A 113,321-nucleotide genomic window follows, 5' to 3' on the forward strand; every position below is an offset into this window, starting at 1 on the left:
GCCGGTGCCCGGATCGGCGCCGCCGAGCTGCGGCTGCCGACCATGAAGACCGACCTGGCGATCGACACGATCGAGACCGAGGACGGCCTGCTCGCCCTCACCGACTACCGCGTCGACCTCTTCGAGCCCGCCGCCGTCGAGCTGCTCCTGGCCCGGCTGCGGACCGTCCTGGAGCGGATCGGCGCCGACCCGGCCGCCCGCGTCTCCGCGCTGCTGCGTACCGAGGTCCCGGCGACCCCGGCCGCGTACGACGACGAGAGCTGCCTGCACGAGCTGGTGGCCGAGCAGATCGCCCGTACCCCCGACGCGGTCGCCGTGACCGCCGGGGCGCGCGGCTGGACGTACCGCGAACTCGACGCCGCCGCCGAGCGGGTGGCGAGCGCCCTGCGGGCGCGCGGGGCGGGTCCGGAGACCCCGGTCGGGGTCTGCGTGCCGCCGTCCTTCGCGCTGGCCGCCGCGCAGCTGGGCGTGGTGCGCGCGGGCGGCGTGTGCGTGCCGCTCGACCCGGCGCTGCCGGCCTTCCTGCTGCGGCTCGCCGTCGAGGACGCGGCTCTGACGACGGTCCTCGCGGACGCGTTCTCGGGCGCGCTCTTCGACCACACCAGGGTCGCCGTCCTGGACGCCGACGAGCCCGACGCGGTGGAGGCTGGCGGCACGGGCGGGGCGGCCGATACGGGCGATACGGCCGACGCGGCGCTTCCTCCCGTACGGGTGCGGGCCCGCAACGCCGCCTGGGTCCTGCGTACCTCGGGGGTCACCGGGGAGCCGCGCGCGGTCGTCGCCGAGCACCGAAACCTGGTCTCCCGGCTGCGCTGGGCCCACCGGGAACTGCCCCCGGCCGCGCTGGACGCGGTGGCCCTGCTGGCGCCGCCCGACTCCCCGGCCGCCTTCCTGGAGCTGTTCGCGCCCCTGACGCGCGGCGGCCGGGCCGTCGTCCCGACCGGCCGCGACGAGGCCACCGCCCTCGCGACCCCCGCCGAACTGGACGTGCTGCTCACGGCCGGCGCCACCACCGCCCTGGCCCACGGCGAGCCCCTGTTCCCGAGGACGCTCGACGCCGCACGGGCGGCCACGGGAGCGCGGGTCCACCAGCTGTACACCTGCGCCGAGACGGCGGGCCCGGTGCTCGCCGGACCGGCCGAGGCGTCCGGCCGCGCGGGCTTCGGCCCCGTGCCCCTCGGTCTCCCCGCCGGGGCCACGGTCCACGTCCTCGACCGGTTCGGCATGCCCGCCGTGCCCGGCGCCCTCGGCGAGCTGCACATCGGCGGCCCGGCCGTCACCCGGGGCTACCTGGACCGGGCAGGCCGCACCGCCGAGCGCTACCTGCCCGACCCGTTCGCCGCCGAGCCCGGCGCCCGCATGTACGCCACCGGCGACCTGGCGCGGCAGACCCCCGACGGGCGTTTCGTGTTCGCCGGGCGGGCCGCCGACCGCACCCGCTCGCGTGGCGTCCCGGTGGCCGCCGTCGACGTCGAGGCGGCGCTGCACGCCCACCCCGGCGTGGCCCGCGCCCAGGTCCTGGTGGACCGGGCCGACGGCTCCCTGGGCGCGGCCGTCGTGGTCCGCCCCGGCAGCGGCCTGACCGCCGACGCGCTCCGCACGCATCTGCGCGACCTGGCGCCCGGGTATCTGATGCCCGCCCGGCTGCACGTCGTCGACGCCCTGCCGCTGCTGCCCGGCGGGCGCCCCGACCGGGCGCGGACCGCCACGCTGCTCGCCGAGGCCGCCGAGCGGGCCCGGCGGGCCGCAGAGGAGGGCGAGGCTCGGCCGGTGGGCGACACCGAGCGGATCGTCGCCGCCGCCTGGGAGCACGTGCTCGGGCGGGCCGTCGGCCCGGCCGAGAACTTCTTCGACGTCGGCGGCAACTCCCTTCTCCTGATCCGGCTCCGCGACCGGCTCCACGCCGACCTGGGCCGTGACGTCGACGTGGTGGACCTGTTCCGGCACTCCACCGTCCGCGCCATGGCCGCCTTCCTCGGCGCCCGGATCCCGCAGCAGCCGTCCGCCTCCACCGTCTCCGCCGGGGAGCGCGTCCACGACAGGGCGCAGGCCCGCGCCGAGGCCCTGCGCGCCCGCGGCCGCACCCGCCCGACCAGCACACCGACAGCGAGGAACCGATGAACCAGCGGCAACCACGCACGCTCTACCAGCTGTTCGAGGAATCGGCGCTGCTCCACCCGGACCTGCCCGCGCTGGAGATCGGCGACGAGGTCCTCACCTACGGCGAACTGCGGGCCCTGGCCCTCACCTTCGCCGACCGCATCGCCCGCAAGCACGGCTCGACGCCCACCCGCGTGGCCCTGGCGGCCGGCCGCTCGGTCGCCGCGTACGCCGGCTATCTGGCCGTCCAGCGGCTCGGCGCGTGCGTCGTGCCGCTGAACCCCGACTACCCCGAGCAGCGCAACCTCGACATCGCCCAGCGGGCCGGCGTCGAGGTGGCCCTGGTCGCGGGCAGGACCACCGAGCTCTTCGCCCGGCTGCCCGAGCGGCACCGGCCGACCGTCCTCGAACTCGACGAGTCGGAGCGGGCCGAGGCCGGGTCGGCGGACGTGCCGGAGCGGTCGCTGCCGCCCGTGCCCACGGACGTCGACCGCGAGGCGTACCTGCTCTTCACCTCCGGCTCGACCGGTCAGCCCAAGGGGGTGCCGATCCGGCACCGGAACGCCTCGGCGTACCTCGCACACACCATCGCGCGGTACGAGGTCGCGCCGGGCGCCCGGCTCACCCAGACCTTCGGCCTGACCTTCGACGCCCACCTCTTCGACCTGTTCGGGACCTGGGGCGGCGGCGCGACGCTGGTCGTGCCGCTGGCCGCCGACCTGTTCCGGCCCGTGGACTTCATCGTGGAGCGCCGGCTCACGCACTGGTTCTCGGTGCCGTCGGTGGTCCGGGAGGCGCAGCGGCTGGGCAATCTGCCGCTGGGCCGGGCGGTCACCCTCCGGCACAGCATGTTCGGTGCCGAGCCGGTCACCGCGCGGCACGCGGAGCTGTGGCGCGAGGTCGCCCCGCACAGCCGCATCCACAACGTGTACGGGCCGACCGAGCTGACGGTGTGCTGCACCAACCACGGCCTGGAAGGCGACAGCGCGGACTGGCCCGCCTTCACCGGCGGCACCGTGCCGATCGGCGTCGCCTTCCCGGACATGGACCTCGTCCTGCTCGACGAGGCCGGCCTCCCCGCCGACGAGGGCGAGCTGTGCGTGCGCGGACCGCAGCGCTTCGACGGCTACCTCGACCCGCGCGAGAACGCCGGCCGGTTCCTCTCCTACGAGGAGGGCGCGGGCCCCGCCGTCGGCTACGACGGCTCCACGGAGCTGACCGACCGGCACTGGTACCGCACCGGCGACCGGGTCCGCCGCGAGGACGGCCTCCTCGTGCACTGCGGCCGGCTCGACCAGCAGGTCAAGGTGCGGGGCTTCCGCGTCGAGCTGGGCGAGGTCGAGGCGGCGATGCACCGGCACCCGTACGTCATCGACGCCGCCGTGCTCGCCCTGCCGGGCGCGGACGGCGAGACCGCGCTGCTCGCGGCCTACGCGGGCCGGGAGGTCGAGCCCGCCCGGTTCGACGCGTGGCTGCGCGAGGTGCTGCCGCTGCACATGGTCCCCGGCACGATCACGCACCTGGCGGGCGGGCTGCCGCTCAACGACAACGGCAAGACGGACCGCACGGCACTGGCGCGGATCCTCGGCACCACGGAGGGGTCATGACCGACGCGCTGGAGTACTGGCGTACCGAACTGGCGGGCCTGGAACCGCTGGAGCTGCCCACGGACCGGCCGCGGACCTCCGTACGGGCCGCGGACACGGCCCACGTCGACCGCCAGGTCCCGGACGCCACCGCCGGCGCCCTGCGCAAGGCCGCCGCCGGATACGGCACCGGCCTGCCGGCCGTCCTGCTGGCCGCGTACGCGGTACTGCTCGGGCAGTGGTCCCGGACGCGCGACGTGGCGGTGGGGGTCCCGGGCGACCCGGGCGCCACCGCTGGGGCCGGAGGGACGGCTGACGCGGGCGGCGCGGCCGACGGGACCGCCCCGGGCGGCGCGGAGGTTCCGGGTGGCGCGGCCGACGCGGCCATGACGGGCGTCACGGGCGTCGCAGCCGTCACCGGGGTCACCGGGGTCACCGGGGTCACCGGTGTCCCGGGCGTCGCAGCCGTCGCAGCCGACGCAGGCGTCACCGGCGTCACCGGCGTCTCGGGCGACCCGGCCACCGGCTTCGCCGTCGTACGGGTGGACCTGAGCGGCGACCCCGCCTTCGCCGCGCTCGCGGCGGACGCGGACGCGGCCCTCGCGCGCGGTCGGGCCGCGGCGCTGCCGCTCGCCCGGCTGGCCGAGGGCCTGGCCCCCGGGGCCGACACGAGCCGACACCCGCTGACGCAGGCGCTGTTCACGGCGTCCGGGCTGCCTGCGGGGCAGGACGCCGGGGCGGCCCACGGCTGCCCGCCGGATCTCGTGCTCGGGCACGAGGACGAGGACGAGGACGCGCGGCTCGTTCTCCGTCTCGGCTACGCCACCGATCTCTTCGACGCCGCGAGCGCCGCGCGGTTCGTCGAGAACTACCTCACGCTGCTCGCCACGATCGCCGAGACCCCGGACACCGCGCTCAGCGCCCTCGACCCGCTGACCCCCGCCGAGCGGGAGCTGCTGCTCGACGACTGGGGGGTCGGCCGGTCCGATCTCCCGCCGGGTCCCGGCGTGGCCGAGCTCGTCGCCGAGCAGGCGCGCCGGACACCCGGCGCGGTCGCGGTCGTCTTCGGCGCCGAGGAGGTCACGTACGCGGAGCTCGACGCCCGCGCCGACCGCCTCGCGCGCCACCTGCGCGGCCTCGGCGCCGGCCCCGACGTGCCCGTGGCCGTCTGCCTGGAGCGCGGGACCGAGCTCGTCGTGGCGCTGCTCGCGGTGCTCAGGTCGGGTTCCGCGTACGTGCCGCTCGACCCGCGACACCCCGTCGACCGGCTGGAGTTCGTACTCCGGGACACGGCCGCCCCGGTCGTCGTCACCCAGGAGTCGCTGCGGGCGCGGCTGTCCGGACCGCGCACCGTCGTCGCCGTCGACACCGACCGCGCCACGATCGCCGCCGCAGGGGCCGCCGCCGCGGGGGCGTCCGGCGCGGGGGCCGCCGACGCGGGGGCGTCCGAGGTGGGCACGTCCTCCGCGGGCACGTCCTCCGCGGGCACGTCCTCCGCGGGCACGTCCTCCGCGGGCGCGGCCCCGGCGGGCACGTCCCCCGCGGGCACGTCCTACGCGGGCACGGCCCCAGCGGGCACGTCCCCCGCGGGCACGGCCCCCGCGGACACGGCCTCCGCGGGCACGTCCCCCGCGGGCGCGGCGGCCCCGGCCACCGTCCACGCGCGGGCCGCCGACCCGGGCGCCGCCGCCCCGGGGCCCGAGCATCTCGCCTACGTCCTCTACACCTCCGGCTCCACCGGCACCCCCAAGGGCGTCGCCGTCACGCGCGGCGGGTTCCTCGCGCTGCTCGCCGGGATGCGGGAGACCTTCCCCGCGCCCGCCTGCGAGCGGGTGCTCTTCACCACCTCGGCGACGTTCGACATCGCCGGTGTCGAGGTCTTCCTGCCGCTGACCACCGGCGGCACGATCATCGGGGCGACCCAGGAGCAGATCCACACCCCGCACGCCCTGGTCGAGCTGATCGACCGGCACGACGTCACCCTCGTCCAGGCCACCCCGTCCGCCCTGCGGCCGCTGATGGACGCCCTCGGCGACCGGCCGCGCGGCCTGGACGTCTTCGCCGCGGGCGAGGCGCTGCCGGCCGAACTGGCCCGGCGGATGACGCGGGTCGCCACCCGCGTCCTCAACGGCTACGGCCCGACGGAGACCACCGTCTACGCCTCCGTCGCCGAGCTCTCGTACACGGACACCGTCATCCCCATCGGACGCCCGACCGCCGGGACGCGGCTCTACGTCGTCGACGACGCGGACCGCCCGGTCCCCGTCGGCGTACCGGGTGAACTCCTCGTCGGCGGCGCGGGCGTGGCCCGGGGCTACCTGGGGCGGGACGACCTGACCGCCGAACGGTTCGGCGCTAACCCCTTCGCCGAGGGCCGCGTGTACCGCACCGGCGACCTGGTGCGCTGGCTGCCCGGAGGCGAACTGGAGTTCCTCGGACGCCTCGACCACCAGGTCAAGGTGCGCGGCTTCCGTATCGAACTCGGCGAGGTCGAGGCCGCGTTGCTCGCCCACGCCGAGGTCGAGGCCTGTGTCGTCACCGTTCGCGAGGACGTGCCAGGCGCCGCGCAGGGCGAGAAGGCGCTGGTGGCGTACGTCGTCCCGGCGCCCGGCACGGCCCCCGGCATCGGGGCGCTGCGGGACTGGTGCGGGCGGACCCTGCCGGGCTACATGGTGCCCGGCGTGTACGTCTTCCTCGACCGGCTGCCGCTCACCACCAGCGGCAAGACCGACCGTACCGCGCTGCCCGCGCCCGACGGTGAACGCACCGGCCTGGAGGCCGCGTTCGTGGCGCCGCGCACCCCCGCCGAGCGGGCGGTGGCCCGGACGTTCGGGGAGGCGCTGTGGGCCGACGAGGTCGGGGCGCACGACGACTTCTTCGACCTGGGCGGCGACTCGCTGACCGCGACCCGGGTGGCGCTCGCCCTCCAGGTGGAGTTCGGTCTGGAGATCCCGGTGCGGGCCCTGTTCACCCATTCCACCGTCGAGTCGCTGGCGCGGGCGCTGACCGCAGCGCGGCGAGCCGGCGCCTTCCCGGCCGGAGGCTGACCGACATGACCGGAACCGCTACCGATACCACCGGCACCGGCGGGCTCCTCGACGGGCGGCCCGTCCTCCTCGTCGTCTACGACGCCGGGAGCCTCGCCCCCACCCGCCTCGCCGAGGCGGCCCAAGGGCTCGGGTGCGCGCTCGTGTTCGTCACCGCCGACACCGCCCACGCCCAGGAGATGGTCCCCACCCTGGAGATGGTCGGCACCGTCGTGAACACGGCGGGCCGCACCGAGGCGGAGACCGTGCGGACGCTGCGCGCCCTCGCCCCGGCGGGCATCATCACCTTCAGCGAGTTCCAGATCGCGCCCACGGTCCGGCTCGCCGAGGCCCTCGGGCTGCGCTACCACCGACCCGCCGACGTGGACGCGATCACCCACAAGGACCTCCAGCGGCGGCGGTTCGCCGACCTCGGCGTCGACAGCGTCCGCTTCCGTACGCTCACCGGGCCCGAGCAGGCCGACGAGGCGATCGCCCACGTCGGACTCCCCGCGATCGTCAAGCCGGTGATCGGCGCGTCCAGCCGCAACACCGTGTCCGTCACCACCCCCGAGGAGTGCCGGGCCGTCCTCGACGGGATCTTCGCCGGCTCCGACGGCGGGCCCGCCGAGACGGCGGTCATGCTGGAGGAGCTGCTGGTGGGCCGGGCGACCCCGGCGCCCTGGGGCGACTACATCGCGGTGGACTGCGTCGCCGACGGCGACGACGTCCGGCCGGTCTTCGTCACCAGCAAGTTCGCGCTGGCGGAGCCGTTCCGCGAGCGCGGCGGCTACGGCGGCTTCTCCGTCGTCCCGGAGGACGAGGAGCGCGCGGTCCGCGACCTGGCGTGCGCGGCGGTGCGGGCCCTGAACATCCACGGTGTCGCCGACGTCGAGATCAAGCTGACCGACGCCGGGCCCCGGGTCATCGAGGTCAACGGCAGGCTCGGCGCCTGGGTCGACGACCTCGCCGTCCGCTCCGGCACCTCCGACCCGGCGCGCGTCGCGGTCGCCGCCGCCCTCGGCCTCCCGTACGAGACCCCCGAGGTCAAGCGGGGCGGGCCGATCGCCTTCCACTACCTGACCGTGCCGCCCGTCGGGGCCCGGCGGGTGCGCGCCATCCGCAACGTCTCCGCGCTGCGCCGCCTCGCGCACGTCGACCGGGTCGTCGTCCTCGCCGAGCCGGGCGCCGACGCGGACTGGCGGATCGGCGCGCGCGGCAACACGGCGGCCGTCATCGGCTCCGCCGTCACCCATGAGGAACTGGCCGCGACCGTCGCCGCCATCGAGAACGTGGACTGGATCGACTATGAGTGAGTTCACCGGGAAGCCGTTCGCCGTCTTCGACCTGGACGGCGTCCTGGTCGACACCCAGGACGCCGAGAACGGCGGGCTCGCCCACGTCGGCGAGCTGATGGGCCTGCGGCTGGACAAGGAGCAGCGCGACGAGCTGTTCTCCGGCAAGAAGATGCAGGAGTGCCTGGACCTGATGGCGGACCTCACGGGGACCGCACCGCCCAGGGACGCCATGGCGATCGCCCGCGCCAGGTGCGAGGAGCTGATCGGCGACCGGATCGAGCCCATCGACGGCGTCGCCCACGCCCTGGAGCAGCTCGCCGCCACCCTCGGCGCGCGGATGTGCGTGGCCTCCAACAGCCCGCTGCCGATCATGGAGAGCCGGCTCGGCAAGGCCGGGATCCTGCGCCACTTCGAGGGCCGGCTCTTCTCCGCGTACGACATCGACGCCTGGAAGCCCGACCCGAAGCTCTTCCTGTGGGCCGCCGAGCGGTGCGGGGTCACGCCCGACGCGTGCGTGGTGATCGAGGACAGCCCGGTCGGGGTGGACGCCGCCCTGGGCGCCGGGATGCGGGTGCTCCAGTACACCCCCGACCCCGCCGACGGGCCGCACCGCGAAGGCGCCGTCACCTTTTCCTCGATGCGCCTGCTGTCCCGACTGGTCCTCGACGCCCACCGCACCACGCCCACCGCGCCGTCCCTCGCCGCTGCCGCACACCTCGGAGGTACCTCATGAGAAACGCCCGGAAGATCATGGTCCTCGGCGCCGGCGACATCGGCCGCCGCGTCTTCCACGAGCTGGCCCACAGCCCGAACGACCGCCACCTCCAGCTCGTCGGCCGCGACGAGGAGACCACGCTGCGCGCCGCCAACCTGACCCGCTTCTGCAGCGTCCAGCGCGGCTACACCACCACCGTCAGCCACGCGGGCACCGACATCACGGACGTGGCCCGCACCGCCGAGCGGATAGCCGCCTTCGGCCCCGACATCATCTTCCTGGCCGTCAGCTACCAGGCCTGGTGGGTCATCTCCACCCTGGAGCAGGCCGCCTTCCAGCGGGTGTACCGCGCCAACTTCGGCCCCTGGCTGCCCATGCACCTGGTGCCGGTGATGAAGGCCATGGAGGCCGTCCGGCTCTCCGGAAGCCGCGCCCTGGTCGTCAACGCCGCCTTCCCCGACGCCGTGCACCCCGCGCTCGCCGCGGTCGGCCTCTCGCCGAACATCGGCATCGGCAACGTGGCCAACAACGTCCCCGGCATCACCTCCGTGGCCGCCGACGAGCTGGGCCGCTCCACCGCCGACGTCGAGGTGCGCCTGGTCGCCCACCACTACGTCTCGCACCGCCTCTCCCGTACGGGCAACAGCGGCCCGGCCGCCATGGGCCTCGGCATCCGCGTCGACGGCCGGGACGTCACCGGCGAGCTGGACGTGGCGGCGCTCCTCGACCGGCTGCCCGCCGAGTACCGCCGCACCGGCGGGCTGCCCGGCCAGACCATGACCGCCTCCTCCGCGCTCAGCGTCCTGGAGCCGCTGGCCGACGAGCGGGACGCGCTGGTCCACGCGCCCGGCGCGGACGGGGCGCTCGGCGGCTACCCGGTGGCCATCGAGAACGGCAAGTTCCGGCTCCTCCTGCCGGACGGCATGACCCCGGAGGAGGCGCACGCGATCAACGTCTCCGGGCAGGTTCAGGACGGCATCAGCGAGATCCGCGCGGACGGCACCGTCGTCTTCGAACCGTCGGCGATGGCGATCCTCGCGGAGGAGATCGGCTACGACTGCCCCGAGATGAAGCTGTCGGAGGCCGAGGACCGCGCCCGGGAGATCGCCGAGCGCTTCGCGGCGTACCGCGACCGCACGGCCCGGTGACACCTCCTTCCCGCGGGCGGGCCGCCGGGTCCGCCGTCGGCTCGGCGCGCCTGTGGCAGTGGCGGGTCTCCGGGCACCTCGCGGAGGCCGCCCGCCACGCGACGGTCCTGGACCCCGCCGAACACGCCAGGCTCGCCGCCTTCCACACGGCGGCGGACCGGGACCGCTACCTCGTCGCCCATGTGTCGCTGCGCCGCATCCTCGGCGAGCGGCTGGACCTGGCGCCCGCGGCGGTACGGATCGTCCGGCGGCCCTGCACGGAGTGCGGCGGCCCGCACGGCCGCCCCGCCGTCGCGGACGGGGCCGGGCCGCACTTCTCGCTCTCGCACGCCGGCGACCTGGTGGCCGTCGCCGTGGCGGACGTGGCCGTGGGTGTCGACGTCGAGGAGGTGCAGCCGCCCGACGTCGTGGCGGAGACGGCGCCGAACGCGCTGCACCCCGAGGAGCTCCGCGAACTGGCGGCGCTCCCCGAGACCGCCCGCCCGGCCGCGTTCGCGCGCTGCTGGACCCGTAAGGAGGCGTATCTGAAGGGCACGGGTACGGGCCTCAACACGCCACCGGTCACGGTCCGCGTCGGCACCGGGCTGCGGGCCGCCGCCCTCCCCGGCTGGCACCAGGCCGACGTACCGACGCTGCCCGGGTACGCGGCGGCGGTGGCCACGCGGGAAGAGACCACCGGAACGACCACCGCCGTACGGGAGAACGAAGGGGAACGACGATGAGGCTGTTGCTGCTCGGAGGGACGGACTTCGTGGGCCGCGCGGTCGCCGAGGCCGCGCGCGACCGGGGCTGGGAGGTGACCGTCTTCCACCGGGGCGAGCACCCGGCGCCGCCCGGTGTGCGGGCCCTGCGGGGCGACCGCACCGCGCCGGACGGCCTGGGCGTGCTCGCCGCGGGGGAGTGGGACGCCGTCGTCGACACCTGGTCGGGCGCACCGCGCACGGTGCGCGACACGGCCCGCCTGCTGGCCGACCGGGTCGGGCGGTACGCCTTCGTCTCCAGCCGCTCGGTCTACGCGTGGCCCGCGCCCGCCGGCCTCGACGAGTTCGGGCCGCTGGCCGAGGGCGACCCGGACGCCGACGCGACGGACTTCGCCGCCGACAAGCGGGGCGCGGAGCTGGCGGTCGAGCGCGAACTCGGCGCGGAGCGCGCGCTGCTGGTGCGCCCGGGCCTGATCCTCGGGCCGCGCGAGAACGCCGGCCGGCTGCCGTGGTGGCTGGCCCGGATCAGCCGGGGCGGCCCGGTTGCCGCGCCGGGCCCGCGCGACACCCCGCTCCAGTACGTCGACGCCCGCGACCTGGCGACCTGGCTCCTGGACGCCCTCGGCAAGGGGCTCCACGGCCCGTACAACCTGGTCTCCGAGCCGGGCCACACCACCATCGGCGAACTCCTCGACCTCTGCGTCCGGGCCACCGGCTCCACGGCCCGTCTGCACTGGGCCACCCCGGAGCAGGTCGAGGCGGCCGGGCTCTCCCCGTGGACCGACCTCCCCGTGTGGGCGCCCCCCGGCACGGACTTCCACGCCGCGATCCACGCGGGCGACGTCGGCCGCGCCCTCGCGACGGGCCTGCGCTGCCGCCCGGCGTCGGAGACCGTCGCCGACACCTGGGCCTGGCAGCGGACGGTGCCGGAGGGCGAGTTGAGGACGGCGGACGGGCTGAGCGAGGAGGCGGAGGAGCGGCTGCTCGCGGCGGGGCGGGACGCCCCATAGGGACGGTGCGCCCCGCGCGCCGTTCCGACAGGTGGGCGGGGGTGGCGGCGCGCGCCCGGAGGACGTAGAAAGCCGGGACGCGTGCCCGCACGACCGGACGAAGAGGACCCCATGAGCACCACCCCCGCACAGAACCCCGTGGCAGGGGCGGAGGCGACCGAGCAGACCGAGCCGGCCGCACCGGCCGATTCGGCCGCCCCGCACGAGGACTCGGTGGCCGCCCCCACGGCCCCCACGGCCCCCACCGAGCGCACCCGTCTGCGCCGGATGCGCGACAAGGGCAGCCACCGCCGTGCCGATCTGGACGCGGTGCTCGCCGCCGGGTTCCTCTGCCACCTCGGCGTCACCGTCGACGGCACCCCGATGGTCGTGCCGACCGTCTACGGCACCGAGGGCGACCGCCTCTTCGTCCACGGCTCCGTCGCCAGCCGCAGCCTGGTCCAGGCGCCCGACGCCACCGTCTGCGTCACCGTGACGCACGTCGACGGCCTCGTCCTGGCCCGGTCCGTCTTCGAGCACGGGGTCAACTACCGGTGCGCGATGATCTACGGCGTTCCGCGCCCGGTGACCGACCCGGAGGAGAAGCTGCGCGGTCTGCGGGCGCTCACCGAGCAGAGCGCGCCGGGCCAGTGGGAGTACGCCCGGCAGCCCACCCGCAAGGAACTGGCGGCGACCTCGCTGCTCGCCCTCGACCTCACCGAGGCGTCGGTGAAGATCGCCTCGGGGCCGCCGGACGACGGCGACAGCCCGGACGCGGAACTGGGGCTCTGGGCCGGGGTCCTGCCGGTCGTCACGACCTTCGGCACCCCGGTCGCCGACCCGGTGCTGCCGACGGACATCGCACCGCCGGCGCACATCGCGACCCGCGCGGGCGGCCCGCTCGGCTAGCACCCGCGTCGGCGACACGCCCCAACGCCCGCCGGGGCGCTCACCTCCGCCAGAAGAGATGGTGCGCGACGCCGCTCGGGCTGGGCACGACCTCCAGGTGGAACCGGTCGAGCAGCTCCTCCGGCGACTCCCAGAGCCGTGAGCCCGCCCCGATCTCCACGTCCGAGACGGCCACGTGCAGGGTGTCCACGAGGTCGGCGTCGAGGAACTCCCGGATGGTCGTGGCCCCGCCGCCGAGCCGGACGTCCTTGCCGCGCGCCGCCTCGCGCGCCTGCGCGAGGACCGAGGCCGGGTCGGCGTCCACGAAGTGGAACGTGGTGTCGGAGAGCGTGAAGGACGGCCGGGGGTGGTGGGTCATCACGAACACCGGGGTGTGGAAGGGCGGTTCGTCACCCCACCACCCCTGCCACTCCGGATCGGGCCACGGCCCGCGCTGCGGCGCGAACTTGTTGCGGCCCATGATCTCGGCCCCGATGTTGTTGGTGAAGTCCCGGGTGAAGTAGTCGTCCAGCCCCCGGCTCCCCCCGGGGTCGGTCCGGTTCGGCCAGCTCGCGGTGGCCCCGGCCCACGCGAACATGGTCCCGGGATCGGCGTGCCCGAAGGGCCGTTCGAGGGTCTGATGCTCGCCGGCGCCGAATCCGTCGCGCGAGACGTTGAAGTTCATGACTCTGAGCAGCTGGTCCACGGGTCTGGTCTCTCCTGAGGCGGTCGAGGGACGTGCGAGGGGTGGTCGAGGGGAGACTGCCCGAACCGACCGAACTCATCGCCCCGGGCGGGAAGAGCCTTCGTCAGCCGTCCAGGAGCTCCACGGCCAGCCGGTCCAGGTGGGCCGGGTCCATCAGGACGTCCACGGCCGTGACGCGGCCGTCGATCACCGTGAAGGAGACCACCGACCGCACCGTCCCCTCCTCCGCCTCCGCCAGGCCCGCCAGGCCCGCCGCGCCGTCCACCAGCGCGGGACGACTCGTGCGGGCCCGTTCGGCGAGGTGATCCGCGACCGGCCCCGCTCCGTGCGCGGGTGTCGCGCCGGCCCGTACGGCCTCCGCGTCCGCCCGGAGGAGCACGTCGGGGTCGAAGAGGGCGCGCAGCGCGTGCCGGTCACCGGCGCGCGCGGCGGTCAGCACGGCGGCGACGACCTCGCGCTGCCGCGTCAGGTCCTGTTCCGGCAGCTCCTCGGTGTCCCGGACCCGGGTGGCCGCCCGGCTCACCAGCTGCCGCGTGGCCGCCGGGGCGCGTTCCACGACGGGCGCGATCCGGTCGACCGGCACGGCGAACATGTCGTGCAGCACGAACGCCACCCGCTCGGCGGGCGTCAGCGCGTCCAGGGCCGCGAACTCGCCGGGCTCGTCCCCGGCCCATGGGTCCCAGGGGTCGCGGCGCCGCGCCTCACGCGCCCGCAGCCTGCGCAGACAGGCCCGCGCGACACCGATGTCGACGTCGGTGTCCCCGTCGACACCGGCGTCGGCCTCGGTGCGCGCCTCCCGTACGGCCTCCGCCGCTTCGGCGGAGGAACCCAGCAGGCTGTGCGCGATCGCCCGCGACCGCGACTCCTGCTCCTCGGTCATCAGTCGCCGTGCCCCGTCCCGCCGCTGCCGAAGCCGCCGCTGGAGATGCCGTCCCACTTGCGCTTCTCCTCGCTCGGCGGCTCGGGCGAGGTCTCCGTACCGGAGCCGTTCTTCAGTTCGTACGGCATGAGGCGGTGCTCGCCGTCGGTGTGGGGCATCTCGGCCGGCCGGCGGTACTCGGACGACTCGCCCGGCAGGCCGCCCTCCGGACGGTGCGGGTGCTCCTCGGGCTTGGGCGTGGGGGACTCCTTGTCCCGGACCCTCATCCCCAGCACGAACGCGCCGATCAGAATGGCGACCACCACGAGGCCGCCGAGAACCTGGGCCAGGCCGGACTGCCAGACACCGGCCGCCGTCGTGACCTCTGCGGAATCCACGAGAAAAACGTTCATATCCCAGAGATACCCAATCTGGGCAATCTAGGACATCTGGGAGGTACTGAACTCGTTCGAATCTCATGTGAAACATTTCCCCGGGCCCGTCGCGTCATGAAGGTGTAGGGCGGTCATCGCGACGGAGGGGAGGGACATGAGACAGTCCCGCGCGGACGAGTTCCTGGAGTTCGCGGCTGCCAGGACGGGGCATCTGTACCGGTCGGCATGCCTGCTGACCAGCGGAGACACCCATCTCGCCGAGGACCTGACTCAGGAGACCTTGGGCCGGATGTACGCGCTGTGGGGGCGCGTCCACCGGATCGGCAACCCGGCCGGGTACGCGCAGACCGTCCTGGTCCGCACCTTCCTCAGCCACCGGCGGCGACGCTCCGCGACCGAGCGTCCCCTCGGCGAGCTGCCCGACCGGGCCCCGGAGGACGGCGACGACCCGGCGCTGCGGATCGCCCTGCTCGACGCGCTCGCGTCGCTCGCGCCCAAGGACCGGGCGGTGGTGGTGCTGCGGTACTGGGAGGACCGCAGCGTCGAGGAGACGGCCGACGTGCTCCACGTGAGCTCGGCGGCGGTCCGCACCCGCTCCTCCCGGGCGCTCGGCAAGCTCCGCGAGCGGCTCGGCGGCAGCATCGTCGAGTTCGCACGCCGCTGACCAGGACCTTTCTTCCCAGTTCGCCCACTTCTTCCCGCACTCTTACTTTCATCCATGGACCGGAGACGGTGATTCGGCATGCCTCTGAACGAGGGACACGACGGTTTCGAGGACGAGCTCGGTGCGGCCCTGCGCCGTACGGGTGACGGTTTCGCCGCCGATGACGGCCGCGCGCTCGCGGCCGGCGGCCTGACCCGGGGACGGCGCCGGGTGCGCCGCCGGGCGGTCGCCGTGACCGGCGGCGTGCTCGCGCTCGCGGTGGTGGGCGTCGGTGGCGTGTACGCCGGTGACCTGCTGGGCGGAGACGGGGGCGGCGCGGCTCGGGGCTCCTCCGTGGCGGGCCCCGCCCCCGTCGCGACCGGCAAGGTAGGCCTCGTCGAGGGGCCCCTCCGGCTCAAGGACATCGCCGCCGTCATCGAGGCGAACACGCCCGGCGACGGCTCGTTCTGGCGGTTCGACGCGCCCGAGGCGAAGGGCCAGGCGGTCACCGGGATCTACGACGACGGCAAGGGCAAGGCGGGCGTCTCCGTCGGGCTCTACCGCGCGGGGGAGGGCGGGGAGGCCGGCGCGGACCAGGTGGAGTGCCCGGACGAGACGTACGTCCCGCACGACGCCTGCACCAGCGAGAAGCTGCCGAACGGCGACCGGCTGATGGTCTTCCAGGGGTACGAGTATCCGGACCGGCGCACGGACACCAAGAACTGGCGGGCGGTCCTGCTGACGAAGGACGGCTTCCTGGTCGACGCGAGCGAGTACAACGCGCCCACCGCGAAGGACTCGGCCGTCACCCGCACCGACCCGCCCTTCAGCCCCGCGCAGCTGACGACCCTGGTCAGCTCCGCCGACTGGCGGCCCCTCCTGGCGAAGCTGCCGAAGTCCCCGAAGCCGGAGTCCGCCCCGAGCAAGCCCGCCGAACCGCCGGCCGCCGACGGCGCCGACGTCCGGAAGACGCTGCGCACCCTCATGCCCGAGGGGCTGACGGTGGTCGCCGACGGCGGGCAGGACGAGGAGTTCGCGTACGTGGTCGTGGACGACGGCAAGGGCAAGAGCCTTGTCCAGATCAACGTGCAGAACCACATGGGGGACCTCGCTCCGCGGCTCACCGCCGGGGGAACGCGGCTGCCCGACGGGCGCCTGGTCATGGTGACCGAGGAGCCGGGCGAGAAGGGCGGCGCCGGTGTGCTGGCGTGGACGGCCGAGTCGCTGACGCCGTCCGGCTTCCGGGTCGTGATCTCGGCGTACAACACGGGCGCGCAGCACGAGGCCGCCACACGCACCACGCCGGCGCTGACGAAGGAACAGCTCAAGGCGATCGCCCTCAGCGACAAGTGGTCGACGTTCGAGACGGAGTAGACCCGACCGGGGGGCGGGGCCGGGAGCGGACCGGGGGCGAACCGGGCGGACCGCGCACGGTCCGCGCACGGACCGGGGCGGGCGGGCTCGGTTCCCCGCCCGCTCACCGGGGCCGGGCCACCGGGAAGGGGGCGGGGGCTCGCGCCCCCGCTCACTTCGCGTCCGCGTACCGCTCCACCGTCGCCGTGGTGAACGGGAAGCGGACCGGGGTGTCGCCGAAGGCGATCCGGCCGGCCTCGTCCCCGGCCGCGCGGATCGCCTCCGTCACGGCCTGCGCCTCCTCCGCCGGGCAGTGCACGATCACCTCGTCGTGCTGGAAGAAGACCAGCTCGGCCCGCATCCCGGCGGTGGCGCGGCGCAGCGCGGCGAGCATCAGCAGCGCCCAGTCGGCGGCGCTGCCCTGGACGACGAAGTTACGGGTGAACCGGCCGCGCGCCCGTGCGTTCCCGGAGGCGTACCCCGGGGTGAACTCGCCCTCCCCGGACTCGGAAGCGCCGTCCCCGCCCCCGCCCTCCTGGGGGATGCCCGCCTCCTCGGCCTCGCTCGCGCCGACGGCTCTCGGGCTGGTCCGGCCGAGCCAGGTGCGGACGAGCCGGCCGTCCTCGCCGGCCTTGGCCGCGTCGTCGACGTAGGCCACGGCGCGCGGGAAGCGGCGGCGCAGGGCGGCCAGGTTCTTCAGCCCGTCGCCGCTGGTCTGCCCGTAGATCGCGCCGAGCAGGGCGAGCTTGGCGTGGTCGCGGTCGCCGGAGAAGCCGCGCTCCGACAGCCGGGTGTACAGGTCGTCGGGGTGGCCGGCGACCTCCATCAGGCCCGGGTCGCGGGAGATGGCGGCGAGGACGCGGGGCTCCATCTGGTCGGCGTCGGCGACGACGAGCCGCCAGCCCTCGTCGGCGACCACGGCCCGCCGGATGACCTTGGGGATCTGCAGGGCGCCGCCGCCGTTGGTGGTCCAGCGGCCGCTGACGGTGCCGCCGGGCAGGTACTCCGGCCGGAAGCGGCCGTCGCGCACCCAGTCCTGGAGCCAGGACCAGCCGTGCGCGGTCCAGATCCGGTACAGCTTCTTGTACGCGACGAGGGGCGCCACCGCGGGGTGGTCGATCTCCTCCAGCTCCCAGCGGCGGGTGGACCGCACCCGGATCCCGGCCCGCGCGAAGGCCCGGACGACGTCGGCGGGCAGGTCGGGGCGGACCCGGCGGCCGAAGGCGGCGGAGACCTCGTCGGCGAGCTCGGCGAGGCGCCGGGGCTCGCCGCCGCCCGCGTACCGCTCGCCGAGCAGCTCGTGCAGCAGCTCCCGGTGCACGTCGGCCCGCCAGGGCAGCCCGGCGCGCCGCATCTCGGCGGCGACGAGCATGCCCGCGGACTCGGCGGCCGTGAGCAGCCGCATCCGCCCCGGGTGCTCCGTCCGGTCGTGACGGGCCCGCTGCTCGGCGTAGACCGCGAGGAGGCCCTCGAAGGAGACGGCCGTGGCCGTGGGTCTCGCTTCGAAGAGGGAGTCCTGCGAGCCGGGTTCGGCGGCTCGCTGGGGCGGATCGGGCGGCACGGGAGCGTTCCGCAGGCGCGCGAGGGCGGCGGCCGCGGACCGGGGCTCCCCGAGCCGCCCCTCGTGGCCGAGCAGGAGCCCTTCGGCGACCTCGATGTCGTAACACCGCTCGACGCGCACCCCGGCGGCGAGGAGCCGCGGATGGACCTCGGCGGTGGACCGCCACACCCAGCGGGCGACGCCGGGGCGGGACCGGACGGCCTCGACGAGATCCGGTTCCTGGAGGACGGGACCGGCGGGCAGCCCGTCGGGGCCGAGCGGGACGAGCCGCGCTCCGTCCCCCTCCGCCTCGGCGGCCAGCGCCCACCTCTCGCTCATGGGTGCGAGTCTGGCACCCGGCACTGACAACGCCCGGCTACGCCGCTCTGTGGAAGAGCGCGGCGGCCTCGCCCCTGGAGCCGACCCCGAGCTTGGTCAGGATGTTGGCGACGTGGAACTTCACGGTGGACTCGCTGATGTGCAGCTCGGCGGCGATCTGCCGGTTGCGGTGGCCGAGCGCGAGGTGCGTCAGGACCTCGACCTCCCGCTCCCCGAGACCGGTGAGCGGGTCGACGGCGGCGACGGCGGCGACGGACGTGTCGGGGGTGGCCAGCGGGAGGCTCGCGGTGAGGGTCGTGCCCCAGCCGGGGACGGCGTCGACCTCCAGTCGCCCCCCGAGCACGTCGAGCCGGTCGGAGACGCTGCCCGCGCCCAGCTCGTGCCCGGCGAGCGCGCCCGGCCCGTCGTCGCGCAGGGTGGCCCGCAGCTCGTGCTCGGTGATCTGCCAGCCGACGTGGACCCGGCTCACCGACTCCTGCTCCAGGGCGAGGAGCAGCAGCGCCCGCACGATCGCCCGCGCGCCGTGGGCGACGTCCGCCGCGAGGGTGCGGGCGGTGTCGGGCGGCCCGAGTTCGAGCCGCACGGTGCTGTGCCGGAGCATCGTCCGCAGCCCGTCCGCGAGCCGTTCGAAGGCCTCGTGGGCGGGCTCCTCGGCGATCGAGCGATCCCGCTTGGACTCGGCCCTCAGCTGGACGAGCGCGTTGACGGCGAGGTCGGTGGCGGTGGTCCGGGCGGACGCGTCGTCGAGGGCGCGGCTGCGGAGGACGGCGAGGATCCCGGAGAGCGCCGAGGAGTGCGTGGTCGTCAGCTCGGCGATGACGCGCGCCCGGGTGTCGGCGGCGGTCCGCGAACGGGCCAGGGCGCCGGGCATCGCCTCGACCGCGAACCGGTCGAAGTGGCTGGTCACCAGGTCCCAGAGTGCCTGGGTGACGTCGAGGACCTCGTCCGGCACGGGCGCGGCGTCGTCCTCCCGTACGAGCACGAGGACGGAACGCCGCGCGGTCGCGTCGCTGGTGACGGCGACGACGGGCCGCTCGGCCCCGGCGACGACGGCCCGGCCCTGCCAGGGCCGGCCGGGCGTGCCGGCGGCGAGCAGCGGGTCGAGTTCGGCGGCGCTCGGGACCAGCGCACCGGGTTCGCCGACGCTCTTGTAGGGCGAGTGGGCGCAGTGCGTGGCGAGTTCGGCGGCGGCCCGGTGGGGGACGAGCGGGGCGAGGACGGCCGAGAGCCTGGGCAGGATCCGGCCGAGGGGCTGCTGGATGATCTCGTACGCGGAGTTCAGCGTGTGCGCGTCCATGCGGATCAGCGTAATGAGCGGGAGGGCCGGTCGACCTGTCCTTTCGGCCGGGTGGGACTGGTCGAAGGGCGGGCGGGTGGCGGGGGATCGGGGCCGCAGTCTTGACCTCATCGACGAACGAGGGGCTGTGGAGGCCGAGATGGAAGCGATCGTGTACGAGGAGTTCGGCGGCCCGGAGGTCCTGCGCCACGAGACGGGCGTCGCGGTACCGGAACCGGGTGCGGGCGAGGTCCGGGTGAAGGTGGCGGCGGTGGGCGTCAACCCCGTGGACCACAAGCGCCGTTACGGATGGGTGGAGCAGTTCTACCCGACGACCTTCCCGGCGGTGCCGGGGCTGGAGTTCGCGGGGACGGTGGACGCGCTCGGCCCCGGCGTCACGGGGGTGGCGGTCGGCGACGAGGTGTTCGGCTGGACGACGACCGGCGCGTACGCCGAGTACGCCCTGGCCGAGGTCTTCGCCCCCAAGCCGACGGGCCTGTCGTGGGAGCAGGCGGCGAGCATCCCGGTCGCGGGGGAGACCGCGCAGCGGGTCCTGGACCTCCTGGGAGTGACCTCGGGCGAGACCCTCCTCCTGCACGGCGCGGCGGGCGTGGTCGGCTCGGTGGCCGTCCAGCTGGCGGTGGCCGCCGGTGTGACGGTGGTCGGCACCGCCTCGGAGCGCAACCACGCGTACCTGGAGTCCCTGGGCGCGATCCCGGTGGCGTACGGCGAGGGGCTCGCCGACCGGGTCCGCGCGGCGGCCCCCGACGGCATCGACGCGGTCTTCGACGCGGCGGGCCACGACACGCTTCCGGTCTCGATCGAGCTGACGGGCGGCGCGAAGGAACGCATCGTGACGATCGCGGCGGTCGACGCGGCGGAGCACGGCATCGTCTTCAGCGGTGTCACGGTCGAGCCGCCCCTCGCCCGCACCTGGCTGACCACCCATGCCCGCTCGGCGGCGGAGGGTCGGCTGCGCCTCGTCGTCGCCGAGACCCTCCCGCTGAAGGAGGCGGCGAGGGCCCAGGAGCTGAGCGAGTCCGGGCACGTGCGGGGCAAGTTGGTGCTGCTGCCGTAGGTACTTCCTCGCTGGTCAGGCCCTCGCCGGGACGCTACTCCCGTCGGGGGCCGTCGGATGCCTGGGGTGGTCGGCGAGAGCATGGGCCGAACAACCGGCCCCAGATCCAGCGCGGTTGCGTGGTGGTGCGGGGGTCACCGAAGTCTGATCTCCGCCCAGACGGTCTTGCGCGGGACGGGTCCGGGCATCACGCCCCACCGGTCCGCGAGGGCGTCGACGAGGAGGAGCCCGCGCCCCGACTCGCCACCGCCCGGGGGCCCCAGGACCGGCAGGCGGTCGGCCCGGGTGTCGGTCACCTCGATACGGAGCGTGGTCGCCGTCGTCGTGAGCGCCAGGCGGAAGTCCCGCCCGGGGACGCGACCGTGGGTCACCGCGTTGGCGGCGAGCTCGGCCACGACGTGGGCCGCGACCTCGGAGATCGTCCCCAGCTCCCAGGTGCGCAGTTGCTCGACCGCGAGGAGACGGCCGAGGCGCGCCCCTCGGGGCGTGGCGGAGAGCTGGATTCCGAACTGGCGTACAGACGCCAATACGTGGGCGGTTTCTTGGTTCATGTCACCCAGCGTGGTGGGCCGTGCGTACGCTGCCCAGCGAAGAGAACCTTACGTACGGTGACTGTCCCGAGACTGTCCGGCGTTGTCCCGGCTGTCCCGCGCGGCCGTCGGGTAGGGCGGCGCTGAGTACAGGTACGGCTTCACGGAGGTGGGCGGGGCGTGAGCGTGGTCGAGACGGACGAGCCGGGCTGGGAGGTCGACCCGGACGACGAGTCGGGGGCGGCGGTGGTCGCGGCGGTGGGACGGCAGATCAGGAAGTGGCGGGAGGCGAAGGGGCTGCGGGCCGTCGAACTCGGCGAACGGGTCGGCTATGGCGAGGACCTGATCAGGAAGGTGGAACGCGGCGCCCGCATCCCCCGGCCGGAGTTCCTGGACAAGGTGGACGAGGCACTGGGGGCCGGCGGCCTCATCGCGACGATGAAGGAGGACGTGGCGGAGGTCCGGTACCCGAAGAAGGTGCGCGATCTGAAGCGGTTGGAGGCGCGGGCGGTCGAGATCAACGTCTACGAGAGCAACAGCATCCACGGGTTGCTCCAGACGCCGGAGTACGCGCGCGCCCTGTTCGAGATGCGTCAGCCCGCCTATCCGCAGGAAGAGGTGGACAAGGGCGTCGCGGGGCGGATGGCCCGCCGCAAGATCTACGACCGCTCACCCGCCCCCGCGCTCAGCTTCGTCCTGGAAGAGGCCGTCCTCCGCCGCCCTATCGGAGGCACAATGGTCTGGCACCAGCAGCTCCACTACCTCATGGAGGTGTGCCAGTTGCACCGCAACATCGCGCTTCAGGTCATGCCGACCGGCGTGGAGACGCACGCCAGCATGGACGGCCCCATCGAACTGCTGAGGTTCGGGGACGGGCAAGGGGTGGGGCGGTCGCCCGGGGCGTTCAACGGACGCCCGGTCGCCGATCTGAAGCAGCTCCGGATCCTGGATCTGCGGTATGGAATGATCCGGGCGCAGGCTCTCACGCCAAGGGAGTCGCTGGTCTTCATCAAGCGTGTGCTGGGAGAGACATGATCCACAAGTCCGAGCTGGCGTGGTTCAAGAGCAGCTACAGCAGTGGCAGCGAGAACGATTCCTGCGTGGAGGTCGCCACGACCCCGGGCACGGTCCACGTCCGTGACTCCAAGGACATCGACCTCCCCCACCTGGACCTGGCCCCCTCCGCCTGGGCCGTCTTCGTCTCGTACGCGGCGGTCGCCCGGGGCTGACGGAGGGCGGGGCGGTGACCCGGCTCCGACCCCGGTCACCGCCCCGTCCACCCACTTTCGCCGGTCAGCGCGTCAGGCGCCACGCGGGGAGGGCGGAGGCGGCTGCCGCCACCAGGGCGCAGGTGGCCGCCGTCGCGGCCATCGTGGGCCAGGGGACGGCGAGCGCGACGGGGGCCGAGAGGGCCGCGAGCGCCGCGCCCTGGACGGCCAGGCAGACCGCCGTCACCGCCAGGCCCAGGACCGCCCCGATCGTCACCGCGAGCGCCGACTCGCCCGTCACCACCCGCAGGACCTGGGCCCGGGTGGCCCCCGCGAGCCGTAGCGACGCCAGCTCGCCGCCCCGTACCGACGTCGCCATCAGCAGCGTGTTGGCGAGCGCGAGCACCGTGTAGACGAGCGCGATCCCGAGGACCAGGAGCAGCCCCAGGCGGGTCTCCGGGCTGCTCGTGGGGTGCGTCGCGGCCGCCCACGCGTCCACCCCGCGCACCGTGCCGCCGGCCGCCGCCAGCGCCTCCGCGCCCACGGCGCCCCCAGCCTCGATCCGGTCCACGGCCACCCCGGGCGCGTTCGCCCGGGTCACGTACGGCCCGTTGTCGCCGGTCCCGAGCGCCAGGACCGCCACGACCCGCAGCCGCACCGGCCCGCTCCCGTCCGCGCGCCACACCTCCACCTCGTCGCCGACCGCCCGCCGCTCGAACTCCTCGTTCACGACGATCGAGCCGTCGTCCAGGTCGGCCACGTCCCCGGCCACCACCGGCAGCCGCGCCAGGTCCGCGAAGGCCACCGGGTCGTACACCGCCCGCGCCCCGTACTTGACCAGCGCCTCCGCACCGTCCCGTACGAAGACGGAGGTGGCGCCCGTCGCCGACGCGCCCGCCACCGGCCGCAGGTCGTCCCCCGTCACCACCCGCTCCGCCCGTGTCTGCTCCCGCGCCTCCGCCGCCTTCGCGCTCGTGACCGTCGATGACGACCCCAGCAGCGTGCCGGCCAGCGCCACCGTCACGAGGACCGGCGCGGCGACGGCGGCGGTACGGCGCACGGCCGCCGCGCTGTTCTCCCGTACGAGCATCCCCGTCGCCCCCGGCAGCCGCAGCGCCCGCGCCACCGGGCGTACGAGCAGCGGAGCGAGCAGCGCGACGCCGGTGATCAGCAGCATCGGCAGCGTCGTGTACGTCTTCCGCTTCAGCAGCTCCGACGGCTCGCCCACGCACGTCCACACCAGCAGCGCCGCGCCCGTGACCAGCAGCCCCGTCCCGAGCAGCGCCCGGCCGAGCGGCAGCACGTCGGTGTCGACGTCCGCCTCGCGCAGCGCGTCCCCCGGGCCGACCCTCCCCGCCCGCCGCGCGGCGGCGAAGGCCCCGGCGAGTGCGACGGTCACGCCGGTCCAGAAGGCCACGTGGAAGGGCCAGGCGGCGCCCCCGATCGCGAACCAGTCGGGCGCGAGGCCCCCCTCCACGAGCACCCGCGCCAGCCACGGCGCCCCCCACGCGCCGAGCGCGCACCCGGCCGCCGAGGCGAGCACCCCGACCCCGGCGGCCTCCGCGAGCAGCATCCGCCGCACCTGGCCGGGCGTCGCGCCCGCCATCCGCAACAGACCGAACTCGCGCCGCCGCAGGGCGACCGCGAACGCGAAGGTGGAGGCGACGACGAAGACGGAGACGAAGGTGGTGACGCCCCCGGCGGTGCCGAGGAGGGCGTTGACGGCGACGAGCGCCTCGGCGTCCCGCTCCGGTTCCGGGTCGGCGCGCCGGCGCTCGCCCCCGGTGAGCACCTGGGCCCGGTCGCCGACGACCGTACGGACCTCTGTGGCGGGGCCGTGGACGCCGACGGCGTCCGGGCCCCCGGCGGTGGTGACCGTCCACCGGGCCTTCAGCTCGCGCAGCAGTTCGATATCCACAGGCTGTGGACGGTCGAGTCGCTGCGAGACGGTGGCGGTGCGCGGACCTCGCCGTACGTCGACGGTGACCGCGTCCCGCCCCTTCACCACCACGGGCGCGGCGGCGAACCGCTGCGGGGCGCGCTCGGGCGCGTCGAAGGTGGCGGAGAGGCCGAGGCCCATGGTGGCCAGGAGCCCGACGCCGAGGGCGAGCGCGACGAAACTGCCGACGAAGGCGGTCCAGCGGGCCCGCAGCCCGGAGAGAACGACGGTCAGCACGGGACGACCTCCGCACCGGCTCCACGCGCCGCCGACGACGTCCCCGCTGTCGCCGCCGCCGTCTCCAGGCCGGCCATGCGGGCCGCGACCCGCTCGACGGTCGGCTCGTCGAGCTCGCCCACCACCCGCCCGTCGACCAGGAACACCACCCGGTCCGCGCGGGCCGCCGCCACCGGGTCGTGGGTGACCATGACGATCGTCTGGCCGTCCCGGTCCACCAGCTCCCGCAGCATCGTCAGGACCTCCCGGCTCGTGGTGGAGTCCAGGGCCCCGGTGGGCTCGTCGCCGAAGAGCACCGCCGGCCGCGTGATCAACGCCCGCGCGATCGCGACCCGTTGCTGCTGTCCGCCGGACAGCTCCCCGGGCCGGTGCCTCTCACGCCCGTCGAGCCCGACCCGCTCCAGCGCCGCCCGCACCTCGCCCCGCGCCACCCGCCGCCCGGCGAGCCGCAGCGGCAGGGCCACGTTCTGGGCGGCCGTCAGCGACGGCAGCAGGTTGAACGACTGGAAGACGAAGCCGATCCGGTCCCGCCGCAACAGCGTCAGCCGCCGCTCGCTCAGCCCCTCCAGGGCGACCCCGCCCACCTCCACCGTGCCGCCCGTGGGCCGGTCGAGGCCCGCCGCGCACTGCAACAGCGTGGACTTGCCGGAGCCGGAGGGCCCCATGACGGCGGTGAAGGTACCGGTACGGAACTCCAGGTCGACGCCGTCCAGGGCGCGCACGTCGCGGTGGTGGCGGTGGAGGCCCGCGAGCCGGACGGCGATGCCGGAGCGGGCCGCAGGCGTGGTGGTCGTGGTTGAGGTCATGCCTCAAGCGAACCGTTTCCGCGCCGTCCGATCACGACCACTGAGGGGCGTACGAAGGGTAGGCCTGGCCCTACCTCCGACCGGCGCCCCCGCCTGCCCGCGCCCCCTGGTTTCGTGGTTCCGGCCGGTGAGGCCCATCCTGGAGGCAGCGCGGCCGGGCGCGCGAGGAAGGGGACGCGAGGCAGCGGTGAGTACGACGGTAGACAGGGCGCTGGAGACGGCCCTGTACACGGAGGAGGACGCGGCCCTGGACACGGCGGCGTCGCTGCTGGCGGCGGACCGCTCGGCGGACGCGGAACTGGCGCGCCGGGGCGAGGAGTTCGTACGGCGGGCGTGGGAGCGGGGCTGGCAGCCGGCGGATCTCCTGCGGCTGGTGCGGCGGGAGCTGGCGGAGGAGCACGTACGGCTGGCGGGGTCGTTGATCGCGTCGGAGACGGCGCGCTACGCGCACCTGCCGCACCGCTGGCCGTCCCAGCTGACGGAGCTGGAGTCAGGGCCCCTTCGCGCGGACCGCTTCTCGTCGGCGACGACGGCGCTGGAGCTGTACCGCCTGCTGGTCAGGCTGCCGTCGCTGGAACCGGTGGGTCCGGTGCCCGGCGACGCGTTGCCGGCGCCGACGGCGGGGGAGCCGCGGATGCTCACGCGGGTACGGGCGCTGCTGGCGAAGGCCGAGGCGACGGGGTACCCGGAGGAGGCCGAGGCGCTGACCGCGAAGGCGCAGGAGCTGATGGCCCGCCACAGCCTGGACGAGGCGGCGCTGGCGGCGCGGGCGCCGTCGGGGGACGTGCCGGGGGCGATGCGGATCGGCGTGGAGCCGCCGTACGAGCAGGCGAAGGCGATCCTGCTGGACGCGGTGGCGAGCGCGAACCACTGCCGGGCGGTGTGGAACGAGCCGTACGGCTTCTCGACGGTGGTCGGCTTCGAGGCGGACCTGGATCCGGTGGAGCTGCTGTACACCTCGCTCCTGGTGCAGGGGACGGCGGCGATGACACGGGCGGAGGCGGAGCAGCGGGCGGGCGGCCGGAAGCGTACGAAGTCCTTCCGGCAGTCGTTCCTGCTGGCGTACGCGAACCGCCTGGGCACGCGCCTCGCGGCGACCTCCCGCCGGGTGGCCGCCGAGACCCCGACCCTCCTCCCGGTGTTGGCGTCCCGCGAGGTGGCGGTGACGTCACGCGCGGACGAGATGTTCCCGCAGACCCGCACGACGCGCGTGCGCGCGATGTGGGACGAGGCGGGTTGGACCCACGGCACGACAGCCGCCGACACGGCCCGCGTCCACCCCCACGACGAACTACCCCCCGCCTGACCGTCCGACGCGCCATCGCCGGGCCGGGAGCGGCGGGGGCCGGGGGCCGGGAGCGGCGGGGGCGGGGGGCCGGGGGCCAGGGGTCCGACGCCGGGGGTCCGGGGCAGGAGCACGCCCCCGACAACGCGGAAGGCCCCAGGGTGGGCGAAATGTGCCCTTCGTGGGGGTTCGCCGCTAGGCTCGGGCCATGAGCTGGCCGCGGGCCCTGAAAGCGACCGCCCGTTCCGGGCTCACCGTCGAGCGGCGGCGTCTCGAGCCGCTCGTCGCCGGCCGCGCGGCCCTCGGCCTCGCCCTGGTCGTCGGCGTGACGCTCGCGCTGCTCGGCACCGAGGCCGCCATCAGCTCCGCGTTCGGTGCCTTCCAGGCCGCCATCGCCACCTTCCAGCGTTCCTGGCGCCCCCGCCCCACCCTCGCCCTCGCCTCCGGTGCCAGCCTCGCCCTCTCCACCTTCCTCGGCTACGTCACCGGCGCCGGCGCCCACCTCGCCCTCTTCCTCGCCCTGCTGGCCCTCTGGACCTTCCTCTCCGGCCTCGCCTGGGCCGCCGGCCCCACCATCGGCATCATCGCCTCCTCCAACGTGGCGATCATGCTGGTCACCGTCACTCTCCCCACCTCCGTCGCCGGCGCCGCCGGCCACGCCGCCATGATCGCCGTCGGCGGCCTCGTCCAGGCCGTCCTCGTGGTCCTCCTCCCGGTCCGCCGCTGGGGCGCCCAGCGCGACGCCCTCGCCGACGCGCTCGCCGCCGAGGCGGACTACGCCCGGCGCCTCCGCCAGGACCCCGTCGCCCCCTTCGACCCGGTCCCCCTCATGACCGCCCGCAACGCCGCCGCCGTCACCCGCCGCCAGGCCCGCCGTCGCCCCGCCGAACTCCACGGCGCCCGGGGCCTCGCCGAGCGGATCCGCCCCGTGCTCGCCTCCCTCGCCGACCCCGCCCTCGGCGTCTCCGCCGAAGGCCCCCCACGCGCCCGCGTCCGCGAGATCCTCGCCGCCGCGGCGACTGTCCTGGACGCCGCCGCCCACGCGATCCGGCGCGGCGAGGCCGTCGACCTCCCGCCCGGCGCCGTCGCCGCCCTCCGCACCCCCGACACCGGCGCCCTCCTCACCGGACCGCCGCGCCGCGCCGCCGACCGCCTCGCCGCCCTCCTTGACGACGTCGTCGAGACCGCCGAACCCCGCACCGAGACCGCCTCCGACGCCCGCGCCCGCCCCACCCTGCTCCGCCTCGCCCCCGTCGTCGCGGCACAGATGCGCGCCGAACTCCGCCCCGACTCCGCGATCCTGCGGCACGCCGTCCGCGTCACCGCCGTCACCACCGCCGGCTACGTCCTCGGCACCGCCCTCCCCTTCGGCCACGGCTACTGGGCCCCGATGGCGTCCGTCATGGTCATGCGCCCCGACTTCTCGCAGACGTACTCCCGTTCCGTCGCCCGCTTCGGCGGCACCCTCCTCGGGGTCGGCCTCGCCACCGGCGTCGTCCAGGCGGCCGACCCCGGCGTGTACGCCTCCGCCGCGCTCGCCGTCGGCAGCGCCTTCGGGATGTACCTGCTGATGCGCACCGGGTACGCCGCGAGCCAGGTCTGTGTCGCCGCGTACGTCGTCTTCCTGCTCGGCATGGGCGGTTCGGCCTGGACGCAGACCGTGTACGAGCGGGTGGTGCTGACCCTCATCGGCGGGGTCCTCGCGATGCTCGCGTACGCGGTCTACCCCGCCTGGGAGACGCCCCGGCTGCGCGGCCGCCTGGCCGACTGGCTGGTCTCCGACGGCCGTTACGCCGCCACCGTCGTCGCCCACTACGCCGATCCGGCCGGCCCGGTCTGCGCCGACGTCCGCCAGGCGCTGCTCGACACCCGGGCCACCCGGATCGCCTGGCAGGAGGCGCTCGACCGGGCCACCCACGAACCGGTGCGCCACCGCGGCCTGTCCCGGGCGGCGGCAGACGACGCGGAGCACGCGCTCGCCCAGTTCGGCCGGGTCGCGATGCTGATGGAGGCGCACCTGCCGGAGCGCGGCGCCCCGCCCGTCCCGGCCGCGGCGACCCTCGCGGAGGAGCTGCGCCGCTCGACGGAACGGGCCGGGAAGGCCGTACGCGAGCGCAGGGCGCCGGAGTGGGACGAGCTCCGGGAGACGATCGCGACCTGCGGGCCCCTGATGGAGGACCCGCTGCTGCGCAAGGGCGCCGGTCTGCTTCTGGACGCCTTGGACGACCTGGCGGAGGCCCTCGCCACGCCGTCGTCCCCCACCTGAGACGCCGCGGCCTCCGCAAGCCGGTCGCGCCGGGAGGGAACCCACCGGATCGCGAGGACGTCTCCTCCAGGGGCGACGACACCAGCCGGCCTCGCGGCCGAGTCCGCTGTCCGTGCCGCTGCCGCTGTTGCTGCCGCTGTCGCGACCACGTCGCACGCAGTCGCGTAGTCGCTACGCCACCCCGCGTGCACGTGCATCTGCTCATGCAGTGGCATATGAACACAGCTATGATCCGAGGAAGTTGACACCTGCATCAAACATCTCGGGGAGCTACCAGTGCATCATGCGCATCACGCGTACAACGGCATGGCGGCCACGGAGCTCCAGGGTGTCGTGTGGCAGAAGAGCCGGCACAGCAACTCCCAGGGCTCCTGCGTGGAGTTCGCCAAGCTGCCGGGCGGGAACGTGGCCGTGCGCAACTCGCGCCACCCGGACGGTCCCGCGCTGGTCTACACGCCCGCCGAGATAGAGGCGATGCTCCTCGGCATCAAGGACGGGGAGTTCGACCACCTCGTATGACGCAGGCACGGGGAACGGATACACGGAACAGACGTAAGGAACAGGCATACGGAAGGGCCCCGGCTTCCCGCCGGGGCCCTTCCTCGTCCGTCGACGGCGGCGAGGACGTGGATGTGTACGTGTACGTGTACGTGGATGTGGACGCGGGACGTCACTCCGGTCCGGTCCGGAACAGCGCCCACACCACCTTGCCCTGGAGCGTCCCGGCCAGCGGGTGCCACCCCCAGCTGTCGCTGAAGGAGTCGACCAGGAACAGCCCGCGCCCCGACTCCGCCGCGAAGTCCTCGTCCCCCTCGCGCCTCTCCGGGCTCCGGTGGCTCGGGTCGCGCACCGCGCAGACCAGCCGGCTCGTCCAGCGCATCAGGTGCAGCCGGACCGGGGGGGTGTGCCTCCCGGGCCCGTCCAGATGGTCCTGGGCCGCGTCCGAGGGCAGCGCGTGCCGCAGGGCGTTGGTGACGAGTTCGGAGACGACGAGGGCGACGTCGTCGAAGCGTTCGCTGAGATCCCACTGCGCGAGCGTGGCGCGGGTGAACTTCCGTGCGCCGCCCACCGCTTCGTACGCGGGCGGCAGGGCGCAGGAGGCGGAGGTGGAGACGGCGGCGGGATCGATCGGCGGAAGCCCCTGCCGTAACGGCTCGAGCATGGTCGATCCATTCGTCCCCATGCGAGGCACTCCCGGGAATCGCGGCGAATCGCGGATGTGGTGCGGTTGCGCGGGGTCCATCGTTCCGAATGCGACCACTGGATGCAAGGGCAGATGCACGTGCACGCGCCGGACCTGTCCGTCCCCGTGCCGATTCTGTGCATATCTTCTGCGGAGGACTTTCGCCTTGATCAGGAAGTCGCCCTGAACTTGCCCTCTTTGCGTAATCGAATGTGTACGCGCTGAAGCGTTTAGTGGCAGAATCCGGGGGCCCGAGACCGCGAAGGAGAGGCTGGAGCCGTGACCGCAGTCGAATCGAGCGGAGCGAGCGGAAGCGTCGTGCGGCGCATCCTGCTGGGTTCGCAGCTGAGGCGGTTGCGCGAGTCGCGCGGCATCACCCGCGAGGCGGCCGGCTACTCGATCCGTGCGTCCGAATCCAAGATCAGCCGTATGGAGTTGGGCAGGGTGAGCTTCAAGGCCAGGGACGTCGAGGACCTCCTCACGCTCTACGGGGTCAGCGACGAGGCCGAGCGCGGCTCGCTCCTCGGGCTCGCCCGCGAGGCGAACGTGGCGGGCTGGTGGCACAGCTTCGGCGACGTGCTGCCGGGTTGGTTCCAGACGTACATCGGTCTGGAGGGCGCCGCCTCCCTCATCCGTATCTACGAAGTCCAGTTCGTGCACGGCCTGTTGCAGACCGAGGCGTACGCGCACGCCGTCGTCGCCCGCGGCATGCCCGGCGCCTCGGCCGCCGAGATCGACCGTCGCGTCGCGCTCCGTCTGGAGCGCCAGAAGGTCCTCGTCTCCGAGCGTGCCCCGCACTTCCACGCCGTCCTCGACGAGGCGGCGCTGCGCCGCCCGTACGGCGACCGGGCGGTCATGCGCGGGCAGTTGAGGCATCTGATCGAGGTCTCCGAGCATCCGCACATCACGCTCCAGGTGATGCCCTTCAGCTATGGCGGGCACGCGGGCGAGAGCGGCGCGTTCACGATGCTGAGCTTCCCCGAGTCCGACCTCTCCGACGTCGTCTACCTGGAGCAGCTGACCAGCGCGCTGTACCTCGACAAGCGCGAGGAGGTCGCCCAGTACGCGCGCGTGATGGAGCGGCTGGCCGAGGAGAGTCCCGATCCGGCCGAAAGTCGCGATCTTCTCCGAGGTCTCCTCCAACTCACGTAGGACGTAAGTACGATGACGTGACATCAGTGCCGCCATGTCACAGTCGCCACAGCGTCCGCCACCGCGGGTTAAGGGGTCTCGCCTCATGTCCTCATTCACCGACCTGGCTCACCAGTACATAGACGGGGAGTGGAAGCCGGGCAGCGGCTCGTGGGACATCATCGACTTCAACCCGTACACCGGGGAGAAGCTCGCGTCGATCACCGTCGCCACCGCCGGTGAGGTCGACCGTGCCTACCGCGCCGCCGAGCGCGCCCAGCAGGCGTGGGCCGAGACCAACCCGTACACCCGCCGGCTCGTCTTCGAGCGCGCCCTGCGGATCGTCGAGGACCGCGAGCAGGAGCTCGGCGACATGATCGTCGCGGAGCTCGGCGGCACGCGCCTGAAGGCGGCCTTCGAGCTGCACCTCGCCAAGGAGTTCCTGCGCGAGGCGATCCATCTCGCGCTGCGCCCCGAGGGGAGCATCCTGCCCTCGCCGGTCGACGGCAAGGAGAACCGCGTCTACCGCCTCCCGGTCGGTGTCGTCGGCGTCATCTCCCCGTTCAACTTCCCCTTCCTGCTCTCCCTCAAGTCCGTCGCCCCGGCGCTCGCGCTCGGCAACGCGGTCGTGCTCAAGCCGCACCAGAACACGCCGATCTGCGGTGGCACCCTCGTCGCGAAGGTCCTGGAGGACGCCGGCCTGCCGGCCGGCCTGCTGAACGTCGTCGTCACCGACATCGCGGAGATCGGCGACGCGCTCCTGACACACCCGGTCCCGAAGGTCATCTCCTTCACCGGCTCCGACAAGGTCGGCCGTCACGTCGCCACCGTCTGCGCGCAGAACTTCAAGCACGCGGTCCTCGAACTCGGCGGCAACAGCGCGCTCATCGTCCTCGACGACGCCGACGTCGACTACGCCGTGGACGCGGCGGTCTTCAGCCGCTTCGTGCACCAGGGCCAGGTCTGCATGGCCGCCAACCGGATCCTGGTGGACCGCACGGTCGAGGAGGAGTTCACCGAGAAGTTCGTCGCGAAGGTGCGGACCCTGCGCGTCGGCGACCCGGCGGACCCGGCCACCCACATCGGCCCGCTCATCAACTTCCAGCAGGCGGAGTCGGTCTCGGCCGTCGTCGAGCAGGCCGTGGCGGCCGGCGCCACCGCGCTGCTGCACGGCACGGCGGACGGCAACGTCGTCTCCCCGTCGGTCCTGGGCGGCCTGCCGGCCGACGCGGCCGTCCTCGGCCAGGAGATCTTCGGCCCGGTCGCCCTCCTGATCCCCTTCGACGGCGAGGAGGAGGCGGTACGGATCGCCAACGACACCCCGTACGGGCTGAGCGGCGCCGTCCACACCGCTGACACCGAGCGGGGCGTACGGGTCGCCAAGCGCATCCACACCGGCATGATCCACATCAACGACGGCACCGTGCACGACGAGCCGATCGTGCCGTTCGGCGGCGAGAAGCACTCGGGCATCGGCCGGCTGAACGGCGACGCGATGATCGAGGCGTTCACCACCCAGAAGTGGATCTCCATCCAGCACGGCCGGAGCCGCTTCCCGTTCTGAGGGTGACCCGGCCAAGGCTCTGGCCTGAATCAGGACCGTAGCTGTCCTCAAGGGTGCATAGCGTGAGGGGTGTCGAGGGGAAGGAACCCCTCGGCGCCCCTCCCCCCTTGTGTCGCACGGAAGGCGGACATCATGGTTGCTCTCGTTCCCGCGGAGGCCCACGGCGACGAACGCGCGGCGTTCCTCAACTTCGTCGAGGCCCAGCGGGCCGCGATCCGGCGCGCCGCCCTCGGCCTCACCGAGGAGCAGGCGGCGAGCCGCCCGAGCGCCAGCGCGCTCAGCCTCTCCGGGCTGATCAAGCACGTCGCCGAGGTGGAACTGGCCTGGCTGCGGCTGGCCCAGGAGCGGACGAACGAGCGGCACCGCACCGAGGAGACCTGGGGCGACGGCTTCCGGCTCGTCGAGGGCGAGACGGTCCCCGAGGTGCTGGCCTTCTGGGCGGGCGTGACGAAGGAGACGGAGGACTTCGTGCGCACGGTGCCGAGCCTGGACGAGACCTTCCCGCTGCCCCCGGCGCCCTGGTTCCCGAAGGACGGCCGGGTCTCGATCCGCTGGATGCTGCTCCACCTGGTCCAGGAGATGGCGCGGCACGCCGGACACGCGGACATCGTCCGGGAGTCCCTCGACGGCAAGGACTCCTTCACGCTGATCGCGGCGGAACAGGAGTGACGCGTACCCTAGTCAAAATTGACTAGGAGGTACCAGGGTGTCAGCGATCCGGCTTCTCGTCCTCGGCGCGGTGCGCCAGCACGGGCGGGCCCACGGCTACCAGGTCCGCAACGACCTGGAGTTCTGGGGCGCGCACGAGTGGTCCAACGCCAAGCCCGGCTCGATCTACCACGCGCTGAAGCAGATGGCCAAACAGGGACTGCTGCGCGCGTACGAGATCGCGCCGAGCACGGCCGGCGGCCCGCCGCGCACGGAGTACGAGGTGACGGACGAGGGCACGGCGGAGTACTTCGCGCTGCTGCGTGAGGCGCTGACCACGTACGACCAGAAGATGGACGTCCTGTCCGCCGGGATCGGTTTCATCGTGGACCTGCCGAGGGCGGAGGCGGTGGAGCTGCTGCGGCAGCGGGTGCGGGCGCTCGACGAGTGGCGCGAGGCCGTCACCGAGTACTACACCCCGGAGGGCGGGCCGCAGCAGCTCGGGCACATCGGCGAGATCATGCACCTCTGGGTGCACTCGTCCGACGCCGGCAAGGAGTGGACGCTCGGGCTGATCGAGCGGATCGAGGCGGGCGCGTACACCTTCGCGGGGGAGGGCGAGCCCTTTGTGGGGGTGCTCGCCGAGGGCGAGGAGAACCCGTTCGCGACGGGCGAGCCCGATCCGGGCGACGACGCGTGAACAGAGACTAATCAAGTTTGACCAATGCGTCGAGGGGGCGTACCTTCGGGCAAGTGGTCAAGTTTGACTACTGGGCTGGGAGGCTGGAATGACGGACGCGATCGTCGTCGAGGGCGCGCGGAAACGGTACGGCGACAAGCAGGCGCTTGACGGCCTCGACCTGGCCGTGCGGCGCGGCACGGTGCACGGACTGCTCGGGCCCAACGGCGCGGGCAAGACCACGGTGGTACGGATCCTGGCCACCCTGTTGCGGGCCGACGAGGGCCTGGTGCGGGTGGCGGGCTTCGACGTCCGCGACCAGGCGGCCGAGGTGCGGCGCCGGATGGGGCTCCTCGGGCAGCACGCGGCCGTCGACGAGGAGCTGAGCGGCCGGCAGAACCTGGAGATGTTCGGGCGGCTGTACCACCTGGGCGCCCGCCGGGCGGGCGCGCGGGCCGACGAGCTGCTCGACCGGTTCGGGCTCGCCGACACCGGGCGCAAGCCCGTCAAGCAGTACAGCGGCGGCATGCGCCGGCGCCTGGACCTGGCGGCCTCGCTGATCACCGACCCGGAGGTGCTCTTCCTGGACGAGCCCACGACCGGGCTCGACCCCCGGGGCCGGGGCGAGGTGTGGGAGTCGGTGCGCTCCCTGGTGGGCGGCGGGACGACGGTCCTGCTCACCACGCAGTACCTGGAGGAGGCGGACCAGCTCGCCGACCGGATCTCGGTCGTCGACCGGGGCCGGGTCGTCGCCGACGGCACGGCCGACGAGCTGAAGACGGCGGTGGGCGCCGACCGCATCGACGTGGTCGTCCGCGACGCCCGACGGCTCGCCGAGGCGGCCCGGCTGCTGCCCGCGCCCGCACCGGAGGTGAGCGTCGACACCGACCGGCGGCGGATCAGCGCCCCGGTCACGGACCGGATGGCCGCGCTGGCCGAGACCGTACGGGCCCTGGAGGCGGCCGGGATCGAGGCGGAGGACATCGCCCTGCGGCGGCCGACCCTCGACGAGGTCTTCCTCCACCTGACGGGCGACGAGGCGGGCGCGCCGGACGACACGGCGGTCGCTCAGGACGACAGGGCGAAGGAAGCGGAGGCGACGGTATGAGCGCGGCGTACGTGGTGAGCGACTGCTGGACGATGACCCGGCGGGAACTGGCCCACTGGGCACGCCGGCCGATCGTGATGGTGGTCGGCCTCGCCTTCCCGATCATGATGCTGCTGATGTTCGGCTATCTCGTCGGCGGTGGGCGCGGGATCGAGGGCGAGTACGTCGACTTCCTCGTGCCCGGCATGCTCACGCTGACGATGGTCTTCGGCCTCGAAGGGACGATGACGGCCGTCACCCAGGACCTCAACAAGGGCGTGATCGACCGCTTCCGCTCGATGCCGATGGCCGACGGGGCGGTCCTGGTGGGGCGTTCGGTCGCCGACATGCTCCAGTCCGCGGCCGGGCTGCTGCTGATGGTCGGTGTCGGGTACGCGATCGGCTGGCGGGCGCACGGCGGCTTCGGGGCCTTCCTGGGCGCGATGGGTCTGCTGCTCCTGCTGCGCTTCGCGATGCTCTGGATCGGGATCCACCTGGCGATGGTCGCGGGGCGGCCCGAGCTGGTGATGGCCGTGCAGATCCTGGTCTGGCCGGTCGGCTTCCTCTCCAACGCCTTCGCGGCGCCCGAGACGATGCCGGGCTGGCTGGGCACGGTCGTGGAGTGGAACCCGATGTCGGCGACGGCCACGGCGGTACGGGACCTGTTCGGCAACCCGGGCGGCGAGCCGGGGCACGTGCTCGCGGCGGTGGTGTGGCCGCTGGTCATCCTCGCGGTCTTCTTCCCGCTGGCGGTACGGCGGTTCAGGCGACTGAGCGCCTGACGCCGGCGCCGGTCGCCGCCGCGCGGGTACGGCGGCGACCGGAATCCCCCGGACCGGAATCCCCCGGACCGGAATCCCCCGGACCGGAATCCGCCGTACCGGAAGCCCCCGGACCGGAATCCCCGGACCGGAATACCCGGACCGGAATCCGCCGTACCGGAGGTCGTCGCGCCGAAAGCCGCCGGAAGTCGACGCGCGGCTCAGTGGTGGAAGGACGTGGCGGCGCCCCGGTCCCGGGTCGCCGGGCCCGACTGGCGGCGCAGTTCGGGCAGCAGCCGGTCGAGTGCCTCGATGAACAGGTCGGCGAGGTCCTCGGAGAAGCCGTTGCGGCAGACCACGCGCAGCACGGACAGGTCCTCCCGGTTGGCGGGGAAGGTGTACGCCGGGACGAGCCAGCCGCTCTCCCGCAGCCGGCGCGAGACGTCGAAGACGTCGAAGCGGGTGGTGTCGTCGGTCGTGGTGAACGCGAAGACCGGTAGCTGGTCGCCCCGGGTGAGCAGACGGAAGTCGCCCATCGCCTCGACCCGTTCGGCGATCCCCCGGGCGACGTCCCGGGTGGTCTGCTGGACCGCCCGGTAGCCCTCCCGGCCGAGCCGCAGGAACGTGTAGTACTGCGCGACCACCTGCGCGCCCGGCCGGGAGAAGTTGAGGGCGAAGGTGGGCATGTCGCCGCCCAGGTAGTTGACCCGGAAGACCAGCTCCTCGGGAAGTTCGGCGGGCGAGCGCCACAGCGCCCAGCCCACACCCGGGTAGACCAGGCCGTACTTGTGCCCGGAGGTGTTGATCGAGGAGACCCGGGGCAGCCGGAAGTCCCAGACCAGGTCCTCCTCCAGGAACGGCGCGATCATCGCGCCGGACGCGCCGTCGACGTGCACGGGGACGTCGAGGCCGGTCCGTTCCTGGAGGGCGTCGAGCGCGGCGCAGATCTCGGCCACCGGCTCGTAGGAGCCGTCGAAGGTGGAGCCGAGCACGGCGACCACGCCGATGGTGTTCTCGTCGCAGAGCGCGGCGGCCGACTCCGCGTCCATGTGGAAGCGGTCGCCCTCCATGGGTACGAGCCGGGCCTCGACCTCCCAGAAGTTGCAGAACTTCTCCCAGCAGACCTGGACGTTGACGCCCATCACCAGATTGGGCCGGGCGCTGCCCGGGTAGCGGTCGGCGTTCCTCTTGGCCCAGCGGCGCTTGAGGGCCATCCCGGCGAGCATGCAGGCCTCGCTGGAGCCGGTGGTCGAGCAGCCGACGGCGGTCGAGGGGTCCGGCGCGTTCCACAGCTGGGCGAGCATGGCCACGCAGCGCCGCTCCAGCTCGGCCGTACGCGGGTACTCGTCCTTGTCGATCATGTTCTTGTCGCGGCACTCGGCCATCAGCACACCGGCCTGGGGCTCCATCCAGGTGGTGACGAAGGTGGCGAGGTTCAGCCGCGAGTTCCCGTCGAGCATCAGCTCGTCGTGGACGAGCTGGTAGGCGCTGGTGGGCGGCAGCGGCCCGTCGGGCAGCCGGTGGCGGGGCGGCGCCTCGGTCATGCCGCTGACCGGGTTGGCCTGACCGTAGAAGGGGTTGAGGGCGAGATGCCGGTCGGGCTCGGGCTCGCCGTGACCCTTGTGCAGTGGCATGGGACTCCTTCGGGGGTGCTGGGCGTCCTCAGTGCAGGGGGGCGCCGTGCGTGTCCAGTTCGAGTTGCGGACGGCCGGTGACGACCAGCCAGGCGGGCAGGGAGGCCACGCAGAGCAGCGAGAGCATCGCGGGCGAGGAGGCGAGGACGGCCGCGACGAAGAGGCTCACCCAGCCCTGCCGGGTCGTCGCGAGCAGCACACCGAGCACGCCGGAGGAGATGGCGACGGCGGGATGGATCTCGGGGACCAGCGCCTGGGCGAACAGACCGAAGGCGACACCGATGAACACGGCGGGGAAGATCCGGCCGCCGACGAATCCGCACGCGGCTGCGACCAGCAGGGCGGCGAGCTTGACCACGGCCATCTTGGCCAGCTCGCCCGACGAGTAGCCGCCGATGTTCTGGGTGAGCTCCTTGACCTGCTCCAGGCCCTTGAAGAGCGTCAGCGACCCGCCGAGCGCGCCCAGCAGGCCGAGCACGAGACCGCCGACCGGGATCATCAGCATCGGGTGCCGCAGCCGTTGGAAGGCACGGTGGACAGGGGGGAGCCCGTAGCAGCAGAGGAGGCCGAAGAAGGCCGCGGCGGTGGCGACGACCATCGAGGCGAGCAGGTCCGACCACCCCGGGTCGGTCAGCGGGGGCAGCGACATGTCGAAGGTGGGGTGCGCGAGGAGTGAGGTGGTCAGCGCCCCCGCCCCGGCGGCGACCAGCGGGGCGAAGAGCCGGTCCCAGAGCGAGCCCTTGGCGTTCGGCTGGTGGGTGAGGGCCTCGGAGATGACGAGAGCGGCGGCCACCGGCGTGCCGAAGAGGGCGCCGATGGTGGCGGCCGAGGCCAGGACGACCCACATCGCACCGGGCGCGGCGGGCGCCGCCTTCCTGCCGAGCCAGTAGGCGAGCGCGACGTTGGCCGCGATGATCGGGTTCTCCGGGCCGAGGCTGACCCCTCCGGCCAGGGTGAGCGTGCCGGCGAGCAGCAGCCCGGGGACGACCGCCGGCGCGAGGGGCGCGCCGCCGAGCCCGGTCTCGGCCGGGTCGGGGCCCGCGTGCCCGGGCACCTTCCAGACGACGAGGCCCACGGCGATCCCGGTCGCGGTGAGCATGACGATCGTCCAGAAGACGGAGAAACCGCCGATGCCCAGCGCGCCCGGAAGGGTGTGCCACAGGACGTGCTCGAACTCCTCGGAGACCCACTCGATCCCGAGGAAGAGCAGACTCGCCGCGACGCCCACCACGAGGGCGGGCAGGACCTGCGGGAACAGGGCGCGGGCGGGGGACTTCGGGACGGGGGGCGGAGGCTCGGACGACGGTTTATCGATGGCCACCGCCCCACCATAGGGGTACAAAAGCCGCACAACGCCCCGACAGTTGAAGGTGTCGCGCCCCGAACCCCAGCCCGAGATCCCCCCGCCCGGGAGGCTCAGGCGCGAGGCGCGATCACCGCCGCCGTTCCGTAGGCGCAGACCTCCGTCCCGACGTCCGCCGCCTCCGTCACGTCGAAGCGGAACATCAGCACGGCGTTGGCGCCGCGCGCCTTCGCCTGCTCCACCAGCCGCTCCATCGCCTGGTTGCGGGTCTCCACCAGGGTCTTCGTCAGACCCTTCAGCTCCCCGCCGATCATCGACTTCAGCCCCGCGCCGATCTGGCTGCCCAGATGGCGCGAGCGCACAGTCAGTCCGAAGACCTCGCCGATGATCTGCCGCACCTCGTAGCCGGGTACGTCGTTCGTGGTGACGACCAGTACGTCCGGGTGCGGCCCCTGGCCGCCGCCGTAGTCCTCGATGCCCATCCGCATCCACCTCCTGTCCACCAGCGTCGGACCGCCCGCCCGCCGTCGCATCCCGGAGGGGCCGGGTGGGCGCGGGGGGCGAGGCGGGACCGGGGGCCCGTGGAGGCCGGCTGGAACCCGGGGCGGTAAGAATGCGTTGATACCTTGGGGCGGCCGCCCCCGCCCCCACCGCGACCGCAGGAGCCCGGAACCCCGTGAATACGCTTGCCCTCGGACCGAGCTGGCTGGACCCGGACTATCTGATTCAGACCTTCGGTCTGATCGGCGTCCTCGTCATCGTCTTCGCCGAATCCGGCCTGCTCATCGGGTTCTTCCTGCCCGGCGACTCGCTGCTCTTCACCACCGGCCTGCTGGTCACCACGGGCAAGCTGGACCAGCCGCTGTGGCTCGTCTGCACGCTCGTCGTGGCCGCAGCGATCATCGGCGACCAGGTCGGCTATCTCTTCGGCCGCAAGGTCGGCCCGGCCCTCTTCAAGCGCCCCGACTCCAAGCTCTTCAAGCAGGAGAACGTGGAGAAGGCGCACGAGTTCTTCGAGAAGCACGGCCCGAAGTCGCTGATCCTGGCCCGCTTCGTGCCGATCGTGCGGACGTTCACGCCGATCATCGCCGGTGTCAGCCGGATGAACTACCGCTCGTTCATCACGTTCAACATCATCGGCGGTGTCCTCTGGGGCGCCGGCGTGACCATCCTCGGCGCCTCCCTCGGCAAGATCGACTTCGTGCACGAGCACATCGAGGCGATCCTCATCCTGATCGTCGCGATCTCCGTGATCCCGATCGTGATCGAGTACCTCCGCGCCCGCTCGCAGTCGAAGAAGGCCAAGGCCCAGCAGGACGAGGACGGCGGCCCCGACGGCCCCGGCTCCTCGAACCCGGGCCGCGGCCGCCACGCCAAGCGCTGACCCGCGCGCCCCGCACCTTCGGCACCCCGGCCCGGACCCCCGAGCCGGGGTGCCGCCGTTCCCGGCCCCCGGGGCCGCGCCTGCCGGCACGGGGAGGCGGTCCCGTCAGAAGCCCCTCGTGCGCTTCGCCGCGCGTCGGGCCGCCGCCGCGCCCGGCGCCTGCATGAAGAGGCGGGCCAGCTCGCCACCCAGGTTGACGCCGATCGCGATCGCCAGCGCCAGGGCCGCCGCCTTCGCCAGCGAGGCGAAGCCCTGGTCCAGGTTGTTCTGGGCGATGCCCAGCACCCCGAAGTAGGTCGCCGAACCCGGCAGCAGCGGCCCGATCGCCGCCGTCACGTACGGCAGCGACGACGTGTGGTTGTAGCGGGCGGCCAGCTGGCCGAAGAGACCGACGAGGCCCGCCGCCACCGCCGTCGCCATGACCGCCGACCCGTCCGCCGTCACCGCGATCGACGCGTAGATCACCCACGCCACCCCGCCGTTCAGCGTCGCGAAGAGCACCGTCGCCCGCGACTGCTGCAACAGGATCGCGAACGTCGCGCACAGCACCATCGACGCCAGGATCTGCACCACCGGCCGCTCGACCGGATTGAGCACCCCGTCCGGATTCAGCTGCGCGTCGAACTGCACGGCCAGATACAGCACCGACAGCACGCCCACCACGATCGCCACGAAGAAGTACCCGACCTCCAGGAGCCGGGCCGAGGCCGTGATGTAGAACCCCGTCAGGCCGTCCTGCACGGCCGCCACCAGCGCCCGCCCCGGGATCAGCGCGAACAGGCCACCGGTGATGACCGCGGACGGCCGCAGATCCGCGTGGAGCAGCGTCAGCAGCACCCCCATCGCGGCCGGCGGCATCGCCGCCACCAGGAACTGGTAGAACTCCGGCAGCCCGCGCCCCGCGCAGAGCCACGCCAGCCGGTCGCCGAGCACCGCGCCCAGCGCCGCCACCATGAAGACCGTGAACCCGCCGCCGAGCAGCACCGAGGCCGCACCCGCCAGCACACCCGCCGCCGCCGACAGCACCCACCCGGGGTACGGATGCCGGTTACGCCGCATCTCCGCCAGCCGCCGGTACGCCTCCTCCGGGGAGACCTCGTCCGCGTTGATGTCGGCGAGCAGCTGATAGACCGCCTCCAGACGGGTGTAGTCCGTGCCCCGGCGCCGTACGGTCCGGTTCGCCGTGATCGGGTCGTCCACCAGCGACGGCTGGTGCGTGATCGACAGCAGCGTGAACGTGACCGTCGGCTCGCACCGGTCCAGCCCGTACGCACGGCAGATCGCGAACATCGCCGCCTCGACGTCCTCCGCGCCCTCGCCGCCCGCGAGCAGCAGCTCGCCGATACGCAGGGTCAGGTCGAGCACACGGCCCACCGCGGGCCCCGTCTCGTCCTCCTTGCGCGCGATCTCCGGGACCGGCCGGTCACCCACCGGCAGCCGCAGCATCGTCCGCATGCGGTCCTGCCAGGGCGCGTCCGCGGGCAGCCGCACCAGCGGCAGCCCGTGCGCGGGCGTGAAGGCGGGCGGGGCGTGCTTCGCCGAGTACGTCGACGGCGGCGCGAACGCGGAACCCTCCGGCTCCGGGGGCGGCTCGGGCGCGAGGCCCCGGGGAACGGCGAACTCGGAGGTGGGATGCTCCTCCTCCTGCACCACCGGAGGCTCGACCCCGGCAGGCGCGACGAACGCGCTGCGCGCCTCGTCCGACTGCGGCTTACGGTCCTCCGGGCCGTCCGCCTCCACCACCACTCCGCTCGCCCTCACTCCCATTCGCACCTTCTGCCCAGTATGACCATGGGCATACGACCTCACGCGAGACGGGCGGCACACCTCCGCAGAGGTGCACCGCCCGTCACGACGTCGAACGTGGGCCCACTCAGTGGGCGCCGCCCTGCGCCTCCAGGCGCTTGTAGGAGGCCTCGATCTCGGCCTCGGCCTCGGCGCGGCCGACCCAGTCGGCGCCCTCGACCGACTTGCCCGGCTCCAGGTCCTTGTAGACCTCGAAGAAGTGCTGGATCTCCAGGCGGTCGAACTCCGACACGTGGTGGATGTCGCGCAGGTGCTCGACGCGCGGGTCCGAGGCGGGGACGCACAGCAGCTTGTCGTCGCCACCGGCCTCGTCCGTCATGCGGAACATGCCGATCGCGCGGCACTTGATCAGGCAGCCGGGGAACGTCGGCTCGTCCAGGATGACCAGCGCGTCCAGCGGGTCGCCGTCCTCGCCGAGGGTGTTCTCGACGAAGCCGTAGTCGGCCGGGTAGCTGGTCGAGGTGAAGAGGCGGCGGTCCAGGCGGATGCGACCCGTCTCGTGGTCGACCTCGTACTTGTTCCGCGACCCCTTCGGGATCTCGATGGTGACGTCGAACTCCACGGGTGGCTCCTCCTGAATCAACACATGTGAATGCCTGCGGCAACGCGCAGTGATTAAGTGTCCCTCACGCCTGTGTGTGATCGCGAAAGGGGCTGGTCAGCAATGCCGGAGCCGAAGACCTGGCAGCTCACGGCGTGCTCTGCCGTACTCGGTCTGGCCCTGGCCGCCGGAGCGGTGACAGCCGCCGGACCGTGGGACAACGGTCAGCGTAAGGCCGAGCGCGCCCTGGCCGCCGCCGCTGCCCCCACAGGTGGCGCACATCACGCACCGCCCGCCGCCCCGCACCGCCCCGCCCCCGCGCCCGCCCCGAGCGCCCCCGGCGTCCTCCGCGCGCTCGACACCCCCGCGACCGGCCGTCCGGGCGACCTCGCCGCCGTCCTCGTACCGCTGCTGGCCGACCCCGGCCTCGGACCGCTGCGCACCGCCTCGGTCGTCGACGCCACCACCGGCAAGCAGCTCTACGGGGAGGGCGCCACCACCGCCATGACCCCGGCCTCCACCATCAAGATCGCCACCACGGTCGCCGCGCTCTCCGCGCTCGGCCCCGACCACCGCATCGCGACGACCGTCGTCGCCTCCCCGGACGGCCGCACCGTCACCCTCGTCGGCGGCGGCGACCCCACGCTCGACCGTGCCCGCCTGAAGACCCTCGCCACCGCCACCGCCCGCGCCCTGAAGGGCCGCGGCGTCACCTCCGTACGCGTCGCCCACGACACGAGCCTCTACCAGGGCCCGGGCCACCACCCGATCGGCTCCGACGAGAACATCGCCCCCGTCAGCGCCCTGATGCTGAACGCCGGCCGCCTCGACGACTCGTACAGCGGCACCGCCCGGCGCACCGCCGACCCCGCGGGCGACACCGCGACCGCCTTCGCCGACCTCCTCAGCCAGGCCGGTACGAAGGTCCAGGGCGCCCCCGCCCCCGGCCGCGCGCCGAAGCCCGCCGAGGACTCCGGGGCGGCCCTCCTCGCCCGTACCGAATCCGCCCCGCTCTCCGCCCTCGTCGAGCGCACCCTCACCCACAGCGACAACGACCTCGCCGAGGCCCTCGCCCGGCAGACCGCCCTCGCCCGCAGGCAGCCCGCGAGCTTCGCCGGCGCGGGCACGGCCGTACGGGACGAGCTCACCGCCCTCGGCCTGCCCACCGCCGGCGCCCGCTTCGCCGACGGCAGCGGCCTCTCCCGCGACGACCGGCTCTCCGCCGCCCTGCTCACCGGCCTCCTCACCCGAGCGGCCGACCCGGCCCGCCCCGCCCTGCGCCCCGTCCTCACCGGACTGCCCGTCGGCGGCTTCAGCGGCACCCTCAAAACCCGCTTCGACACCGGCCCCGCCCTCGGCGGAGCCGGCCTCGTCCGCGCCAAGACCGGCACCCTGAGGGGCGTCAACACGCTCGCCGGAACGGTCGTCACCGCCGACGGCCGCCTCCTCGCCTTCGCCTTCCTGGCCGGCCGCACCACCTCCGCGTCCCAGGCCCAGCCCGCACTCGACCGGCTCTCCGCCGCCCTCGCCCCGCAAGGCGGACCCGTACCGAACCTGCCCTGATCCGGGGCGAAGAACGTACGGTTGACGCATGACGAGCATCGGTGGTGCCGAGATGGTCGACTGGAATCTCGCGGTCGCGACCGCGACCCGACTGGTGAGGCCGGGCCCGGACGTGACCCGCGACGAGGCCCGCGAGGTCGTCGCGGAGCTCCGCAGGCACGCCAAGGCCTCGGAAGAACACGTCCGCGCCTTCACCCGCATGATCCCCGAGGGCCACGAACCACAGGACACGCCCGTCCTCGTCGTGGACCGGGCCGGCTGGGTCAAGGCCAACGTCGCCGGCTTCCGCGAACTCCTCGCCCCGCTCCTGGACAAGATGCAGGAACGCCGCTCGGGCGGGCCCGGCGGCGCCGTCCTCGGCGCCGTCGGCGGCAAGGTCACCGGCGTCGAACTCGGCATGCTGCTGTCGTTCCTCGCCTCCCGGATCCTCGGCCAGTACGAGACCTTCGCCCCCGCCACCCGCGAACTGCCCGCCGGGGAGAAGGGCGGCGGCCGCCTCCTGCTCGTCGCCCCCAACATCGTCCACGTCGAACGCGAGCTCGGCGTCGACCCGCACGACTTCCGGCTCTGGGTCTGCCTCCACGAGGAGACCCACCGCACCCAGTTCACCGCCGTTCCCTGGCTCCGCGACCACCTCCGGAGCGAGATCCAGGCCTTCCTCGGCGCCACCGAGGTCGACCCCTCCACCGTCGTCGAACGCCTCCGCGAAGCCGCCCAGGCCCTCGCCGGTAGCCGCCCCGAGGGCGAGGACGGCGAACCGAGCCCCTCCCTCGTCGAGATCGTCCAGACCCCCGAGCAGCGCGAGATCCTCGGCCGCCTCACCGCCGTCATGTCCCTCCTCGAAGGCCACGCCGACTACGTCATGGACGGCGTCGGCCCCCAGGTGGTCCCCTCCGTCGCCGACATCCGCGAGAAGTTCCAGCAGCGCCGCGCGCGCGGCGCCTCCCGCCTCGACCTCGCCCTGCGCAAGCTCCTCGGCCTCGACGCCAAACTGCGCCAGTACCGCGACGGAGAACGCTTCGTCCGCGCCGTCGTCGACGAGGTCGGCATGGACGGCTTCAACCGCGTCTGGACCTCCCCCAACACCCTCCCCACCAAGGCGGAGATCGCCGCACCCGCCGACTGGGTCGCGAGGGTGCACCGTAAGGCAGACTCCTGAGACAGGTGCGACGGACGACGGAAGAACACACCGCCAATCACCCATCCGAGGGACCGTAGACGGAGGGTGGGGCGTGCAATGCTCGGGTAACGGCCAGGTTCTGTCACCATCGACGCACTCTGAGTGACCGAACCCCCTCTTCCGACCGTTAAGACTCCGACCGAGGCACCCCACTCCTTCACGAAGGGCACCGGACATGGGTCCCCATCCTGCGGTCGCGGCGATACGCCTGGCGGTCCGCCGCGTACTCCACGACGTTCTCACCGACCACCAGACCGACCCCACCGCGACACCCGGACAGCACCCCCTGGTCCTGGTCGCCTGCTCCGGAGGCGCCGACTCCATGGCGCTCGCCTCCGCCCTCGCCTTCGAGGCCCGCAAGCTCGCCGTCCGCGCCGGTGGCATCACCGTCGACCACGGCCTCCAGGACGGCTCCGCCCAGCGCGCCGCCGAGGTCGCCGGACGCATGGCCGCACTCGGCCTCGACCCCGTCGAATCCGTCGCCGTCACCGTCGGCACCGAGACCAGGGTGGCCCACAGCGCCGCCGTCAGAGGCGGAGGCGGGCGAGGAGCGGGCGGCCCCGAGGCAGCCGCCCGTGACGCCCGCTACGCCGCCCTCGACGAGGCCGCCGAGCGCCACGGCGCCACCGCCGTCCTGCTCGGCCACACCCGCGACGACCAGGCCGAAACCGTCCTGCTCGGCCTCGCCCGCGGCTCCGGCATCCGCTCCCTGTCCGGCATGGCCGCCGTCTCCGGCGCCGCCGGCCGCTACCGACGACCCTTCCTGGAGCTCGACCGGCAGACCGTCCGCAAGGCCTGCGTCGCCCAGGAACTCGCCGTCTGGGACGACCCCCACAACGCGGACCCCGCCTACACCCGCTCCCGGCTCCGCCACGAAGGCCTCCCCGCCCTGGAGAAGGCCCTCGGCAAAGGCGTCGTCGAAGCCCTCGCCCGTACGGCCCAGCTCTCCCGCGACGATGCCGACGCCCTCGACTCCTGGGCCGCCGACGCCGAAGCCGCCGTCCGGGACGAGACCGGCCGACTCGAATGCGCCAAACTCTTCGGACTCCCGCCGGCCGTCCGCCGCCGCATCCTGCGCCGCGCCATGATCGCCGAGGGCGCACCCGCGGGCTCCCTCTTCGCCCGCCACATCGAGGAGGTCGACCGGCTGATCACCGGCTGGCGCGGACAAGGCGCCATCAATCTGCCCGGCCGCGTCGAGGCACGACGGCAGGGTGGCAGACTGGTCATCCGGCAAGGCTGACGCAAGCTGCAACGAAAGTGACCCGGGTGAACGAGAAGGACATGGGCACCGACCTCAAGTCGGTGCTCATCACCAAGGAAGAGATCGACGCGAAGCTGGCCGAGCTGGCCGCGAAGATCGACGCGGAGTACGCGGGCAAGGACCTGCTCATCGTCGGCGTCCTCAAGGGCGCCGTGATGGTGATGGCGGACCTGGCGCGCGCGCTGTCCACCCCCGTCACCATGGACTGGATGGCCGTCTCCTCGTACGGCGCGGGCACCCAGTCCTCCGGCGTCGTCCGCATCCTCAAGGACCTCGACACCGACATCAAGGGCAAGCACGTCCTGATCGTCGAGGACATCATCGACTCCGGTCTGACGCTGTCCTGGCTCCTGTCGAACCTCGGCTCGCGCGAGCCGGCCACCCTGGAGGTCTGCACCCTGCTGCGCAAGCCGGACGCCGCCAAGGTCGCGATCGACGTGAAGTGGATCGGCTTCGACATCCCCAACGAGTTCGTCGTCGGCTACGGCCTCGACTACGCCGAGAAGTACCGCAACCTCCCCTTCGTCGGCACACTCGCGCCGCACGTCTACGGAGGCTGACGCACGGGAACCCGTACCGTCCTCCCGCCGTTGGAGCAAGGGAAGGCGGTCACGGGTCACCTGGCTGAGGTACCGTCCGAAGAACAGCTTTTTCTCATAGCAGCTCTCACAGCAGCATTTACCTACGGGCAGGAGGGACGGGGCGTTCTCGCTCCGTATGGATGGACGTGAAGCGATACTTCCGTGGGCCGGTCATGTGGATCGTGCTGGCCGTCCTCGCCGTGGTCGTGCTGATGCAGGTCGTCGGCTCGTCCGAGGGCTACAAGACGGTGGACACCAGCAAGGTCGTCCAGGCAATCAGTGACAAGCAGGCCGGCCAGGTCAAGCTGACGACCGGCGACGAGCAGGTCATCAAGGTCGAGCTCAAGAAGGGCGCCGACAAGGACAAGTACGGCGGCAGCACCAAGATCCAGGCCAGCTACATCGGTGACCAGGGCGCGAACCTGACCACCACGCTCCAGGAGCAGTCCGCCTCCGGCGACCTCGACAAGGGCTACACCGTCTCCCCGGAGCGGCAGAGCCCGTTCCTGTCGGTGCTGCTCTCGCTGCTTCCCTTCGTCCTCATCGTGGTCGTCTTCCTGTTCCTGATGAACCAGATGCAGGGCGGCGGCTCCCGAGTCATGAACTTCGGGAAGTCCAAGGCCAAGCTGATCACCAAGGACACCCCGAAGACCACCTTCGCCGATGTGGCCGGATCGGACGAGGCCGTCGAGGAACTCCACGAGATCAAGGAGTTCCTCCAGGAGCCGGCCAAGTTCCAGGCCGTCGGCGCCAAGATTCCCAAGGGTGTGCTGCTCTACGGCCCGCCCGGAACCGGCAAGACCCTCCTCGCACGCGCCGTCGCGGGCGAGGCCGGTGTGCCGTTCTACTCGATCTCCGGATCCGACTTCGTCGAGATGTTCGTCGGTGTCGGTGCCTCCCGGGTCCGCGACCTCTTCGAGCAGGCCAAGGCGAACGCCCCGGCGATCGTCTTCGTCGACGAGATCGACGCCGTCGGCCGGCACCGCGGTGCCGGACTCGGCGGCGGCCACGACGAGCGCGAGCAGACCCTCAACCAGCTCCTCGTCGAGATGGACGGCTTCGACGTGAAGGGCGGCGTCATCCTGATCGCCGCCACGAACCGGCCGGACATCCTCGACCCGGCCCTGCTGCGCCCCGGCCGCTTCGACCGCCAGATCGCGGTCGACCGCCCGGACATGCAGGGCCGTCTGGAGATCCTCAAGGTCCACCAGAAGGGCAAGCCGGTCGCCCCGGACGTGGACCTCGGCGCAGTGGCCCGCCGCACCCCCGGATTCACGGGCGCGGACCTGTCGAACGTCCTGAACGAAGCGGCGCTCCTCACCGCCCGCTCGGACAAGAAGCTGATCGACAACCACTCGCTGGACGAGGCGATTGACCGCGTGGTCGCGGGGCCGCAGAAGCGGACCCGGATCATGTCGGACAAGGAGAAGAAGATCACCGCGTACCACGAGGGCGGCCACGCCCTGGTCGCGGCGGCCTCGCCGAACTCCGACCCGGTCCACAAGATCACGATCCTGTCCCGAGGACGCGCCCTCGGCTACACGATGGTGCTCCCGGACGAGGACAAGTACTCCACCACCCGCAACGAAATGCTCGACCAGCTGGCGTACATGCTGGGCGGGCGCGCGGCGGAGGAGCTCGTCTTCCACGACCCGACCACGGGCGCGGCGAACGACATCGAGAAGGCCACGACCACCGCTCGCGCGATGGTCACGCAGTACGGCATGACCGAGCGGCTCGGCGCGATCAAGTTCGGTGGCGACAACACCGAGCCGTTCCTGGGCCGCGAGATGGCGCACCAGCGCGACTACTCGGAAGAGGTCGCCGCGCTGGTCGACGAAGAGGTCAAGAAGCTCATCGAGACCGCGCACAACGAGGCGTGGGAGATCCTCGTCGAGAACCGTGACGTCCTCGACAACCTGGTCCTGCAGCTCCTGGAGAGGGAGACGCTGGGCAAGGAGGAGATCGCCGAGATCTTCGCCCCGATCGTCAAGCGCCCGGCCCGCCCGGCCTGGACGGGCTCGTCCCGCCGCACGCCCTCGACCCGTCCGCCGGTCCTCTCCCCCAAGGAGCTGGCCCTGACGAACGGCGCGAACGGCACGGCACCCGTGGACACCACCAAGGCGATCGAGGTCGCCCCGGAGGAGGCCCCGGAGGCCTGACCTCCGTCCCCCGGAATGGAAGCCGCGCCCCCACAGGTTCTAGCCTGTGGGGGCGCGGCACATTTCGCGCCAAGAGTTTCGGACGGAACGAGGCACAGATGACCGACCCGGTGACGCTGGACGGCGAGGGCACGATCGGCGAGTTCGACGAGAAGCGCGCCGAGAACGCCGTACGAGAGCTCCTCATCGCGGTCGGCGAGGACCCGGACCGCGAGGGGCTGCGGGAGACGCCGGCGCGGGTGGCGCGGGCGTACCAGGAGATATTCGCGGGTCTGCGCCAGCAGCCCGAGGATGTCCTGACCACCACGTTCGACCTCGGTCACGACGAGATGGTGCTGGTCAAGGACATTGAGGTGTACTCGACATGTGAGCACCATCTCGTCCCCTTCAGGGGCGTCGCGCACGTCGGCTACATCCCCTCGACCTCAGGGAAGATCACCGGCCTGTCCAAGCTGGCCCGCCTGGTCGACGTATACGCCCGCCGACCGCAGGTCCAGGAGCGGTTGACGACGCAGATCGCCGACTCGCTGATGGACATCCTGGAGCCGCGCGGTGTGATCGTGGTCATCGAGTGCGAGCACATGTGCATGTCCATGCGCGGCATCCGCAAGCCGGGCGCCAAGACCATCACCTCGGCCGTCCGCGGCCAGCTCCGCGACCCCGCGACCCGCAACGAGGCGATGAGCCTGATCATGGCGCGATAAGCACGTCAGGCTCGTCCGCGCAGGGCTCGGCGCGCCCGTCGGCGGCGTGGAACCCCCGCGCGCCGGGGCCTCGCTGAGGCTCAGGCCACCGGGGCCGTGCCCTTGCCCTGGGGGTCTTCGTCCTCCGGGAGTTTGCAGACGCGCTCCAGGAAGAGGGCCGCCGCGATCACGGCGAAGCCCGCCAGGACCGAGAAGCCGGCGTAGATCGCCTGGTCGCGGCGGGACGGGATGTCCAGGGAGCCGAGCAGGAAGACGCCCGTGCCGCCGTACATGCCGGCGACCAGGGCGGCGACGAGCGCGCTCGCCTGGCCGAAGACCACCGCGCGGGCCGCCATCAGCGGCTCGACGCCCTTCGCGCCGGGGCGGCGGTCGCGCTGGGCCTTCAGGCGGGCGCGGAGGGAGAGGGCCGTCGCGGTCAGGACGGCCGCGATCGACGCGAGGACGATCGGCGCCGCGAGCGGCACGCTCGGCAGCGTGCCGACCGCGTCCCAGAGGCGCGCGGCGCCCCAGGACAGGATTCCGGCCGCGAGGAACAGTCCGGCCAGAACCTTGAGCCGCAGTTGCTTCACCGAGTGTCCTTCGTGTCGTCCCGCCGGCGGTCTTCCCCGAGCCTAACGACTACTCGGGCAGCCGGAGTTCCAGGTCGCCGCGTGGCATGACGCCGTCCCGGCCGAGACCCGCGAGCAGGTCCGCGACCGTGCCGATGCCGGGCAGCTGTGCCTCGGGGTCCACGTCGTGCCACGGGGCGAGGACGAAGGCGCGCTCGTGGGCGCGGGGGTGGGGCAGGGTCAGGACGGGGTCGTCGGAGACCACGTCGGCGTACGCCACGATGTCGACGTCGATCGTGCGGGAGCCCCAGCGCTCCTCGCGGACCCGGTGGAAGGCCTCCTCGACGGCGTGCGCGCGCTCCAGCAGGGAGCTGGGCGGCAGCGTCGTCTTCACCAGGGCGACCGCGTTGAGGTACGAGGGCTGGGAGCCGGGCTCGACGCCCCAGGGCTCGGTCTCGTACACCGGGGAGACGGCCTTGACCCGCAGACCCGGGGTGTCCTCCAGGGCGTCGACGGCGCCCTGGAGCGTCTCCAGGCGGTTGCCCAGGTTGGCGCCGAGGGCGATGACGGCCCACTTGGGGTTCGACAGGGTCACGTCGGCGGCGTCCACCGCCGCGACGACGGAGGCGGGTACGGGCTGCACGGTCGGGTCGCTGTGCGTGGCTTTCATACTCGGCTCCGGGTGATGGTGATGGTCACGTCGTCGAAGGGGACCGTGATCGGCGCGTCCGGCTTGTGGACGACGACCTCGACCTCCTGGACGCCGGCGTGCTTGAGGCACTGCTGGGCGATGCGCTCGGCGAGGGTCTCGATCAGGTCCACTGGCTCGCCCTGGACGACGTCGACGACCTCCTCGGCGACGACGCCGTAGTGCACGGTCTTCGTCAGGTCGTCGTCGGCGGCCGCGGGGCGGGTGTCCAGGCCGAGGACGAGGTCCACGATGAAGGTCTGGCCTTCCTCGCGTTCCTTGGGGAAGACGCCGTGGTGTCCTCGGGCCTTGAGGCCGCGCAGCGCGACACGATCCACGCGAATCACTCCTGCTGTCGTAGTTCTTGTGGCCACGCAGCCGGGTGCGGACGGCCGGGTGTCCAGCATCGAATCTACCTGCGAGCACCGACAGCGCTTGCCCATGGGGGTTCGGGCGGTGGCCACAGGGGCTGGGGGCAGCCCCTACCCAGGGGGCCGGATTCCAATCCCCGGCCTCACCCGATCGGGCCCCGGATCCCGTCAGGCGCCGGGTTCCTCGTCCTCCTCGTCGTCCGATTCGGTGAGGACGGGGGAGCCGTGGTGGGACCAGATCTTCCAGCCGTCGAATGTGCGGCGGAACACATTGGTGGCGACCACCAGCTGGCCGACGAGGGGCCCGAGCTCGGCGCCGTCCTCGGCGGGTCCGCCGCTGAGGATGTTCTCGGTGCAGGTGACCACGGCGACGTCGCCGCCGAGGGCGACCTTGACGTCCGTCAGGAAGAACTGGATGTACTCGGTGTTCGCCATGATCAGCGCGTACGAGCGGAGGACCTCGCCGCGTCCGGAGAGCACGGGCCAGCCGGGGTGGACGCAGCTGATGGGGCTGGCGCCGTCGTCGAGCCAGAGGGCGGAGACCGCTTCGAAGTCGCCGAGTTCCATGGCCTCGTAGAAGGCGGTGTTCGCGGCCTCGACCGCCGCGGTGTCGGTCTGGTGGGTCACCGGGCTCCTTCGACGGCCCTGGCGACGCGGACGGCGTCGGCGGTGGCCCTGACTTCGTGGACGCGGACGGCCCAGGCGCCCTCGTGGGCGGCGATGGCGGAGACGGCGGCGGTGGCGGCGTCGCGTTCGCGGGCGGGCGGTGGGCTGGAGCCCTCGTGGGCGAGGACGTGGCCGAGGAAGCGCTTGCGCGAGGCCGCGACGAGCAGGGGCCTGCCGAGGGCGCGCAGTTCGGGCAGGTGCGCGACGAGCGCGAGGTCGTGCGGGGCGAGCTTGGCGAAGCCGAGGCCGGGGTCGATGACGATCCGGTCGGGGGCGATGCCGCCGTCGACGACGGCGTCCATGCGCAGGCGCAGTTCGGTGACGACCTCGGTGACGACGTCGTCGTAGACGGCGAGGCTGTTCATGTCCTGGCTGAAGCCGCGCCAGTGCATGACGACGAAGGGGACCTCGGCGGCGGCGACGGCGGGGACCATCGCGGGGTCGGCGAGGCCGCCGCTGACGTCGTTGACGAGGGTGGCGCCGGCCGCGACGGCGGCGTGGGCGACGGAGGCGCGCATGGTGTCGACGGAGACGGTGACGCCTTCGGCGGCGAGGCCTCGGACGACGGGCACGACCCGCCGCAGCTCCTCCTCCTCGTCGACCCGGCTGGCGCCTGGGCGGGTGGACTCCCCGCCGACGTCGACGAGGTCCGCGCCCTCGGCCGCCAGGTCGAGCCCGTGCTTGACGGCGGCCGTGGTGTCGAACCAGCGGCCGCCGTCGGAGAAGGAGTCCGGGGTCACGTTGACGACGCCCATGACCGCGCAGCGGTCCCACTCCGGCAGGCCCAAGGCCGTGCCCCGACCGATCGACGTACTCATACGCCCAGCGTAGGGCCAGGGCCGCAGGTCGGGGCCTACGGGCTCGCGCCGGGCGTACGCCGGGCGGGCGGGGCGGCCGGATTGCGCGGGTCCGGGCCGGCCGGGTCCGGCGGGCCCGTGGATCACGCCGCGCGGACCTCGCGGTCGGCCTGAGGAGCGACGATGTGGGCGCAGGGGCGGGGTTCGGCGGCGGCGCTGCGGCGGGCGAAGGGACGCGGCAGCCGGAGGTTCACGAAGCCTTCGGCCTGCATGGCGGCGAAGCCGATACGGGGCAGGTCGCGGCTCTTGCGGTAGACGACGAAGCGGGGCTCCCAGCGGGGCCGGAACTTGGCGTTGAACTTGTACAGGGACTCGATCTGGAACCAGCGGGAGAGGAAGACGAGCAGCCCGCGCCAGAGCCGCAGGACGGGGCCCGCGCCGATCTTCTCGCCCCGGGCGAGGGCGGCGCGGAACATGGCGAAGTTGAGGGAGACGCGCTCGATGCCGAGGCGCGGGGACTCCTGGAGGGCGGCGACGATGAGGAGCTCGTTCATGCCGGGGTCGGCGGAGCGGTCGCGCCGCATCAGTTCCAGGGACATGCCGTCGGGGCCCCACGGGACGAAGTGGATGATCGCCTTCAGGTCGCCGTACGGGGAGGTGGAGCCGTCCTCGTCGGCCTTGTGGGCGGTGGCTATGACGGCGTCTCCGTCGCCGGGGTCGCCGATCCGGCCGAGCGCCATGGAGAAGCCGCGTTCGGTGTCGGTGCCGCGCCAGTCGGCGGCGGCGCGGCGGACGCGGGCGAGCTCGCCGTCGCTGAGGTCTCGGACGCGCCGCACCTTGGTGGTGTAGCCGCCTCGCTCGATGCGCTTCACCATCTGGCGCACGTTACGCATGGCGCGCCCGGAGAGGGAGAAATCCGCGACGTCCACCACCGCCTCGTCGCCGAGTTCGAGGGCGTCGAGGCCGGTCTCGCGGGTCCATACCTCGCCGCCGGTCTCGGAGCAGCCCATGACGGCGGGGGTCCAGGAGTGGGCCTTGGCCTCGTCCATGAACCGTTCGATGGCGCCGGGCCAGGCCTCGACGTCGCCGATGGGGTCGCCGCTGGCGAGCATGACGCCGGAGACGACGCGGTAGCAGACGGCGGCCTTGCCGCTGGGGGAGAAGACGACGCCCTTGTCGCGGCGGAGTGCGAAGTGGCCGAGGGAGTCGCGGCCGCCGTGCCTGGCGAGCAGGGCGCGCAGCCGGGTCTCGTCGTCCTCGGTGAGTCGGGCGGCGGGGTGCTCGGGGCGGAAGGCGAGGTAGACGGTGGTGAGGGCGGTGAGCATGCCGAGCGCGCCGAGGGAGTAGCCGACGGTCCAGTCGACGCCGCCGGTGTAGCCGACGGGGCCTTCGACGCCGAAGAGTCCGTACAGGACGTGTTCGAGGCGGTCGGTGAGGCTGGGGCTGCCGAGGACGCGGCGCGGGTGGGCGCTGACGATGACCAGGCCGAGCAGGATCGATCCGGCGCCCATGAGGACGAAGTTGGCCAGCGCCTTCCAGCGGCTGCGGGGGTCGGGCAGGGCGGCGAACTCGCCCCGGTGGCGTACCAGCAGGGTGAGCAGTGCGAGGGAGAGCAGCGCGCCGAGGACGGAGTGGCGCCAGACGAACTGGGCGACGGCGCCGAGCGGCAGCAGGACGACGGCGGCCCGCCAGGCGCGGCGCTTGTGGCGCTTGAGGCCGTGGGCGAGGAGCAGGAGGAGGACGCCGGCGCTGAGGGAGAGGGCCGCCGAGAGCGGTCCGAGCGTGCCGGGCAGGACCTCGGCGAGGGCGTGCACCCGGCTGGCCCTGAAGCGCGGGAAGACGCCCGCGGCGATGTCGATCAGGCCGATGAGCGTGCAGGCCGTTCCGACGAGGGCGGGGACCTTCTCGGGGGGTGGTCCGTGCAGAATCCGGCGTACCCGAACCGGAACCGATCCTGACTTGTCCCCATCTACCGTGACAGACATCGCTTCCCGTGCTTCCCGTGGCTCCGGATCAAGATTCATGCTCCGGCGGCCGCGCGGTGGTCAGGGGCGGGCCGGGGCCGGAGGTTTGCGCCTTCTAGGACGGCTTCGCCCGGAGGCGGGTTCATTCACCCACAGGAATTTCTCAGGAAGAGGGCTCGGACGTCTCATGGGTCTCACCAGCAACAAGGTCCTGGCCCTGGCGGTCGTGCTGGCGGTGGTGCTCTTCGTGGCCACGGTCTGGCTCTGGCCGCGGCTGGCGCGGGGCGGCGTCCGGGCCGTCCTCGGCCGGATCGGGCTGCTGCTCGCCACCCAGCTCGCGCTCTTCGCCTCGGTGGGCCTCGCGGCGAACAACTCGTTCCTCTTCTACGGCTCCTGGGCGGACCTCTTCGGCCAGGAGCAGGAGATGGGGGTGGTCGTCGACCACTCGGCCGGCTCCAAGGACCTCGAGGTCGTCGGTACGCGGGCGGTGGACGTGCCGGGCGGCTCCAAGCCCTCGGTCGGGGGGCAGATACAGAAGGTCGTCGTCGCGGGCGAGAAGTCGGGCATCACCTCGCCGGCGTACGTGTACCTGCCGCCGGAGTACTTCCAGAAGGGGTACGAGAAGAGCAGGTTCCCGGCCGCCGTCGTCCTGACGGGCTATCCGGGTACGGCGGAGAACCTGCTGAAGGGGCTGAGGTACCCGAAGACCGCCTTCCTCCAGGCCAAGGAGAAGAAGATGCGGCCGATGATCCTGGTGATGATGCGGCCGACGGTGGCGCCGCCGAGGGACACGGAGTGCGTGGACGTCCCGGGCGGGCCGAAGACCGAGACGTTCTTCGCCGAGGATCTGCCGAAGGCGGTCTCGGAGACGTACCGGGTCGGGACGAAGGCGCGGAACTGGGGGTTCATGGGGAACTCGACGGGCGGCTACTGCGCGCTGAAGATCGCGCTGCACCACCCGGACCGGTTCGCGGCGGGCGCGGGGTTCTCGGCGTACTACAAGGCGGCGGAGGACATGACGACGGGCGACCTCTTCCACGGCGACGACACGGCGCGCAGGCGGGCGGACCTGCTGTGGAGCCTGGACCACCTGCCGCAGGGGAACTCCTCGTTCCTGGTGACGACGTCGAAGCAGGGCGAGGGGAACCTGTCCGGGACCCGCGCCTTCGTCAAGAAGGTGAAGGCCCCGGCGCGGGTCTCCTCGATCACGCTGGACAGCGGCGGCCACAACTTCAACACCTGGAACCGGGAGATCCCGCCGGGCCTGGTGTGGATGAGCGGGCGGCTCAGCGCGGACTGAGCGTCTTGGAGGGCGGGGCGTCGGACGGCCCCTCGGCGTCGGTGGCCGGGGAGGCCGCGCGCAGGGCGCGGTGGACGGTGGCCGGGGTGAGCACGCCCGCGTACCGGCCGCCTTCGGCGGGGTCGGTGACGGGCAGCCAGCCGGTGTCGTGCTGCAGCAGCGCGGCGAGGGCCTCCCGGAGGGAGGCGCCGAGCGGCACCGGCTCCGGGGCGGGCCGGGTGCGGCCGGGCTCGTCCGCCGCGACCCAGCCGGCGACCCGGCCGTCCGCGTCGAGGACGACGGACCAGGGGACACCGGAGCGGGGGGCGCCGGAGCCCGGGACGTTCGACCCGGGGGCGCCGGAGCGGGGGGTGCTCGAATCGGGGGCGCCGGAGCCCGGGACGTTCGACCCGGACGGGGGCGTGGGCGTGGCGGTGGGTTCGGCGGCCGGCCCTGCTCCCGGCGCCGTCCCGGGCGCGGCTTCGCCCGCGCGGACCACCGGGACCTCCTCCAGCGCGGTGGTGTCGACCACGGTGACCGAGAGGCGCTTGAGGCCGCGGTCCGCGCCGACGAAGTCGGCGACGTACGGGGTGGCGGGGGCGCCGAGGACCCGGGCCGGGGTGTCGAACTGCTCGATGGTGCCCTGGCCGTAGACCGCGATCCGGTCACCGAGGCGGACCGCCTCCTCCAGGTCGTGGGTGACCAGCAGGACCGTCTTGCGGACCTGCGACTGGAGCCGGAGGAACTCGTTCTGGAGGTGCTCGCGGACCACGGGGTCGACCGCGCCGAAGGGCTCGTCCATCAGGAGCACCGGCGGGTCGGCGGCGAGCGCGCGGGCGACGCCGACGCGCTGGCGCTGGCCGCCGGAGAGCTGCTCGGGGTAGCGGGAGCCGTAGGTCTTCGGGTCGAGCCCGACCAGGTCGAGGAGCTCGGCGGCGCGGGCGCGGGCCCGGGCGCGCGGGACGCCGAGGAGGTGCGGGACGGTCGCCGTGTTGTCCAGGACCGTGCGGTGCGGGAAGAGGCCGACCTGCTGGATGACGTACCCGATACGGCGGCGCAGCTGGACGGGGTCGATCGCGGATATGTCCTCGCCGTCGAGGAGGATGCGGCCCTCGGTCGGCTCGATGAGCCGGTTCACCATCTTCATGGTGGTGGTCTTGCCGCAGCCGGACGGGCCGACGAGCGTGACCAGTTCACCCTCGGCGACCTCGAAGGACAGGTCGTCGACGGCGGTCGTTCCGTCCGCGTACCGCTTGGTCACATGCTCGAACCGGATCATGTTCCCCATTCTGACGCCTCTGTGACAGGTGTGTGTGAAGGGCGTGTTGCCGCGGTGTGAGGTCCTCGGCGATTGTCGGCGCCGGGGGATAGGGTCGGTCATACATACGTTCGGCAACGGCGGGTGACCGGGGGGAGGGTACATGAGCGCGGCGAATTGTCTGGTGACGAACGACTGGATCTGCGCGGAGTACCTGCGCACGCGCAGCCAGGAGTTGACGGACGCGCTGCTCCAGCACGTCGGGATCACGACCGTGTCCGTCCTCATCGGGATCGCCGTCGCCTTTCCGCTCGCGCTGCTGGTGCGGGCGCGGCCCCGGTTCTCCGGCCCGGTGCTCGGCTTGACGACGCTGCTGTACACGATTCCGTCGCTGGCGATGTTCTCCCTGCTGCTGCCCTTCTTCGGGCTGTCCGCCGCGCTGGTGGTGACGGGCCTCGTGCTGTACTCCCTGACGATCCTCGTCCGGAACATGGTGGCCGGCCTTGACGCGGTGCCGGCCGAGGCGCGGGAGGCCGCGCGCGGCATGGGGTACGGATCGGGGCGGCTGCTCTGGGAGGTCGAACTGCCGCTGGCGCTGCCCGCGCTGATGGCCGGAATACGCATGGCGACGGTCTCCACGATCGCGCTCACGACGGTCGGCTCGATCGTCGGTCGGGGCGGTCTCGGCAATCTCATCGAGGACGCGCTGCCGACGTTCTTCAAGGCGCAGGTGCTCGCGGCCTCGGTGCTGTGCGTCCTGCTCGCGGTGATCGCGGACCTGCTGCTCCTGGGCGTGCAGCGGCTCCTCACCCCGTGGACCCGCATACGCACGGCGCCGGGGGGCGAGTGATCGGTGGGGATCGTGGCGGACGCCTGGAGCTGGCTGACCACCGGCGCCAACTGGGCGGGCGACGGAGGGGTGTGGCACCGCCTCGGTGAGCACGCGTACGTCAGCGGGGTCGCGCTGCTGCTGGCCTGCGCGATCGCGCTGCCGCTGGGACTCTGGCTCGGGCACGTCGGCCGGGGCGGCGCGCTCGCCGTGAACATCTCCAACGTCGGGCGGGCGATACCCGTCTTCGCGGTCCTGGCCCTCTTCATGGTCTCGCCGCTGCGCAACGCGGGGTACGTGCCGACGGTGATCGCGCTGGTGCTCTTCGCGATCCCACCCCTGCTCACCAACGCGTACGTCGGGATGCGGGAGGTGGACCGGGCGGTCGTCGAGGCCGCGCGGGGAATGGGCATGTCGGGCGGCCAGGTCTTCCGGAAGGTCGAACTGCCCCTCGCCAGGCCGCTGATCATGACAGGGTTGCGGTCGGCCGCCGTGCAGGTCGTCGCCACCGCGACGATCGCCGCCATGGTCGGCCAGGGGGGCCTTGGCCGGATCATCACCGCCGGTTTCAACACCTACAACACCCCGCAGGTGGTCGCCGGCGCCCTGCTCGTGGCGCTGCTCGCCCTGCTCGTGGAGGGCGCCCTGGTGGGCGTGGACCGGCTGCTCGGCCGCCGCGCCTGAGCCCACCGCACGCCCCGGGCGCCTAGGAACGCACGGCACGGAACGAATCGCTTGTGACACGGCTTGTGACACGGAACGACGACGACTGGACGACTAGGAGTGATCTCGTGAGCAGGACCTCGCGTATCGCGGGTGCGGTACTGGGTACGGCGGCGCTGACCGTCTCGCTCGCCGCGTGCGGCGGCGACAGCCTGGAGCAGGGCAAGGCGGGCGGCAGCGGTGGCTCGTCCGGCGGGGCCAAGGGCTCCCTCGTCGTGGGCGCCGCCGCGTTCACCGAGTCCAAGGTGCTGGCGGAGCTCTACGCACAGGTGCTGAACGACGCCGGATACGACGCGACCATCACCACGGTGAAGAACCGTGAGCTGTACGAACCCTCCCTGGAGAAGGGCGAGATCGACGTCGTACCGGAATACGCGGCGACGATCGCGGAATTCCTCAACGCGAAGGCGAACGGCCCGAAGGCGGCCGCCGAGAAGCCGGTCGCGTCCGGCGACGCGACCGCCACGGTGGAGGCGCTGAAGAAGCTCGCGGAGCCGCGCGGTCTGAAGGTCCTCGCGGTCGGTCAGGCCGTCGACCAGAACGCCTTCGCGGTCTCGAAGGAATTCGCCGAGAAGAACAAGCTGAAGACGCTTTCCGACCTCGGCGCCGCCAAGCTCAAGGTGAAGATCGCGGCCGGCGACGAATGCGCGATACGGCCGTTCTGCGCGCCCGGCCTGAAGAAGACCTACGGCATCGACGTGACCGGGATCGACCCCAAGGGCGTCGGCACCCCGCAGGCCAAGCAGGCGGTCAAGGACGGCGTGGACCAGCTGGTGCTGACCACCACGACGGACGCCACGATCGAGTCCTTCGGACTGGTCTTCCTGGACGACGACAAGAAGCTCCAGAACGCCGACAATGTGCTGCCGGTGGTCAATGCGAAGGACGCCGGATCGCCCGAGATCGCGGCCGCTCTCGACAAGATCACAAAGGTCCTCACCACGGCCGATCTCGCCGAACTGAACCGCAAGGTCGACGCCGAGCGCGCGAAGCCCGCGGACGTGGCGAAGACCTATCTGGAGTCGAAGGGCCTGGTCAACAAGTAAGGCCCGGAGGAGGGGAGTCGGCCCGGTTCCCACCGGGTCCCGGTCGCGACGGCGAGAAGTGGCCAAGAGATTGCCGGGCCGACACCCCATACCGCGCCTACGCACGGTAAATTTCAGGCCATGCCACGTGGACGCCACCGCCATTCACCTCCCCTGCACAAGCTTCTGCCGCCCTCCGCGGTCGCAGGAGCGTCGGTCGTCTGTGCCGCGGGCGCCTGGCTGCTCGCCGAACCCGTGGTGCTGCGGCTGCTCGTGGCCGCCGCCGCGGCGGCCGCGGTCACCGGTGGCGTCATCATGCGCAGTTGGGACCGGAGCGCCGGCCGCCAGGTCGCGGAGCTGACGCGCGCGCGTACGGCGGACCAGTGGAGGACCGAGGAGCGGATAGCGGAGCTCGAGGCCGACCTGGAGGAGTCCCGCGAGCTGCGGACCAAGCTGGACGCCAAGCTGCGCGCCAAGCGGGTCGAACTCGCCGGGCTGCGCGGCGAGCACGCCGCGCTGCTGCGCCGGTACGCCAACGCCGAGACCGAGCGGGCCAGCGCCCTTGAAGGCCGCAGGCAGCTCGCCCTGGAGTCGTCCGTCCCGGCCAAGGAGCTGACGACCGCCGGATCCACGCCCACCCCGGCCGCCTACCGCCAGGCCGCCGAGGCCCTGCGCGCCCTCACGCGCAACGCCGCCGCCCAGGAGGCCCGTCGTACGGCCGAGGCGGCCCGCAGCCGTGATCTGGCCGAGCGCGCCCGGGAGACGGAGGAGCCGCAGGGGAAGCACGCGGCGGCCGCCGGGAGCGAGCAGCACGCTCGACCGTCGACCGCCGTCGTCTCCGCCCCCTCGGCCGCTCTCACGGCCGTCCCCGCGTCCGCGGCCGCCGCCTTCCCCGCGTCCGCCCTCCCCGCCTCCGCGTCCGCCTTCCCCGCGTCCGCCGTTCCCGCGGTACGGGCCGTGCCGGCCGCCTCCGCGATCGTCCCCTACGCCACCCGCCGGCCCGTCCGCCCCGAGGGCGGCTTCGACTTCTTCGGCACGCAGGGCGCGCAGGGTGCGCCGAGTGCGCCGGGTGCGCCGGGCGCCGAGAAGGCGGACCTGCCGGCCATCGAGGCCGTGGAGGACGCCGACCTGGCGGACGTGGTGGGCGAGGAGGTCCTCGCCACCGTCGCCCGCCGCAGCCCCGAACAGCGCGCGATCGGCAACGTCATCGACCTGACCGCGCACGACGAGACCGAGCAGCTCGACGTGGCGGAGCTGCGCGGAGTGGTCGGCTCTTGACGACCGCTCCGCTCACCGCCGGCGGCCTGATCGCGCGGCGGGACGAGTGGATCGCCCTGTGCGCCCAGGCGTTCTGCGGACCGCCCTGGCACGAGCCTCCGCGCGGGGCGCTGCACACGGTGGAGCGGCTGCTCGGCATGGCGGCCCCGGGACAGCCCGGTTTCCGCTGCGTCGCCTCCTTCGACCCGCAGGGCGCCGTGACCGGCTTCGCCGCGGGCTGGCTCGACACCGTGCTCTCGGGCGGCGCGTACCAGGCCTTCGAACTGGCCGAACTCGTCGTCGCCCCCGCCCGGCAGGGCCTCGGCCTCGGCCGCGCCCTGCACGACGCGCTCCTCGCGGAGGCCGCCGGCCCCCAGCTGCTGATGACGCTCGACGTGCCCGAGCTGCGCGAGCGCTACGCACGCTGGGGCTGGACCGCGGTGGAGCTACGGCGCCCGGAGAGGGACCCGAGGGACTTCGTGGTCATGCGCCGCGCCGAGGCCTGACCGCCCGCCGTCCCGCGCTGCGACGGGCCGACCACGGCGCGATCGTGGGCCGACCAGGGGCCGAACAGGGCCGACCAGGGGCCGACGATGGCCGACCCCGATCACGGCCGACCGGGGGCGATCACTTGTCGATGTCGCCGACGACGAAGAAGAGCGAGCCCAGGATCGCCACCATGTCGGCGACGAGCGTGCCCGGCAGCAACTCGGCGAGCGCCTGGATGTTGTTGAACGACGCCGAGCGCAGCTTGAGCCGGTACGGCGTCTTCTCGCCCTTGGAGACCAGGTAGTAGCCGTTGATGCCGAGCGGGTTCTCCGTCCAGGCGTACGTGTGGCCCTCCGGGGCCTTGAGCACCTTCGGCAGCCGCTGGTTGATCGGGCCCTGCGGGAGCTCCGCGATCCGGTCGAGGCAGGCGTCCGCGAGGTCCAGGGAGTTGTGGGTCTGCTCCAGGAGGCACTCGAAGCGGGCGAGGCAGTCGCCCTCCTCGCGGGTGACGACCCGGAGCGTGTCCTGAAGCTCCCCGTAGGCGAGGTACGGCTCGTCGCGCCGCAGGTCGAAGTCGACACCGGAGGCTCGGGCGATGGGCCCGGAGACTCCGTACGCGTGCGCCGCCTTCGCGGACAGGACGCCGACGCCCCGTGTGCGGCCCCGGAAGATCTCGTTGCCGAGGACGAGCTTGTCGTAGACGTCCATCCGCGACCGCACGTCGGCCACGGCCGCGCGCGCCCGGTCGAGCCATCCGGCGGGCAGGTCCTCCTTGAGCCCGCCGACCCGGTTGAACATGTAGTGCATGCGGCCGCCGGAGACCTCCTCCATCACGGCCTGGAGCTCCTCGCGCTCCCGGAACGCGTGGAAGACCGGGGTGATCCCGCCCAGTTCGAGGGGGTACGAGCCGAGGAACATCAGGTGGTTGAGCACCCGGTTCAGCTCGGCGAGCAGCGTCCGCGTCCAGACGGCGCGCTCGGGGACCTCCATGCCGAGCATGCGCTCGACGGCCATGACGACACCGAGCTCGTTGGAGAAGGCGGACAGCCAGTCGTGGCGGTTGGCCAGCATCACGATCTGCCGGTAGTCCCGCGCCTCGAAGAGCTTCTCGGCGCCCCGGTGCATGTAGCCGATGACCGGCTCGGCCCGCTGGATCACCTCACCGTCGAGAACCAGCCGCAGCCGGAGCACGCCATGGGTCGAGGGATGCTGCGGCCCGATGTTCAGCACCATGTCGGTGCTCTCCGCCGCCCCGCCGATTCCGACCGTCGTCTCCGTCATGGGGACAGTATCCCCGGGACGGTCCGCGCCCCAGAACCCCTGTGGACAACCGTCCCGCGGAACGGACACGACCTGCACGCCACCCGGGCAGCACCAGGACCCACCACCCGGACCCCGCCCGGACCTCACCCGGACCCACCACCCGGGCCCCACCCGGACCCACCCGGACCCACCACCCGGACCCCCACCCGGACCCCGCCCGGGCCCACCACCCGGACCCCACCCGGACCCCGCCCGGACCCACCACCCGGACCCCACCAGGAGCCACCACCCGGACCCCACCCGGACACCGCCCCGGACCCCCACCCGGCCGTTCCGCGGCTCAGCCGTCCACCCGCCGCGTGAGCCACAGGAAGTCCCCGAGCCCACCGCGCGCGGTCAGCTCGGCCGCCGCCCCCGCGGCGCCCAGGGCCCGCACGTACCCGCCCGGATCACTCGTCGCGAGCGACAACGCCGGCCGCTCCCCCCGCACCCCCAGCCCCCGCAGCGCCTCCCGCTGGGTCACGACCTCCCCGCCCCCGCCGGCCGAGGCGCACGCGTCCATCGCCACATGCGCCGTCACGTCGCACGACCCGTCCGGCACCGGGGCCACCTCGCGCCCGCCCCGGAACCCGGTCAGCGTGCCGAAGGGCGGCCTGGACCCCCGTACATGCCCGTAGTCCACCGCCACCGCGCGCCCCGCCGCCACGCGGCCGACCGCCGCCGCCCACGCCTCGTCCCGCGTCCGCCCGATCTCCGCCCGCCCGCCGGGCTCCGTGAGCGGCCACCACCGCTCCAGCCACTCCGCGTCCGGCCCCTCGACGGCCCGCCCGAACCGTTCCGCCCCGTCCGCCGCCCGCACCTCGACGTACCGCACGACCCCCGCGTCGTCCACGCCCGCCACGTCCACCGGAACGTCGTCCAGCCACTCGTTCGCGAAGAGCAGCCCCCGGACGCCGTCCGGCACCCGGTCCGTCCACTCCACCCGCCGGTCGAGCCCCGACGGCCGCGCCGCGCGCTCGACGCCGTACGCCCGTACCGACAGATCCTCCCGGCGGGATACGGCCGCGAGGACCCCGGTCAGCAGCTCGCCCCGCCCCGCGCCCACGTCCACGAAGGACACCTCGCCCGTCCCCAGCTCCTCCGCCACCTCGGCCAGCAGCCGGGCGACCGCCTCCGCGAAGAGCGGGGAGGCGTGCACCGAGGTGCGGAAGTGACCCGCCGGGCCCTCGGGGCGCAGAAAGAAGCCCCCGGGGCCGTACAACGCCTGCTCCGTGGCCTCGCGCCACCCCTGCCACTGACACGTCTCATCCGTCACGGGCCCCAGTCTCCACCTTGGGGAGTACGGTCCCCGCGTCAAGGATCGGCCCCACGGTTGACCCCTGCACCTATCCGTCTTCCCTACGCTGGGTGACGTGCAGCGCCTCTACGACTTCATCCGCAGCCACCCGACGGGCGTCGACAGCTTCTGGGCCGTCGTCCTCCTCGGGTTCTCCGTGCTGTGGGTGGGTTCGACCTACCCGCCGGTCGGGCACCCCGTCGCGTACGTCGTCGTCGCGCTGCTGCTCTCCCTGGTCGTGGCCCTGCGGCGGCGCCAGCCCGAGAAGATGCTGGTGCTCACGGTCGTCGTGGGCGTCGCCCAGCTCGCCTTCGGGCTCATGCCGTTCTTCGCCGACTTCGCCATGCTGGTGATCATCTACACGGTCGCCGCGCACGACGGCCCCCGCTGGGCCTCCCGCCTGGCCCTCGGCGGCGGTCTGAGCGCCGCGACCCTCTCCCAGCTGCGCTGGTCGAACCAGCAGGAGATCGACTCCACGGCGGGCCACGTCTTCTTCACGATCATCATGACCCTGCCGTTCGCCCTCGCCTGGGTGCTCGGCGACTCCCTGCGCACCCGCCGCGCCTACTTCGCACAGCTGGAGGAGCGCGCCTCCCGCCTGGAGCGGGAGCGCGAGGCGCAGGCCAAGGTCGCCGTCGCCGCCGAGCGCGCCCGGATCGCCCGCGAGCTGCACGACGTCGTCGCGCACAACGTGTCGGTGATGGTCGTCCAGGCCGACGGCGCCGCCTACGTCCTGGACGCCTCGCCCGACCAGGCCAAGCAGGCCCTGGAGACGATCTCCTCGACGGGTCGGCAGGCGCTGGCGGAGATGCGCAGGCTGCTCGGCATCCTGCGCACCGGCGAGCACAAGGAGGTGGGGGAGTACGTGCCGCAGCCGGACGTCGAGCAGATCGAGGACCTGGTCGAGCAGGTCAGGAACGCCGGTCTGACCGTCGACTTCCGGATCGAGGGCACCCCGCGTCCGCTGCCGAGCGGCGTCGAACTCACCGCGTACCGGATCGTGCAGGAAGCCCTCACCAACACCCGTAAGCACGGCGGTCCGGACGCCGGTGCCAGCGTCCGTCTGGTCTACTTCGACGACGGTCTCGGGCTGCTCGTGGAGGACGACGGGCGCGGCGCGACCCACGAGATGTACGAGGACGGGGGCGCCGACGGCCGGGGCCACGGCCTGATCGGCATGCGGGAGCGGGTCGGCATGGTCGGCGGCACCCTGGACGCCGGACCGCGCCCCGGCGGCGGCTTCCGCATCAGCGCGCTGCTCCCGCTCAAGCCCGCCCACTGACGACCCCTAAGGATCCTCATGTCCATCCGCGTGATGCTCGTCGACGACCAGGTGCTGCTGCGCACCGGCTTCCGCATGGTGCTGGCCGCTCAGCCGGACATGGAGGTCGTGGCCGAGGCGGGCGACGGTGTGGAGGCGCTGGAGGTGCTGCGGTCGACGGCCGTGGACGTGGTGCTGATGGACGTCCGTATGCCCAAGCTGGACGGGGTCGAGACGACCCGGCGGATCTGCTCGGAGCCCGACGCGCCCCGGGTGCTGATCCTGACCACCTTCGACCTGGACGAGTACGCCTTCTCCGGTCTGAAGGCGGGCGCGAGCGGCTTCATGCTGAAGGACGTGCCGCCTGCCGAGCTGCTCGGCGCGATCCGCTCCGTGCACAGCGGCGACGCGGTGGTCGCCCCGTCCACGACCCGCCGCCTCCTGGACCGCTTCTCGCCGATGCTGCCGTCCTCCGGCAAGGAGCCGCAGCACAAGGAGGTGGAGCGGCTCACCGACCGGGAGCGCGAGGTGATGCTGCTGGTCGCCCAGGGCCTGTCGAACGGCGAGATCGCCGCCCGGCTGGTGCTGTCGGAGGCGACGGTGAAGACGCACGTCGGCCGCATCCTCACCAAGCTGGACCTGCGCGACCGCGTGCAGGTGGTGGTGCTCGCGTACGAGACGGGCCTGGTGCGCGCGGGCGGCGGCGCGGGCTGAGCCGTCTGAGGCGGCGGCGCGGGATGAAGCGCCGGTGCCGCCCCGGAGTGGGCGGCGGCGCGGGCTGAGGCGCCGGTGCCGCCCCGGAGTGGGCGGCGGCGCGGGCTGAGGCGCCGGTGCCGCCCAGGAGCGGGCGCTAGCGCAGTACGGCTTCGAGGAAGTCGCTGCCGAGGCGGGCGACGACGCTCACGTCCAGCTGGTGCAGGACGTAGCGGCCGCGACGCTGGGTGGTGAGCAGACCGGCCTTCTTCAGGACGGCGAGGTGCCGGGAGACCTCCGGCGCGGAGATCCCGTACGCGTCGGCCAGCTCGCTCGTCGTGTACGAGGCGCGGGCGAGGTTGCGGCACATCCGCAGCCGCATCGGGTGCGCGACGGCCTCCAGCCGGAGCTTGACGGTCTCCACGGGCGCGGTACCGGCGAGTTCGCGGCCGGAGACGGGGTACTGCACCACCGGCCACCAGCCCGGCGCGTGCAGGGCGAAGAGGTGCGGCCGGCCGAAGGCGGTCGGCAGGAACGTGACCCCGGCTCCCTGGGCGGTCGTCCGGCCGTGGACCAGCTTGTCGATGACGATCCGGTCGCCGTGGACGCCCTCCTCCAGGCTCACCGCGGGGGAGACCGCCGCGACCGCCTCCGCCAGGCCCTTGTGGCGCAGCAGCTCGGTCTTGTGGCGGGCGTCGGCCGCGAGCTGGACCCGGACGCGGCTCCACGTGTCGGCGAAGAACGCGTCGTCGCAGTCCTCCATGAGCCGCCGGATCCACGCGCGCGTGCCGGGCGGGTCGGCCAGCATCCGCTCCACGAACGCGGCCTGGCGCGGACCGCGCGCGGCGGCCAGGTCGAGGACGCGGCGGCGGGCGGAGGGATCGACGAGCGGCGAGGGCACGCCGTCGCCGTACTGGCTGCTGCAGGAGATCTCCAGCGCCGAGCCCACGAACTTCTCGTCGTCCATCAGGTCGAGGTCGGCGAGTTCCTCGGCGAGCGTCGCGCGCGGCTGGGCGGGCAGCAGGAAGTCGGACCGGGTGGACCGCCACATGAAGTCGGCCTCGTGCATCCGGTCGGCGAGCTCGGGCTCGAGACCGGCGGAGGTGGTCGTGGCCCAGGCGTGCAGCCCGGTGTGGTGCGCGGGCTCGGACAGCGCGTGCAGCGCCGCGCCCAGTTCGCCCAGCGGGGAGGGGCAGAAGACGATCCGCTCGTGCGGCAGCCCGGTGATGTCGATGGTCACGCTCACGCCCCTATGGTGCGGGGCGGTCAGGGGGTGCTGTCGAACCGTTTGACGGGCGGGGTCAATCGGCACGCCCGGGGCGGGCGGGCGGCGCCATCGTGAGGCCATGAACGCGATGCACCAGTACCTCTTCGACACCTACCGCGCGGCCCAGCACGGTGAGCGGATGCCGCCGGCGCCCGGTACCCACGACGTCGCCACCCTCCGCGCACTCCGCGACCGCCGCCGCTTCCGCGCGGTCCTCGCCGGCCGTCCGGCCCGGGGCCGCCTGCGGACGGCTGCCGCCCGTCTGCTCCGTACGCGCGCCCGGCCCTGCTGAGCCGGTGGCCGGGCCCGGGAGCACAGCGTCAGGCGGCGACCTGGGGCGCCCCACGTCGGCCGGCGTAGGCCCACGTCGGCCGGCGTAGGGCCGCGGCGCCCCGCGTAGCCCCACGGCGCCCCGCGTAGACCGGCGCCCCGCCGCCGGCCTACGGCAGCAGCGCCAGGAACGCCCGTACCGCCTCCCGGACGTCCGACTCCGTCCAGGTGAGGCCCGGTTCGCCGACCGTGACCTCCGCCATGGCCACCCCCGGCGGGCCGCCTGCCCCCGGGCCGCGCCAGCGGCGGAAGAGGACCGTGTCCGTCGACTCCGTCAGGGCCACGGACGCCGCCGTCAGGACGTCCGGGTCGTACGGCAGCCAGACCTGGAACTGGTGGGTGTGCGGCGGCTCGGGCCACACCCGGAACCAGGGCGCCCCCGCCTCCTCGAAGGCCGCCCGCAGCCACGCCGCCACCACGCGCGCGTGCGCCACGTACGAGGGCAGGCGGGGCAGCTCGCGGTCCAGGCCCCGCAGCGCGGAGACCGCCGCCGGGTACTGCTGGAAGACCTGGCCCCCGTACCGGTGCCGCCACACCCGGGCCTCCTCCATCACGTCCTCGGGACCGGCGAGCGCCGCGCCCGAGAGACCGCCCAGGGACTTGTAGAACGACACGTACACGCTGTCCGCGAGCCCCGCGATCTCCCGCAGCCCGCGCCCGAAGTGGGGGGCGCACTCCCACAGTCGCGCGCCGTCGACGTGCACCACCGCATCGCGTTCCCGCGCCGCGTCCACGACCTCCACCAGCTCGTCCCAGGACGGCAGCACGAACCCCGCGTCCCGCAGCGGAAGTTCCAGCATCAGCGTTCCGAACGGCTCCGGGTGGTCCCGTACCTCCTGCGCCGTCGGCAGCCTCGGCTCGTCCGTCGGGTGGACGGTCCGCAGCCCGCTCACCGACCCCAGGGCGCCGCCCTCGTGGACCTCCGGGTGGGCGAGCGGGTGCAGCGCGACGACCGCGCTGCCGGTCCGCCCGGCCCAGCAGCGCAGCGCCACCTGCTGCGCCATGGTCCCGGTGGGGAAGAAGACGGCGGCCGGCAGCCCCAGCGTCCGGGCGACCCGCCGCTCGACCTCCTCGACGAGACCGTCGCCGTACGCGTCCAGCCGGCCGCCGTCGTCCCCGGCGTCCGCGGCCCAGTCGGCGAGCTTCCGCAGGCGCTCCCCGACCGTGCCCTCGACCGGAGAGCACGCCAGCTTCCGCCGGGCGCCGCCCCACAGCGCGGCCTGGTGGCGCCGGGCTTCGGCCGCGTCCACGGGAGCGTGCCCGCCTGCGCCGGCGTCCTCGCGCACGCCCGCGCCCACGTCCTCGCCGACGCCGTCGTCCGTCCCCGTGTCCAGGCCTTCGCCCACGCCTTCGTCCACGCCTTCGTCCATGGCCCGATCATCACACCACCGCCCACACCCTGTGGACAGCCACGAAGGAGGGCGAAACGCTGGCGTAGCATGACCAGAAATCGTCCGGTACCCCCCGCGGACTGGAACGGAAGGCCGTTGCCGCGTGAACCATCCAGCTGAGTCCCGAGCAGAACCCCGAGCGGAAGACCGACCCGCGCGACTCACCGTCGGAGTCGTCGGAGCCGGCCGGGTGGGACCCGCCCTCGCCGCCGCGCTCCGGCTCGCGGGTCACCGCCCCGTCGCCGTCTCCGCGGTCTCCGACGCGTCCGTGCGGCGCGCCGCCGATCTGCTCCCGGACGTGCCGGTCGTGCCGCCCGCCGAGGTGCTCGCCCGGGCCGAACTGGTGCTCCTGACCGTCCCCGACGACGCCCTGCCGGGCCTGGTCGAGGGCCTCGCCGAGACCGGCGCCGTACGCCCCGGCCAGCTGCTCGTGCACACCTCCGGGCGGTACGGGGTGAAGGTCCTGGACCCCGCCCGCCGCGTCGGCGCCCTGCCGCTCGCCCTGCACCCCGCCATGACCTTCACCGGCACGTCCGTGGACGTCCAGCGGCTGGCCGGCTGCTCCTTCGGGGTGACCGCGCCCGTGGAGCTGCGGCTTGCCGCCGAGGCCCTGGTCATCGAGATGGGCGGCGAGCCCGAGTGGATCGCCGAGGAGTCCCGCCCGCTCTACCACGCGGCCCTCGCCCTCGGCGCGAACCACCTGGTCACGCTGGTCGCCCAGTCCATGGACCTGCTCCGCCAGGCCGGCGTCGCCGCGCCCGACCGGATGCTCGGCCCGCTCCTGGGCGCCGCCCTGGACAACGCCCTGCGCTCCGGCGACGGCGCGCTCACCGGCCCCGTCGCGCGCGGGGACGCTGGCACGGTCGCCGCTCACGTCGCCGAGCTGCGCAAGCACGCGCCCGGCACCGTCGCCGGGTATCTGGCGATGGCCCGCACGACCGCCGACCGGGCGCTCGCGCACGGCCTGCTCAAGCCCGAGCTTGCCGAGGACCTGCTGGGCGTGCTCGCCGACGGGGAGACCGACCGATGACATCGACGACCTTCGCCCTGGTCCGTACGGCGGACGAACTCCACGCCCGCACGGCCCGGACCCCAGCCCCCGCGGGCACGCCCCCCACCGGCCACCCCACGGCGGCCCCCACCCTCGCCCCCACGGCCGCCACCGCCGACCCCCTGGCCGAAAACCGCCGCACCGCCCCGCGTACGGCCGTCGTCATGACCATGGGCGCCCTCCACGAAGGCCACGCGACCCTCGTCCGGACGGCCCGCGAGTACGTCGGGCCGGACGGGTTCGTCGTCGTCACCGTCTTCGTCAACCCGCTGCAGTTCGGCGCCGGCGAGGACCTCGACCGTTACCCCCGCACGCTGGACGCGGACCTGCGGACGGCCGAGGAGGCCGGCGCGGACGCGGTCTTCGCACCCTCCGTCGAGGAGGTGTACCCCGGCGGGGAGCCGCAGGTCCGGATCAGCGCCGGCCCCATGGGCGAGCGCCTCGAAGGGGCCTCCCGGCCCGGCCACTTCGACGGGATGCTCACCGTCGTCGCCAAGCTGCTCCACCTCACCCGCCCCGACCTGGCCTTCTTCGGCCAGAAGGACGCCCAGCAGCTGGCCCTGATCCGCCGCATGGTGCGCGATCTGAACTTCCCGGTGGAGATCGTCGGCGTGCCGACCGTCCGCGAGACCGACGGCCTGGCCCTCTCCAGCCGCAACCGCTACCTCTCCGACGGCGAGCGCCGCACCGCGCTCGCCCTCTCCCGCGCCCTGTTCGCCGCGAGCGACCGGCTCGCCGCCCAGCACGCGCTGCGCGCGCGTGCCGCCTCGCTGCCCGGCGCCCAGGGCAGGGCCGAGACCCGCGCGGAGGCGCTCTCCCGGCTCGGCGAGGCCCGCGCCGCGGCCGACGCCCACGCGGTCGCCCAGGCGTCCGAGAGCGGCGGCGCCGGAGCCGTACGGGCCGCCGCCCGCGCCGTCGTGGACGAGGCGGCGAAGGCGGAGCCGCCGCTCACCCTCGACTACCTCGCCCTGGTCGACCCGGCCGACTTCACCGAGGTCGCCGACGACCACGCCGGCGAGGCCCTCCTCGCCGTCGCCGCGCGCGTGGGCGGCACGCGGCTGATCGACAACATCCCGCTCATGTTCGGAGCCACCAAGTGACTGGAATACGGCTGCACGCCGCCGAGCCCGGCTGGTCCACCGAGGCCGACGTCGTCGTGATCGGCTCCGGTGTCGCCGGGCTCACCGCCGCCCTGCGCTGCACCGCCGCGGGACTGCGCACGGTCGTCGTCACCAAGGCCCTCCTCGACGACGGCTCCACCCGCTGGGCGCAGGGCGGCATCGCCGCCGCGCTCGGCGACGGCGACACCCCCGAGCAGCACCTGGACGACACCCTGGTCGCCGGCGCCGGGCTCTGCGACGCCGGCGCGGTCCGGCTCCTGGTCACCGAGGGCCCCGACGCGGTCCGCCGCCTGATCGCCACCGGCGCCGACTTCGACAAGACGGCCGACGGCGAGATCGCCCTGACCCGCGAGGGCGGTCACCACCGCCGCCGCATCGCCCACGCCGGCGGCGACGCGACCGGGGCCGAGATCTCCCGCGCCCTGGTCGACGCGATACGGGACCGGGGCGTGCGCACCATCGAGCACGCCCTCGTCCTGGACCTCCTCAAGGACGAGGACGGCCGTACGGCGGGGGTGACCCTGCACGTCATGGGCGAGGGTCAGCACGACGGCGTCGGCGCCGTGCACGCCCCCGCGGTGGTCCTCGCCACCGGCGGCATGGGCCAGGTCTTCTCGGCCACCACCAACCCGGCCGTCTCCACCGGCGACGGCGTCGCGCTCGCCCTGCGCGCCGGGGCCGAGGTCTCCGACCTGGAGTTCGTCCAGTTCCACCCGACGGTCCTGTTCCTCGGCGCCGACTCCGAGGGCCAGCAGCCGCTGGTCTCCGAGGCGGTACGGGGCGAGGGTGCCCACCTCGTCGACGCGGACGGGGTCCGCTTCATGCTCGGGCAGCACGAGCTGGCCGAGCTCGCGCCCCGCGACATCGTCGCCAAGGCGATCATGCGCCGGATGCAGGAGCGGGGCGCGGAGCACATGTACCTGGACGCCCGGCACTTCGGCGCGGAGATGTGGGCGACGCGCTTCCCCACGATCCTGGCCGCCTGCCGCGCCCACGGCATCGATCCCGTCACCGAGCCGATCCCGGTCGCCCCCGCGGCCCACTACGCCTCCGGCGGCGTCCGCACCGACCTGACGGGCCGGACCACCGTCCCCGGCCTCTACGCGTGCGGTGAGGTGGCCTGCACGGGCGTCCACGGCGCCAACCGGCTCGCCTCGAACTCGCTCCTGGAGGGGCTGGTCTTCGCCGAGCGGATCGCCGAGGACATCGCCACGCGCGGCCCCCACCGCGAGGGACCGCCCGTCGTGCCCGCCGCCCCGTCGGTGCTTCCGCTGCTCCCGCCCGAGACCCGCGTCGAGATCCAGCGGACCATGAGCGCGGACGCCGGAGTGCTGCGCTCCGCCGGGAGCCTGGAGGCGGCCGCCGACGCCCTGGAGGCGCTGAGCCGCACCGCCGCCGAGGACCACTCCGGCAAGGCGGCCGAGCCGGGCGTCGAGTCCTGGGAGACGACGAACCTCCTGTGCGTCGCCAAGGTCCTGGTCGCCGCCGCCCTGCGGCGCGAGGAGACCCGTGGCTGCCACTGGCGTGAGGACCACCCCGAGCGCGCCGAGGACTGGCAGCGCCACCTGATCGTGCGCCTCACCTCGGACCGGCGGCTCGTGGTCCGCCGTACCGCCACCGCAGATTTTCCGCCCGTAACCGCCGATGTCGCCGACGCATCCAAGGAGCCGCAGTCGTGAGCACGCCCGAAGAAGCACGTCCGCAGCCCGTGGACGTCCCCCTCATCCAGATCAGCGCCCCCAGTGAGGACACCGGCGGCTGCGGTGACGGCTGCGGCTGCGCCGACGAGGTCTACGAGAGCGGCCTCGACCCGGCGCTCGCGCAGCTGCTCGCCGACGCCGGCCTCGACCCGGTGCAGGTCGAGGACATCGCCCACCTGGCGATCGAGGAGGACCTCGACGGCGGCGTGGACGTGACGACGGTCGCGACCGTCCCCGAGGACGCGGTCGCCACCGCCGACTTCACCGCGCGCGAGGCGGGCGTGGTCTCCGGCCTGCGGGTCGCCGAGGCCGTCATGTCGATCGTCTGCACCGACACCTTCGAGGTCGAGCGGCACGTCGAGGACGGCGACCTGGTCGAGGCGGGCCAGGTGCTCCTGAGCGTCACCACCCGCACCCGTGACCTGCTCACCGGCGAGCGCAGCGCGCTGAACATCCTGTGCCGCCTCTCCGGCATCGCCACCGCCACGCGCGCGTGGGCGGACGTCCTGGAGGGCACCGGGGCCCGCGTCCGCGACACCCGCAAGACCACGCCGGGCCTGCGCGCCCTGGAGAAGTACGCGGTGCGCTGCGGCGGCGGCGTCAACCACCGCATGTCGCTCTCGGACGCCGCGCTGGTCAAGGACAACCACGTGGTGGCCGCCGGTGGCGTCGCGGAGGCCTTCAAGGCCGTACGGGAGCAGTTCCCGGACGTCCCGATCGAGGTCGAGGTCGACACGCTGCACCAGGTCCGCGAGGCCCTGGACGCGGGCGCGGACCTGATCCTGCTCGACAACTTCACGCCCCTGGAGACGGAGGAGGCCGTCGCCGTGGTCGCCGGCCGCGCGATCCTGGAGTCCTCCGGCCGCCTCACCCTGGAGAACGCGGTGGCGTACGCGACGACGGGTGTGGACTACCTCGCGGTGGGCGGGCTCACGCACTCCTCCCCGATCCTCGACATCGGCCTCGACCTGCGCGAGGTGCGGGGCTGATGCTGCTCACCATCGACGTCGGCAACACGCACACGGTCCTCGGGCTCTTCGACGGCGAGGAGATCGTCGAGCACTGGCGCATCTCGACCGACCCGCGCCGGACCGCCGACGAGATGGCGGTCCTGCTCCAGGGCCTCATGGGCATGCACCCGTTGCTAGGCGTCGAGCTGAGCGACGGCATCGAGGGCATCGCGATCTGCGCGACGGTCCCCTCGGTGCTGCACGAGCTGCGCGAGGTGACCCGCCGGTACTACGGCGACGTGCCGGCCGTCCTCGTCGAGCCCGGCGTCAAGACGGGCGTCCCGATCCTCACGGACAACCCGAAGGAGGTCGGCGCGGACCGCATCATCAACGCGGTCGCCGCGGTCGAGCTCTACGGCGGCCCGGCGATCGTGGTCGACTTCGGCACCGCGACGACGTACGACGCGATCACCGCGCGCGGCGAGTACGCGGGCGGCGCCATCGCGCCGGGCATCGAGATCTCGGTCGAGGCCCTGGGCGTCCGGGGCGCCCAGCTGCGCAAGATCGAACTGGCCCGGCCACGCAGCGTGATCGGCAAGAACACGGTCGAGGCGATGCAGTCCGGCATCGTCTTCGGCTTCGCCGGCCAGGTCGACGGCGTGGTGGCCCGGATGAAGCGCGAACTGGTCGGCCGCGACGGCGACCCGTCCTCCGTGACCGTGATCGCGACGGGCGGCCTCGCCCCGATGGTCCTCGGCGAGTCCACCCAGATCGACGAGCACGAGCCGTGGCTGACGCTGGTCGGCCTGCGGCTGGTGTACGAGCGCAACGTCTCGCGGATGTAGCGGCCACGCCGTCGGGCGCACCCGGAGCGGTGTCCCGCTCACGGCGGCCGCACGGCCGTCCCCGGGTGCGCCGCGCCCGGGGATGATCGGTAAACGAAATTTGTCCGATTAGCGCGTATCGTCACCTCATGCCCACGCCATACGGATCCCGTGGCGGCATGGCGTTCAGCGCGGACGAGCTGCGTGTGCTCCGACGCGCCCTTGCCACCGCCCTCAACCCCGCCCCCCTTCAGGACGAGGACGTCCAGGACTGTCTGCGCCTCGCCGAATCCGTGGACGACACCGTCCGCGAGGCAGGCCGGCTCCGGGCGTTCCTCCTCGCCGACCTGACCCGGTACCGCGAGGCCCTGCCCGGCTCGCTCACCGGCTATCTGGAACTCCTCCGGGACGCCCTCGGCGCGGGGTACGACCCCGGCGCCGACGACCTCGCCGCCCTGCGCGCCCTACGGGCCAACCCCCGGGCCGCCGCCCTCCTGGAGCGCTGCCAGGTCCTCGCCGAACGGTCCGTGCGCGCCCGCCTCGCCCGCGTCTGCCAGGCGACGCTGCCCGCGCCGGCCGTGCTCGCGCTGCCCGCGCCGGCGCTGCCGGTGACCCCGGCGCCCCGCGTCCGGCTGCTCGCCCTGCCCGGTGGTCGCGTCGCCGACCAGCCCAAGCAGCCGGCCACCCCGAAGAGCCCCGCCCCCGCGAAGCGGCCGGCGCCCAAGCCCTCCGAGGTGTTCCCGCCGCGCCGCCGCCCCGTACCCCCGCCCCCACCCGAGGAACGCGCCGCCGGATAGCTACTCTGGACGGCATGGACTACGTATCCGCGCTCCTGCCCCCCGTCGTGATGGCCGTGTTCTTCACCGCGCTCGTCGTCACGATCGTGAAGAGCCAGGGCGGCCCCAACAAGGCCAAGGAGGACGCGGCCGTGGACGCCGCCCTCGCCCGCGCCGAGGCCACCCGCCAGGCGGACGGCGCGGCCTCGTAGCCGGACCGGCCCGCTCGCACCGAAGGACGTACGACCGCTTTCAGGTCGTACGTCCTTTTTGTTGCGTTTCCCCGTCAATAGTCGGCCATTCCCGCTTCGCGGACTATGGTGGCGGTGTGCCCCGCCAATTGGGAGAGCTGGAAGACGCCGTCATGACACGCGTCTGGCAATGGAACCGCCCGGTGACCGTCCGGGAAGTCCTGGAGGATCTCCAGCAGGAACGCTCCATCGCCTACACGACCGTCATGACCGTAATGGACAATCTCCATCAGAAGGGCTGGGTACGCAGGGAAGTCGACGGGCGTGCCTATCGATATACAGCGGTCTCCACCCGGGCCGCCTACTCGGCCGCACTGATGAACGAAGCCTGGGCGCAGAGCGACAACCCCGCGGCCGCCCTCGTCGCGTTCTTCGGCATGATGTCCAGCGAGCAGCGCGAGGCGCTCAACGACGCGATCCGAATCGTCGGGTACAACGCCCCCGAGCCCCCCACCCCACCTGCGGAGCAAGCCGCCGCGACCACATCGGCGGGCGCCGCGGCCGGCCAGCCGGAGACCCTCGGCGAGGGCGCCGACGGAACCGGCGACACCGGGCGATAACGTCCCCCCATGCCGTCCTCCGCCGCTTCGAAAGCCGTCACCGTTCGCCGCGCCCGCACCGCTGATGTCGCCGCGGTGCGCCGCCTTGTCGACCCCTACGTCGGCCGGGGCATCCTGCTCGACAAAGCCACCGTGACGCTTTACGAGGACATCCAGGAGTTCTGGGTCGCCGAACGCGACGAGGACGCCGTCGTGGTCGGCTGCGGCGCACTCCATGTGATGTGGGAAGACCTCGCCGAAGTGCGTACTCTCGCGGTGGATCCCGAGTTCAAGGGCGCGGGCGTCGGACATCACGTGCTCGACAAGTTGCTGGACACCGCCCGTTGGCTCGGGGTGCGCCGGGTATTCTGCCTGACCTTCGAAGTCGACTTCTTCGCGAAGCACGGGTTCGTGGAGATCGGTGAGACTCCGGTCGACGGAGATGTGTACAGCGAGCTCCTGCGTTCCTATGACGAGGGTGTCGCCGAGTTCCTCGGTCTCGAACGAGTGAAGCCGAACACCTTGGGCAACAGTCGGATGCTTCTGCACCTCTGACCGTAACGATCGTTCTGAACCCGCTCCGAACCCCCTCCGAACCCGCTCCGAACCCGCGCGGAAGCAGCACCGGAACCCCCTTCGGAACCCGCACGGAACCTCTATGTCCGAATCGCGCACGTTTCCCGCGTTGCCAGGCTTCTGAACCTCTCCCAGGGGTTTGTGTTTTTCAGGGAAAAGCGGTTTCCTTTCCGCGTACTGCATTTTCGATGAAAGGAAATCCGGTGGCACAGAAGGTTCAGGTCCTTCTTGTCGACGACCTCGACGGTGTCGAGGCGGACGAGACCGTGACGTTCGCGCTGGACGGCAAGACTTACGAGATCGACCTCACCACCGCCAACGCGGAGAAGCTCCGCGGCCTGCTCGAGCCGTACACCAAGAGCGGTCGGCGCACCGGTGGCCGCACCGCCGGTACGCGCGGCAAGGGTCGCGTCGCCCCCGGTGCCGGTCCGGACACCGCGAAGATTCGCGCGTGGGCCAAGGAGAACGGCTACAACGTGAACGACCGCGGCCGTGTCCCGGCGGAAATCAAGTCCGCCTACGAGGACGCGAACCGCTGACGGGCCGGCTGCTGAGCGTTCAGCAGCCGTACGCGGTGGCATTCCGCCGCGGCGGCCGCCACGAGCCGTACGAGGCAGGGGCCGGCCGCGTCGGCCCGCGCGGCGGGCCGCAGGGCCGGCAGGGAGGCTTCCACCGCCCGGCCGGGCTCGGGGGCGCGCAGCCACACGGCGGCGCCCGGCGCGCCGGAACCGCTCCATCCTGGGGGAACGGGAGCGGCCATCCGGCTGCCGGCGCCCAGCGCGGTGAGATCCAGCGAGATCCCGCCCCACTCCAGCCAGTCGAGCAGCCCCGGCAGCTCCTCCGCGCTCCCCGCGGCCACCAGTAGCCGCATCCGCCGCCCCGCAAGGGCCACCGGCCCGGTGCCGCCCGCGCCCGTCCTGCGCAGTACAGCCCTGCCCGCCTCGGCGGACAGCTCCAGGACGTCGAAGCGCAGCCCCGTCACCAGTGCCACCGGCGGGCCAGCCACCGTCGCCCACCCGAGCCGCTCCTCGTACCACCGCACGGGATCACCGTCGAGCGGCGAGCGGGGCGGCGGCACGCGCGGCGCGAGGAAGGACATGACCGGGCAACGCCCCCGAGGTCCCCTTGGTTACGCCGGGCGCCCCGGATCTCACGCTGTGTCCTCGCCCGACTGCGGTCCGTGTCCGCGCGGGGGGCGTGCGGGTGCATTCGGCAGCGCAAGGATGTTCGCCCGTAGCGGAGGGAACCGGGGTGTGCCGCATGGAGTGTCCGTGCCTGCGGGTAAGACATTCCTAGTGAGGAGGTACGACTCGCGGGGATTCGCGTCTCACGTTCGCCATCGGCGTACTGGAGGCGGGGGTAACTGCTTGGCCTGCGGGAACATCGTCTCGCACCATCGAGTTGGAGCATTTGTCGGCTGTTCGGCAGCAGGTCTCCCCAGGGACAAGGGGGTGATCCGGACGGATGTCGGCAGTTGGAATGAGCGGTCCCCGCTTGCGGGACTAAGCTGCGGAAGGACAGGGAGGGGATCGACCCCTAACTGACTGACCGCTCTGAGGAGCGATTAACGATGTTCGAGAGGTTCACCGACCGCGCGCGGCGGGTTGTCGTCCTGGCTCAGGAAGAAGCCCGGATGCTCAACCACAACTACATCGGCACCGAGCACATCCTCCTGGGCCTTATCCATGAGGGTGAGGGTGTCGCCGCTAAGGCCCTGGAGAGCCTCGGGATTTCGCTCGAGGCGGTCCGCCAGCAGGTTGAGGAGATCATCGGGCAGGGGCAGCAGGCCCCGTCCGGCCACATCCCCTTCACCCCGCGTGCCAAGAAGGTCCTGGAGCTGTCGCTCCGCGAGGCCCTCCAGCTCGGCCACAACTACATCGGCACGGAGCACATCCTGCTCGGCCTGATCCGCGAGGGCGAGGGCGTCGCCGCCCAGGTCCTCGTGAAGCTGGGTGCCGATCTCAACCGGGTGCGGCAGCAGGTCATCCAGCTGCTCTCCGGCTACCAGGGCAAGGAAGCCGCCACGGCCGGCGGTCCTGCCGAGGGCACCCCCTCGACGTCCCTGGTCCTCGACCAGTTCGGCCGCAACCTCACCCAGGCGGCCCGCGAATCCAAGCTCGACCCGGTCATCGGGCGCGAGAAGGAGATCGAGCGGGTCATGCAGGTGCTGTCCCGCCGTACGAAGAACAACCCGGTTCTCATCGGCGAGCCCGGCGTCGGCAAGACCGCCGTCGTCGAGGGCCTCGCGCAGGCCATCGTCAAGGGCGAGGTGCCCGAGACCCTCAAGGACAAGCACCTCTACACCCTGGACCTCGGCGCGCTCGTCGCCGGCTCCCGCTACCGCGGTGACTTCGAGGAGCGCCTGAAGAAGGTCCTCAAGGAGATCCGTACCCGCGGCGACATCATCCTGTTCATCGACGAGCTCCACACCCTCGTGGGTGCGGGTGCCGCCGAGGGCGCGATCGACGCCGCCAGCATCCTCAAGCCGATGCTGGCCCGCGGTGAGCTCCAGACCATCGGTGCGACCACGCTGGACGAGTACCGCAAGTACCTGGAGAAGGACGCCGCGCTCGAGCGCCGCTTCCAGCCCATCCAGGTCGCGGAGCCGTCGCTGCCGCACACGATCGAGATCCTCAAGGGTCTGCGCGACCGTTACGAGGCCCACCACCGGGTCTCCATCACGGACGAGGCCCTCGTCCAGGCCGCGACCCTGGCCGACCGGTACATCTCGGACCGCTTCCTGCCGGACAAGGCGATCGACCTGATCGACGAGGCCGGCTCCCGGATGCGCATCCGCCGGATGACCGCGCCGCCGGACCTCCGCGAGTTCGACGAGAAGATCGCCGGCGTCCGTCGGGACAAGGAGTCCGCGATCGACTCCCAGGACTTCGAGAAGGCGGCGTCTCTCCGCGACAAGGAGAAGCAGCTGCTGGCGGCGAAGGCCAAGCGGGAGAAGGAGTGGAAGGCCGGCGACATGGACGTCGTCGCCGAGGTCGACGGCGAGCTGATCGCCGAGGTCCTCGCGACCGCCACCGGCATCCCGGTCTTCAAGCTGACCGAGGAGGAGTCCTCGCGTCTGCTCCGCATGGAGGACGAGCTCCACAAGCGCGTCATCGGCCAGAAGGACGCCGTCATCGGCCTCTCGCGGGCGATCCGTCGTACGCGAGCCGGTCTGAAGGACCCGAAGCGTCCCGGTGGCTCGTTCATCTTCGCCGGCCCGTCCGGTGTCGGTAAGACCGAGCTGTCCAAGGCGCTCGCCGAATTCCTCTTCGGCGACGAGGACGCGATGATCTCGCTCGACATGTCGGAGTTCAGCGAGAAGCACACGGTTTCCCGTCTCTTCGGTTCCCCGCCCGGATACGTGGGGTACGAAGAGGGCGGCCAGCTCACCGAGAAGGTGCGCCGCAAGCCGTTCTCCGTCGTCCTCTTCGACGAGGTCGAGAAGGCCCACCCCGATATCTTCAATTCCCTTCTCCAGATCCTGGAGGACGGTCGCCTGACCGACTCCCAGGGCCGGGTCGTGGACTTCAAGAACACGGTCATCATCATGACGACCAACCTCGGGACCCGGGACATCTCGAAGGGCTTCAACCTGGGCTTCGCGGCCCAGGGCGACACGAAGTCCAACTACGAGCGGATGAAGGCGAAGGTCAGCGACGAGCTGAAGCAGCACTTCCGCCCGGAGTTCCTGAACCGTGTGGACGACGTCATCGTCTTCCCGCAGCTCACCGAGGCCGACATCCTCCAGATCGTCGACCTGATGATCAGCCGGGTGGACGAGCGCCTGAAGGACCGGGACATGGGCCTCGAGCTCTCCCAGTCCGCGAAGGAGCTGCTCGCCAAGAAGGGTTACGACCCGGTGATGGGCGCCCGGCCGCTGCGCCGGACGATCCAGCGCGAGGTCGAGGACTCGCTCTCCGAGAAGATCCTCTTCGGCGAGCTGCGTCCCGGCCACATCGTGGTCGTGGACACCGAGGGCGAGGGTGAGGAGAAGAAGTTCACCTTCCGCGGCGAGGAGAAGTCGGCCCTGCCGGACGTCCCGCCGATCGAGCAGGCGACGGGCGGAGCGGGCCCGAACCTCTCGAAGGACGCGTAGGCGTCCCGACCGGATGACAGGGGCGGCCCCGGACTCGACAGAGTCCGGGGTCGCCCCTTTCTCATGTGCGGAGCCTCATGTGCGGAGTCTCATGTGCGGAGCTCGACGGTGGGGGAGAGGTGCTCGGTGCCGGTGAGCGTCGCGCCGGGGGCGGAGACGCAGGACAGCCTCGTCAGCGAGGCCAGGGGCGTGAGGTCGTGGAGATGGACCTCCTCGAAGCCCCAGAGGCCGAGCTGCTCCAGCGCCGGGAAGGCGCGGGCGATCGCCTCCAGCGGGGCGGAAACCCCATCGCAGTCCAGGTCCAGCAGCGTGACCGGCAGCCGCAGGGTCTCCGGCAGGCTCTCCACGGCCACATCGGGCAGGGAGAGCGCGGTGAGCCGACCGAGGCTCGCCAGCGCGCGCCAGTCCCCCGCGGTCAGGGCGAGAGCCCGGGTGACCGCGAGCTCCCGGAGAGCCGTCAGGGGGCGCAGGGCGTCGAATCCCTCTTCCGGACAGGTCCCGAGGACGAGCGTCTCCACCTGATCGCCGAGGGGGAAGGAGCCGAGGAGCCGGCCGATCGCCCCGTGCACGCCGAGGGTCCGTGCAGCGCCCAGCGCATCGCCCAGCAGCTCCACACCCCTGGGGGTGAGGCGGCCGCGCAGTTCGAGGCCCTCGGGGCGCAGCCCGCGGCGGACGATCTCGGCCGCCTGGGCGTCGGAGGTCACGGTGAAGTTGATCCGCGAGGTGTCGAGCCGGGTGATGATCTCCTCGGCGTACACCGCGGCGTCGAACCGGGACCAGCCCCACATCAGCTGGGACTGCACCCTGAGCGAGGGGTGCCCGGTGAACCGCGCGAGGTACGGCAGGGTGGCGTCGTCCGCGATGTGGGTCGCCGTGATGACCGCGTGCAGCGCCGCCTCGTCGTCCAGCCCCTCCGGCCCCGGCAGCAGGTCCAGGACCGCCCGCCCCACCGACGCCAGCTCCCGGGCCTCCTCCGCGCCGCTCGGCGGGATGACCGCCGCTGTCCGGGCCAGGATCCGCTCACGGATCTCCGGCGCCACCTCCGTCGCCTGCTCCAGCGCAGCCGCCGCCACCACCAGGATCCGCAGCCGTGTACGGCGGTCCGGCGCCGCGTCGACCGCGCGCAGCAACTCCCCGAAGATCTCCGCGCATTCACGCGGGCGCGCGTGGCCGACGGCCATGCGGATGACGTCCTCCCACTGGTCGTCCGCCGCGTGCCGGACCAGGACGCCGATGTCCCAGCGGTCCACGAGCGCCTTCGCCGCCAGGTAGTCCTGGAAGGTGCGGTGCACGAAGTCGACCGTCTCCTCGGTCGGTTCGCGCAGCAGGCCGCTGCGGTGGAGCAGGTGGGTGAAGACCGCTCCGGGGTCGTACCCGGCCGCCTCCGTGACGGCCGGCGCCGCCTCCCGTACCACCGACTCCGCGTGCGAACGGTCGATCGTCGTACGGCCGTTGAGGGTCAGCCAGTACGCGATCCGCTGGATCAGCTGGATCTGCGGAGCCTCGCCCAGCTCGATCCCGTACGGCGTCCCCATGTCCCGCTCGCGGTCCCGTCGGGTGAGGAGCATCGACAGCGCCGCGTCGTACAGCGCCTTCCGGGCGCGCGGCAGGAATCCCCGGCGGCTGCGGTGCAGGGCGCAGATCAGGCCGCACATCAGGGGGTTGGTGGCGAGCTGGGCGACGTCGGAGGTGGTGCGGAGCGCGTCGAGGAGGGGCTGCTCGTACCGTGCCGCCTCCGGTCCGGCCGCCCGGTGCCAGCGGCGGACGAAGGTGGTGACCTCGGCGGTGGACATCGGGGCGAGGGTGAGCTCGGTGAAGCCGTCGGACGCCAGCCAGTCGTCGCGTACGGCGGTGGGGCGCGAGGTCACGAGCCAGCGGTTGCCGTCGTAGCTGTCGAGGAGGTCGCGGAGCCAGCGGCGGGCCCCCTCGCGCTCGGCCTCCGGGATCTCGTCGATGCCGTCGACGAGCACCAGGCCGCGCCCGGCCGCGAGGACCCGGTCCGCCCAGCCGTCGGGGGCGGGGAGCGGGCAACCGACGGCCGAGAGGAAGCGGTCGGGGCTGGGGAGCCGCTCGCCGTGGCGGGTGAGGCTGCGCAGGGGGAGGACGAACGGGATCCGGTCGTGGAGGTACGCCATGTCGTCGACGAGGTCCTCGCGGGTCGCCGAGACGGCCAGCCACTGGACGAGCGTGGTCTTGCCGGAGCCGGCGAGTCCGCGCAGCAGCACCTTGTCCTGCTGGGCGAGGGCCTGGTCGGCGGGGCCGCCGAGGTCCTGGGGACGCTCGCCCACCACCCACGTGTACGGGACGCCCCCGGGCGGGACTGCGTGGGACGCCGCCAGGGCACCGGTGAAGGCGTCCCCTGTTCCAGCCAGGTGGAACGTGCCCTCTTCGCTCGGGCGAGTCGGCCACCTCGGCGTCTCGGCCTCCAGGACGAAGTCCGTCGCCGTCGCCTCCAGCGACAGATACGCCACGTCCAGCGGCCACTTCTCCGGCGCGCCCTCCAGGTCCACGCCGTAGATCGTGAGGCTGCCGTGCTTCCGCGCCACGTACGCGAGGTACCGCCGCTCGAACTCCGCGTCCCGGGCGTCCACCCGGGGCGTGCGGCGGATGACCTCGTCGACCTTGGCGGTCAGCTCCGCCTGGCCCCTGGTCTGCTCGACCAGCGTCCGGGGCACGAAGGAGGACCGCTGGGTGAAGAACTCGAGGATGTGGACGCAGGCCCACTGGGTGAGCGAGCCGAGGGAGTGGGTGGAGTCCGTCGACAGGCCGTCCGGGGCCGGGGCCTTCGCCCGCAGGGCGCGGGCGAGGGCCGTGGGACCGAGGTGGACGGCCTGGACGTCGTCCATCTCCAGGTCGCCCAGGGCGAGCAGGGCGGCGGCCAGCGCGTCGGCCAGTGCCACGGTCTCGTCGGCGGGGAAGGGCCGCTCGCCGGGGCCGTCCGCGGCCCGCTCGACGAGGGTGGCGGCGAGCTTGCGGACGTCCTTCTCGGTCAGGGTGCGCTTCTCGCCGCGGAAGGAGACGAGCCCGGAGAGCCGGATGCGCCGGGCGGAGCCCGTGAGGCCCGCCCCTGGCGCGTCGCTGACCAGGAGTTTCTTCAGCAGTGGGGCCGCCGCCGAGGAGGCGAGGCGGGTGGCCACGAGTGACGGGTCCATAGGTGTCCCCCCTGTGGTTCTCGACGGCGTCAGCCTAGTGCGGGACGTGATCCAGAAGGGTCTGGTCGCGTGACCCAGGTCCCATTCGGGAGGCGGGCTCCGTGACAAGGCGCACAGGCGTTTCAAGGGGTACTAACCGGAATAGTGCTGCCGTTTGGTGTCACTTCGGGACGTTCAGGTCTCCGGGTGGGGGGCTTTGGCCCTGATGGGTCCCGAACCGTGCGGGAAGTGGCCTGTAGGTCCGTTTCATGCGGGTCGGCGTGCGGATAACCCGGTTCTTCTGTCCCTCTATGTCCGATTTCGTGATGGGGGTTTAAGGGTCGTCAAGGGCTGAACTTCCCGGCCCATCACTACGACGCAATGTCGTAGATGGGGGGTTTTACCCCGGATGGGGGGCTGGGTTACCAAGGATGAGCAACAGCCCGCCCGGCGCACTGCCTGCGGCGGGTCCCGTTCTGTCCGGAGGTTTTCCCCCGTATGTCGAAGCGCGTTATGAACCCCGCCGCCCGAGTCACCGCCGTCGCCCTCGCCACCGCGGGTCTGGGAGTCTCGCTGGTGGCCGGCGCAGGGTCCGCCTTCGCCGCCGAGGGCAAGGCCACCATCGCGTCTGCCGCGACCGGTGCGTCCGCTGCCGTCGCCGCGCAGGCCGATGCCCAGGCGCACGCCGCCACCGCCAAGCTGGCCGCCCAGCAGGCCGCCGCCGCGAAGAAGGCGGCCGCCACCAAGGTCGTCAAGATCAAGGCCGCCCCGGTCGCCGCCAAGAAGGCCCCCTCCTGGGTCAAGCCGGTCGGCGGCTACACCCTGAGCGCCAGCTTCAACCAGGGCGGCGCCATGTGGGCCCACAAGCACTCCGGCCAGGACTTCGCCGTCCCGACCGGCACCCCGGTCAAGGCCGCCGGCGCCGGCACCGTCGTGAAGGCCGGCCCGAACGGCGGCGGCGACGGCCCCGCGTACGGCAACGCCATCGTCGTCAAGCACGCCAACGGCAAGTACTCGCAGTACGCGCACCTGTCGAAGATCAACGTGCACATCGGTCAGAAGGTCGGCGCCGGCCAGAAGATCGCCCTGTCCGGCAACACCGGCAACTCGTCCGGCCCGCACCTGCACTTCGAGATCCGTACGACCCCGAACTACGGCTCCGCCCTCAACCCGGCCGCGTTCCTGCGCTCGGTGGGCGTCACCATCTGACCGTAGCCACGGTCACCACCGCTACGGCGCGTGATGCGCCTGGGCAAGCAGATCGAGGGCGACCTCGAGGACGGCTTCGTGCTTCTCCTCGAGGTCGCCCTCGACGTTCTGCATGAAGAACGTCCCGGCGTGCAGCGTGAAGATCGCGCTGACGCAGCGCACCCGGTCGGCCATCGCGAAGTCCGGCTCCTGCACCAGCTCCGTCACCTCGAGCATGCGCTCCTTGAACGTCAGGCCGATGCTGAGCTCACGCACGGTGGCCTGGTTCTCCTGCATGAACCTGTACAGCGGGGCCGCGTCCAGCAGCGCCCGCTGGTAACGGCGCAGTGCCTCCTGGCGGGTCTCCAGGGTGCGCGGCTGGGTCTGCCCCCAGGCGATCAGCTCGTCCATGGGGCGGGTGAGGTCCTGGAAGAGCCCGATCAGGATGTCTTCCTTGGTCTTGAAGTGGTAGTACAGCGCCGCCTTCGTGACGTCGAGCCGTTCCGCGATCTCGCGCAGCGAGGTCTTCTCGTACCCCTGCTCGGCGAAGAGTTCGAGAGCCACGTCCTGGATGCGCTGGCGGGTGTTGCCTCTGGCCATGGTCTGCTCGCTCCCACACACTCTTACTTACTTGACGCCCGGCTAGTTACGCGTCTACCGTCCCCCAGTGTAGTAACTAGCCGGGCGGCAAGTAAGTGACCCGGTCGGCTACCGGGAGACCAGGGGACGAGTAGGACATGACCACCACGACACCATCACCGCAGCCGGCCGAGGAGGCGGAGCAGCCGCGCAGCGTCCGCGTCGTCCTCCTCGCCCTGATGATCGCGATGCTGCTCGCGATGCTCGACAACATGATCATCGGCACCGCGATGCCGACGATCGTGGGCGAGCTCGGCGGCCTGGCCCACCTTTCCTGGGTCGTCACCGCCTACACCCTGGCCACCGCCGCCTCCACGCCCATCTGGGGCAAGCTCGGCGACATGTTCGGCCGCAAGGGCGTCTTCCTCACCTCGATCGTGATCTTCCTGATCGGCTCGGCGCTCAGCGGCATGGCCCAGGACATGGGTCAGCTCATCGGCTTCCGCGCGGTCCAGGGTCTGGGCGCCGGTGGTCTGATGGTCGGCGTCATGGCGATCATCGGTGACCTGATACCGCCCCGCGAGCGGGGCAGGTACCAGGGCATGATGGCCGGCGTGATGGCCCTCGCCATGATCGGCGGACCGCTGGTCGGCGGCACCATCACCGACCACTGGGGCTGGCGCTGGTCCTTCTACATCAACCTGCCGCTCGGCGCCGTCGCCCTGGCGATGGTCACCGCCGTCCTCCACCTGCCGAAGAAGAAGCGCGACCGCTCCACCCGGATCGACTTCCTCGGCGCCGGTCTGCTGACCGTCGGCATCACCGCGATCGTCCTCGTCACCACCTGGGGCGGTACGGAGTACGCCTGGGGCTCCGCGACCATCGTCGGCCTCTCCGTCCTCGGTGTCGCCGCGCTCGCCGCCTTCCTCTGGGCCGAGACCCGCGCGAACGACCCGGTCGTCCCGCTGCACATCTTCCGCAGCCGCAACTTCACCCTCATGTCGGTGATCGGCTTCCTCACCGGCTTCGTGATGTTCGGTGCGGTCCTCTTCCTGCCGCTCTTCCAGCAGTCCGTGCAGGGCGCCTCGGCGACCAACTCCGGACTGCTGCTGCTGCCGATGCTGCTGGCGATGATGGTCGTCTCGCTGGTCTCGGGCCGGATCACCACCACCAGCGGCAAGTACAAGATCTTCCCGATCATCGGTACGGCGCTGATGGTGATCGGCCTCTTCCTGCTCGCGCAGATGGACACCGACACCTCGCGCATCACCTCCGGGATCTACATGGCGGTGCTCGGCGCCGGCATGGGCTTCCTGATGCAGATCACGATGCTCGTCGCGCAGAACAGCGTCGAGATGAAGGACATGGGCGTGGCGTCCTCCTCGACCACCCTGTTCCGGACCCTCGGCTCCTCCTTCGGTGTCGCGATCATGGGCGCGCTCTTCACCAGCCGCGTCCAGGACGAGATGGCGTCGCGCGGCGGCTCGGAGCTGACCCAGCAGTCCGCCCAGCTCGACGCGGCCTCCCTGGCGAAGCTGCCGGAGGCGCTGCGCGAGGCGTACCAGCACGCGGTGGCCGCCGGTACGCACTCCGCCTTCCTGGTCGGCGCGGCGATCGCGGTCGTCGGCTTCGTCCTGGCCTTCCTGGTCAAGGAGGTCGCCCTGCGCGGCGCCGGACCGGAGAAGAAGCCGGACGGGGCGGGGGACGGCGAGCAGGCGAAGGTCGCGGAGACGGTCTGACGGCGGCCCCGCGCCGTCCGACGCGGGGCAGGGCTCCCGGCCCGTACGTGCGACGAAGCCCCGGCACACCAGGTGTGCCGGGGCCTTCCCGTGCCCGCGCGGGGGTCCCGGCCGGCCCGGCCCGGCCCGGTCCCGGCCGGTCCGGCCTTGTCCCGGCCGGTCCGGCCCAGTCCCCCCGGTCCGGCCTGGTCCCGCTCGGTCCGGCCCGGTCCGCCCGGGTCCGGCCCATCCCCCCGATCCGGCCTAGTTCTCCTCAGCCCGACTAGCCGACTAGCCGACTAGCCGACTAGCCGACTAGCCGACTAGCCGACTAGCCGACTAGCCGACTAGCCGACTGGCCCGACCTAGCCCCCCAGCCCTGCCTGGTCCGGGAACTTGATCATCGGGAAGCTGCCCGTGCTCGTCGGCGCGTGGTCCGGCAGCCAGAGCACCGCGATCGCGCCGCCCGCCCCCTCCGGAGTGCCCTCGGGCGCGGCGTTGCGGAACGTGAGCCGCGCCCCCAGGACCCGGGCCTGCCCCGCCGCGATCGTCAGCCCGAGCCCGTGCCCCTGCCCCGCGCGGTCGCTCGCTCCGGTACGGAACCGGCTCGGGCCCTCGCGGAGGAGCGCCTCGGGGAAGCCGGGGCCGTGGTCCCGTACGCGTACCACCCGGCCCTCGACCGTGACCTCGACCTGCGGCTTGCCGTGCTTGGCCGCGTTCGCGAGCAGGTTTCCGAGGATCCGCTCCAGGCGCCGGGGGTCGGTGCTCACCCACGACTCGTGGACCACGTGCACGACCGTCTCCGGGTCGAGCGCCCGCACCCGGCGCTCCACGAACTCCCCGAGTGCGATCTCCTGAAGCTCGGCGCGCTCCGAGGCGCTGTCGAGCCGGGCGACCTCCAGGACGTCCTCGACCAGCGTCCGCATGGCCTGCGCCCGGTCCCGTACGAGTTCGGTGGGGCGCCCGGGCGGCAGCAGCTCCGCCGCCGTGAGCAGACCGGTCACCGGGGTGCGCAGCTCGTGCGCGATGTCGGCGGTGACCCGGCGCTCGGCCTCGATCCGCTCCTGGAGGGCGTCCGTCAGCGCGTCCACCGCGCGCGCCAGCTCGTCGGTCTCGTCGCGGACGACTCCGCCGATCGCGTCCCGTACCCGTACGTCCGTGTTGCCCTGCGCGACCCGGCCGGCCGCCGCGGCGGCCTTGCGCAGCCTGCGCGAGAGCTGGCCGCCGATGAGCACACCGAGCGCGCAGCCACCGAAGACGACGGAGACGGAGCCGATGATCAGCGCACGGTCGAGGTCCTCCATGATGGCCGCGCTGCGGTCCGCGAACGGGATGTGCAGGGACAGGACGTCACCGTTGGCGAGCGGCACGGCCGCCCAGACGTCGGGCGGGCCGCCGTGGCTGTGCTCCTGGACGTACGTGCCGCGCCGCTGGTCGCGCATCAGCTGGTCGAGCTGGGGCGGCAGCATCGGGTCGTTGATCTTGGTGCCGAAGCGTGGCTCCTTCGGCTTGGAGCTCTCGTACAACCGCTGCGCGAAGAGGAGCCGCTCCATCTGCACCTCGCGCGCGTTGTCGAGCATCGAGACGCGGGCCGAGTTGTGCACGACCAGGCTGAGGGTGACCGCGATGAGGGCGCCCACGGCCGCGATGGCGACGGCGATCTTCCAGCGGACGCCGGTGCGGAGGGCGAGCGGCTTCACCGTCTGACCTGCCTACTGTTCCGGTGGGGGCGCGCTGTGCGGGGCGCGCTCATCCCTTGAGCTTGTAGCCGAAGCCGCGGACCGTCTCGATCCGGTCCTGGCCGATCTTGGTGCGCAGCCGCTGGACGTGGACGTCCACGACGCGGGTGTCGCCGCCCCAGCCGTAGTCCCAGACCCGCTCCAGGAGCTTGTCCCGGGACAGGACCGTGCCCGGCGCGGAGGAGAACTCGAGCAGCAGCCGCATCTCCGTCGGCGTCAGCCCGACCGGCGTGCCGCCCTTGCGGACCTCCATGCCCTCGGTGTCGACCTCCAGGTCCCCGAAGACCAGCAGCCCGCCCTCGGCCCCCGTCTCCTCGCCCCCCGCCTGGCCGGACGCCGGGCCGCCGGCGTGGCCGAAGCGGCGCAGCACGGCCCGGATGCGGGCCACGAGCACGGACCCGTCGAAGGGCTTGGTCACATAGTCGTCGGCCCCGGCCTCCAGGCCGAGGACGACGTCGATGGAGTCGGCGCGCGCGGACAGCATGATCACCGGCACGTTCGACTCGTCCCGGATGCGGCGGCACAGACTCACGCCGTCCATGCCGGGCAGCATCACGTCGAGCAGCGCGATGTCGGGGCGGTCGGCCCGGAACGCCTCCAGGCCCGAAAGCCCGTCGGGCATGGCGGTCACCACGAAGCCGTCCCGCTCCAGCGCCAGCTGGGTGGCCTCACGGATGACGTCGTCGTCCTCGACGAACAGCACATGTGTCTCGGCCATCGCGCGCCCTCTCACTTCACGTTCGTGTTCAGCTGCCGCTCGGCTCGGTCGTCGTGGGGCCGTCGAGGCCCCCGTCGCCGACCGCGCGGCTGTAGTCGTTGTGCACCCAGTCGTGCTGGGAGAACTTGTTGCCCGCCCAGCGGTACGTGATCACGTCCTCGCCCGAGGGGTAGGCCACCGGGTCGCCCTTGGCGTACACCTGCTTGGTCACCACCAGGTCGCCCCGGTCGATCGTGGCGTACACGGCCGCGTCCTCGACCATGAAGACGTTCTGGTAGCCGCCCTCGGTCTCGCGGTACACGTACGTGCCGATACCGACGGCGTCGCCGCACGTCATCACGTTGACGACGACATCGGGCGAGGCGCCGCCGGTCAGATTCCCGTACGAGGTGTCCACGGGGTACGCGTCGGCGACGCAGGGCTTCAGGTCGTCCTTCAGCCGTGCGCCGATCTTCGGGTCGTCCTTGATCAGCGCGATCGGGTCGACCCGCTTCGCGGGCGGCTGGCCGGAGGAGGCGGAGGGCGAGGACGGGGCCGGGGCGGCCGAGGCCACCTCGTCGGCGCGGGCGGCGCCCTCGTCGCGGGAGCCCGTACCGCCGGTGGAGCAGGCGGTCAGGGACACGCCGACGGCGGCGAGCACGGCCACCGCCGTGGTGCTCGCCGCCTTGACGGACCGGCGGCGCGGGCCGCCGGGCCCGTCGCCGCCGTCGATTCTGGCGCCTAGGCCGCGCACCGGTCCTGCCCCCGTTCGTGCCGTCGTACGGTCGAGCGCTCCAGAGCACGGGCGTCCTCGACGCCACGGCTCTCCAGTTCCTGACGCAGTCGGGCCAGTGCGCGGTGGAGCGTGGACTTCACCGTACCCGTCGACATGCCGAGCGCGGCCGCCGTCTCCTCCGTGCTCATCTGCTCCCAGTGGCGCAGGACGACGACACTGCGCTGCTTCGGGGCGAGCACCTTGAGGATGTCCATGAGCAGCGCGCGGTCGGCGTGCTGCTCGGTGGCGTCGTCGACGGACGCGTCGGGCAGCTGCTCGGTGGGGACCTCGTCGAGCTTGCGGGCGCGCCACCACTCGGTACGGGTGTTGATCATCACCCGGCGCAGGTAGGCGTCGGCGAGCGACTTGTCGGCGATCCCGTCCCAGCGCCCGAACGTGCGGACGAGGGCGGTCTGGAGGAGGTCCTGGGCGTCGACCGGGTCGGGGACGAGCCGACGGGCGCTGCGCAGCAGCGCGTCCTGCCGAGTGCGTACGTACTCCTCGAAGTCGAGCACCTCGCCGTGCGACATACCGACCGCCTCCATCCCCGTGACCAGCTCGTTTGCTTGACGTCGATGACGCTACGGAGCAGTTGTCACGAGCCTGTGCGCCCCAGCCGTCGACGGACGCACGGCTGTCCATCGGTTGTGTAACAGGGGGGTGGAGTGGGTATTGGGAGGGGCCCGTGTGGGCAATCGTCAGCCTCGTCGCCCACCCCCCCCGTGTGGGCAATCGTCCCGCTGGGCGGGACGGGTGGGCACACGGGACGGCGCCCTCGCGGGCGCCTCCGCTCCCTGTGCCTGGCGCCCACGCGGCCGGCGCTTTGGCAAGCGCGTCCGCCCATGTGGCCGGCGCCTTGGCAAGCGCGTCCGCCGATGTGGCCGGCGCTTTGGCAAGCGCGTCCGCCGATGTGGCCGGCGCTTTGGCAAGCGCGTCCGCCGATGTGGCCGGCGCCCACAAGACCGGCGCCCTTGCGAACGCGCCCAGCCCCCACGCGCCGGGCCCCCCGCGCACGCCCTCCCTCAAACCGCCGCCCCCGTCACCCCCGCGGCAACCGGTACCGCCCGTCCTCCAAAGGCTCCACGAGCCCGTCCGCCACCAGCCCGTCCAGCGCACGCCCCCGCTGCACCGCCTCGTCCCAGACCGCGTCCAGGGCGGCCTGCGACACCGGACCCGCCGAGTCCCGCAGGACGGCCAGCAGACGCCCCCGCACCTGCCGGTCCGTGCCCGCGTACGTCTGCCCGCGCCGGGCCGGCCCGGCGTGGGCCGGCTTCCCCGCGAGCCGCCACGCGCACCGGTCGGAGATCGGGCACCGCCCGCAGTCCTCGTTCTTCGCCGTGCACACCAGCGCGCCCAGCTCCATCGAGGCCGCCGCCCAGCGCGCCGCCGTCCCCTCGTCCTGCGGCAACAGCTCCCGCGCGAGCCTGCGCTCGGCGGCGGTCGTCGCGTTCGGCGGGTACTGCACGCCCGTCGCCGCCCGGGCGAACACCCGGCGGACGTTCGTGTCGAGGACCGGATGCCGCTGCCCGTACGCGAACGAGGCCACCGCCGCCGCCGTGTACTCCCCGATCCCGGGCAGCGCCAGCAGCGCCGCGTGTTCGTTCGGCACATCGCCGCCGTGCCGCTCCGTTATGGCGACGGCCGCCGCGTGCAGCCGCAGCGCGCGCCGCGGGTAGCCGAGCCGGCCCCAGGCGCGGACGGCCTCGCCGGGCGCGTCGGCGGCGAGGTCGGCGGGGCGCGGCCAGCGCGCCAGCCACTGCTCGTACACCGGCAGCACCCGTACGACGGGGGTCTGCTGGAGCATGAACTCGCTGACCATCACGCCCCACGCCCCCGCTTCGGGGCGCCGCCAGGGCAGGTCACGGGCGTGCCGGTCGAACCAGGCGAGGACGGGCCCGTGCAGAGCGGCGGACACCTCGGCGGCTGCCACCGCGCCGGGCGCCGCGGCAGCCGAGGCGCCGAACACGGGCGCACCGGGGCCACCGGACGCACCGGGCACAACGGGGGCACCGGGGGCACCGGCCGCACCGGCCGCAACAGAGTCACCGGCCGTAACGGAAGCACCGGAAGCACCGGAAGCACCGGAAGCACCGGAAGTACCGGAAGCACCGGAGGCACCGGAGGCCATGGAGGGAACGGAGGGAACGGAGGGAACGGAGGAAGAGGCATCGGTGGAAGTCATCGCACCTCCGATCCTGGCATGCCCGACGCGCGATCAGTACGCGCCGTGGCGCACGCCCCCGGGGCGCGTGGAGGCGTGCGGGCGCGGTCCAGGCCCCGCGCACCACACCACCGCGCCGTTCCGGCTCGCCCGCGCCGCCCCCACCAGCGCCCGGACCGGTCGCTTCGCGCCCGTGACGACCAGGAACGCCACCGCCGCGCCGAGCAACAGCCCGACGGCCACGTCGTGCGGGTAGTGGACGCCGACGAAGACCCGGGAGAACGCCATGAGCAGCGCCATCGGCACGGTCAGCCACCCGGGCCCGCGCCAGGACAGCGCGAGCGCGACCGCCGCCGCGCCCGCGATGGCAGCGTGGTTGCTGGGGAAGGACCAGTCGCCGGTCGGCGGGCACGGGACGAGCGAGGCGGGCGCGCCGACGACCGCCCGGCACGGACGCTCCTCGTCCACCACCGACTTGAGCGCCTCGCTCACCACGTATCCGAAGGCGGTCGCGAGCGGGGCGAGCAGGGCGAGGGCCATCGCGCCGCTCGGCGCGGACCTGGCCCGCCACCAGCCGGTCAGGAACAGCACGCCGAAGAGCAGGAGTCCGGCCTCCGTCCACACCTCGGTGAGCACCTGCAACCAGTGCGGAGTGGTGTGGGCGAAGTCCGTGACGTCGCGATAGAGATCGTCCGAGAGGGTGTCCATGGGCGGGACGCTAGGCGGTGGCCGACAACCGCCGCCTTGGTCCAAGGACCACGATCACCCCCGACGAAAGTGGGGTGGGTGTGATCATCGGCAAAACTTGATGCCTGAGGCGGCGGGTGGGGCGGGAGTTGGCGCCGATCTCTCGTAAGGTTCGTGGCGTGGGATCACTGCGCAATCCGGTCGGGCCGCTTCCCTCCTCCATCTACTGGCGACGGAGGGCGGTCGCGCTGTGCCTGATCGCCCTCGTGGCGCTCGTCGCCCTCTGGGTCGTCACCTCCGGTGGCGGCGGTGGCAGAAAGCCCAACGACGGCGCCAACGGCTCTTCACCCGCGCCCTCGATCACCCCTGGGCCCTCCGGTTCCGGTCCCGCGATCAGTGAACAGCCGGGCGGCCGGGACGAGTCGGGCGGATCCGGTGAGAACTCCGGTGGCGACGGCGGTAACGGCGGTAACGGCGGCACCGGTGGCGACGGCGGTGCGGACGCGGGCACCGGCACGGGGTCGGATGCCGGCACCGAGGGCGGCGGCAAGAACGGCGACACGGACGGCGCGGGCGGCGCGGGCGGCGCCGGAACGAGCGCGGGGCAGCAGGTTCCGGCCAATTCTCCGCTGCCGAACTGCACTGCCGGAGCACTGCGGTTGACCCTGCGCAGCGCCAAGGTCTCGTACGCGCCGGACGAGAAGCCGCGCTTCCACCTGGTCGCCAAGAACACCTCGGCCACCGCGTGCAAGGCCGATCTCGGCCCGAAGAACGCGGTCCTGACGGTCAGTGACAACCAGGACGACGACGTCTGGTCCTCCCAGGACTGCCCGCGTCCGGCCGCCTCGATCCTGCTCCGGATCCCGGCGGGTGGAACGATCACGCACACCGTGGAATGGGACCGCGCCCAGAGCGCCCCGCAGTGCGCCACCGCCCCGGCGGGGCCGGTGGGGCCGGGCACGTACCTGGTGGAGGCGACCATGCCGGGCGTGAAGGTTTCGCCGGCCTCGTTCACCCTGGCCAAGGACTGAGCACGGGAGCTGCGGTACGACGAAGGGGCGGTACGGGATCCCGTACCGCCCCTTCGTCGTACCGCCCCCGCAGGTCGGCCTCCGCGGGTCAGCCCGCGGACGTACCGCTCCCCATCAGACGTACCGCTCCAGAATCGAGGACTCCGCGAGCCGCGACAGGCCCTCGCGGACGCTGCGCGCCCGGGCCTCGCCGACACCGTCGACCGTCTGGAGGTCGTCGACGCTGGCCGCGAGCAGCTTCTGCAGGCCGCCGAAGTGCTCCACGAGCCGCTCGATGATCGCGCCGGGCAGCCGCGGGACCTTGGCCAGGAGCCGGTAGCCGCGCGGGGAGACCGCGGAGTCGAGGGTCTCGGGGGAGCCGCTGTAGCCCAGGGCCCGTGCCACGATGGGCAGTTCGAGCAGCTCGGCGTGGGTGAGCGCGTCGAGCTCGGTGAGCGCCTCCGTGACCGTGCGCGAGCGCTTGGCCGTGGGCTCCGGTACGTAGTCCCGGACGACGAGCTCGCGCTCGGGCTCCACGCCCGCGATCAACTCGTCCAGCTGGAGCGAGAGAAGCCGGCCGTCCGTGCCGAGCTCGACGACGTACTCGGCGATCTCGGTGGCGATCCGGCGGACCATCTCCAGGCGCTGGGCGACGGCCGTGACGTCCCGGACGGTGACCAGGTCCTCGATCTCCAGCGCGGAGAGCGTGCCGGCGACCTCGTCGAGACGGAGCTTGTACCGCTCCAGGGTCGCGAGCGCCTGGTTGGCGCGGGAGAGGATCGCGGCGGACTCCTCCAGGACGCGGCGCTCGCCGTTGACGTAGATGGCGATGAGCCGCATCGACTGGGAGACGGAGACCACCGGGAAGTTGCACTGCTTGGAGACCCGGTCGGCGGTGCGGTGCCGGGTACCGGTCTCGTCGGTGGGGATGGACGCGTCCGGCACGAGCTGGACACCGGCCCGGTGGATCTTGGAGATGTCCTTGTCGAGGACGAGCGCGCCGTCGAGCTTGCACAGCTCGCGCAGCCGGGTCGCGGCGAACTCCACGTCCAGCACGAAGCCGCCGGTGCACATCGAATCGACCGTTCTGTCCATACCCAGCACGATCAGACCGCCGGTGTTCCCTCGCAGGATGCGCTCGAGACCGTCGCGCAGGGCGGTGCCGGGAGCGACCGCGCTGAGGGCCGCGCGCATCAGCGCTTCGTTCCCGTCCTTGGCTGCCACTGCTCTCCTCCGGCTCGTACGGATGGGCGAGACCAGGGCAAAGTCTAGCGACACCGGTCCGCACCTCTCCGCCGCACGCCGGAGCGCCCCTGCGGCAACGGCGCGCGGCGCCCCGCGCGCCCCCTCCGCCCGCCCCTCTCCGAGCTACCCCTGCTCGCCGCGCTCGTCGCGCGGCGCGGCGGCGCGGCGGCTCCTCGGCAGCACCCTCAGCGCCTCGCCCATGTCCGCCACCTCCGTGACCTTCATGCCCGCGGGCACCTTCCCCGGATCCCCGGGGACCAGCGCGTGCGTGAACCCGAGCCGGTGCGCCTCCGCGAGCCGCCGCTGCACGCCCGTGACCCGCCGCACCTCGCCCGCGAGGCCCACCTCGCCGATCGCGACGAGGTTCTTCGGGAGCGGCGTGTCGCTCGCGGCGGAGGCCAGGGCGAGGGCGATCGCCAGGTCGGCGGCGGGCTCGGACAGCTTCACGCCGCCGACCGTCGCCGAGTAGATGTCCCGCTTGCCGAGCGCGCTGATCCGACCGCGCTGCTCCAGGACGGCCAGCATCATCGAGACCCGGGAGGTCTCCAGGCCCGAGGTGGTCCGCCGGGGCGACGGGATCTGGGAGTCGACGGTCAGCGCCTGCACCTCGGCGACCAAAGGCCGGCGGCCCTCCAGGGTGACCGTCAGGCAGGTGCCGGGCACGGCCACGTCGCGCCGGGTCAGGAAGAGCCCCGAGGGGTCGGCGAGGCCGGTGATCCCCTCGTCGTGCAGCTCGAAGCAGCCGACCTCGTCCGTCGCCCCGTACCGGTTCTTCACGCCGCGGACCAGCCGCAGGCGCGCGTGCCGGTCGCCCTCGAAGCTCAGGACGACGTCGACCAGGTGCTCCAGGAGGCGGGGACCGGCGATGGCGCCGTCCTTGGTGACGTGACCGACCAGGAGGGTGGACATGCCCCGCTCCTTGGAGGCCCGGATCAGGGCGCCCGCGACCTCACGCACCTGGGCCATGCCGCCCGGCGCCCCGTCGATCTCGGGCGAGGCGACGGTCTGCACGGAGTCCATGACCAGGAGGGACGGCTTGACCGCGTCGAGGTGTCCGAGGACGGCGGACAGGTCGGTCTCGGCGGCCAGGTAGAGGTGGTCGCTCAGCGCGTTGATCCGGTCGGCGCGCAGCCGGACCTGGCTCGCGGACTCCTCACCGGTCACATAGAGCGTGCGGTGCTCGTCGCTCGCCGCCTTCGCGGCGACGTCGAGCAGCAGCGTGGACTTGCCGACGCCGGGCTCGCCCGCGAGCAGGACGACCGCACCGGGCACCAGGCCGCCGCCCAGGACCCGGTCCAGCTCGTCCACCCCCGTGGAGCGCGCGGTGGCCTGGCGGCCGTCGACCTGGCCGATGGGGACCGCGGCGGTGGAGACGCGGCCGGCGGCGGTGGTGCGGACGGCGGGCGCGCCGTACTCCTCGACCGTCCCCCAGGCCTGGCACTCGGGGCAACGGCCGAGCCATTTGGCGGTCGTCCAGCCGCATTCGGTGCAGCGGTAGGACGGCCTGTCCTTGGCGGATTTCGTACGGGCAGCCATGCGCCACACCGTAGCGGCCCCCACTGACAGCGACCGCGGAGCCGGGATCCGGGCGGCTCCACGGCACCTCACGCAGCACCCCCGCGGCAGCGGAATGCCATGTTCCTGTCCCCTTTTGAGGGATACCTTCACCCGTAAGGATTAAAAGTGTTCAACCGGTACGAAGAGTCCGCCCCGTCCTGCCTACGGTCGCCCAGTGACGAGCAGCAGGCTGGAATCCCCCACCCACACCACCGGCGCACACCGGGCGCACCGGGCGCACCGTCGGCCGGCCGAAGGCGCCCGCACCGTCGGGCAGCACCCGCCCGCCCGCTACGAGGCGTATCTGGACGGCCTGTTCACCTACTGCCTCTCCGTGCTCTGCGACCACGACGCCGCGACCGCCGTCCTCGGTGACGTCCTCGCCGTCGCCGAGCGCCACCGCGGCCGGTGCCCGTCGGACGAGGAGGGGCGCAAGGCCTGGCTCTACGCGCTCGCCCGCTGGGCCTGCCTGCGCAGCCTCGGCGAGCAGCGCCGCAAGCGGCAGGGCGCGCACACCGGGCGTCCGGTCGTCGCCGCGCCCGAGCCGCCGCGGGTCTCCGAGGAGGTCGCCGAGCGCCACCGCGCCGAACTGGCCCTCCTCGCCTGGCCCGAGGCCGCCGGCACCACGCCCGAGCAGCGCGAGGCGCTGGAGCTCGCCGTCCGGCACGGCCTCGGCCACCGCGAGGTCGCCGCCGTGCTCTCCCTCGATCCGCTCGCCGCCCGCGAACTGCTCTCCTCGGCCGCCTGCGAGGTCGAGCGCACCCGGGCCGCGCTCGCGGTCGTCGAGACCGGCAACTGCCCGACCGTCGCCCGGCTCACCGGCGACCACCAGGTGCTCCTCTCCGCGACCCTGCGCGCCGAACTCGTCCGCCATGTCGACGACTGCCCGCGCTGCCGCCGAGCCGCCGAACGGGCAGGCGCCGGTGGCCCGTGGCCCGGCGCGACGGCACCCACCCCGGCCCGGCTCCCGCTGGTCGAGGCGCCCAGGGCGGCCGCGTACGTGGCGATGCTGCACGTCCCCCGCGCGCGTGCGGGCGCTCCGCGCTTCGGGCCCGCCGGGTTCCCCCTGGACCCGAAGGACCACGCGGCCCGGCGGGACCGGATGCGGGCCCGCGCGGTGACGACCACCGTGGTCGCCGCCGTGGTCGCGGCCCCGGTCCTGGCCCTCTGGGCCTCGTACCGCAGCGGTCCCGTCGCCGGCGAAGCCCACGCCGGCGCCCCGGTCACCGCGAGCGAGGCGGACGACCCGACGGGCCTCGACGGCTCCCCGTACGACCACTACGCGAACGCGGGCAACGCCCGCACCACCCCCGACCCGCGCTTCACCCAGGGCAGCCGGTCCCCGGACGTCTCGGTCGAGGTGATCAGCCCCGGCGGACCGGTCGGCCCGTCCGCGCCGGGCGAGGCGGGCCCCGGCCGGATCACGGTCACGGCCCGGGGGAACGGCGACACCACGCTGCTCACCCTCACCGCCACCGGCGGCTCGCCCGTCTCCTGGTCGCTCTGGTCGGACGCGCCCTGGCTGTACGTGAGCCAGGCCTCGGGCACCCTGCGGCCCGGCGAGTCGGTGACGGTACGGATCTCCGTGGACCAGGCCCACGAACCCGCGGGCGCCTGGTCGGCGCGGGTCGGCGTGAACCCCTCGGGCGCGGTCGTACGGATCGACGGCCGCGGCGCGACACCCCCGGTGCCTCCGACGACGCCCCCGCCGGCCACCGAGGAGCCGACCACCCCGCCCCCGACAACGGAAGAGCCGACGACCCCTCCGCCCACCGAGGAGCCGACGACACCGCCGCCGACCACGGAGGAACCGACGACGCCCCCTCCGACGACGGAGCCGACGCCGACGACGGAACCACCCCGGTCGACGGACCCGGGCACCCCGGGCGACTCGGACTCCCCGCCCACGTCATAGGCAGGGCCTCACGCCCGACGGGATATCGGATCCAACATCCGACCTCGTGGATCCCACGTCCGGACCCCACACCCGGGATCCTGGATCCTGGATATCGGATCCAATATCCAGGCTCCGGTATCCGATATCCGATATCCAACGTCCGACGACCCGGCGGCTGGAGCTACCGCCCTGCCGGGTCCGCCGGGTCCGCCGGGTCCGCCGGGTCCGCCGGGTGCGGAGCCACCAGCGGCAGCTGCGCGGACAGCCGCGCCTCGCACAGCTCCACCAGGACGTCGTACGCCGCCTTGCCCATCAGCTCGGTCAGCTCAGGCTTGTACGTCACGTACACCGGGTCCCCGGCGCCGTGCGCCGAGGTCGCCGACGTGCACCACCAGTGCAGGTCGTGACCGCCCGGGCCCCAGCCCCGCCGGTCGTACTCGCCGATCGACACCTGGAGGATCCGGGTGTCGTCGGGCCGATCGATCCACTCGTACGTCCGGCGCACCGGCAGCTGCCAGCAGACGTCCGGCTTGGTCTCCAGCGGCTCCTTGCCCTCCTTGAGAGCGAGGATGTGCAGCGAGCAGCCGGCACCGCCCTCGAAGCCGGGGCGGTTCTGGAAGATGCAGGACCCCTTCCAGCGGCGGGTCTGCCGGTCGCCGTCGTCGTCGAGCTGGACCCAGCCCGTCTCCGTGCCGACGTCGTGGAACTGCCACAGCTCCGGTGTGAGCCGGGCCACGTGGGAGGCGACCCGCTGCTCGTCCTCCTCGTCGGAGAAGTGCGCGCCCAGCGTGCAGCAGCCGTCGTCGGCGCGGCCGGCCTGGATGCCCTGGCAGCCGCTGCCGAAGATGCACGTCCAGCGCGAGGTCAGCCAGGTCAGGTCGCAGCGGAAGACCTGTTCGTCGTCGGCCGGATCGGGAAACTCGACCCAGGCACGCGGAAAGTCCAGGCCCTTCTCGTCCGGCTCGATGTCCGCTCCGGACGCCTTGCCCTGCTTCGTAGAGGTCTTGAGGGCCTTGGGGGGCTTGGGCGCCTTGGTGGTGCTGTCGCTGCCACTGTCTTTGCCCGGCTTCGCCTTTTTCGTCTTTGGCACACCACCAGCGTATGCGTGCGGGCGCAGTAGCGTTCCGCCCATGAGACTCGGAGTCCTCGACGTCGGTTCGAACACAGTGCACCTGCTGGTGGTGGACGCCCACCCCGGCGCCCGCCCGCTGCCCGCCCACTCCCACAAGGCGGAGCTGCGCCTCGCGCAGCTCCTCGACGAGGGAGGCGCCATCGCCCCCGGGGGTGTCGAGCTGCTCATCGCGACCGTCCGGGACGCCCTGAGCGCCGCCGAGGACAAGGGGTGCGAGGAGGTGCTGCCGTTCGCGACGTCGGCGGTGCGCGAGGCGACGAACGCGGATGCCGTGCTGGCCCGGGTCAGGGACGAGACCGGCGTCGACCTGCAGGTCCTCACCGGCGAGGAGGAGGCGCGGCTCACCTTCCTGGCCGCCCGCCGCTGGTTCGGCTGGTCGGCGGGCAAGCTGTTCCTGCTCGACATCGGCGGCGGCTCGCTGGAGATCGCGTACGGCATCGACGAGGAGCCGGACACGGCGGTCTCGCTGCCGCTCGGCGCGGGCCGGCTGACCTCCGGCTGGCTGCCCGGCGACCCGGCCGATGCGGCGGACGTACGGGCGCTACGGCGCCATGTACGCGCCCAGATCGCCCGTACGGTCGGCGAATTCAGCCGCTTCGGCAAGCCCGACCATGTCGTGGCCACGTCCAAGACCTTCAAGCAGCTCGCCCGCATCGCGGGCGCCCCGGGTTCGGGGGAGGGTCTCTACGTCGAGCGCCTCCTGACCCGAAAGTCCCTGGAGGAGTGGGTCCCCAAGCTCACGGTCATGACCGCCGTCGAGCGCGCGGGCCTGCCGGGCGTCTCCGAGGGCCGTGCCCCGCAGCTGCTCGCGGGCGCGCTCGTGGCCGAGGCGGCGATGGACCTGTTCGGCGTCGACGAGCTGGAGATCTGCCCCTGGGCCCTGCGCGAGGGCGTGATCCTGCGCCGCCTGGACCACCTGCCGGAGGAGTGACGACACGGCCCCCGCGCCCCCGGGGTGACCGGAACCACCTCCCCCGTCCGCGCCCCGCCCCGTACCCTGTCCTTCGTGGCAGAACCAGTCGTGCGGATCCCGGATGCGAAGGTCGCGCTGTCGACGGCCTCGGTCTATCCGGAGTCGACGGCGACGGCCTTCGAGATCGCCGCGCGCCTCGGCTACGACGGCGTGGAGATCATGGTGTGGACCGATCCGGTCAGCCAGGACATCGAGGCCCTGCGCCGGCTCTCGGACTATCACCAGGTCCCGATCCTCGCCGTCCACGCGCCATGTCTCCTGATCACGCAGCGCGTCTGGTCCACCGACCCCTGGGTCAAGCTCCGGCGCGCCCAGGCCGCCGCCGAGCGGCTCGGCGCCTCCACGGTGGTCGTCCACCCGCCGTTCCGCTGGCAGCGCCAGTACGCCCGTGACTTCGTCACCGGGATCTGGCGGATGGCCGACGAGACGGACGTACGGTTCGCCGTCGAAAACATGTACCCCTGGCGGTACAAGGACCGCGAGATGCTCGCGTACGCCCCCGAGTGGGACGTCACGAAGGACGACTACCGCCACTTCACGGTCGACCTCTCGCACACCGCCACCGCCCGCACGGACGCCCTCGCCATGATCGACCGCATGGGCGACCGCCTCGGCCACGTCCACCTGGCCGACGGCAAGGGCTCGGCCAAGGACGAGCACCTCGTCCCCGGCCGCGGCAACCAGCCCTGCGCGGAGCTCCTGGAGCGCCTGGCGCTCACCGGTTTCGACGGTCACGTGGTCATCGAGGTCAACACCCGGCGCGCGATGTCGGCGGCCGAACGCGAGGCGGACCTCGCGGAGGCCCTCGCCTTCACCCGGCTGCACCTGGCGTCCGCCCCCCGGCCGTCCGGAGCCCGCCCCTCCACCACTCGGCCCGCCGCGGCGGCCCGCCCCTCCGCCTCCCGCCAGTCCGGAGCCCGGCCCTCCGCCACCCGCCCCTCCCGAGCGCCCCGCTCATGACCGGACCGGCCGCCCCGCGCCGCCGCGGCCGCCCCTCCCGTACGGAGGAGGAGAGCGGGCCCGGCGCCCGCGAGCGCATCCTGGAGGCCGCCCGCGCCCAGTTCGCCGAGCGCGGCTACGACAAGACCTCCGTGCGCGGCATCGCCAAGGCGGCCGGCGTGGACCCGGCGCTCGTGCACCACTACTTCGGTACGAAGGACGAGGTGTTCGCCGCCTCGATCGAGGTCTCCTTCGAACCGGCGCTCGTCCTCCCCGCGATCCTCGGCGGCCCCCGCGACGGGATCGGCGAACGGCTCGCCCGCTACTTCATCGGCGTCTGGGAGAACCCCGTCAGCCGCGCCCCGCTCCTCGCGATCGTGCGGTCCGCGCTGACCCACGACGCGGCGGCGAAGGTGCTGCGCGGCTTCGTCCTGCGCCGGCTCCTGGAGCGGATCGCCGCCGACCTCGACGTACCGGACCCGAAGTTCCGCGCGGAGCTCGCCGCCTCCCACATGATCGGGATCGCGATCCTCCGGTACGTCATCCAGGTCGAGCCGCTGGCCTCCGCCGACCCGGAGGAGATCGTGGCCCACGTGGCCCCCACGCTCCAGCGCTACCTCACGGAAGCGTGAGGCGGTCCGGCACTCGGGCAGCCCGCCCCGGGCACTCCGGCCCTGCCCGAAGACTGAACAGCCGGTCCGGCATGCGGACATCCCGTCCAGATCTTGGGCGGTCGGCGTACGCTCGACAGCAAGCACACCCATCACTGAGCATCCCCGAGCAACACTGAGGAGCGAGCGACGATGCCCGAGCTGAGGTCCCGCACAGTCACCCACGGCCGCAACATGGCGGGCGCACGCGCCCTTATGCGCGCCTCCGGTGTACCCGGCGCGGACATCGGCCGGAAGCCGATCATCGCCGTCGCCAACTCCTTCACCGAGTTCGTCCCCGGCCACACCCACCTCCAGCCGGTCGGCCGGATCGTCTCCGAGGCGATCACGGCCGCCGGGGCGATCCCGCGCGAGTTCAACACGATCGCCGTCGACGACGGCATCGCGATGGGCCACGGCGGCATGCTGTACTCCCTGCCCTCCCGCGACCTGATCGCGGACAGCGTGGAGTACATGGTCGAGGCGCACTGCGCCGACGCCCTGATCTGCATCTCCAACTGCGACAAGATCACCCCCGGCATGCTGAACGCGGCCCTGCGCCTCAACATCCCGACGGTCTTCGTCTCCGGCGGCCCGATGGAGTCCGGCAAGGCCACGCTGGTCGACGGCACGGTCCGCACGCTCGACCTGGTCGACGCGATCTCCGACGCCGTCAACGACAAGATCTCGGACGAGGACATCCTCCGTATCGAGGAGAACGCCTGCCCGACGTGTGGGTCCTGTTCCGGCATGTTCACCGCCAACTCGATGAACTGCCTGACCGAGGCCATCGGCCTCTCCCTCCCCGGCAACGGCTCGGTCCTCGCCACCCACACGGCCCGCAAGGCGCTGTACGAGAACGCGGCTCGCACCGTCGTCGACATCACGCGCCGCTACTACGACGAGGACGACGACTCCGTCCTGCCGCGCTCGATCGCGACCCGCGCCGCCTTCGAGAACGCGATGGCCCTGGACATCGCCATGGGCGGCTCGACCAACACGATCCTGCACCTCCTCGCCGCCGCCCAGGAGGCCGAGCTGGACTACGGCCTGTCCGACATGGACGAGGTCTCGCGCCGGGTGCCGTGCCTGGCCAAGGTCGCCCCGAACGTGGCGCCCGGCGGCACGTACTACATGGAGGACGTCCACCGGGCCGGTGGCATCCCGGCCATCCTCGGCGAGCTGTACCGCGCCGGGCTGCTGAACGAGGACGTCCACACCGTCCACTCCCGCTCCATCAAGGAGTGGCTGGAGACCTGGGACGTGCGCGGCGGCTCCCCGTCCGACGAGGCCGTCGAGCTGTGGCACGCGGCCCCCGGCTGCGTCCGCTCGGCGACCGCCTTCTCGCAGTCCGAGCGCTGGGCGACCCTGGACACGGACGCGGCCGGCGGCTGCATCCGCGACGCGGCCCACGCGTACTCCAAGGACGGCGGCCTCGCGGTCCTGCGCGGCAACCTCGCGGTCGACGGCTGTGTCGTGAAGACGGCCGGCGTGGACGAGTCGATCTGGACCTTCGAGGGCCCGGCCGTCGTCTGCGAGTCGCAGGAGGAGGCCGTCGAGAAGATCCTGAACAAGCAGGTCAAGGACGGCGACGTGGTCGTCATCCGCTACGAGGGCCCGCGCGGCGGCCCGGGCATGCAGGAGATGCTCTACCCGACGTCCTTCCTCAAGGGCCGGGGCCTGGGCAAGACCTGCGCGCTGGTGACGGACGGCCGCTTCTCGGGCGGTACGTCGGGTCTGTCGATCGGCCACGCGTCGCCGGAGGCGGCGTCGGGCGGCACGATCGCGCTGGTCGAGGACGGGGACCGGGTCCGTATCGACATCCCGAGCCGCGCGATCGAGCTGCTGGTCGACGACGCGACGCTGGCGGCCCGCCGCGAGGCGCTGGGCGGGGTCTACGCCCCGAAGAACCGCGAGCGCAAGGTCTCGGCGGCGCTGCGGGCGTACGCGGCGATGGCGACGAGCGCGGACAAGGGCGCGGTGCGGGACGTCTCGAAGCTGGGCTGACGCGGAGCTGGGGCTGACGCGGAGCTGGACTGACGCCGAGGGCTCAGGCCGAACAGAACAGGCAGTACACCAGGCAGTACCGGGCGCGGGGAGCGGGCGAAAGCCCCCTCCCCGCGCTCACTCATGTCTCCCGCAGTCGGCCGGCCCGACCGCCCGAGACCGGCCCCCGGGCAGCGGGCCCCGGGCAGCCGCCCCCCGTCACCACCCCGCCGGATCCCGCCCGTCCACCGCGAACACGGAGCCGTCCGGCGCGGTCCCGAACACCGTGTCGCCGAGGACGACGGGTGCCGGCACGCTCGTCGCGTACCCGAGCCGCCCGTCCCGGAGCCGGGGACCGGTCTGCCCGAGCAGCGCCCCGCGCCCGGTGTCGACGGCGAGCAACCGCCCGTCGGCCACGGAGAAGTACAGCCGCCCCGTGGGCCCGAGCACGGGCGCGGACACGTTCCCCGCCGCCGTCTCCAGCTCCCAGAGCACCCGCCCGGCGGGCGCGGCCCCGGTGTCCACGGCGGTGAGGCGGCCGGCGGTGTCGAGGAGGTAGGCGATGTCGCCGCGTACGACGATCCTCGGGTCGTCCAGCGGGTACGGCAGGGCGACCCGGCGTACGGAACCGTCGGCCGGGTCGTGGCGGACCAGGGCGTCGGTCTGGCTGTCGGCGTTCGACGAGCGCAGGAACACCACGCCCTTCGCGCCCGTGTCCACGGGCACGAGATCGCCCGCGAGCCGCGTCCGCCGGACGAGCTCGCCGGTCTCGGGCCGCAGGGCGCCGAGCGTGGTCCGAGCGGCTCCGCCGGCGGTCTCGAAGACCGGCACGAGACCCGAGGCCTCGTCGTACGGGCCGAAGCGAGGCGCGGTGAAGCCGGCCAGGGCGCGGCGCCAGAGCTCCTTGCCGGTCGCCCCGTCGACGGCCCTGACGGCCGAGGTGGAGGTCGCGTAGAGCAGCGTGGCCCCGGCAGGGTTGGCACCGTTCTGACGGGCGGCGCCGCGGGTGTCCCAGACGGGGGCGCCCCGGTCGGCGGCGAACGCCCGCAGGGTCCCGTCGCCCGCGACGGCGCCGAGCAGCCCGCCGAAGGGCACCGGCGGCGTCACGGGCCCACCGGCCGACCCGGGCGCGGGCGGCCGTGACCAGAGCACGCGGCCGGAGGCGGGGTCGAGCCGGGCGAGCGCCACGCCTCGGGCGGAGCAGTAGAGGGCGTCGGCCGCGGAGACGCAGGCCGGGGTGGCCGGTCCACCGCCCTCGCCCAGCACGGTCTCCCATCCCGCGAAGGGGGCCGCCGCCTCACCGGCGGGGTGCGCCCGGGGCCCGGTGGCGTCGTCGCCGCTCGACCGCAGGGCCATGAACGCCCCGCCGGCGGCGAGCACGGCGAGCACGGCGACGGCCACGACCGAGGGCCGGATCCGCCGCCCACGCGCGCGTGGCGCCGGGGCCCGTACGGGTGTGTCCGCGTCCCACGAGGCCGCGGCCGCCGCGGCGGGCGCGGGGTCGGGCAGCGTGAGCGGCCGCCGCTGGGCGGGTATGAACGCCGCCGCCTCGTACGACGGCGGTTGCAGCGCCGCCATGATCTCGGCCGGCGTCGGACGCTCCGCCGCCTCCTTGGCCAGACAGCGGGCGACGAGCGGAGCCAGGGCGTCCGGAACGCCCGTCAGGTCCGGCTCGTCGTGGACGACCTGGTACGCGACGATGTACGGGCTGTCCGAGTCGAACGGCCCGTGCCCGGTGGCCGCGTGCACGAGGACGGAGCCGAGCGCGAACACGTCCGCCGCAGGCCCGACCTCGCGGGGCCGCTGGAACTGCTCCGGCGCCATGAACGGCGGCGAGCCGATCAGCTTCCCCGTCTCCGTGTGCAGATCGCTGTCGACCGGTCGGGAGATCCCGAAGTCGATGACCTTCGGCCCGGTGTCGGTCAGCAGGACGTTGCTGGGCTTGAGGTCGCGGTGCACGACTCCGGCCCGGTGGATGTCCCGGAGCGCCTCGGCCAGTCCGGCCGTCAGTCGGCGCAGCTCGGCGGGGGAAAGGGGCCCGTTCCGCTTCACCTGGTCGGCGAGGGTGGGGCCGGGTACGTAGAGGGTGGCCATCCAGGGGCGTACGGCGTCGGGGTCGGCGTCCACGACGGGCGCGGTGAAGGCGCCGCTCACCCGGCGCGCGGCGGCCACCTCCTGGCGGAAACGCGCCCTGAACTCCGGGTCCTCCGCGTACTGTCCGTGCACCACCTTGACCGCGAGCCGCAGCCCGGAGGCGGAGGTGGCCAGGTGCACCACGCCCATCCCGCCCGCGCCGAGGCAGGCCTGGAGGCGGTACTCCCCCGCGTACTCGGGCTCTTCCGCTTCCCGGTCGGCACCGGTCCAGCGCAACGGCGGCATCGCCCACCCCCGTGTGGTTCCGCGTCGTTTTCGCGCGCGTGCGCGACGCACGGAGCCTAGTCGATGGCCCCCGCGATGTCGGTGGGGCTTGCTAGCCTGCGCGTCGCGGAGAGTGAAACGCAGCGGTGCGCTTTTGCGCCAACGGGGGAGTACGCACATGGGCATGGACAACACGACGGTCGACACAGCCACCGCGGTCGGCACGGCGACAGCGACCGACACGGCGACAACGGCCGGGATGACGACCGACACGGCGACAGAGACCGCCGCAGCCGCGCTGGACGGCGTCTCCACGACGGCCGCGGTGCGCTACCCGGTCGCCCCCGGCTACCGCGTCAACGTGCGCTCGGGACCGGGCACCCAGTACCGCATCGTGCGGACGCTGGCCCTGGACGTCCGGGTGCCGATCAACTGCCAGACGACGGGCGAGCGCGTCACCGGCCCGTACGGCACGACGAACATCTGGGACAACATCGCGGCCGGCGAGTTCATCTCGGACGCGTACGTGAAGACGGGCAGCGACGGCTTCGTCGCCAAGCGCTGCGGCTGACACGCCCCTCGCCGTACGCCGCGGCCGACGAACCCGTCGCCGCACGCCCACGGCTTCCCGTACCCCCGCCTGCTCCTGGGTTGCGGGGATAATCGACCTCGTGAGCGACGACGACCAGACCGCCAAGCCCAGCACCAGCACCAGCACCGGCACCAGCAGCTCCGCCGGCGTGCCCGCCGGTCCCCAGCCCGAGGAGGTCCGCTTCTTCGGGACGACCTGGGTGGAGCACGACGGGCGGTACGGGCTGCGCCGCGCCGGTGTCGCCCTCGGGGCGCTCGTCGCCGCCGCGGCGGGCTGCCTGGTGCTGCGCTTCGCCTACCAGGGCCTGGAGATCGCCGAGGTCGGCGGCTTCGTCAACCTGCTCGTGGTGCTGATGTTCGGCATCTGCAGCGCCATCGCCTTCCGTAAGACCTGGGAGGGCTTCGTCCGGCGCCCGGCCGACCCGGCCCGCGAGGACTCGCTGCGCAGCCTCAAGATGATCGGCTTCATCGGCTCCCTCCTGGCCTACTTCTTCCGCTGCTTCGTCGAGGCGCCGGGCGAGGGGCTGCGCCGTGCCGAGTACGAGACGGCCCGTAGCCGGTACGAGAAGCGCCGGGGCACCCGCACGGGCAACCCGGCGGCCCGCAAGAAGCCCAAGCGTAAGTAGCAGGCGGAAGGCGCGCGGCCCCCCCGAAGAAGCCCCCCCATCGAGCCCCGACCGGCAGCAGCCGGCCGGGGCTCGACGCTTGACGCCCCCTTCCCCCCGCGCGCATTATTCAACGCATGATGAATTACTCGGAAGGGAGCTCCGCGCAAGCGATCGTCGCGCACGGCCTCACCGTCGTACGAGGCGCCCGCACCGTCCTGCGCGGCCTCGACTTCACCGTCCCCCCAGGCAGGATCACCGGCCTCCTCGGCCCCTCCGGCTGCGGCAAATCCACCCTCATGCGCGCCGTCGTCGGCACCCAGGCCAACGTCACCGGCACCCTCGACGTCCTCGGCCGCCCCGCCGGCGACGCCTCCCTGCGCTCCCGCATCGGCTACGTCACCCAGGCACCCTCGGTCTACGACGACCTCACCGTCCGCCAGAACCTCGACTACTTCTCGGCCGTCCTCCGCCCCGGCCGCGCCCACCGCGCCGAGCGCCGCGACGCCGTCGCCCGCGCCATCGACGACGTCGACCTCGCCTCGCACGCCGACGCCCTCGCCGGCAGGCTCTCCGGCGGCCAGCGCAGCCGCGTCTCCCTCGCCGTCGCCCTCCTCGGCACCCCGGAGGTCCTCGTCCTCGACGAACCCACCGTCGGACTCGACCCGGTCCTCCGCCGCGACCTGTGGAACCTCTTCCACCGCATCGCCCACGAGCGCGAGGCCGCGATCCTCGTCTCCTCCCATGTCATGGACGAAGCCGAACGCTGCCACCGCCTGCTCCTCATGCGCGACGGCGAGATCCTCGCCGAGGACACCCCCGAAGCCCTGCGCCGCCGCAACGACACCGCCACCGTCGAAGAGGCATTCCTCCATCTCGTCGACGCCGCCGACGCCCGCGAAGCCGTACGCCTCCAGGAGCCCCAGCGATGAGCCCCGCCCGCACCCTCGCCACCGCCGCCCGCGTCCTGCGCCAACTGCGCCACGACCCGCGCTCGATCGCCCTGATGATCCTCGTGCCCTGCCTGATGCTCTTCCTGCTCCGGTACGTCTTCGACGGCAGCCCGCGCACCTTCGACAACATCGGCGCCTCGCTGCTCGGCATCTTCCCGCTGATCACGATGTTCCTCGTGACCTCGATCGCGACCCTGCGCGAACGCACCTCCGGCACCCTGGAACGCCTGCTCGCCATGCCCCTGGGCAAGGGCGACCTCATCGCCGGCTACGCCCTCGCCTTCGGACTCCTCGCCATCGTCCAGTCCGCCCTCGCCACCGGCCTCGCCCTCGGCCTCCTCGGACTCGACGTCGTCGGCTCGCCCTGGCTGCTCCTGCTCGTCGCGCTCCTCGACGCGCTCCTCGGCACCGCCCTCGGCCTCTTCGTCTCGGCCTTCGCCGCCTCCGAGTTCCAGGCCGTCCAGTTCATGCCGGCGGTGATCTTCCCCCAGCTGCTGCTCTGCGGCCTCTTCATCGCCCGCGACCAGATGCAGCCCGTCCTCGAAGGCATCTCCGACGCGCTGCCCATGTCGTACGCCGTCGACGGCATGAACGAGGTCCTCCGCAACCCCGACGTCACCGGCGCCTTCATCCGCGACGCCCTCGTCGTCGCCGGCTGCGCCCTGCTCGTCCTCGCCCTCGGCGCGGCAACCCTCCGCCGCCGCACCGCCTGACGCGCCCCGAGGGGCGTACCGCCCCTCGGACGCCCCCGCCGCACGCCCCGGCACGGTGCGAGGATGGCCCCACGTATTCCTTACGGCGAGGTGAACAGAGCCATGACCCAGACCGTCGCAGTCCTCGGCACAGGCAAGATCGGTGAAGCGCTCCTCAGCGGCATGATCCGGGCCGGCTGGCGCCCCGCCGACCTCCTGGTCACCGCCCGCCGCACCGAACGCGCCGAAGAGCTGCGCGCCCGCTACGGCGTCGAGACCGTCACCAACGCCGACGCCGCCAAGCGCGCCGACACCCTGATCCTCGCCGTGAAGCCCCAGGACATGGGACGTCTCCTGGACGAGCTCGCCCCCCACGTCACCGCCGACCGCCTCGTCATCAGCGCCGCCGCCGGCATCCCCACCTCCTTCATCGAGGAACGGCTCGCCGCCGGCACCCCCGTGGTCCGCGTCATGCCCAACACCCCCGTCCTCGTCGACGAGGGCATGTCCGTCATCTCGGCCGGCAGCCACGCCACCCCCGACCACCTCGCGCACACCGAGGAGATCTTCGGCGGCGTCGGCAAGACCCTCCGCGTCCCCGAGTCCCAGCAGGACGCCGCCACCGCCCTCTCCGGCTCCGGCCCGGCCTACTTCTACTTCCTCGTCGAGGCCATGACCGACGCCGGCATCCTCCTCGGCCTGCCCCGCGCCCAGGCCCACGACCTGATCGTCCAGGCCGCGATCGGCGCCGCCGTGATGCTCCGCGACAGCGGCGAGCACCCCGTCAAGCTCCGCGAGGCCGTCACCTCCCCGGCCGGCACCACCATCAGCGCCATCCGCGAACTGGAGAACCACGGCGTACGAGCCGCGCTCATCGCCGCCCTCGAAGCGGCCCGCGACCGCAGTCGCGAGCTCGCCTCCGGCAACGGCTGACCGACGGCGCGGGCCTACCCGGCCGGCATCAGCCCGATCGACCGATAGGCCCGGTCCACCAGCGGCCGGGCCATCCCGCGGGCGCGCTCGGCCCCGTCCCGCAGGACCTGATCCGCCGAGCCGGGGTCGGCCGCCAGCTCCGCATGGCGCTCCCGCACCGGCCGCAGCAGCTCGACCACCGCGTCCGCGGTGTCCCGCTTCAAGGCTCCGTACGACGTGTACCCACCGGCGAGAGCCGTCGGATCCCCACCCGTCGAGGCCGCCAGCACATCGAGCAGGTTCGCGACCCCGGGCCGGCCCTCCCGGTCGAGGACGACGTCCCGCCCGCTGTCGGTCACCGCGCGCATGATCTTCCGCCGGACGGTGTCCTCGTCGTCCAGGAGATAGACGATCCCCGCCGCGTCCTCGTGCGACTTGCCCATCTTCGACCGGGGATCCTGCAGGTCCATCACCCGCGCCGCCACCGCGGGATGCGTCGCCCTCGGCACCGTGAACACCTGCCCGTACCGCTGGTTGAACCGCACCGCCAGATCCCGGGTCAGCTCCACATGCTGCGTCTGGTCCTCACCCACCGGCACCTCGTCCGTCCCGTAGGCCAGGATGTCCGCCGCCATCAGCACCGGGTACGTGAGCAAGGACAGCCGCACCCCCTGCCCGGCGACCAGCGCCCGCGCCCCCTTCTCCTTGTACTGGATCATCCGCCGCAGCTCGCCGTCGGTGGCCGTGCACTCCAGCAGATAGGACAGCCGTGCGTGCTCGTCCACATGGCTCTGGACGAAGAGGGTGCACAGCTGCGGATCGAGGCCGGCGGCCAGCAGCAGCGTGGCCGCCTGCCGACTGAGCCGCAGCACCCGCGCCGGATCGTGCTCGACGGTCAGCGCGTGCAGATCCACGACGCTGAACAGCGCGTCCGAGGAGTGCTGGTCCACCTCGACCCACCGCCGCACGGCCCCGAGGTAGTTCCCCAGGGTCAGATGCCCCGTCGGCTTGATCCCGCTGAAGATCCGCTTCATCACGTACGTACTCCTGCTCCGTCGTGCGCCGACCCGTCGGCCGCACTCCCAGAGGGGGATACGCGAACGGCCGCCGAGTCGGCGGCCGCTGAGTGCATGCGTCAGATGGGGCCGCCGGGTCAGGCGGCCCACCACTGGGTGGTGTGCGCATGCGTGGTCATACGGAGAGACTACGCCCGAGGACGGGGGTTGACACGGGATTGTCGGGTCCGTAGTGTTCTCCGAGTTGTCCGACGTGAGCACCGACCCCGGTCGGCCCCGGACAGCCATTCCGCAAGATCCATTACAAGCTGACAGCGCTTCGTCGTGCCGTCGTGCTTTCCGTGTGTTTTTGCGAAATGAGGAATCCGCGTTCGAAGGTTTGAGCGCGAGCCGCCCGATTAGCGTCGGGGGCAAGGAATCCGCTAAAGTCTCACTCGTCGGAACGGCCCAACAGTCGCGAAGACAACCCCCGCTGACTGGGAATCAGGCCCGAAAAGATCTGATAGAGTCGGAAACGCAGGAAGGCCGAAACGGGAAACCGAAGAAGCCGGAAAGCGCCGAGGAAATCGGATCGGAAAGATCTGATAGAGTCGGAAACGCAAGACCGAAGGGAAAAAGCCCGGAGGAAAACCCGAGAGGGTGAGTACGAAGGAAGCGTCCGTTCCTTGAGAACTCAACAGCGTGCCAAAAATCAACGCCAGATTAGTTGATACCCCGTCCATCTT

102 protein-coding genes (1 of these 102 only partly in view) are annotated in these 113,321 nt (G+C 73.0%); 63 read left to right on the forward strand and 39 right to left on the reverse strand.

Annotated elements, in window-relative coordinates:
- The 9 genes from ACIPPS_RS21580 to ACIPPS_RS21620 all read left to right on the forward strand — a co-directional run.
- On the forward strand, positions 1 to 2,121 hold the 3' portion of the coding sequence (locus tag ACIPPS_RS21580; RefSeq protein WP_401434364.1) for a condensation domain-containing protein. It extends 1,089 nt beyond the left edge of the window; only the last 2,121 of its 3,210 coding nucleotides appear in the window; the start codon falls outside the window, past its left edge; it ends in the stop codon at positions 2,119 to 2,121.
- Entirely contained in the window at positions 2,118 to 3,707 is a 1,590-nt protein-coding gene (locus ACIPPS_RS21585) for an amino acid adenylation domain-containing protein (protein ID WP_401434367.1), read from the forward strand. The genes ACIPPS_RS21580 and ACIPPS_RS21585 overlap by 4 nt, the downstream gene beginning before the upstream one ends.
- Positions 3,704 to 6,733, forward strand: a complete 3,030-nt coding sequence (locus tag ACIPPS_RS21590) for an amino acid adenylation domain-containing protein (protein WP_401434369.1) — start codon at positions 3,704 to 3,706, stop codon at positions 6,731 to 6,733. The genes ACIPPS_RS21585 and ACIPPS_RS21590 overlap by 4 nt, the downstream gene beginning before the upstream one ends.
- A gap of 5 nt (positions 6,734 to 6,738) precedes the next feature.
- Positions 6,739 to 8,028, forward strand: coding sequence for an acetyl-CoA carboxylase biotin carboxylase subunit family protein (locus ACIPPS_RS21595; RefSeq protein ID WP_401434371.1), 1,290 nt, complete (start codon positions 6,739 to 6,741; stop codon positions 8,026 to 8,028).
- Positions 8,021 to 8,743: an HAD family hydrolase gene (locus ACIPPS_RS21600; RefSeq protein ID WP_401434374.1), complete on the forward strand. Its 723-nt coding sequence runs from the start codon at positions 8,021 to 8,023 to the stop codon at positions 8,741 to 8,743. Before ACIPPS_RS21595 ends, ACIPPS_RS21600 begins: the two co-directional genes overlap by 8 nt.
- On the forward strand, positions 8,740 to 9,873 hold the full coding sequence (locus ACIPPS_RS21605; RefSeq protein WP_401434377.1) for a hypothetical protein: 1,134 nt from the start codon (positions 8,740 to 8,742) through the stop codon (positions 9,871 to 9,873). The genes ACIPPS_RS21600 and ACIPPS_RS21605 overlap by 4 nt, the downstream gene beginning before the upstream one ends.
- Complete coding sequence (locus ACIPPS_RS21610) at positions 9,870 to 10,595, forward strand: 4'-phosphopantetheinyl transferase family protein (RefSeq protein ID WP_401434379.1); 726 nt, start codon at positions 9,870 to 9,872, stop codon at positions 10,593 to 10,595. Before ACIPPS_RS21605 ends, ACIPPS_RS21610 begins: the two co-directional genes overlap by 4 nt.
- A complete protein-coding gene (locus tag ACIPPS_RS21615; protein WP_401434381.1) occupies positions 10,592 to 11,584 on the forward strand; it encodes an NAD-dependent epimerase/dehydratase family protein in 993 nt (330 codons plus the stop codon). The genes ACIPPS_RS21610 and ACIPPS_RS21615 overlap by 4 nt, the downstream gene beginning before the upstream one ends.
- 267 nt (positions 11,585 to 11,851) lie before the next feature.
- On the forward strand, positions 11,852 to 12,472 hold the full coding sequence (locus ACIPPS_RS21620) for a pyridoxamine 5'-phosphate oxidase family protein (RefSeq protein ID WP_401434671.1): 621 nt from the start codon (positions 11,852 to 11,854) through the stop codon (positions 12,470 to 12,472).
- 40 nt (positions 12,473 to 12,512) lie between these two features.
- On the opposite strand, the gene ACIPPS_RS21625 is transcribed toward ACIPPS_RS21620, so the two are convergent.
- The 3 genes from ACIPPS_RS21625 to ACIPPS_RS21635 form a co-directional block, all read right to left on the reverse strand.
- Positions 12,513 to 13,157 (reverse strand): dihydrofolate reductase family protein, encoded by a 645-nt coding sequence (locus ACIPPS_RS21625; RefSeq protein WP_401434384.1) that lies wholly within the window; start codon positions 13,155 to 13,157, stop codon positions 12,513 to 12,515.
- Between the two features lie 103 nt (positions 13,158 to 13,260).
- Positions 13,261 to 14,037, reverse strand: coding sequence for an RNA polymerase subunit sigma-70 (locus ACIPPS_RS21630; protein WP_401434387.1), 777 nt, complete (start codon positions 14,035 to 14,037; stop codon positions 13,261 to 13,263).
- Complete coding sequence (locus tag ACIPPS_RS21635) at positions 14,037 to 14,414, reverse strand: DUF6479 family protein (RefSeq protein WP_401434389.1); 378 nt, start codon at positions 14,412 to 14,414, stop codon at positions 14,037 to 14,039. The genes ACIPPS_RS21630 and ACIPPS_RS21635 overlap by 1 nt, the downstream gene beginning before the upstream one ends.
- Before the next feature lie 151 nt (positions 14,415 to 14,565).
- On the opposite strand from ACIPPS_RS21635, the gene ACIPPS_RS21640 reads away from it, so the two are divergent.
- On the forward strand, positions 14,566 to 15,075 hold the full coding sequence (locus tag ACIPPS_RS21640) for a SigE family RNA polymerase sigma factor (protein WP_401434391.1): 510 nt from the start codon (positions 14,566 to 14,568) through the stop codon (positions 15,073 to 15,075).
- Between the two features lie 78 nt (positions 15,076 to 15,153).
- The gene (locus ACIPPS_RS21645; RefSeq protein ID WP_401434393.1) at positions 15,154 to 16,428 is read left to right on the forward strand and encodes a hypothetical protein; all 1,275 of its coding nucleotides are present in this window, start codon (positions 15,154 to 15,156) and stop codon (positions 16,426 to 16,428) included.
- Positions 16,429 to 16,579: 151 nt separating this feature from the next.
- Here the strand turns inward: ACIPPS_RS21645 and ACIPPS_RS21650 are convergent, their stop codons facing one another.
- Positions 16,580 to 18,286 (reverse strand): bifunctional 3'-5' exonuclease/DNA polymerase, encoded by a 1,707-nt coding sequence (locus tag ACIPPS_RS21650; protein WP_401434396.1) that lies wholly within the window; start codon positions 18,284 to 18,286, stop codon positions 16,580 to 16,582.
- 37 nt (positions 18,287 to 18,323) lie between these two features.
- Positions 18,324 to 19,583 (reverse strand): LuxR C-terminal-related transcriptional regulator, encoded by a 1,260-nt coding sequence (locus tag ACIPPS_RS21655; RefSeq protein WP_401434398.1) that lies wholly within the window; start codon positions 19,581 to 19,583, stop codon positions 18,324 to 18,326.
- Between the two features lie 139 nt (positions 19,584 to 19,722).
- On the opposite strand from ACIPPS_RS21655, the gene ACIPPS_RS21660 reads away from it, so the two are divergent.
- Entirely contained in the window at positions 19,723 to 20,640 is a 918-nt protein-coding gene (locus ACIPPS_RS21660; RefSeq protein ID WP_401434401.1) for an NADP-dependent oxidoreductase, read from the forward strand.
- 134 nt (positions 20,641 to 20,774) lie between these two features.
- Here ACIPPS_RS21660 and ACIPPS_RS21665 read toward each other — a convergent pair whose 3' ends face one another.
- Complete coding sequence (locus ACIPPS_RS21665; protein WP_401434404.1) at positions 20,775 to 21,191, reverse strand: ATP-binding protein; 417 nt, start codon at positions 21,189 to 21,191, stop codon at positions 20,775 to 20,777.
- A 159-nt stretch (positions 21,192 to 21,350) separates the two neighbouring features.
- Here ACIPPS_RS21665 and ACIPPS_RS21670 point away from each other — a divergent pair, with 159 nt between their 5' ends.
- Both ACIPPS_RS21670 and ACIPPS_RS21675 read left to right on the forward strand, forming a co-directional pair.
- Entirely contained in the window at positions 21,351 to 22,205 is an 855-nt protein-coding gene (locus ACIPPS_RS21670; RefSeq protein ID WP_401434407.1) for a helix-turn-helix transcriptional regulator, read from the forward strand.
- Positions 22,202 to 22,399, forward strand: coding sequence for a DUF397 domain-containing protein (locus ACIPPS_RS21675; RefSeq protein ID WP_401434410.1), 198 nt, complete (start codon positions 22,202 to 22,204; stop codon positions 22,397 to 22,399). Before ACIPPS_RS21670 ends, ACIPPS_RS21675 begins: the two co-directional genes overlap by 4 nt.
- A gap of 64 nt (positions 22,400 to 22,463) precedes the next feature.
- On the opposite strand, the gene ACIPPS_RS21680 is transcribed toward ACIPPS_RS21675, so the two are convergent.
- Both ACIPPS_RS21680 and ACIPPS_RS21685 read right to left on the reverse strand, forming a co-directional pair.
- Complete coding sequence (locus ACIPPS_RS21680) at positions 22,464 to 24,554, reverse strand: FtsX-like permease family protein (RefSeq protein WP_401434413.1); 2,091 nt, start codon at positions 24,552 to 24,554, stop codon at positions 22,464 to 22,466.
- Positions 24,548 to 25,360: an ABC transporter ATP-binding protein gene (locus tag ACIPPS_RS21685; protein ID WP_401434415.1), complete on the reverse strand. Its 813-nt coding sequence runs from the start codon at positions 25,358 to 25,360 to the stop codon at positions 24,548 to 24,550. Before ACIPPS_RS21685 ends, ACIPPS_RS21680 begins: the two co-directional genes overlap by 7 nt.
- 187 nt (positions 25,361 to 25,547) lie before the next feature.
- On the opposite strand from ACIPPS_RS21685, the gene ACIPPS_RS21690 reads away from it, so the two are divergent.
- From ACIPPS_RS21690 to ACIPPS_RS21700, 3 genes are all read left to right on the forward strand, one after another.
- The gene (locus ACIPPS_RS21690; RefSeq protein WP_401434418.1) at positions 25,548 to 26,666 is read left to right on the forward strand and encodes a DUF2786 domain-containing protein; all 1,119 of its coding nucleotides are present in this window, start codon (positions 25,548 to 25,550) and stop codon (positions 26,664 to 26,666) included.
- Positions 26,667 to 26,853: 187 nt separating this feature from the next.
- Positions 26,854 to 28,911 (forward strand): FUSC family protein, encoded by a 2,058-nt coding sequence (locus ACIPPS_RS21695; RefSeq protein ID WP_401434420.1) that lies wholly within the window; start codon positions 26,854 to 26,856, stop codon positions 28,909 to 28,911.
- Between the two features lie 306 nt (positions 28,912 to 29,217).
- Positions 29,218 to 29,430 (forward strand): DUF397 domain-containing protein, encoded by a 213-nt coding sequence (locus ACIPPS_RS21700; protein ID WP_361957001.1) that lies wholly within the window; start codon positions 29,218 to 29,220, stop codon positions 29,428 to 29,430.
- A gap of 151 nt (positions 29,431 to 29,581) precedes the next feature.
- Here the strand turns inward: ACIPPS_RS21700 and ACIPPS_RS21705 are convergent, their stop codons facing one another.
- Entirely contained in the window at positions 29,582 to 30,094 is a 513-nt protein-coding gene (locus tag ACIPPS_RS21705) for an ATP-binding protein (RefSeq protein ID WP_401434423.1), read from the reverse strand.
- 318 nt (positions 30,095 to 30,412) lie between these two features.
- Between ACIPPS_RS21705 and ACIPPS_RS21710 the strand changes: the two genes are divergently transcribed.
- The 6 genes from ACIPPS_RS21710 (at position 30,413) to ACIPPS_RS21735 (ending at position 35,985) form a co-directional block, all read left to right on the forward strand.
- Entirely contained in the window at positions 30,413 to 31,246 is an 834-nt protein-coding gene (locus ACIPPS_RS21710; protein WP_401434673.1) for a helix-turn-helix domain-containing protein, read from the forward strand.
- A gap of 85 nt (positions 31,247 to 31,331) precedes the next feature.
- Positions 31,332 to 32,789 (forward strand): aldehyde dehydrogenase family protein, encoded by a 1,458-nt coding sequence (locus ACIPPS_RS21715; protein WP_401434425.1) that lies wholly within the window; start codon positions 31,332 to 31,334, stop codon positions 32,787 to 32,789.
- 132 nt (positions 32,790 to 32,921) lie between these two features.
- On the forward strand, positions 32,922 to 33,458 hold the full coding sequence (locus tag ACIPPS_RS21720; protein WP_401434427.1) for a DinB family protein: 537 nt from the start codon (positions 32,922 to 32,924) through the stop codon (positions 33,456 to 33,458).
- A gap of 37 nt (positions 33,459 to 33,495) precedes the next feature.
- A complete protein-coding gene (locus tag ACIPPS_RS21725; protein WP_401434429.1) occupies positions 33,496 to 34,137 on the forward strand; it encodes a PadR family transcriptional regulator in 642 nt (213 codons plus the stop codon).
- A gap of 88 nt (positions 34,138 to 34,225) precedes the next feature.
- On the forward strand, positions 34,226 to 35,224 hold the full coding sequence (locus ACIPPS_RS21730) for an ATP-binding cassette domain-containing protein (protein ID WP_401434431.1): 999 nt from the start codon (positions 34,226 to 34,228) through the stop codon (positions 35,222 to 35,224).
- The gene (locus tag ACIPPS_RS21735) at positions 35,221 to 35,985 is read left to right on the forward strand and encodes an ABC transporter permease (RefSeq protein ID WP_401434433.1); all 765 of its coding nucleotides are present in this window, start codon (positions 35,221 to 35,223) and stop codon (positions 35,983 to 35,985) included. Before ACIPPS_RS21730 ends, ACIPPS_RS21735 begins: the two co-directional genes overlap by 4 nt.
- Before the next feature lie 200 nt (positions 35,986 to 36,185).
- Here ACIPPS_RS21735 and ACIPPS_RS21740 read toward each other — a convergent pair whose 3' ends face one another.
- The 3 genes from ACIPPS_RS21740 to ACIPPS_RS21750 all read right to left on the reverse strand — a co-directional run bounded on the left by ACIPPS_RS21740 (position 36,186) and on the right by ACIPPS_RS21750 (position 39,383).
- On the reverse strand, positions 36,186 to 37,598 hold the full coding sequence (locus ACIPPS_RS21740) for a glutamate decarboxylase (protein WP_401434435.1): 1,413 nt from the start codon (positions 37,596 to 37,598) through the stop codon (positions 36,186 to 36,188).
- 28 nt (positions 37,599 to 37,626) lie between these two features.
- Positions 37,627 to 38,913, reverse strand: coding sequence for an ion channel protein (locus ACIPPS_RS21745; RefSeq protein ID WP_401434675.1), 1,287 nt, complete (start codon positions 38,911 to 38,913; stop codon positions 37,627 to 37,629).
- 101 nt (positions 38,914 to 39,014) lie between these two features.
- Positions 39,015 to 39,383, reverse strand: coding sequence for a YbjQ family protein (locus tag ACIPPS_RS21750; protein WP_384502847.1), 369 nt, complete (start codon positions 39,381 to 39,383; stop codon positions 39,015 to 39,017).
- A gap of 194 nt (positions 39,384 to 39,577) precedes the next feature.
- Here ACIPPS_RS21750 and ACIPPS_RS21755 point away from each other — a divergent pair, with 194 nt between their 5' ends.
- Positions 39,578 to 40,285: a DedA family protein gene (locus ACIPPS_RS21755; RefSeq protein WP_401434438.1), complete on the forward strand. Its 708-nt coding sequence runs from the start codon at positions 39,578 to 39,580 to the stop codon at positions 40,283 to 40,285.
- Positions 40,286 to 40,390: 105 nt separating this feature from the next.
- Here ACIPPS_RS21755 and ACIPPS_RS21760 read toward each other — a convergent pair whose 3' ends face one another.
- A complete protein-coding gene (locus ACIPPS_RS21760; protein ID WP_401434678.1) occupies positions 40,391 to 42,031 on the reverse strand; it encodes a threonine/serine exporter ThrE family protein in 1,641 nt (546 codons plus the stop codon).
- Positions 42,032 to 42,158: 127 nt separating this feature from the next.
- A complete protein-coding gene (locus ACIPPS_RS21765) occupies positions 42,159 to 42,653 on the reverse strand; it encodes an inorganic diphosphatase (RefSeq protein WP_003968257.1) in 495 nt (164 codons plus the stop codon).
- 102 nt (positions 42,654 to 42,755) lie between these two features.
- On the opposite strand from ACIPPS_RS21765, the gene dacB reads away from it, so the two are divergent.
- The 6 genes from dacB (at position 42,756) to folE (ending at position 50,086) form a co-directional block, all read left to right on the forward strand.
- Complete coding sequence (gene dacB / locus ACIPPS_RS21770; RefSeq protein ID WP_401434440.1) at positions 42,756 to 44,195, forward strand: D-alanyl-D-alanine carboxypeptidase/D-alanyl-D-alanine-endopeptidase; 1,440 nt, start codon at positions 42,756 to 42,758, stop codon at positions 44,193 to 44,195.
- Positions 44,196 to 44,223: 28 nt separating this feature from the next.
- Positions 44,224 to 45,354 carry a zinc-dependent metalloprotease gene (locus ACIPPS_RS21775; protein ID WP_401434442.1) on the forward strand — a complete coding sequence of 377 codons (1,131 nt, stop codon included), beginning with the start codon at positions 44,224 to 44,226 and terminating at the stop codon, positions 45,352 to 45,354.
- 196 nt (positions 45,355 to 45,550) lie between these two features.
- Complete coding sequence (gene tilS, locus ACIPPS_RS21780) at positions 45,551 to 46,618, forward strand: tRNA lysidine(34) synthetase TilS (protein WP_401434445.1); 1,068 nt, start codon at positions 45,551 to 45,553, stop codon at positions 46,616 to 46,618.
- A 41-nt stretch (positions 46,619 to 46,659) separates the two neighbouring features.
- On the forward strand, positions 46,660 to 47,199 hold the full coding sequence (gene hpt / locus ACIPPS_RS21785; RefSeq protein WP_401434680.1) for a hypoxanthine phosphoribosyltransferase: 540 nt from the start codon (positions 46,660 to 46,662) through the stop codon (positions 47,197 to 47,199).
- 161 nt (positions 47,200 to 47,360) lie between these two features.
- Positions 47,361 to 49,382: an ATP-dependent zinc metalloprotease FtsH gene (gene ftsH / locus ACIPPS_RS21790; RefSeq protein WP_401434447.1), complete on the forward strand. Its 2,022-nt coding sequence runs from the start codon at positions 47,361 to 47,363 to the stop codon at positions 49,380 to 49,382.
- A gap of 98 nt (positions 49,383 to 49,480) precedes the next feature.
- Positions 49,481 to 50,086, forward strand: coding sequence for a GTP cyclohydrolase I FolE (gene folE, locus ACIPPS_RS21795; RefSeq protein WP_401434450.1), 606 nt, complete (start codon positions 49,481 to 49,483; stop codon positions 50,084 to 50,086).
- Between the two features lie 80 nt (positions 50,087 to 50,166).
- On the opposite strand, the gene ACIPPS_RS21800 is transcribed toward folE, so the two are convergent.
- The 6 genes from ACIPPS_RS21800 to ACIPPS_RS21825 form a co-directional block, all read right to left on the reverse strand.
- On the reverse strand, positions 50,167 to 50,655 hold the full coding sequence (locus ACIPPS_RS21800; protein ID WP_401434452.1) for a DUF3180 domain-containing protein: 489 nt from the start codon (positions 50,653 to 50,655) through the stop codon (positions 50,167 to 50,169).
- Positions 50,656 to 50,704: 49 nt separating this feature from the next.
- Positions 50,705 to 51,304: a 2-amino-4-hydroxy-6-hydroxymethyldihydropteridine diphosphokinase gene (folK, locus tag ACIPPS_RS21805; protein WP_401434455.1), complete on the reverse strand. Its 600-nt coding sequence runs from the start codon at positions 51,302 to 51,304 to the stop codon at positions 50,705 to 50,707.
- Positions 51,301 to 51,660, reverse strand: a complete 360-nt coding sequence (gene folB / locus ACIPPS_RS21810) for a dihydroneopterin aldolase (protein WP_158988273.1) — start codon at positions 51,658 to 51,660, stop codon at positions 51,301 to 51,303. The genes folK and folB overlap by 4 nt, the downstream gene beginning before the upstream one ends.
- Positions 51,661 to 51,861: 201 nt before the next feature.
- On the reverse strand, positions 51,862 to 52,320 hold the full coding sequence (locus ACIPPS_RS21815) for a nuclear transport factor 2 family protein (RefSeq protein WP_401434458.1): 459 nt from the start codon (positions 52,318 to 52,320) through the stop codon (positions 51,862 to 51,864).
- The gene (folP, locus tag ACIPPS_RS21820) at positions 52,317 to 53,177 is read right to left on the reverse strand and encodes a dihydropteroate synthase (protein ID WP_401434460.1); all 861 of its coding nucleotides are present in this window, start codon (positions 53,175 to 53,177) and stop codon (positions 52,317 to 52,319) included. Before folP ends, ACIPPS_RS21815 begins: the two co-directional genes overlap by 4 nt.
- A gap of 122 nt (positions 53,178 to 53,299) precedes the next feature.
- Positions 53,300 to 55,141, reverse strand: coding sequence for a phosphatidylglycerol lysyltransferase domain-containing protein (locus ACIPPS_RS21825; RefSeq protein WP_401434463.1), 1,842 nt, complete (start codon positions 55,139 to 55,141; stop codon positions 53,300 to 53,302).
- Positions 55,142 to 55,307: 166 nt separating this feature from the next.
- Between ACIPPS_RS21825 and ACIPPS_RS21830 the strand changes: the two genes are divergently transcribed.
- Entirely contained in the window at positions 55,308 to 56,420 is a 1,113-nt protein-coding gene (locus tag ACIPPS_RS21830) for an alpha/beta hydrolase (RefSeq protein ID WP_401434465.1), read from the forward strand.
- Here the strand turns inward: ACIPPS_RS21830 and ACIPPS_RS21835 are convergent.
- Positions 56,407 to 57,678 (reverse strand): ABC transporter ATP-binding protein, encoded by a 1,272-nt coding sequence (locus tag ACIPPS_RS21835; protein ID WP_401434468.1) that lies wholly within the window; start codon positions 57,676 to 57,678, stop codon positions 56,407 to 56,409. The two genes, ACIPPS_RS21830 and ACIPPS_RS21835, sit on opposite strands and share 14 nt — an antisense overlap.
- Positions 57,679 to 57,820: 142 nt before the next feature.
- Here ACIPPS_RS21835 and ACIPPS_RS21840 point away from each other — a divergent pair, with 142 nt between their 5' ends.
- From ACIPPS_RS21840 to ACIPPS_RS21860, 5 genes are all read left to right on the forward strand, one after another.
- Positions 57,821 to 58,507 (forward strand): ABC transporter permease, encoded by a 687-nt coding sequence (locus tag ACIPPS_RS21840; RefSeq protein WP_401434472.1) that lies wholly within the window; start codon positions 57,821 to 57,823, stop codon positions 58,505 to 58,507.
- A 3-nt stretch (positions 58,508 to 58,510) separates the two neighbouring features.
- A complete protein-coding gene (locus tag ACIPPS_RS21845) occupies positions 58,511 to 59,170 on the forward strand; it encodes an ABC transporter permease (protein ID WP_401434475.1) in 660 nt (219 codons plus the stop codon).
- A gap of 107 nt (positions 59,171 to 59,277) precedes the next feature.
- Complete coding sequence (locus ACIPPS_RS21850) at positions 59,278 to 60,255, forward strand: ABC transporter substrate-binding protein (protein WP_401434477.1); 978 nt, start codon at positions 59,278 to 59,280, stop codon at positions 60,253 to 60,255.
- A 120-nt stretch (positions 60,256 to 60,375) separates the two neighbouring features.
- A complete protein-coding gene (locus tag ACIPPS_RS21855) occupies positions 60,376 to 61,512 on the forward strand; it encodes a hypothetical protein (protein ID WP_401434480.1) in 1,137 nt (378 codons plus the stop codon).
- A complete protein-coding gene (locus ACIPPS_RS21860; RefSeq protein ID WP_401434482.1) occupies positions 61,509 to 61,997 on the forward strand; it encodes a GNAT family N-acetyltransferase in 489 nt (162 codons plus the stop codon). The genes ACIPPS_RS21855 and ACIPPS_RS21860 overlap by 4 nt, the downstream gene beginning before the upstream one ends.
- 121 nt (positions 61,998 to 62,118) lie before the next feature.
- Here ACIPPS_RS21860 and ACIPPS_RS21865 read toward each other — a convergent pair whose 3' ends face one another.
- Both ACIPPS_RS21865 and ACIPPS_RS21870 read right to left on the reverse strand, forming a co-directional pair.
- Complete coding sequence (locus ACIPPS_RS21865) at positions 62,119 to 63,261, reverse strand: NADH-quinone oxidoreductase subunit D (protein ID WP_401434484.1); 1,143 nt, start codon at positions 63,259 to 63,261, stop codon at positions 62,119 to 62,121.
- 322 nt (positions 63,262 to 63,583) lie between these two features.
- Positions 63,584 to 64,558, reverse strand: a complete 975-nt coding sequence (locus ACIPPS_RS21870) for an SAM-dependent methyltransferase (protein WP_401434487.1) — start codon at positions 64,556 to 64,558, stop codon at positions 63,584 to 63,586.
- A gap of 97 nt (positions 64,559 to 64,655) precedes the next feature.
- On the opposite strand from ACIPPS_RS21870, the gene ACIPPS_RS21875 reads away from it, so the two are divergent.
- On the forward strand, positions 64,656 to 65,861 hold the full coding sequence (locus ACIPPS_RS21875; RefSeq protein ID WP_401434490.1) for a sensor histidine kinase: 1,206 nt from the start codon (positions 64,656 to 64,658) through the stop codon (positions 65,859 to 65,861).
- Between the two features lie 18 nt (positions 65,862 to 65,879).
- Positions 65,880 to 66,554, forward strand: coding sequence for a response regulator transcription factor (locus ACIPPS_RS21880; RefSeq protein WP_361956391.1), 675 nt, complete (start codon positions 65,880 to 65,882; stop codon positions 66,552 to 66,554).
- A gap of 136 nt (positions 66,555 to 66,690) precedes the next feature.
- On the opposite strand, the gene ACIPPS_RS21885 is transcribed toward ACIPPS_RS21880, so the two are convergent.
- The gene (locus ACIPPS_RS21885) at positions 66,691 to 67,779 is read right to left on the reverse strand and encodes a DUF5937 family protein (protein WP_401434493.1); all 1,089 of its coding nucleotides are present in this window, start codon (positions 67,777 to 67,779) and stop codon (positions 66,691 to 66,693) included.
- 100 nt (positions 67,780 to 67,879) lie between these two features.
- On the opposite strand from ACIPPS_RS21885, the gene ACIPPS_RS21890 reads away from it, so the two are divergent.
- Positions 67,880 to 68,092 carry a hypothetical protein gene (locus ACIPPS_RS21890; protein ID WP_401434496.1) on the forward strand — a complete coding sequence of 71 codons (213 nt, stop codon included), beginning with the start codon at positions 67,880 to 67,882 and terminating at the stop codon, positions 68,090 to 68,092.
- A 148-nt stretch (positions 68,093 to 68,240) separates the two neighbouring features.
- On the opposite strand, the gene ACIPPS_RS21895 is transcribed toward ACIPPS_RS21890, so the two are convergent.
- The gene (locus ACIPPS_RS21895) at positions 68,241 to 69,500 is read right to left on the reverse strand and encodes a threonine aldolase family protein (RefSeq protein ID WP_401434499.1); all 1,260 of its coding nucleotides are present in this window, start codon (positions 69,498 to 69,500) and stop codon (positions 68,241 to 68,243) included.
- A gap of 124 nt (positions 69,501 to 69,624) precedes the next feature.
- On the opposite strand from ACIPPS_RS21895, the gene ACIPPS_RS21900 reads away from it, so the two are divergent.
- From ACIPPS_RS21900 to ACIPPS_RS21945, 10 genes are all read left to right on the forward strand, one after another.
- Complete coding sequence (locus ACIPPS_RS21900; RefSeq protein WP_401434501.1) at positions 69,625 to 70,551, forward strand: Rossmann-like and DUF2520 domain-containing protein; 927 nt, start codon at positions 69,625 to 69,627, stop codon at positions 70,549 to 70,551.
- Between the two features lie 143 nt (positions 70,552 to 70,694).
- Positions 70,695 to 71,672 (forward strand): pantoate--beta-alanine ligase, encoded by a 978-nt coding sequence (gene panC, locus ACIPPS_RS21905; protein WP_401434682.1) that lies wholly within the window; start codon positions 70,695 to 70,697, stop codon positions 71,670 to 71,672.
- Positions 71,669 to 73,372, forward strand: coding sequence for an L-aspartate oxidase (locus tag ACIPPS_RS21910; RefSeq protein ID WP_401434503.1), 1,704 nt, complete (start codon positions 71,669 to 71,671; stop codon positions 73,370 to 73,372). Before panC ends, ACIPPS_RS21910 begins: the two co-directional genes overlap by 4 nt.
- The gene (nadC, locus tag ACIPPS_RS21915) at positions 73,369 to 74,382 is read left to right on the forward strand and encodes a carboxylating nicotinate-nucleotide diphosphorylase (RefSeq protein ID WP_401434506.1); all 1,014 of its coding nucleotides are present in this window, start codon (positions 73,369 to 73,371) and stop codon (positions 74,380 to 74,382) included. The genes ACIPPS_RS21910 and nadC overlap by 4 nt, the downstream gene beginning before the upstream one ends.
- Positions 74,382 to 75,188, forward strand: a complete 807-nt coding sequence (locus ACIPPS_RS21920) for a type III pantothenate kinase (RefSeq protein ID WP_401434508.1) — start codon at positions 74,382 to 74,384, stop codon at positions 75,186 to 75,188. The genes nadC and ACIPPS_RS21920 overlap by 1 nt, the downstream gene beginning before the upstream one ends.
- A gap of 158 nt (positions 75,189 to 75,346) precedes the next feature.
- Positions 75,347 to 75,964, forward strand: coding sequence for a hypothetical protein (locus tag ACIPPS_RS21925; RefSeq protein ID WP_401434684.1), 618 nt, complete (start codon positions 75,347 to 75,349; stop codon positions 75,962 to 75,964).
- 14 nt (positions 75,965 to 75,978) lie between these two features.
- Positions 75,979 to 76,155: a hypothetical protein gene (locus ACIPPS_RS21930; RefSeq protein ID WP_362414199.1), complete on the forward strand. Its 177-nt coding sequence runs from the start codon at positions 75,979 to 75,981 to the stop codon at positions 76,153 to 76,155.
- Between the two features lie 116 nt (positions 76,156 to 76,271).
- Positions 76,272 to 76,754 (forward strand): BlaI/MecI/CopY family transcriptional regulator, encoded by a 483-nt coding sequence (locus ACIPPS_RS21935; RefSeq protein WP_401434511.1) that lies wholly within the window; start codon positions 76,272 to 76,274, stop codon positions 76,752 to 76,754.
- Positions 76,755 to 76,763: 9 nt separating this feature from the next.
- The gene (locus ACIPPS_RS21940) at positions 76,764 to 77,288 is read left to right on the forward strand and encodes an amino-acid N-acetyltransferase (RefSeq protein WP_401434513.1); all 525 of its coding nucleotides are present in this window, start codon (positions 76,764 to 76,766) and stop codon (positions 77,286 to 77,288) included.
- Between the two features lie 224 nt (positions 77,289 to 77,512).
- Positions 77,513 to 77,848 carry an Lsr2 family protein gene (locus tag ACIPPS_RS21945; RefSeq protein ID WP_315892591.1) on the forward strand — a complete coding sequence of 112 codons (336 nt, stop codon included), beginning with the start codon at positions 77,513 to 77,515 and terminating at the stop codon, positions 77,846 to 77,848.
- On the opposite strand, the gene ACIPPS_RS21950 is transcribed toward ACIPPS_RS21945, so the two are convergent.
- Entirely contained in the window at positions 77,827 to 78,408 is a 582-nt protein-coding gene (locus tag ACIPPS_RS21950; protein ID WP_401434517.1) for an SCO3374 family protein, read from the reverse strand. The two genes, ACIPPS_RS21945 and ACIPPS_RS21950, sit on opposite strands and share 22 nt — an antisense overlap.
- 471 nt (positions 78,409 to 78,879) lie before the next feature.
- On the opposite strand from ACIPPS_RS21950, the gene ACIPPS_RS21955 reads away from it, so the two are divergent.
- A complete protein-coding gene (locus tag ACIPPS_RS21955; RefSeq protein ID WP_401434520.1) occupies positions 78,880 to 81,405 on the forward strand; it encodes an ATP-dependent Clp protease ATP-binding subunit in 2,526 nt (841 codons plus the stop codon).
- An 89-nt stretch (positions 81,406 to 81,494) separates the two neighbouring features.
- Here the strand turns inward: ACIPPS_RS21955 and ACIPPS_RS21960 are convergent, their stop codons facing one another.
- Positions 81,495 to 84,557 (reverse strand): NACHT domain-containing protein, encoded by a 3,063-nt coding sequence (locus tag ACIPPS_RS21960; protein WP_401434523.1) that lies wholly within the window; start codon positions 84,555 to 84,557, stop codon positions 81,495 to 81,497.
- A gap of 477 nt (positions 84,558 to 85,034) precedes the next feature.
- On the opposite strand from ACIPPS_RS21960, the gene ACIPPS_RS21965 reads away from it, so the two are divergent.
- On the forward strand, positions 85,035 to 85,745 hold the full coding sequence (locus tag ACIPPS_RS21965; protein WP_401434526.1) for a M23 family metallopeptidase: 711 nt from the start codon (positions 85,035 to 85,037) through the stop codon (positions 85,743 to 85,745).
- A 21-nt stretch (positions 85,746 to 85,766) separates the two neighbouring features.
- Here the strand turns inward: ACIPPS_RS21965 and ACIPPS_RS21970 are convergent, their stop codons facing one another.
- A complete protein-coding gene (locus ACIPPS_RS21970; protein WP_401434529.1) occupies positions 85,767 to 86,324 on the reverse strand; it encodes a TetR/AcrR family transcriptional regulator in 558 nt (185 codons plus the stop codon).
- Between the two features lie 137 nt (positions 86,325 to 86,461).
- Here ACIPPS_RS21970 and ACIPPS_RS21975 point away from each other — a divergent pair, with 137 nt between their 5' ends.
- Positions 86,462 to 88,042, forward strand: coding sequence for an MDR family MFS transporter (locus ACIPPS_RS21975; RefSeq protein ID WP_401434532.1), 1,581 nt, complete (start codon positions 86,462 to 86,464; stop codon positions 88,040 to 88,042).
- 344 nt (positions 88,043 to 88,386) lie between these two features.
- Here ACIPPS_RS21975 and cseC read toward each other — a convergent pair whose 3' ends face one another.
- From cseC to ACIPPS_RS22005, 6 genes are all read right to left on the reverse strand, one after another.
- Positions 88,387 to 89,721, reverse strand: coding sequence for a two-component system sensor histidine kinase CseC (gene cseC / locus ACIPPS_RS21980; RefSeq protein WP_401434535.1), 1,335 nt, complete (start codon positions 89,719 to 89,721; stop codon positions 88,387 to 88,389).
- A 49-nt stretch (positions 89,722 to 89,770) separates the two neighbouring features.
- Complete coding sequence (gene cseB / locus ACIPPS_RS21985; protein WP_401434538.1) at positions 89,771 to 90,478, reverse strand: two-component system response regulator CseB; 708 nt, start codon at positions 90,476 to 90,478, stop codon at positions 89,771 to 89,773.
- Between the two features lie 28 nt (positions 90,479 to 90,506).
- Positions 90,507 to 91,211 carry a hypothetical protein gene (locus tag ACIPPS_RS21990; RefSeq protein ID WP_401434541.1) on the reverse strand — a complete coding sequence of 235 codons (705 nt, stop codon included), beginning with the start codon at positions 91,209 to 91,211 and terminating at the stop codon, positions 90,507 to 90,509.
- The gene (locus tag ACIPPS_RS21995; RefSeq protein ID WP_401434544.1) at positions 91,199 to 91,762 is read right to left on the reverse strand and encodes a SigE family RNA polymerase sigma factor; all 564 of its coding nucleotides are present in this window, start codon (positions 91,760 to 91,762) and stop codon (positions 91,199 to 91,201) included. The genes ACIPPS_RS21990 and ACIPPS_RS21995 overlap by 13 nt, the downstream gene beginning before the upstream one ends.
- A 509-nt stretch (positions 91,763 to 92,271) precedes the next feature.
- Positions 92,272 to 93,198, reverse strand: coding sequence for an A/G-specific adenine glycosylase (locus tag ACIPPS_RS22000; protein ID WP_401434546.1), 927 nt, complete (start codon positions 93,196 to 93,198; stop codon positions 92,272 to 92,274).
- A gap of 249 nt (positions 93,199 to 93,447) precedes the next feature.
- Positions 93,448 to 94,101, reverse strand: a complete 654-nt coding sequence (locus ACIPPS_RS22005) for a phosphatase PAP2 family protein (protein WP_401434549.1) — start codon at positions 94,099 to 94,101, stop codon at positions 93,448 to 93,450.
- A gap of 158 nt (positions 94,102 to 94,259) precedes the next feature.
- Between ACIPPS_RS22005 and ACIPPS_RS22010 the strand changes: the two genes are divergently transcribed.
- Positions 94,260 to 95,111 carry a hypothetical protein gene (locus ACIPPS_RS22010; RefSeq protein WP_401434551.1) on the forward strand — a complete coding sequence of 284 codons (852 nt, stop codon included), beginning with the start codon at positions 94,260 to 94,262 and terminating at the stop codon, positions 95,109 to 95,111.
- 114 nt (positions 95,112 to 95,225) lie between these two features.
- Here the strand turns inward: ACIPPS_RS22010 and disA are convergent, their stop codons facing one another.
- A complete protein-coding gene (gene disA, locus ACIPPS_RS22015; RefSeq protein ID WP_401434687.1) occupies positions 95,226 to 96,284 on the reverse strand; it encodes a DNA integrity scanning diadenylate cyclase DisA in 1,059 nt (352 codons plus the stop codon).
- Between the two features lie 174 nt (positions 96,285 to 96,458).
- Positions 96,459 to 97,871, reverse strand: coding sequence for a DNA repair protein RadA (gene radA, locus ACIPPS_RS22020; protein ID WP_401434554.1), 1,413 nt, complete (start codon positions 97,869 to 97,871; stop codon positions 96,459 to 96,461).
- 196 nt (positions 97,872 to 98,067) lie between these two features.
- Between radA and ACIPPS_RS22025 the strand changes: the two genes are divergently transcribed.
- On the forward strand, positions 98,068 to 99,807 hold the full coding sequence (locus ACIPPS_RS22025) for a hypothetical protein (RefSeq protein ID WP_401434556.1): 1,740 nt from the start codon (positions 98,068 to 98,070) through the stop codon (positions 99,805 to 99,807).
- Positions 99,808 to 99,970: 163 nt separating this feature from the next.
- On the opposite strand, the gene ACIPPS_RS22030 is transcribed toward ACIPPS_RS22025, so the two are convergent.
- The gene (locus tag ACIPPS_RS22030) at positions 99,971 to 100,879 is read right to left on the reverse strand and encodes a hypothetical protein (protein WP_401434558.1); all 909 of its coding nucleotides are present in this window, start codon (positions 100,877 to 100,879) and stop codon (positions 99,971 to 99,973) included.
- Between the two features lie 40 nt (positions 100,880 to 100,919).
- Here ACIPPS_RS22030 and ACIPPS_RS22035 point away from each other — a divergent pair, with 40 nt between their 5' ends.
- The 4 genes from ACIPPS_RS22035 (at position 100,920) to ilvD (ending at position 105,490) form a co-directional block, all read left to right on the forward strand.
- A complete protein-coding gene (locus tag ACIPPS_RS22035) occupies positions 100,920 to 101,852 on the forward strand; it encodes a Ppx/GppA family phosphatase (protein ID WP_401434560.1) in 933 nt (310 codons plus the stop codon).
- 75 nt (positions 101,853 to 101,927) lie between these two features.
- The gene (locus tag ACIPPS_RS22040; RefSeq protein ID WP_401434562.1) at positions 101,928 to 102,854 is read left to right on the forward strand and encodes a sugar phosphate isomerase/epimerase family protein; all 927 of its coding nucleotides are present in this window, start codon (positions 101,928 to 101,930) and stop codon (positions 102,852 to 102,854) included.
- The gene (locus tag ACIPPS_RS22045; RefSeq protein ID WP_401434565.1) at positions 102,851 to 103,465 is read left to right on the forward strand and encodes a TetR family transcriptional regulator; all 615 of its coding nucleotides are present in this window, start codon (positions 102,851 to 102,853) and stop codon (positions 103,463 to 103,465) included. Before ACIPPS_RS22040 ends, ACIPPS_RS22045 begins: the two co-directional genes overlap by 4 nt.
- Positions 103,466 to 103,636: 171 nt before the next feature.
- Positions 103,637 to 105,490, forward strand: a complete 1,854-nt coding sequence (gene ilvD, locus ACIPPS_RS22050) for a dihydroxy-acid dehydratase (RefSeq protein ID WP_401434568.1) — start codon at positions 103,637 to 103,639, stop codon at positions 105,488 to 105,490.
- A 198-nt stretch (positions 105,491 to 105,688) separates the two neighbouring features.
- Here the strand turns inward: ilvD and ACIPPS_RS22055 are convergent, their stop codons facing one another.
- Positions 105,689 to 107,848 (reverse strand): PQQ-binding-like beta-propeller repeat protein, encoded by a 2,160-nt coding sequence (locus tag ACIPPS_RS22055; RefSeq protein ID WP_401434570.1) that lies wholly within the window; start codon positions 107,846 to 107,848, stop codon positions 105,689 to 105,691.
- Between the two features lie 157 nt (positions 107,849 to 108,005).
- Between ACIPPS_RS22055 and ACIPPS_RS22060 the strand changes: the two genes are divergently transcribed.
- The 5 genes from ACIPPS_RS22060 to proC all read left to right on the forward strand — a co-directional run bounded on the left by ACIPPS_RS22060 (position 108,006) and on the right by proC (position 111,601).
- Positions 108,006 to 108,398 carry an SH3 domain-containing protein gene (locus tag ACIPPS_RS22060; protein ID WP_401434572.1) on the forward strand — a complete coding sequence of 131 codons (393 nt, stop codon included), beginning with the start codon at positions 108,006 to 108,008 and terminating at the stop codon, positions 108,396 to 108,398.
- 169 nt (positions 108,399 to 108,567) lie between these two features.
- Positions 108,568 to 109,044, forward strand: a complete 477-nt coding sequence (locus ACIPPS_RS22065; protein WP_401434689.1) for a hypothetical protein — start codon at positions 108,568 to 108,570, stop codon at positions 109,042 to 109,044.
- A 116-nt stretch (positions 109,045 to 109,160) separates the two neighbouring features.
- Entirely contained in the window at positions 109,161 to 109,955 is a 795-nt protein-coding gene (locus tag ACIPPS_RS22070; RefSeq protein ID WP_401434575.1) for an ABC transporter ATP-binding protein, read from the forward strand.
- A complete protein-coding gene (locus ACIPPS_RS22075) occupies positions 109,952 to 110,689 on the forward strand; it encodes an ABC transporter permease (protein WP_401434578.1) in 738 nt (245 codons plus the stop codon). Before ACIPPS_RS22070 ends, ACIPPS_RS22075 begins: the two co-directional genes overlap by 4 nt.
- A gap of 102 nt (positions 110,690 to 110,791) precedes the next feature.
- A complete protein-coding gene (gene proC / locus ACIPPS_RS22080) occupies positions 110,792 to 111,601 on the forward strand; it encodes a pyrroline-5-carboxylate reductase (protein ID WP_401434581.1) in 810 nt (269 codons plus the stop codon).
- Positions 111,602 to 111,615: 14 nt separating this feature from the next.
- Here the strand turns inward: proC and trpS are convergent, their stop codons facing one another.
- Positions 111,616 to 112,614, reverse strand: coding sequence for a tryptophan--tRNA ligase (gene trpS / locus ACIPPS_RS22085; RefSeq protein WP_401434584.1), 999 nt, complete (start codon positions 112,612 to 112,614; stop codon positions 111,616 to 111,618).
- Positions 112,615 to 113,321 lie beyond the last annotated feature (707 nt).

The organism is Streptomyces sp. NPDC090127, from assembly GCF_044746945.1.
Classification (GTDB): Bacteria; Actinomycetota; Actinomycetes; order Streptomycetales; family Streptomycetaceae; genus Streptomyces.

Bases quoted from the DNA above. Each gene is read 5' to 3' on its own strand.
- ACIPPS_RS21585 (WP_401434367.1), top strand. From the start codon at position 2,118: ATGAACCAGCGGCAACCACGCACGCTCTACCAGCTGTTCGAGGAATCG.
- ACIPPS_RS21590 (WP_401434369.1), top strand. From the start codon at position 3,704: ATGACCGACGCGCTGGAGTACTGGCGTACCGAACTGGCGGGCCTGGAA.
- ACIPPS_RS21595 (WP_401434371.1), top strand. From the start codon at position 6,739: ATGACCGGAACCGCTACCGATACCACCGGCACCGGCGGGCTCCTCGAC.
- ACIPPS_RS21600 (WP_401434374.1), top strand. From the start codon at position 8,021: ATGAGTGAGTTCACCGGGAAGCCGTTCGCCGTCTTCGACCTGGACGGC.
- ACIPPS_RS21605 (WP_401434377.1), top strand. From the start codon at position 8,740: ATGAGAAACGCCCGGAAGATCATGGTCCTCGGCGCCGGCGACATCGGC.
- ACIPPS_RS21615 (WP_401434381.1), top strand. From the start codon at position 10,592: ATGAGGCTGTTGCTGCTCGGAGGGACGGACTTCGTGGGCCGCGCGGTC.
- ACIPPS_RS21620 (WP_401434671.1), top strand. From the start codon at position 11,852: ATGCGCGACAAGGGCAGCCACCGCCGTGCCGATCTGGACGCGGTGCTC.
- ACIPPS_RS21630 (WP_401434387.1), bottom strand. From the start codon at position 14,037: ATGACCGAGGAGCAGGAGTCGCGGTCGCGGGCGATCGCGCACAGCCTG.
- ACIPPS_RS21640 (WP_401434391.1), top strand. From the start codon at position 14,566: ATGAGACAGTCCCGCGCGGACGAGTTCCTGGAGTTCGCGGCTGCCAGG.
- ACIPPS_RS21645 (WP_401434393.1), top strand. From the start codon at position 15,154: ATGCCTCTGAACGAGGGACACGACGGTTTCGAGGACGAGCTCGGTGCG.
- ACIPPS_RS21650 (WP_401434396.1), bottom strand. From the start codon at position 18,286: ATGAGCGAGAGGTGGGCGCTGGCCGCCGAGGCGGAGGGGGACGGAGCG.
- ACIPPS_RS21655 (WP_401434398.1), bottom strand. From the start codon at position 19,583: ATGGACGCGCACACGCTGAACTCCGCGTACGAGATCATCCAGCAGCCC.
- ACIPPS_RS21660 (WP_401434401.1), top strand. From the start codon at position 19,723: ATGGAAGCGATCGTGTACGAGGAGTTCGGCGGCCCGGAGGTCCTGCGC.
- ACIPPS_RS21665 (WP_401434404.1), bottom strand. From the start codon at position 21,191: ATGAACCAAGAAACCGCCCACGTATTGGCGTCTGTACGCCAGTTCGGA.
- ACIPPS_RS21675 (WP_401434410.1), top strand. From the start codon at position 22,202: ATGATCCACAAGTCCGAGCTGGCGTGGTTCAAGAGCAGCTACAGCAGT.
- ACIPPS_RS21685 (WP_401434415.1), bottom strand. From the start codon at position 25,360: ATGACCTCAACCACGACCACCACGCCTGCGGCCCGCTCCGGCATCGCC.
- ACIPPS_RS21695 (WP_401434420.1), top strand. From the start codon at position 26,854: ATGAGCTGGCCGCGGGCCCTGAAAGCGACCGCCCGTTCCGGGCTCACC.
- ACIPPS_RS21700 (WP_361957001.1), top strand. From the start codon at position 29,218: ATGGCGGCCACGGAGCTCCAGGGTGTCGTGTGGCAGAAGAGCCGGCAC.
- ACIPPS_RS21705 (WP_401434423.1), bottom strand. From the start codon at position 30,094: ATGGGGACGAATGGATCGACCATGCTCGAGCCGTTACGGCAGGGGCTT.
- ACIPPS_RS21715 (WP_401434425.1), top strand. From the start codon at position 31,332: ATGTCCTCATTCACCGACCTGGCTCACCAGTACATAGACGGGGAGTGG.
- ACIPPS_RS21720 (WP_401434427.1), top strand. From the start codon at position 32,922: ATGGTTGCTCTCGTTCCCGCGGAGGCCCACGGCGACGAACGCGCGGCG.
- ACIPPS_RS21730 (WP_401434431.1), top strand. From the start codon at position 34,226: ATGACGGACGCGATCGTCGTCGAGGGCGCGCGGAAACGGTACGGCGAC.
- ACIPPS_RS21735 (WP_401434433.1), top strand. From the start codon at position 35,221: ATGAGCGCGGCGTACGTGGTGAGCGACTGCTGGACGATGACCCGGCGG.
- ACIPPS_RS21740 (WP_401434435.1), bottom strand. From the start codon at position 37,598: ATGCCACTGCACAAGGGTCACGGCGAGCCCGAGCCCGACCGGCATCTC.
- ACIPPS_RS21750 (WP_384502847.1), bottom strand. From the start codon at position 39,383: ATGGGCATCGAGGACTACGGCGGCGGCCAGGGGCCGCACCCGGACGTA.
- dacB (WP_401434440.1), top strand. From the start codon at position 42,756: ATGCCGGAGCCGAAGACCTGGCAGCTCACGGCGTGCTCTGCCGTACTC.
- ACIPPS_RS21775 (WP_401434442.1), top strand. From the start codon at position 44,224: ATGACGAGCATCGGTGGTGCCGAGATGGTCGACTGGAATCTCGCGGTC.
- tilS (WP_401434445.1), top strand. From the start codon at position 45,551: ATGGGTCCCCATCCTGCGGTCGCGGCGATACGCCTGGCGGTCCGCCGC.
- hpt (WP_401434680.1), top strand. From the start codon at position 46,660: ATGGGCACCGACCTCAAGTCGGTGCTCATCACCAAGGAAGAGATCGAC.
- ftsH (WP_401434447.1), top strand. From the start codon at position 47,361: ATGGACGTGAAGCGATACTTCCGTGGGCCGGTCATGTGGATCGTGCTG.
- folE (WP_401434450.1), top strand. From the start codon at position 49,481: ATGACCGACCCGGTGACGCTGGACGGCGAGGGCACGATCGGCGAGTTC.
- folK (WP_401434455.1), bottom strand. From the start codon at position 51,304: ATGAAAGCCACGCACAGCGACCCGACCGTGCAGCCCGTACCCGCCTCC.
- folP (WP_401434460.1), bottom strand. From the start codon at position 53,177: ATGAGTACGTCGATCGGTCGGGGCACGGCCTTGGGCCTGCCGGAGTGG.
- ACIPPS_RS21825 (WP_401434463.1), bottom strand. From the start codon at position 55,141: ATGTCTGTCACGGTAGATGGGGACAAGTCAGGATCGGTTCCGGTTCGG.
- ACIPPS_RS21830 (WP_401434465.1), top strand. From the start codon at position 55,308: ATGGGTCTCACCAGCAACAAGGTCCTGGCCCTGGCGGTCGTGCTGGCG.
- ACIPPS_RS21835 (WP_401434468.1), bottom strand. From the start codon at position 57,678: ATGATCCGGTTCGAGCATGTGACCAAGCGGTACGCGGACGGAACGACC.
- ACIPPS_RS21840 (WP_401434472.1), top strand. From the start codon at position 57,821: ATGAGCGCGGCGAATTGTCTGGTGACGAACGACTGGATCTGCGCGGAG.
- ACIPPS_RS21855 (WP_401434480.1), top strand. From the start codon at position 60,376: ATGCCACGTGGACGCCACCGCCATTCACCTCCCCTGCACAAGCTTCTG.
- ACIPPS_RS21865 (WP_401434484.1), bottom strand. From the start codon at position 63,261: ATGACGGAGACGACGGTCGGAATCGGCGGGGCGGCGGAGAGCACCGAC.
- ACIPPS_RS21880 (WP_361956391.1), top strand. From the start codon at position 65,880: ATGTCCATCCGCGTGATGCTCGTCGACGACCAGGTGCTGCTGCGCACC.
- ACIPPS_RS21890 (WP_401434496.1), top strand. From the start codon at position 67,880: ATGAACGCGATGCACCAGTACCTCTTCGACACCTACCGCGCGGCCCAG.
- ACIPPS_RS21895 (WP_401434499.1), bottom strand. From the start codon at position 69,500: ATGGACGAAGGCGTGGACGAAGGCGTGGGCGAAGGCCTGGACACGGGG.
- ACIPPS_RS21920 (WP_401434508.1), top strand. From the start codon at position 74,382: ATGCTGCTCACCATCGACGTCGGCAACACGCACACGGTCCTCGGGCTC.
- ACIPPS_RS21925 (WP_401434684.1), top strand. From the start codon at position 75,347: ATGGCGTTCAGCGCGGACGAGCTGCGTGTGCTCCGACGCGCCCTTGCC.
- ACIPPS_RS21930 (WP_362414199.1), top strand. From the start codon at position 75,979: ATGGACTACGTATCCGCGCTCCTGCCCCCCGTCGTGATGGCCGTGTTC.
- ACIPPS_RS21940 (WP_401434513.1), top strand. From the start codon at position 76,764: ATGCCGTCCTCCGCCGCTTCGAAAGCCGTCACCGTTCGCCGCGCCCGC.
- ACIPPS_RS21950 (WP_401434517.1), bottom strand. From the start codon at position 78,408: ATGTCCTTCCTCGCGCCGCGCGTGCCGCCGCCCCGCTCGCCGCTCGAC.
- ACIPPS_RS21955 (WP_401434520.1), top strand. From the start codon at position 78,880: ATGTTCGAGAGGTTCACCGACCGCGCGCGGCGGGTTGTCGTCCTGGCT.
- ACIPPS_RS21960 (WP_401434523.1), bottom strand. From the start codon at position 84,557: ATGGACCCGTCACTCGTGGCCACCCGCCTCGCCTCCTCGGCGGCGGCC.
- ACIPPS_RS21965 (WP_401434526.1), top strand. From the start codon at position 85,035: ATGTCGAAGCGCGTTATGAACCCCGCCGCCCGAGTCACCGCCGTCGCC.
- ACIPPS_RS21970 (WP_401434529.1), bottom strand. From the start codon at position 86,324: ATGGCCAGAGGCAACACCCGCCAGCGCATCCAGGACGTGGCTCTCGAA.
- ACIPPS_RS21975 (WP_401434532.1), top strand. From the start codon at position 86,462: ATGACCACCACGACACCATCACCGCAGCCGGCCGAGGAGGCGGAGCAG.
- cseB (WP_401434538.1), bottom strand. From the start codon at position 90,478: ATGGCCGAGACACATGTGCTGTTCGTCGAGGACGACGACGTCATCCGT.
- ACIPPS_RS21995 (WP_401434544.1), bottom strand. From the start codon at position 91,762: ATGTCGCACGGCGAGGTGCTCGACTTCGAGGAGTACGTACGCACTCGG.
- ACIPPS_RS22005 (WP_401434549.1), bottom strand. From the start codon at position 94,101: ATGGACACCCTCTCGGACGATCTCTATCGCGACGTCACGGACTTCGCC.
- disA (WP_401434687.1), bottom strand. From the start codon at position 96,284: ATGCGCGCGGCCCTCAGCGCGGTCGCTCCCGGCACCGCCCTGCGCGAC.
- radA (WP_401434554.1), bottom strand. From the start codon at position 97,871: ATGGCTGCCCGTACGAAATCCGCCAAGGACAGGCCGTCCTACCGCTGC.
- ACIPPS_RS22035 (WP_401434560.1), top strand. From the start codon at position 100,920: ATGAGACTCGGAGTCCTCGACGTCGGTTCGAACACAGTGCACCTGCTG.
- ACIPPS_RS22045 (WP_401434565.1), top strand. From the start codon at position 102,851: ATGACCGGACCGGCCGCCCCGCGCCGCCGCGGCCGCCCCTCCCGTACG.
- ilvD (WP_401434568.1), top strand. From the start codon at position 103,637: ATGCCCGAGCTGAGGTCCCGCACAGTCACCCACGGCCGCAACATGGCG.
- ACIPPS_RS22055 (WP_401434570.1), bottom strand. From the start codon at position 107,848: ATGCCGCCGTTGCGCTGGACCGGTGCCGACCGGGAAGCGGAAGAGCCC.
- ACIPPS_RS22060 (WP_401434572.1), top strand. From the start codon at position 108,006: ATGGGCATGGACAACACGACGGTCGACACAGCCACCGCGGTCGGCACG.
- ACIPPS_RS22070 (WP_401434575.1), top strand. From the start codon at position 109,161: ATGATGAATTACTCGGAAGGGAGCTCCGCGCAAGCGATCGTCGCGCAC.
- ACIPPS_RS22075 (WP_401434578.1), top strand. From the start codon at position 109,952: ATGAGCCCCGCCCGCACCCTCGCCACCGCCGCCCGCGTCCTGCGCCAA.
- proC (WP_401434581.1), top strand. From the start codon at position 110,792: ATGACCCAGACCGTCGCAGTCCTCGGCACAGGCAAGATCGGTGAAGCG.
- trpS (WP_401434584.1), bottom strand. From the start codon at position 112,614: ATGAAGCGGATCTTCAGCGGGATCAAGCCGACGGGGCATCTGACCCTG.